General features: G+C 73.3%; 85 protein-coding genes and 2 tRNA genes (1 of these 87 running past the window's edge). 38 read left to right on the top strand and 49 right to left on the bottom strand.

What is annotated here, in order from left to right; translation table 11 throughout:
• Positions 1–82: 82 nt before the first annotated feature.
• Positions 83–1,225 (top strand): M48 family metallopeptidase, encoded by a 1,143-nt coding sequence (locus AB0398_RS13495; protein ID WP_366374633.1) that lies wholly within the window; start codon positions 83–85, stop codon positions 1,223–1,225.
• Here AB0398_RS13495 and AB0398_RS13500 read toward each other — a convergent pair.
• The 7 genes from AB0398_RS13500 to AB0398_RS13530 all read right to left on the bottom strand — a co-directional run bounded on the left by AB0398_RS13500 (position 1,210) and on the right by AB0398_RS13530 (position 8,226).
• Entirely contained in the window at positions 1,210–2,295 is a 1,086-nt protein-coding gene (locus tag AB0398_RS13500) for a hypothetical protein (protein WP_366374635.1), read from the bottom strand. The genes AB0398_RS13495 and AB0398_RS13500 overlap by 16 nt on opposite strands.
• Before the next feature lie 194 nt (positions 2,296–2,489).
• Positions 2,490–3,050: a hypothetical protein gene (locus AB0398_RS13505; protein WP_366374636.1), complete on the bottom strand. Its 561-nt coding sequence runs from the start codon at positions 3,048–3,050 to the stop codon at positions 2,490–2,492.
• A gap of 93 nt (positions 3,051–3,143) precedes the next feature.
• Positions 3,144–4,427: a glutamate-5-semialdehyde dehydrogenase gene (locus tag AB0398_RS13510; protein ID WP_366374638.1), complete on the bottom strand. Its 1,284-nt coding sequence runs from the start codon at positions 4,425–4,427 to the stop codon at positions 3,144–3,146.
• 223 nt (positions 4,428–4,650) lie between these two features.
• Positions 4,651–5,172 (bottom strand): hypothetical protein, encoded by a 522-nt coding sequence (locus AB0398_RS13515; RefSeq protein WP_366374640.1) that lies wholly within the window; start codon positions 5,170–5,172, stop codon positions 4,651–4,653.
• 228 nt (positions 5,173–5,400) lie between these two features.
• Complete coding sequence (gene proB, locus AB0398_RS13520; protein ID WP_366375212.1) at positions 5,401–6,504, bottom strand: glutamate 5-kinase; 1,104 nt, start codon at positions 6,502–6,504, stop codon at positions 5,401–5,403.
• A 109-nt stretch (positions 6,505–6,613) separates the two neighbouring features.
• Positions 6,614–7,045 (bottom strand): GtrA family protein, encoded by a 432-nt coding sequence (locus AB0398_RS13525; RefSeq protein WP_366375214.1) that lies wholly within the window; start codon positions 7,043–7,045, stop codon positions 6,614–6,616.
• 188 nt (positions 7,046–7,233) lie between these two features.
• Positions 7,234–8,226 (bottom strand): glycosyltransferase family 2 protein, encoded by a 993-nt coding sequence (locus tag AB0398_RS13530; protein ID WP_366374642.1) that lies wholly within the window; start codon positions 8,224–8,226, stop codon positions 7,234–7,236.
• A gap of 617 nt (positions 8,227–8,843) precedes the next feature.
• Here AB0398_RS13530 and AB0398_RS13535 point away from each other — a divergent pair.
• Positions 8,844–11,714: a CDP-glycerol glycerophosphotransferase family protein gene (locus AB0398_RS13535; RefSeq protein ID WP_366374643.1), complete on the top strand. Its 2,871-nt coding sequence runs from the start codon at positions 8,844–8,846 to the stop codon at positions 11,712–11,714.
• The gene (locus tag AB0398_RS13540) at positions 11,711–12,883 is read left to right on the top strand and encodes a glycosyltransferase (protein WP_366374645.1); all 1,173 of its coding nucleotides are present in this window, start codon (positions 11,711–11,713) and stop codon (positions 12,881–12,883) included. The genes AB0398_RS13535 and AB0398_RS13540 overlap by 4 nt, the downstream gene beginning before the upstream one ends.
• A gap of 110 nt (positions 12,884–12,993) precedes the next feature.
• On the opposite strand, the gene galE is transcribed toward AB0398_RS13540, so the two are convergent.
• The 18 genes from galE to AB0398_RS13630 all read right to left on the bottom strand — a co-directional run bounded on the left by galE (position 12,994) and on the right by AB0398_RS13630 (position 37,059).
• A complete protein-coding gene (gene galE, locus AB0398_RS13545) occupies positions 12,994–13,980 on the bottom strand; it encodes a UDP-glucose 4-epimerase GalE (protein WP_366374646.1) in 987 nt (328 codons plus the stop codon).
• A 16-nt stretch (positions 13,981–13,996) separates the two neighbouring features.
• Positions 13,997–15,634: a glycosyltransferase family 2 protein gene (locus AB0398_RS13550; RefSeq protein ID WP_366374648.1), complete on the bottom strand. Its 1,638-nt coding sequence runs from the start codon at positions 15,632–15,634 to the stop codon at positions 13,997–13,999.
• Between the two features lie 139 nt (positions 15,635–15,773).
• Complete coding sequence (gene obgE / locus AB0398_RS13555; RefSeq protein ID WP_366374650.1) at positions 15,774–17,213, bottom strand: GTPase ObgE; 1,440 nt, start codon at positions 17,211–17,213, stop codon at positions 15,774–15,776.
• A 106-nt stretch (positions 17,214–17,319) separates the two neighbouring features.
• Complete coding sequence (rpmA, locus tag AB0398_RS13560) at positions 17,320–17,574, bottom strand: 50S ribosomal protein L27 (protein WP_010041940.1); 255 nt, start codon at positions 17,572–17,574, stop codon at positions 17,320–17,322.
• Positions 17,575–17,587: 13 nt separating this feature from the next.
• The gene (rplU, locus tag AB0398_RS13565) at positions 17,588–17,908 is read right to left on the bottom strand and encodes a 50S ribosomal protein L21 (RefSeq protein WP_018487143.1); all 321 of its coding nucleotides are present in this window, start codon (positions 17,906–17,908) and stop codon (positions 17,588–17,590) included.
• 250 nt (positions 17,909–18,158) lie between these two features.
• Positions 18,159–22,112: an Rne/Rng family ribonuclease gene (locus AB0398_RS13570; protein WP_366374652.1), complete on the bottom strand. Its 3,954-nt coding sequence runs from the start codon at positions 22,110–22,112 to the stop codon at positions 18,159–18,161.
• Positions 22,113–22,344: 232 nt separating this feature from the next.
• Positions 22,345–23,136: a TIGR03936 family radical SAM-associated protein gene (locus AB0398_RS13575; RefSeq protein ID WP_366374653.1), complete on the bottom strand. Its 792-nt coding sequence runs from the start codon at positions 23,134–23,136 to the stop codon at positions 22,345–22,347.
• Positions 23,137–23,259: 123 nt separating this feature from the next.
• Positions 23,260–24,537, bottom strand: coding sequence for a hypothetical protein (locus AB0398_RS13580; RefSeq protein ID WP_366374655.1), 1,278 nt, complete (start codon positions 24,535–24,537; stop codon positions 23,260–23,262).
• Between the two features lie 65 nt (positions 24,538–24,602).
• Positions 24,603–26,531 (bottom strand): TIGR03960 family B12-binding radical SAM protein, encoded by a 1,929-nt coding sequence (locus AB0398_RS13585; protein WP_366374657.1) that lies wholly within the window; start codon positions 26,529–26,531, stop codon positions 24,603–24,605.
• A gap of 86 nt (positions 26,532–26,617) precedes the next feature.
• Positions 26,618–28,117, bottom strand: a complete 1,500-nt coding sequence (locus AB0398_RS13590; RefSeq protein ID WP_366374659.1) for a CYTH and CHAD domain-containing protein — start codon at positions 28,115–28,117, stop codon at positions 26,618–26,620.
• Between the two features lie 76 nt (positions 28,118–28,193).
• Positions 28,194–29,393 carry a rod shape-determining protein RodA gene (gene rodA / locus AB0398_RS13595; RefSeq protein WP_366374660.1) on the bottom strand — a complete coding sequence of 400 codons (1,200 nt, stop codon included), beginning with the start codon at positions 29,391–29,393 and terminating at the stop codon, positions 28,194–28,196.
• 4 nt (positions 29,394–29,397) lie between these two features.
• Positions 29,398–31,605 (bottom strand): penicillin-binding protein 2, encoded by a 2,208-nt coding sequence (gene mrdA / locus AB0398_RS13600; protein WP_366374662.1) that lies wholly within the window; start codon positions 31,603–31,605, stop codon positions 29,398–29,400.
• Between the two features lie 19 nt (positions 31,606–31,624).
• Entirely contained in the window at positions 31,625–32,293 is a 669-nt protein-coding gene (gene mreD / locus AB0398_RS13605) for a rod shape-determining protein MreD (RefSeq protein ID WP_366374664.1), read from the bottom strand.
• A complete protein-coding gene (gene mreC / locus AB0398_RS13610; protein ID WP_366374666.1) occupies positions 32,290–33,285 on the bottom strand; it encodes a rod shape-determining protein MreC in 996 nt (331 codons plus the stop codon). Before mreC ends, mreD begins: the two co-directional genes overlap by 4 nt.
• A 111-nt stretch (positions 33,286–33,396) precedes the next feature.
• Positions 33,397–34,416 carry a rod shape-determining protein gene (locus AB0398_RS13615; protein WP_030211198.1) on the bottom strand — a complete coding sequence of 340 codons (1,020 nt, stop codon included), beginning with the start codon at positions 34,414–34,416 and terminating at the stop codon, positions 33,397–33,399.
• Between the two features lie 277 nt (positions 34,417–34,693).
• Positions 34,694–35,107 (bottom strand): nucleoside-diphosphate kinase, encoded by a 414-nt coding sequence (ndk, locus tag AB0398_RS13620; RefSeq protein WP_366374668.1) that lies wholly within the window; start codon positions 35,105–35,107, stop codon positions 34,694–34,696.
• A gap of 66 nt (positions 35,108–35,173) precedes the next feature.
• The gene (locus tag AB0398_RS13625) at positions 35,174–35,536 is read right to left on the bottom strand and encodes a DUF4233 domain-containing protein (RefSeq protein WP_366374669.1); all 363 of its coding nucleotides are present in this window, start codon (positions 35,534–35,536) and stop codon (positions 35,174–35,176) included.
• A gap of 5 nt (positions 35,537–35,541) precedes the next feature.
• Entirely contained in the window at positions 35,542–37,059 is a 1,518-nt protein-coding gene (locus tag AB0398_RS13630; RefSeq protein WP_366374671.1) for a folylpolyglutamate synthase/dihydrofolate synthase family protein, read from the bottom strand.
• A 204-nt stretch (positions 37,060–37,263) separates the two neighbouring features.
• Here AB0398_RS13630 and AB0398_RS13635 point away from each other — a divergent pair, with 204 nt between their 5' ends.
• On the top strand, positions 37,264–39,849 hold the full coding sequence (locus AB0398_RS13635) for a YfhO family protein (protein WP_366374673.1): 2,586 nt from the start codon (positions 37,264–37,266) through the stop codon (positions 39,847–39,849).
• A 148-nt stretch (positions 39,850–39,997) separates the two neighbouring features.
• On the opposite strand, the gene AB0398_RS13640 is transcribed toward AB0398_RS13635, so the two are convergent.
• Positions 39,998–42,619: a valine--tRNA ligase gene (locus AB0398_RS13640; protein WP_366374675.1), complete on the bottom strand. Its 2,622-nt coding sequence runs from the start codon at positions 42,617–42,619 to the stop codon at positions 39,998–40,000.
• 138 nt (positions 42,620–42,757) lie between these two features.
• Here AB0398_RS13640 and AB0398_RS13645 point away from each other — a divergent pair, with 138 nt between their 5' ends.
• Positions 42,758–43,702, top strand: a complete 945-nt coding sequence (locus tag AB0398_RS13645; RefSeq protein ID WP_366374677.1) for a hypothetical protein — start codon at positions 42,758–42,760, stop codon at positions 43,700–43,702.
• Positions 43,703–43,773: 71 nt separating this feature from the next.
• On the opposite strand, the gene clpX is transcribed toward AB0398_RS13645, so the two are convergent.
• The 5 genes from clpX to AB0398_RS13670 form a co-directional block, all read right to left on the bottom strand.
• Positions 43,774–45,057 (bottom strand): ATP-dependent Clp protease ATP-binding subunit ClpX, encoded by a 1,284-nt coding sequence (clpX, locus tag AB0398_RS13650; protein WP_030210686.1) that lies wholly within the window; start codon positions 45,055–45,057, stop codon positions 43,774–43,776.
• 157 nt (positions 45,058–45,214) lie between these two features.
• A complete protein-coding gene (locus tag AB0398_RS13655; RefSeq protein ID WP_366374679.1) occupies positions 45,215–45,874 on the bottom strand; it encodes an ATP-dependent Clp protease proteolytic subunit in 660 nt (219 codons plus the stop codon).
• Between the two features lie 62 nt (positions 45,875–45,936).
• Entirely contained in the window at positions 45,937–46,554 is a 618-nt protein-coding gene (locus tag AB0398_RS13660; RefSeq protein WP_366374681.1) for an ATP-dependent Clp protease proteolytic subunit, read from the bottom strand.
• A gap of 277 nt (positions 46,555–46,831) precedes the next feature.
• Complete coding sequence (tig, locus tag AB0398_RS13665) at positions 46,832–48,214, bottom strand: trigger factor (RefSeq protein WP_366374683.1); 1,383 nt, start codon at positions 48,212–48,214, stop codon at positions 46,832–46,834.
• 170 nt (positions 48,215–48,384) lie between these two features.
• A tRNA-Pro gene (locus AB0398_RS13670) sits at positions 48,385–48,461 on the bottom strand.
• Positions 48,462–48,593: 132 nt separating this feature from the next.
• Between AB0398_RS13670 and AB0398_RS13675 the strand changes: the two genes are divergently transcribed.
• Positions 48,594–48,667, top strand: a tRNA-Gly gene (locus AB0398_RS13675).
• Between the two features lie 210 nt (positions 48,668–48,877).
• On the opposite strand, the gene AB0398_RS13680 is transcribed toward AB0398_RS13675, so the two are convergent.
• Positions 48,878–49,072 carry a hypothetical protein gene (locus tag AB0398_RS13680; protein WP_148005238.1) on the bottom strand — a complete coding sequence of 65 codons (195 nt, stop codon included), beginning with the start codon at positions 49,070–49,072 and terminating at the stop codon, positions 48,878–48,880.
• A gap of 154 nt (positions 49,073–49,226) precedes the next feature.
• Positions 49,227–50,372 carry a PP2C family protein-serine/threonine phosphatase gene (locus tag AB0398_RS13685; RefSeq protein ID WP_366374685.1) on the bottom strand — a complete coding sequence of 382 codons (1,146 nt, stop codon included), beginning with the start codon at positions 50,370–50,372 and terminating at the stop codon, positions 49,227–49,229.
• Between the two features lie 106 nt (positions 50,373–50,478).
• Here AB0398_RS13685 and AB0398_RS13690 point away from each other — a divergent pair, with 106 nt between their 5' ends.
• The gene (locus tag AB0398_RS13690; protein ID WP_366374687.1) at positions 50,479–51,708 is read left to right on the top strand and encodes a GNAT family N-acetyltransferase; all 1,230 of its coding nucleotides are present in this window, start codon (positions 50,479–50,481) and stop codon (positions 51,706–51,708) included.
• A gap of 46 nt (positions 51,709–51,754) precedes the next feature.
• Here AB0398_RS13690 and AB0398_RS13695 read toward each other — a convergent pair whose 3' ends face one another.
• Together AB0398_RS13695 and AB0398_RS13700 are read right to left on the bottom strand one after the other, a co-directional pair.
• Positions 51,755–52,564, bottom strand: a complete 810-nt coding sequence (locus AB0398_RS13695) for a DNA-formamidopyrimidine glycosylase family protein (RefSeq protein ID WP_366374689.1) — start codon at positions 52,562–52,564, stop codon at positions 51,755–51,757.
• Positions 52,564–53,058: a ribose-5-phosphate isomerase gene (locus tag AB0398_RS13700; RefSeq protein ID WP_366374691.1), complete on the bottom strand. Its 495-nt coding sequence runs from the start codon at positions 53,056–53,058 to the stop codon at positions 52,564–52,566. Before AB0398_RS13700 ends, AB0398_RS13695 begins: the two co-directional genes overlap by 1 nt.
• Positions 53,059–53,254: 196 nt before the next feature.
• On the opposite strand from AB0398_RS13700, the gene AB0398_RS13705 reads away from it, so the two are divergent.
• Positions 53,255–54,691, top strand: coding sequence for an amino acid permease (locus AB0398_RS13705; protein ID WP_366374693.1), 1,437 nt, complete (start codon positions 53,255–53,257; stop codon positions 54,689–54,691).
• Positions 54,692–54,756: 65 nt separating this feature from the next.
• Here AB0398_RS13705 and AB0398_RS13710 read toward each other — a convergent pair whose 3' ends face one another.
• Entirely contained in the window at positions 54,757–55,347 is a 591-nt protein-coding gene (locus AB0398_RS13710; RefSeq protein ID WP_366374695.1) for a biotin transporter BioY, read from the bottom strand.
• A 259-nt stretch (positions 55,348–55,606) separates the two neighbouring features.
• On the opposite strand from AB0398_RS13710, the gene AB0398_RS13715 reads away from it, so the two are divergent.
• From AB0398_RS13715 to AB0398_RS13725, 3 genes are all read left to right on the top strand, one after another.
• The gene (locus AB0398_RS13715; protein WP_366374697.1) at positions 55,607–56,992 is read left to right on the top strand and encodes an amino acid permease; all 1,386 of its coding nucleotides are present in this window, start codon (positions 55,607–55,609) and stop codon (positions 56,990–56,992) included.
• Between the two features lie 149 nt (positions 56,993–57,141).
• Complete coding sequence (locus AB0398_RS13720; RefSeq protein ID WP_366374699.1) at positions 57,142–58,554, top strand: amino acid permease; 1,413 nt, start codon at positions 57,142–57,144, stop codon at positions 58,552–58,554.
• Between the two features lie 170 nt (positions 58,555–58,724).
• On the top strand, positions 58,725–59,369 hold the full coding sequence (locus AB0398_RS13725) for a superoxide dismutase (protein WP_366374701.1): 645 nt from the start codon (positions 58,725–58,727) through the stop codon (positions 59,367–59,369).
• Positions 59,370–59,486: 117 nt separating this feature from the next.
• Here AB0398_RS13725 and AB0398_RS13730 read toward each other — a convergent pair whose 3' ends face one another.
• A complete protein-coding gene (locus AB0398_RS13730; protein WP_366374703.1) occupies positions 59,487–60,122 on the bottom strand; it encodes a DsbA family protein in 636 nt (211 codons plus the stop codon).
• 148 nt (positions 60,123–60,270) lie between these two features.
• Here AB0398_RS13730 and pepN (AB0398_RS13735) point away from each other — a divergent pair, with 148 nt between their 5' ends.
• A complete protein-coding gene (gene pepN, locus AB0398_RS13735) occupies positions 60,271–62,820 on the top strand; it encodes an aminopeptidase N (protein WP_366374705.1) in 2,550 nt (849 codons plus the stop codon).
• A gap of 182 nt (positions 62,821–63,002) precedes the next feature.
• Entirely contained in the window at positions 63,003–64,013 is a 1,011-nt protein-coding gene (locus tag AB0398_RS13740) for a hypothetical protein (protein ID WP_366374707.1), read from the top strand.
• A gap of 1 nt (position 64,014) precedes the next feature.
• Here AB0398_RS13740 and AB0398_RS13745 read toward each other — a convergent pair whose 3' ends face one another.
• The 4 genes from AB0398_RS13745 to AB0398_RS13760 form a co-directional block, all read right to left on the bottom strand.
• A complete protein-coding gene (locus AB0398_RS13745) occupies positions 64,015–65,169 on the bottom strand; it encodes a serine hydrolase domain-containing protein (protein ID WP_366374709.1) in 1,155 nt (384 codons plus the stop codon).
• Between the two features lie 102 nt (positions 65,170–65,271).
• Positions 65,272–65,757 (bottom strand): NUDIX hydrolase, encoded by a 486-nt coding sequence (locus AB0398_RS13750; RefSeq protein WP_366374711.1) that lies wholly within the window; start codon positions 65,755–65,757, stop codon positions 65,272–65,274.
• Between the two features lie 243 nt (positions 65,758–66,000).
• A complete protein-coding gene (locus AB0398_RS13755) occupies positions 66,001–66,882 on the bottom strand; it encodes a pyridoxamine 5'-phosphate oxidase family protein (protein WP_366374713.1) in 882 nt (293 codons plus the stop codon).
• A gap of 69 nt (positions 66,883–66,951) precedes the next feature.
• Entirely contained in the window at positions 66,952–67,407 is a 456-nt protein-coding gene (locus AB0398_RS13760; RefSeq protein ID WP_366374715.1) for a VOC family protein, read from the bottom strand.
• Positions 67,408–67,545: 138 nt separating this feature from the next.
• Here AB0398_RS13760 and AB0398_RS13765 point away from each other — a divergent pair, with 138 nt between their 5' ends.
• From AB0398_RS13765 to pepN (AB0398_RS13785), 5 genes are all read left to right on the top strand, one after another.
• Complete coding sequence (locus AB0398_RS13765) at positions 67,546–68,088, top strand: CGNR zinc finger domain-containing protein (RefSeq protein ID WP_366374717.1); 543 nt, start codon at positions 67,546–67,548, stop codon at positions 68,086–68,088.
• A gap of 174 nt (positions 68,089–68,262) precedes the next feature.
• Complete coding sequence (locus tag AB0398_RS13770) at positions 68,263–71,583, top strand: S8 family serine peptidase (protein WP_366374719.1); 3,321 nt, start codon at positions 68,263–68,265, stop codon at positions 71,581–71,583.
• Between the two features lie 172 nt (positions 71,584–71,755).
• Positions 71,756–72,772 carry an aspartate-semialdehyde dehydrogenase gene (locus AB0398_RS13775; protein WP_366374721.1) on the top strand — a complete coding sequence of 339 codons (1,017 nt, stop codon included), beginning with the start codon at positions 71,756–71,758 and terminating at the stop codon, positions 72,770–72,772.
• Positions 72,773–72,857: 85 nt separating this feature from the next.
• Positions 72,858–74,093 carry a TerD family protein gene (locus tag AB0398_RS13780; RefSeq protein ID WP_366374722.1) on the top strand — a complete coding sequence of 412 codons (1,236 nt, stop codon included), beginning with the start codon at positions 72,858–72,860 and terminating at the stop codon, positions 74,091–74,093.
• A 53-nt stretch (positions 74,094–74,146) separates the two neighbouring features.
• Complete coding sequence (gene pepN / locus AB0398_RS13785; protein ID WP_366374724.1) at positions 74,147–76,732, top strand: aminopeptidase N; 2,586 nt, start codon at positions 74,147–74,149, stop codon at positions 76,730–76,732.
• Between the two features lie 83 nt (positions 76,733–76,815).
• On the opposite strand, the gene alc is transcribed toward pepN (AB0398_RS13785), so the two are convergent.
• Genes alc through AB0398_RS13800 form a run of 3 tightly spaced genes read right to left on the bottom strand, consistent with a single transcriptional unit; the run spans position 76,816 to position 79,991 of the window.
• On the bottom strand, positions 76,816–77,940 hold the full coding sequence (gene alc, locus AB0398_RS13790; protein WP_366374725.1) for an allantoicase: 1,125 nt from the start codon (positions 77,938–77,940) through the stop codon (positions 76,816–76,818).
• Between the two features lie 59 nt (positions 77,941–77,999).
• Entirely contained in the window at positions 78,000–78,983 is a 984-nt protein-coding gene (locus AB0398_RS13795; RefSeq protein WP_366374727.1) for a LysR family transcriptional regulator, read from the bottom strand.
• A gap of 9 nt (positions 78,984–78,992) precedes the next feature.
• On the bottom strand, positions 78,993–79,991 hold the full coding sequence (locus AB0398_RS13800) for an EamA family transporter (protein WP_366374729.1): 999 nt from the start codon (positions 79,989–79,991) through the stop codon (positions 78,993–78,995).
• A gap of 197 nt (positions 79,992–80,188) precedes the next feature.
• Between AB0398_RS13800 and AB0398_RS13805 the strand changes: the two genes are divergently transcribed.
• Complete coding sequence (locus tag AB0398_RS13805; protein ID WP_366374731.1) at positions 80,189–80,731, top strand: MarR family transcriptional regulator; 543 nt, start codon at positions 80,189–80,191, stop codon at positions 80,729–80,731.
• A gap of 84 nt (positions 80,732–80,815) precedes the next feature.
• Here the strand turns inward: AB0398_RS13805 and AB0398_RS13810 are convergent, their stop codons facing one another.
• From AB0398_RS13810 to AB0398_RS13820, 3 genes are read right to left on the bottom strand one after another with little or no spacing between them, the layout of a single operon-like run.
• Positions 80,816–81,043: a hypothetical protein gene (locus AB0398_RS13810; RefSeq protein WP_366374733.1), complete on the bottom strand. Its 228-nt coding sequence runs from the start codon at positions 81,041–81,043 to the stop codon at positions 80,816–80,818.
• Between the two features lie 20 nt (positions 81,044–81,063).
• The gene (malQ, locus tag AB0398_RS13815; protein WP_366374735.1) at positions 81,064–83,313 is read right to left on the bottom strand and encodes a 4-alpha-glucanotransferase; all 2,250 of its coding nucleotides are present in this window, start codon (positions 83,311–83,313) and stop codon (positions 81,064–81,066) included.
• Position 83,314: 1 nt separating this feature from the next.
• Positions 83,315–83,500 carry a hypothetical protein gene (locus tag AB0398_RS13820; RefSeq protein WP_366375216.1) on the bottom strand — a complete coding sequence of 62 codons (186 nt, stop codon included), beginning with the start codon at positions 83,498–83,500 and terminating at the stop codon, positions 83,315–83,317.
• Positions 83,501–83,761: 261 nt separating this feature from the next.
• On the opposite strand from AB0398_RS13820, the gene AB0398_RS13825 reads away from it, so the two are divergent.
• Complete coding sequence (locus tag AB0398_RS13825; RefSeq protein ID WP_366374737.1) at positions 83,762–86,932, top strand: beta-N-acetylglucosaminidase domain-containing protein; 3,171 nt, start codon at positions 83,762–83,764, stop codon at positions 86,930–86,932.
• 61 nt (positions 86,933–86,993) lie between these two features.
• Here AB0398_RS13825 and AB0398_RS13830 read toward each other — a convergent pair whose 3' ends face one another.
• Entirely contained in the window at positions 86,994–87,557 is a 564-nt protein-coding gene (locus AB0398_RS13830; protein ID WP_366374738.1) for an HNH endonuclease, read from the bottom strand.
• Positions 87,558–87,861: 304 nt separating this feature from the next.
• Here AB0398_RS13830 and AB0398_RS13835 point away from each other — a divergent pair, with 304 nt between their 5' ends.
• From AB0398_RS13835 to AB0398_RS13920, 18 genes are all read left to right on the top strand, one after another.
• Positions 87,862–88,878: a mechanosensitive ion channel family protein gene (locus tag AB0398_RS13835; RefSeq protein ID WP_366375218.1), complete on the top strand. Its 1,017-nt coding sequence runs from the start codon at positions 87,862–87,864 to the stop codon at positions 88,876–88,878.
• A gap of 188 nt (positions 88,879–89,066) precedes the next feature.
• Positions 89,067–90,281 carry an ROK family transcriptional regulator gene (locus tag AB0398_RS13840; protein WP_366374740.1) on the top strand — a complete coding sequence of 405 codons (1,215 nt, stop codon included), beginning with the start codon at positions 89,067–89,069 and terminating at the stop codon, positions 90,279–90,281.
• A gap of 37 nt (positions 90,282–90,318) precedes the next feature.
• Positions 90,319–91,665 carry an ABC transporter substrate-binding protein gene (locus AB0398_RS13845; protein ID WP_366374742.1) on the top strand — a complete coding sequence of 449 codons (1,347 nt, stop codon included), beginning with the start codon at positions 90,319–90,321 and terminating at the stop codon, positions 91,663–91,665.
• A 16-nt stretch (positions 91,666–91,681) separates the two neighbouring features.
• Positions 91,682–92,680 (top strand): sugar ABC transporter permease, encoded by a 999-nt coding sequence (locus tag AB0398_RS13850; RefSeq protein ID WP_366374744.1) that lies wholly within the window; start codon positions 91,682–91,684, stop codon positions 92,678–92,680.
• A gap of 3 nt (positions 92,681–92,683) precedes the next feature.
• A complete protein-coding gene (locus AB0398_RS13855) occupies positions 92,684–93,559 on the top strand; it encodes a carbohydrate ABC transporter permease (RefSeq protein ID WP_366374746.1) in 876 nt (291 codons plus the stop codon).
• Between the two features lie 7 nt (positions 93,560–93,566).
• On the top strand, positions 93,567–94,832 hold the full coding sequence (locus AB0398_RS13860; RefSeq protein WP_366374748.1) for a 6-phospho-beta-glucosidase: 1,266 nt from the start codon (positions 93,567–93,569) through the stop codon (positions 94,830–94,832).
• Positions 94,823–95,833 (top strand): BadF/BadG/BcrA/BcrD ATPase family protein, encoded by a 1,011-nt coding sequence (locus tag AB0398_RS13865; protein ID WP_366374750.1) that lies wholly within the window; start codon positions 94,823–94,825, stop codon positions 95,831–95,833. Before AB0398_RS13860 ends, AB0398_RS13865 begins: the two co-directional genes overlap by 10 nt.
• Before the next feature lie 344 nt (positions 95,834–96,177).
• Entirely contained in the window at positions 96,178–97,635 is a 1,458-nt protein-coding gene (locus tag AB0398_RS13870; RefSeq protein ID WP_366374752.1) for a hypothetical protein, read from the top strand.
• 11 nt (positions 97,636–97,646) lie between these two features.
• On the top strand, positions 97,647–98,681 hold the full coding sequence (locus tag AB0398_RS13875) for a glutamate ABC transporter substrate-binding protein (RefSeq protein ID WP_366374754.1): 1,035 nt from the start codon (positions 97,647–97,649) through the stop codon (positions 98,679–98,681).
• A 58-nt stretch (positions 98,682–98,739) separates the two neighbouring features.
• The gene (locus AB0398_RS13880; RefSeq protein ID WP_366374756.1) at positions 98,740–100,035 is read left to right on the top strand and encodes a hypothetical protein; all 1,296 of its coding nucleotides are present in this window, start codon (positions 98,740–98,742) and stop codon (positions 100,033–100,035) included.
• Between the two features lie 59 nt (positions 100,036–100,094).
• On the top strand, positions 100,095–102,593 hold the full coding sequence (locus tag AB0398_RS13885) for a tetratricopeptide repeat protein (RefSeq protein WP_366375220.1): 2,499 nt from the start codon (positions 100,095–100,097) through the stop codon (positions 102,591–102,593).
• A 2-nt stretch (positions 102,594–102,595) separates the two neighbouring features.
• Complete coding sequence (locus tag AB0398_RS13890) at positions 102,596–103,939, top strand: PP2C family serine/threonine-protein phosphatase (RefSeq protein ID WP_366374757.1); 1,344 nt, start codon at positions 102,596–102,598, stop codon at positions 103,937–103,939.
• Between the two features lie 55 nt (positions 103,940–103,994).
• Entirely contained in the window at positions 103,995–105,311 is a 1,317-nt protein-coding gene (locus AB0398_RS13895) for a VWA domain-containing protein (RefSeq protein WP_366374759.1), read from the top strand.
• Positions 105,312–105,352: 41 nt separating this feature from the next.
• A complete protein-coding gene (locus AB0398_RS13900) occupies positions 105,353–106,681 on the top strand; it encodes an FHA domain-containing protein (protein WP_366374761.1) in 1,329 nt (442 codons plus the stop codon).
• An 83-nt stretch (positions 106,682–106,764) separates the two neighbouring features.
• Complete coding sequence (locus AB0398_RS13905) at positions 106,765–107,169, top strand: globin (protein WP_366374762.1); 405 nt, start codon at positions 106,765–106,767, stop codon at positions 107,167–107,169.
• 240 nt (positions 107,170–107,409) lie between these two features.
• Positions 107,410–110,760 (top strand): ABC transporter permease, encoded by a 3,351-nt coding sequence (locus tag AB0398_RS13910; RefSeq protein ID WP_366374764.1) that lies wholly within the window; start codon positions 107,410–107,412, stop codon positions 110,758–110,760.
• A 158-nt stretch (positions 110,761–110,918) separates the two neighbouring features.
• Positions 110,919–113,759 carry an FtsX-like permease family protein gene (locus AB0398_RS13915; protein WP_366375222.1) on the top strand — a complete coding sequence of 947 codons (2,841 nt, stop codon included), beginning with the start codon at positions 110,919–110,921 and terminating at the stop codon, positions 113,757–113,759.
• Positions 113,756–114,736: an ABC transporter ATP-binding protein gene (locus AB0398_RS13920; RefSeq protein WP_366374766.1), complete on the top strand. Its 981-nt coding sequence runs from the start codon at positions 113,756–113,758 to the stop codon at positions 114,734–114,736. The genes AB0398_RS13915 and AB0398_RS13920 overlap by 4 nt, the downstream gene beginning before the upstream one ends.
• Positions 114,737–114,757: 21 nt before the next feature.
• Here AB0398_RS13920 and AB0398_RS13925 read toward each other — a convergent pair whose 3' ends face one another.
• A protein-coding gene (locus tag AB0398_RS13925) for a hypothetical protein (RefSeq protein ID WP_366374768.1) crosses the window boundary here: on the bottom strand, positions 114,758–115,343 show its 3' portion. Its footprint extends 86 nt past the window's final position; only the last 586 of its 672 coding nucleotides appear in the window; its start codon lies off the right edge, out of view — the gene reads right to left on this strand; the stop codon is at positions 114,758–114,760.

Genomic DNA, 115,343 nt, shown 5'->3' on the forward strand with positions numbered 1-115,343 from the left:
GCCCCGCCACACCGTAGCGCCAACGCCTAGTCTGGGGGCAGTCAGGGGGACGAGCACCGACTCGTACGAACAGGGGGCATCCATGACCGAGAACGACCACGGGAGCGCGCCGAGCAGGCAGCGGAAGCGGTTCCCCGGCATCTCCTCGCGGGCCTACGAACACCCGGCCGACCGCTCGGCGCTGGTGGCGCTGCGCAAGCTCAGCGGCTTCGACACGGCCTTCAAGGCGCTCAGCGGACTGCTGCCGGAGCGCAGTCTGCGGCTCCTCTACCTCTCGGACTCCGTCCGGGTGAGCGACGCGCAGTTCGGCCACCTCAACGACATGCTGCGGGACGCCTGTTACATCCTGGACCTGGAGAAGGTCCCGCCGATGTACGTGACGCAGGACCCGAAGCCCAACGCCATGTGCATCGGCCTGGACGAGCCGATCATCGTGCTCACCACCGGCCTCGTGGAGCTCCTCGACGAGGAGGAGATGCGGGCGGTCGTCGGCCACGAGGTCGGACACGCGCTCTCCGGGCACGCCGTGTACCGGACGGTCCTGCTGTTCCTCACCAACCTGGCGCTCAAGATCGCCTGGATCCCGCTGGGGACGGTCGCGATCACCGCCGTCGTGACGGCGCTGCGCGAGTGGTTCCGCAAGTCGGAGCTCTCCGCCGACCGGGCCGGGCTGCTCGTCGGGCAGGACGCGCGGGCCTCGATGCGCGGCCTGATGAAGATCGCCGGCGGCAACCACCTGCACGAGATGAACGTGGACGCGTTCCTCGCCCAGGCCGACGAGTACGAGAAGGCCGGGGACCTGCGGGACTCGGTCCTGAAGATCCTCAACGTGCTGCCGCGCTCGCACCCCTTCACCGCCGTCCGCGCGGCGGAACTGAAGAAGTGGTCGGAGAGCCGCGACTTCCAGCGGATCATGGACGGGCACTACCCGAAGCGCTCGGAGGACAAGGACACCTCGGTCTCGGACTCCTTCCGCGAGTCGGCGGGTCACTACGCCGAGACCGTGCGGACCAGCAAGGATCCGCTGTTCAAGCTGGTCGGGGACATAGCCGGCGGCGCCGGTGACCTGGCGGGCGACCTGGGCGGACGGCTGCGCAACCGGTTCGGCGGCCAGGGCTCCGCGAAGGCGGACGGCGGCGCGGCCGAGGGCGGGGCCCCGGCCGGTGACGACGGCGGGAAGGGCCCCGGGAAGGACTCCGCCGGGGACGGTCAGAACGAGGGCTGAGCCCCCGGGGCCAGCACTCCGCACAGCGAGGGGACGGCGGGCCGGTCCGTGGCGTACGGGTCGGTGACCGCCGGGCCGCCGCCCGCCTCGGAGGCCCGCGTCCCCGCCAGGAGCGGCTTCAGGGAGCCCGTGGTGTCCGCGTCGCAGGCCTGCGGCCCGGCCTCCGAGGTGCTGCTCAGCAGTTCGGCGCGGTGCGCCCGCAGGTCCTCGCGGTCGAAGCGGAAGTGCACGACGCGGTGGACGGTGAAGAGGGACGCCGCGGCGACCGGCCCCGTGCCGCGGATGACCGGACGGAGGGCGTAGGTGTACGTGTGGTCCGCCGTGACGTCGAGGGTGTCGGGCCCGGTCTCCTCGAAGCGGAGGGTGCCCCGGACGCGGACGCCGGGATCGGCGAGGGCGACCTCGCGGGGGTCGAAGCGGACGAGCCAGGCGGCGGGGGCGTGCCGGCCGTCGTCGGCGGGCGACTCGACGCTCCGGTCGAACTGCGCCAGCTGGTCGGGGTCGAGCAGGAGGCGCGGGGGACGCGCGGTGGCCCCGCTCAGGACCTCGGGATCCAGCGAGGAGGCGACGAGGTAGTCCCTGGCGATGTCGAGGGCGGCGAGGACCTGGCTCTCGGCGAAGTGCATGGTGCGTCCGGCGACCGGCAGGACGATGCCGGCGGCCCCGACGCGGTACTCGGCGGCCGGGCTGCGGGCGAAGAGCCGCGCGGGCTCGCCGCCGGGGACGGGGTCCCGGGGCGCGAGCCGGACGACGGTGGTCCGCAGGGGCTCGGCGCGCTGGTCGACGGGAGGCTGGTACGGGTTGCGGACGCCCAGGTAGACGGCGGTGCCGAAGGCGAGGAGGACGAGGAGGACCAGGAGGACCGCCTGGCGGGAGCCGCTCCGGGGCGCCCCGGTGGGAAGACTGCGGACGGCCTGGGCGTGCTCGCCCATCCGCTCGCGGGCGGAGAACTCCTGGAGGCGGGCAGCACGGACGAACGCCTCGTCGAAGACGACGGATCGGTACTCGTCCTCACCACCGCCGGGGAACCCCTCGGGTGTCCCCTCAGGCGGGTCGCCACGCCCTGCCATACCTTCAGAGTAGGTCTGCGGGGGCTTCGGTAAACGCCCAGGTACACGACAAGTTCCGAAGAATTCCGCCATCGGGACGGCCGGGTCCCGGGGCGGAACCGGTGCGCGACCGGTACGGGGCGGGCCGGAGTCCCGGTTCGGGAGCGCCTCGGGTCCGGTTCGGGTGCGGTTCGGGTTCGGGAGGGCCCCGGGGGCTATCCAGGGGACACGGAGCCGACGGCGGGGGCGCGGGCCGCGGGCGGGGCCGGGTTGGGGGTCGGCGCGTCGACGCCGGTGGTGGCCGGCGGCGGGACCTGGTCCTGGCGGTTGGCGGCGGCGCCCCGGTAGACGGCGCTGAAGGCGAGGGCGACCATGCCGACCCCCATGACGAGGGCGAGGACCCAGGCGACGGGCCGGTGCCAGCGGGCGCTGCCCCGGTAGGGGCGCAGGGCGCCGCCGTGGGGGCCGTAGGGGCTGTCGTCGTCGCCGATGTCGTCGGGCTCGTAGGTGAGGCCCAGCGGGTCGTGGCCGTCCCCGTAGGGGTCGTCGTCGACCGGTCCGCCGCCCGCGCGGGCGCGGGCCGCCTCGGCCTCGGCACGGGCCTGGGCGGCGGCGAGGAGCCGCTCGACCGCGGTCGGCTCGTGGACGGTCGCGGCCCTCACGAACTCCTCGTCGAAGACCACGGCGGCGTGGACCTCGTCAGCGCCTCCGCGGTCGACAGAGTCCTCGGGGTCTCCGCCGTTCTGGAACGGCCTGCCCCCCACGTCGTCCGGCACGGATTCAGAGTAGACCCGGAAGGGGGTTTTGGGCAGGGAGAGTGCGAAGCCTCCCCGCCCGTACCGAAAGCCCGTACGGACCGGAAGGAGGTGTTACCGCACGTGACCGTCGCCGGTGACGATGTATTTGGTCGAGGTCAGCTCGGGAAGGCCCATGGGGCCCCTGGCGTGCAGCTTCTGGGTGGAGATGCCGATCTCGGCGCCGAAGCCGAACTGGCCGCCGTCCGTGAACCGGGTGGAGGCGTTCACGGCGACCGTGGTGGAGTCGACCAGCTGGGTGAAGCGGCGGGCCGCGGCCTGCGAGGTGGTGACGATCGCCTCGGTGTGGCCGGAGGACCACGTCCGGATGTGTTCCACGGCCTTGTCGAGGGAGTCGACGACGGCGGCGGCGATGTCGTACGAGAGGTACTCGGTCTCCCAGTCCTCCGTGGTGGCCGGGACGACGGTGGCCTTGGAGCCCTCGGCGAGGGCGAGGGTCCGCTCGTCGGCGTGGACGGTGACGCCGGCCTCGGCGAGGGCGTCGAGGGCCCGGGGCAGGAAGGCCTCGGCGACGTCCTGGTGGACGAGGAGGGTCTCGGCGGCGTTGCAGACGCTGACCCGGTGGGCCTTGGAGTTGATCAGGACGTCCACGGCCATGTCGAGGTCGGTGTCGGCGTCGACGTAGACGTGGCAGTTGCCGGTGCCGGTCTCGATGACCGGGACGGTGGACTCCTCGACGACGGTTTTGATCAGGGAGGCGCCGCCGCGCGGGATGAGGACGTCGACGAGGCCGCGGGCCCGCATCAGCTCGCGGACGGACGCGCGGGACTCGCCGGGGACGAGCTGGACCGCGTCGGCGGGCAGCCCTGCGCCCCCGACGGCGTCGCGCACCACGTTCACCAGGGCGTTGTTGGAGGCGTACGCGGAGGAGGAGCCCCGGAGCAGGACGGCGTTGCCGGACTTGAGGCAGAGGGCGGCGGCGTCGACGGTGACGTTCGGGCGGGCCTCGTAGATGATGCCGACGACGCCGAGGGGGACGCGGACCTGGCGCAGGTCGATGCCGTTGGGGAGGGTCGAGCCGCGGACGACCTCGCCGACGGGGTCGGGCAGCGCGGCCACGTCGCGGACGTCGGCGGCGATGGCCCGGACGCGCTCGGGGGTGAGGGTGAGCCGGTCGACGACGGCCTCGCTGGTGCCGGCCTCGCGGGCCTTGGCCACGTCCACGGCGTTGGCCTCGACGATCTCGGCGGTGCGCGCTTCGAGGGCGTCCGCGACGGCGAGGAGCGCCTCGTCCTTGGCCGCGCGCGGGAGTGGCGCGATTTCGGCGGCGGCGGCGCGGGCCCGGTGGGCGGCCCGGGTGACCGGGGAGAGGCTGTCGAGGGGCGTGAGCGAGGTCATGTCCGCAGGGTACTGGCAGCCCCGCGGACATCCCTCACGTATCCCGCACTGCGAGACGTACCCCTGGACGCCTCTCGGAGCACACCCCGGCACCTGCCTCTGGACGCCTCCCGGAGCGCACCCCGGGACCTGCCCCTGGACTCCTCCCATGGCGCACCCGGAGGCACGTCCCGGACGGGTCCCGGGGCGTGTCCCGGTCGCCCTCCGCCGGAGGTCCCGCCCCTCAGTAGGGGTGGACTCCGACCGGGGCGGCGGGCGGCGGGCCGTAGCCCTCCGCGATCCGCTGGTGGTAGGTCTCGCGGTCGATGACCTCCAGGCCCACGATCTCCCAGGGCGGCAGCTTGGCGGTCTGCCGGTGCTCGCCCCACAGGCGCAGGGCGACGGCCGCCGCGTCGTGCAGGTCGCGGGCCTCCTCCCAGTACCGGATCTCGGCGTGATCGTTGGCGTAGCGGCTGGTCAGCAGGAAGGGATGGTCGTGGGCCAGCTGTTCGAGCCCCCGTCGCACCTCCTTCAGCGGCGACTCCACGCCCGACACGCTGAGGGTGATGTGCCAGAGCTTGGACACGGGCCGTTCCTCGGCGCGTGCCTCACGTGTCTCGCGTGCCTCATCCGTGTCGGTGGTGGTCTCGGTCTTCCTGTCCGTGGACCTGTCCCGTGCCTCGTCGAAGTCGGCTCCGGCCTCGACACTGGTCAGGGCGCGTTCGGCAGTCCCACGGGGCGGCGCCCCTGGGCGCGCTCGTCTCACCGGCGGCCTCCTGTGTGATGCGTGTGGTGCTGTACCCCGCCTTGCTCTTAACCCCCGAGACAAAGTTGACCAGTCCGAGGCGGCGCTTGGGGCGGTTTTGGTGAACGTCCCTTCCGGATGGCCGCAGTTTCGGCCGTTTCGGCGGGTGGCGTCCGACGAATGGCGTACGGTGCGCGGCTTCCGGCCCGGCGGGCCGTCCGGCCGGGGCGCGTACGGGCCGCGGCACCCTCAGCCGATGACGACGAGGTCGTCGCGGTGGACGATCTCGCGCTCGTACTCCGGGCCCAGTTCCCTGGCGAGCTCGTGGGTGGAGCGGCCGAGCATCCGGGGGATCTCCTTGGCGTCGAAGTTGACGAGGCCGCGGGCGACGGCCCGGCCGGCGGCGTCGCGCAGCTCGACCGGGTCACCGGCCACGAAGTCGCCCTCGACACCCGCGAGACCGGCCGCGAGCAGGGACTTCTTGCCCTCGACGACGGCGCGGACGGCCCCGTCGTCGAGGGTGAGGGAGCCCTGCGGGGTGGAGGCGTGGGCGAGCCAGAGGAGCCGGTCGGCGGAGCGGCGGCCGGTGCGGTGGAAGTACGTGCCGGTGTCCCGTCCCGCGAGGGCGTCGGCGGCGCGGCTCGCCGAGGTGAGGACGACGGGGATGCCGGCGGCGGCGGCGATCCGGGCCGCCTCGACCTTGGTGACCATGCCGCCGGTGCCGACGCCCGCCTTGCCGGCCGAGCCGATCTCGACGTGGGCGATGTCGTCGGGGCCGGAGACCTCGGCGATCCGCGACGTGCCGGGCTTGGACGGGTCGCCGTCGTAGAGCCCGTCGACGTCGGAGAGCAGCACGAGCAGGTCGGCGCGGACGAGGTGGGCGACGAGGGCGGCGAGCCGGTCGTTGTCGCCGAAGCGGATCTCGTCCGTGGCGACGGTGTCGTTCTCGTTGACGACGGGCAGCGCACCCATGGTGAGGAGCTGGTCGAGGGTCCGGTACGCGTTGCGGTAGTGGGCGCGCCGGCTGGTGTCGTCGGTGGTGAGGAGGACCTGGCCGACGCGGACGCCGTAGCGGGCGAAGGAGGCGGTGTAGCGGGCCACGAGCAGGCCCTGGCCGACGCTGGCGGCGGCCTGCTGGCGGGCGAGGTCCTTGGGGCGGCGGGTGAGGCCGAGCGGGGCGAGGCCCGCGGCGATGGCGCCGGAGGAGACCAGGACGATCTCCTTCTCGCCGCCGCTGCGGACCTTGGCGAGCACGTCGACGAGGGCGTCCACCCGGTCGGCGTCGAGGCCTCCGGAGGCGGTGGTGAGGGAGGAGGAGCCGACCTTGACGACGATCCTGCGGGCCTCCGTCACGTACTGCCTCGCGCTGTCCGTCTGACCCGTCACCTGCGTCGTCACCTGCGTCGTCCTCACTCGGCCGTCCCGTGGCGCCGGGCGCTCCGCGCCCGGCTGCCAGGGCAATCTACGCGAGCCGGGAGGGCTGCCGCTCGTCCGTTTCGCTCCCCGGACCGGACGGGCCGGACGCGGCGGACGCCGGGCCGGTGCCGCGGGGCACCAGGATCCGCTGGGAGATCAGATAGGTGAAGGGGATCGCGAAGACGGCCGCCACGAGTGGCGCGATCCTGTCGTCCATTCCGGCCCAGGTGACGAGCACGAACAGGCCGGCGCTCTGCACCAGGAAGTTGGTGAGGTTGGCGAGGGGGAAGAGGGCGAACTTCTTCCAGGTGGGGCGGGTGCGGTAGGTGAAGTAGGTGTTGAGGAAGAAGGAGCCGATCATGCTGAGCACGAAGGCGAGGGAGTTCGCGGCGAGGTACGGCATCCACGGGTGCAGGAGCAGGTAGCACCCGAAGAACGTGCCGGTGTTGACCCCGCCCACCAGGCCGAAGCGGAAGATCTCGGCGAGCCGCGCCCGCCGCGTGGAGGCCTGCCCGGCGGGGGCGGCGCCCGTCGCGGGACCGACCTGCCCTACGGGACCGGCCTGCCCGGCGGGACCGGCGCCCGCCGCAGGACCGGCCTTCCCGACGGGGCCGGGACCGTCGGCGTCCCCGGAGGGGCCGGGGCGTCCGTCCCGGCCCGCGCCCATCAGCGCTCCCGCTCGGGGGTCGCGACGCGCAGGTGCTCGGCGGCGCTGTCGGCGATGGTGCGGCCGACGGAGCGGTGGGTCTCCTTGACGAGGAAGTGCGGCCGGCGCTTGGTCTCGTAGTAGATGCGGCCGATGTACTCGCCGATCAGCCCCAGCATCATCATCTGCACGCCGCCGAGGCCCACGATGATCGCGACCAGGGTGACGTAACCGGGCGAGTCGATGCCCTGGGTGATGGCGTTGACGGCGACCCAGACCGCGTACAGGGCGGCGAGGCCGGTCAGCATCATGCCGAGCCAGAGGGCCATGCGCAGCGGACGGTTGTTGAAGGAGATCAGCCCGTCCATGCCGTAGTTGACCAGGGAGCTGAACTTCCACTTCGTCTCGCCGCCCTCGCGCGCGGCGTTCTGGTAGTCGAAGGTGACGGTGTCGAAGCCGATCCAGGAGAAGAGGCCCTTGGAGAAGCGGTTGTACTCCGGGAGCGAGAGCAGCGCGTCGACGGCGGGGCGGGAGAGCAGGCGGAAGTCTCCGACGCCGTCGGTGAGCTCCACGTCCACCCAGCGGTTCACGGCCCGGTAGTAGGTGCGGCTGAGGGCGCTGCGGATCTTCTTGTCGCCCTCGCGGGTGCGGCGCGCTATCACCTGGTCGTGGCCCTGGTGGTAGAGCTCCAGCATGCGGCCGAGCAGCTCCGGCGGGTGCTGGAGGTCGGCGTCCATGATCACCACGGCGTCGCCGACGGCCTTGGTCAGGCCCGCGAGCATGCCGGCCTCCTTGCCGAAGTTGCGGCTGAAGGAGGCGTACTGGGTGCGGTTCGGGTGCAGCGAGGCGATCTCGCGCAGCTTGCCCAGCGTCCCGTCGGAGCTGCCGTCGTCCACGTAGCAGATCTCGTAGTCGACCGCGAGGGTGTCGAGCACCTGACGCATCCGCGCGTCGAAGAGCTCGACGACGTCTTCCTCGTTGAAGCAGGGAACGACGACGGAGAGTTTGGTCATGGAACGGTCACTCCAGAAGTGATGGACGAGAGAACGCTCTGAGGGGCCACCACCGGGCTCTTCTGCAAGCGGCACCGAGCGGTACGAGGTGGTGATGACCGTCCGGCGTGCCCTGCGCGGCCGTCCCGGTCGGCATGTCGTCCACACAATAAAGCATGAGGGAAAGACCTCGAAAATACGTGGTATTCACCTCGCTCGTCACCTCGGGACGGGTCTCCGGGAAGGCGTGGATTATCACAGGCGGCAAGGGCGCCATTTCGCGACGTGACGAGGTAAGGGAAGCGGAGGATGTGCTTCCGCGACGTGGGAACGACCGTGTCACCGCTGTTCCGTCCGCAGCGGCGCGGGGGCCCCGGGGTGTGTTTCCCGTCACCCCGATCCGCCGGGTGCGAGGGCGTTCGCGGTACCTTTTCCCCTCGCACGGACCGACGCGGACGACGCCCGTGGGAAACCGCCCGTACGGGCGACTTCCGACACGCGGGAACGGTTGCCCCGCGCGTCCGTTTCTTCCGTCACGATCGGAACGCGGCGGCCCCGCGCCGCCGAGAGGCACGAAGAGCCGGACGGGGAACACCAGGTAGCTTGGGTGTGTCTGGAGGAAAGACAAATGGATCGAGGTGCAAGTGCCTGACGTCTCCGTGGTCGTCATCGCATACAACGACGCAGAGCGTCTCCCGACGGCCGTTCGATCGGTTCTGGATCAGACCCTGCACGGCGTCGAAGTGGTGATCGTCGACGACTGCAGCAAGGACAGCACCTTCGAGGTCGCCCAGGCGCTCGCCGCCGCGCACCCGGACCGGGTCAGAGCCTTCCAGCTCCCGCGGAACAGCGGCGGCTGCGGCGCTCCGCGCAACTACGGCATCCAGCAGTGCGCCGGCGAGTACGTCATGTTCCTCGACAGCGACGACGTCCTCGAACGCAACGCCTGCCGCAACATGCTCGACGCCGCCGAGGGCACCGGCTCCGACATCGTCTCCGGCCTCTGCGTCCGCGTGCACCTGGACAGCCGCCACAAGAAGACCACCGCCTGGTACCCCTGGATCTACTCCGAGACCCGGACGGTCGACTCGATCACCGAGCTGCCGGACCTGCTGACCTTCGACACCCTGTCGACGAACAAGTGCTACCGCCGCGCGTTCCTCCTGGAGTCCGGCCTGGAGTTCCCGGTCGGCATCCACTACGAGGACCTGCTCTTCTCGGCCCAGGCCTACGTCGCCGCGAGCCGGATCACGCTCATCCCGAACACGGTCTACTACTGGAACGTGCAGGAGAGCGCCGCCGCCAAGTCGATCAGCAACCGGCGCCACGAGATCGCCAACTTCGTGCACCGCATGGAGATACACCGCCGGGTGGACGCCCTGCTGGAGAGCAAGGGCTACGACGAGCTCAAGTACCGCAAGGACATCAAGTTCCTCAAGCACGACCTGGTGCTCCACTTCCGCGACCTGTCGCTGCTCGACGAGGACTACCGGCGCGAGTTCGCCGAGCTGGCCAACGGCTACCTCGCCGAGATAGACCCGAGGGCGTACGAGGAGGTGCAGCCGCTGCACGCCATCTGCGCCTACCTGCTGAGCAAGGAGGACTGGGACAACCTGCTCCCGGCCACCGAGGCGCTCACCAACGCGGGCCGCCTCACCTCCCCGCTCGCCGAGGTCGACGGGCAGGTCTACTGGTGCGACCGGCACCTGGACACCGAGCAGGGCCGCCAGGTCCTCGACGTCACCGCGCGCGGCTTCCACACCCGCCCGCTCACGTCGCTCGCCCTCGGCAACCGGCTGACCTCGTACGAGAGCACCGACGGCGTCGTCAGGCTGGCCGGCCGGGTGGTCAACCCGCTGGGGCGGATCGCCCCGGACGCGAAGCTCGGCGCGGTCCTGGAGTTCTCCGCCCGCCGCAGCGTCGGCGGCAGGACCGCCCGCATCCCGGTGACGTCGGTCCGGCACGCCGGCGAGTGGATCGAGTGGGAGGGCACGGCGGACGTCGCCCGCACCGTGCGCCCGCTCGGCGTCATCGACGCGGTCTGGGACGTCCGGCTGGTCCTCACGGTCGACGGCCGGGAGCTGCGCACCCGGGTCTCCGTCGGCGGCACCTCCCTCGACAACGCGCGTTCCCTGAAGGTCCGTCCGCGGCTGACGACGCTGGTCTCCGACCGTCTCGTCCCCGAGATCACGAAGAAGGGCAACCTCTCCTACGTGCTCTCCGCCGAGGGCAGGGCGGCCGTGCGCACCTCCTCGATGATCGAGGGCGCCATGCACGGGCGCACCGCCCGGCTGGCGAAGACGAGCCTGCGGCGCCTGCTGAAGGCCCGGAGGGACCTGAACTCGGGCGAGACCAAGCTGCGCGTCTACCACGAGTTCTACAGCAAGCTGCCGATCCGCAAGGGCCTCGTGGTCTTCGAGAGCCACCTCGGCAAGCAGTACAGCGACAGCCCCAAGGCGATCTACGAGGAGATGCGCCGCCAGGGCGTCCCCTTCGAGGCCGTGTGGTCCTACGAGGGCGCTAGGCCGACCGGCTTCCCGCAGGACGCCACCCTCGTGAAGCGCTGGAGCTGGCAGTACCTGCGGGCGCTCGCCCAGGCCGAGTTCTGGATCGACAACCAGGGCTTCCCGCTGCGCCTCGCCAAGCGCCCGGGGACCACGTACATCCAGACCTGGCACGGCACCGCCCTGAAGCGGATGGGCTTCGACGAGCCCGGCACCAAGGCGCGCGGGCTCGCCGCCCAGGCCTCCTTCCAGGAGTCCCTGGACCGCTTCGACCACTTCCTGATCCGCGGCGAGCACGACCGGCGGACCCTCGCGAAGGGCTTCCGGCTCCGCGACGAGGTGCTGCTGCCCGTCGGCTACCCGCGCAACGACGAGCTGGCCGAGACCCGTCGCAAGGAGGCCGAGAGCGGCGTCCGGGAGCGCGGCGAACTCGCCGCGGAGCTGGGCATCGACCCGGAGAAGAAGGTGCTCCTGTACGCGCCGACCTTCCGGGCCGCCCCGGGCGGCAAGGTCCGCGCCTTCAAGGCCCCGTTCGACGTCGAGGCGTTCGCCGAGCGCTTCGGCGAGACCCACACGCTGCTGATCAGGACGCACTACCTGAACAGCGTGACGCTGCCGCCGTCGGTGCGGGGACGGGTGATCGACGTCTCCTCCCACCACGACGTCACCCCGCTGCTCGCCCTCGCGGACGGGCTGATCACCGACTACTCGTCCGTGATGTTCGACTACGGGCTGCTCGACCGCCCGATGGTCTTCTTCACCTACGACTACGACGAGTACGCCAAGGAGAACCGGGGCACCTACTTCGACCTGAAGGAGCGCGCTCCGGGGCCGGTGGTGGCCACGGAGGAGGAACTCTTCGGAGTGGTAGCCAACTTCAAGGACGAGGCCGACACCAAGTACGCGGCGGCCCGCCAGCGGTTCAACGCAGAGTTCAGCGAGTACGACCGGGGCGACGCGGCCCGCCGGATCGTCGCCAAGTTCTTCACCGGGAGCGGGAAGTGACCCACCAGACCGCCGTGTCCGGCGGCCGCGACGTCTTCATCGTCTCCAACAGCGTGGACGAGATGGGCGGTGTGACCACCTGGACGCACCAGATGGCCCGCGAGTTCGCCGCCCGCGGCCACCGGCTCCACGTCATCGGCATCACCCCCGCCCCGGCCGGCCGGCGGCACGAGTTCCCGGACCCGCTGCCGTACGACACCACCACGCTGTACGACGCGCACCCGCCGCAGGTGAAGCCGCTGCGCGGCCTCAAGGGCAAGCTCAACGCGGCGGAGCGGCGGCGGCACGCCGCCCGCGCCGCCGGGATGCGGGAGCGCGCGGACCGGATGACGGCGCTCTTCGCCGCCGCCCGGCCCGGCGCGGTCGTGATCGTGACCCAGGTGTGGGCGATGGAGTGGGTCGCGCTCGCCGACACCAAGGGCCTCATGGTGATCGGCATGAGCCACGAGTCGTACGAGGCCAGCGCCGCGTCCTCCCGGCTCGCCCGGGTGAAGCGCCACTACCGGGACGTCGACCGGCTCCTCGCCCTCACCCCGGGCGACGCGGACCAGCTGATCCGCGCCGGCATGGACAACGTCGGCCACATGCCGAACGCCCTGCCGTTCATGCCGCCGGCCCCGGTGCCGCGCGAGGAGAAGGTCGTGGTCTCCGTCGGCCGCCTCTCGCACGAGAAGGGCGTCGACATGCTGCTCGACGCCTGGGCCGAGATCGCCCCTCGCCACCCGGACTGGAAGCTGCGGATCTACGGCACCGGCGACGAGGAGCAGTCCCTGCGGCGGCAGACCACCGAGCTGGGCCTCGACGGGTCCGTGGAGTGGATGGGCCGCACCAACGACGTGCTCGGGGCGCTCACCGGGGCCTCGGTGTTCGCGCAGGCGTCCCGCGCCGAGGGCTTCCCGATCACCCTCCTGGAGGCGATGGCGGCGGGCGTGCCCTGTGCCGCGTTCGACTGCGCGCCGGGCGTCCGGGAGATCATCCGGGACGGCGAGGACGGGCTGCTCGCGCGGCTCGGCAACGCGGCGGAGCTGGGCGGGCACATCAGCGCGCTGATCTCCGACAAGGAGCTGCGCGACCGGATGGGCGACGCGGCCTTCGAGAACGTGAAGCGGTACTCGTCCGACGAGATCACCGACCGCTGGGAGGCGCTGTTCGCCTTCCTGGAGCGCTGACGGACCGCGACACGCGGGAACCCGTTCGTACGGTACGGGAAAGGGCCGGGGAGGCGACTCCCCGGCCCTTTCGCGTGCGTTCCGTACGGCGTCGTGCGTTCCCTACGACGTCAGACGGCGGCGGCGCGGCGGGCGACCCAGCCGGTCCAGGCCGACTCGATCATGTCGCGCACGTCGTGGCGGGCCTTCCAGCCCAGCTCGGCGGCGATGCGGTCGGCGGAGGCCACGACCCGGGCCGGGTCGCCGGGGCGGCGCGGGGTGACGAGGGGCTCGGTCGTGTGACCGGTGATCTCGTTGATCAGCGCCACCATCTCGGTGACGGAGACGCCCTCGCCGCGGCCGATGTTGACGGTCAGGTCGCGCGGCGCGCCCGCGTCGGCCCACTCCGCGAGCTTGCGCGCGGCGACGAGGTGCGCGTCGGCCAGGTCCTCGACGTGGATGTAGTCGCGGACGCAGGTGCCGTCGGGGGTGTCGTAGTCGTCGCCGAAGATCCGCGGGGCCTCCCCCGCGTCCAGGCGCTCGAAGACCATCGGGACCAGGTTGAAGACCCCGGTGTCCGCCAGCTCGGGGGTCGCCGCGCCGGCCACGTTGAAGTAGCGCAGGCAGGCCGTGGAGATGCCGTGGGCGGCGCCCGCCGCGCGGACCAGCCACTCGCCCGCCAGCTTCGTCTCGCCGTACGGGCTCAGCGGCAGGCAGGGGGTCTCCTCGGTGACGAGGTCGACGTCCGGCATGCCGTAGACGGAGGCGGAGGAGGAGAAGAGGAAGTTGCGCACGCCGGCGGCGGCGACGGCCTCCAGGAGGACCGTGAGGCCGATGACGTTCTCGCGGTAGTAGTGCAGCGGCAGTTCGACGGACTCGCCGACCTGCTTCTTGGCGGCGAGGTGGACGACGCCGGTCACGCCGTGCTCGGCGATCGTGCGGTCCAGGACCTCGCGGTCGAGCGTCGATCCGACCACCAGCGGCACGCCCTCCGGCACCCGCGCCTCGTAGCCCGTGGAGAGGTCGTCGAGGACGACGACCCGCTCGCCCGCCTGCGTCATGGCGCGGACCACGTGCGAGCCGATGTATCCGGCACCACCGGTGATCAGATAAGTCATAACGCCCAAAAACCTTTCACTGAGAACTGCGGACGAACCGGCGGAACCGGGCCCTGACCACCCGGAAGCCGTCCCGGGCACCGGACACCATCCGTACCGCCAGCGAACCGTTCGCCGTGGTGTACTGCTGCACCAGGAGTACACCGTACCGGCTGCTCGGAAGCACCGATCGCCGCTGGGTTCCGGCCACCGGCCGGAGCGCCGTGGTGTACGACTCGCCGTTCGCGCAGGTCACCGTGGTGGTGAAGTCCCACAGCTGGACGCCCCGGCGGCCGAGCCGCCGTCCGGCGCCGACCAGCCGGTTGAGGCGGACCGGGGCGCGGCCCGTCCAGTGGGGCTCCGCCCCGTCCTCGCCGGTCACCGCCCGGAGGTCGACCCGTTCGGTGTGGACGGGACCGGCCCCGCCGCGCGGCAGGAACGCGATCTCGGCGGTGCGGGGGCCCGCCTCGGCGAGCCGTCCGTACAGGTCCCGCGCCGTGAGGGTCAGGTCGCCGGGGCGCAGGACGGCGTCGACGACGAGCGGCAGTTCGCCGAGCGGAAGCCGGTCCATGCCGTCGAGGCGGACCTCAGGCAGTTCCTCGGACCAGACGGCGTCGGCGCGGGTGCCGGCGTACGGCGCGAGCAGCCGGGGCGGCCGGGCGCACAGCCGGGACAGCCGGAGCAGGTCGCACGGCTCCTTCGCGGCCAGCAGGAAGCGCGCGGCCCAGCGGGCGGGGGCGACGGCGGCGGCGATCTCCGGTTCCCGGAAGCCGGCCAGGTGCTCGCGGGTGACCTCCCACCACTCGGCGCGGTGGTCGGCGTCGTACCGCCGCAGGTCCCTGGCGTACATCCGCAGGTCGTGTTCGAGGAACTTGGTGCGGCAGGCGGCGGCGAGGTCCGTCCGTCCCGCCCCGGCGAAGGTCTCGACGGCCGCGCGGTGGGCGGCGACCCGGGACCGCCAGTTGGAGACGTCCTTCCGGTCGAGGGAGATCGACAGCCGGGCGGCGGACCGGCGGACGTGCCAGACGTAGACGGTGTCGGGGACCACGGCGACGCGGGGGGCGGCCGCGTACACGCGGGCGGTGAAGAGGAAGTCCTCGTAGACGAACCGGCCGTCGGGGAAGCGGATGTCGTGCGCGTCGAGGAAGGCCCGTTCGTAGACCTTGTTGACGCAGAGGGTGTCGTGGACGAGGGGGCGCAGCTCCCCGGGCGTCTCCAGGACGGCCGGCTCCCGGTAGAGGCCGGGCTGCCAGCGCACGTCCCTGCCCTCGGGGAGCTCGCGGCGCACGCAGACGCCGACGGCGACGGGGGCCCGGTGCCGTTCCGCGGCGGCGACCAGGGCCTCGGCGGCGCCGGGCGGCAGGACGTCGTCGCTGTCGAGGAACATGACGTACGGGGCGGTGGCGGCGGCGATGCCGTCGTTGCGCGGGGTGCCGCAGCCGCCGCTGTTCTCCGTGCGGCGCACCACCCGCAGCCGGGGGTGCCGGGCCGCCAGCTCGTCGAGCACCCGCGCCGTGCCGTCGTCGGAGCGGTCGTCGACCGCCACGACCTCGGCCACCACGGGCCCCTGTGCGAGCGCGGACCTGACGGCTTCGCCGACCAGCTCCTCGTCGTTGTAGGCGATGACGACGACGCTGAGCCTGCCTGCGGTCTCTGGCGGGGGAACAGTACTCACGAGCAGGATCCTACGGGAGCCCCGCGGCCCGCCCGCCGGGCGGCCGAGGGGCTCCGGACTCCGCCGGACCGTGTCCGGAGACGTGCCGTCCGACGCACGGACGGCACTGCTCTCCGGACACGTTCCGTCCGGACACGTCCTAGAACGGGTCGAACTCGTCGAACTCGCGCTGCGGGTCGGCGCGCTCGGCGTCCCGGTCCCGGCGGCGCTGGGCCGCCGGACGCGGGGCCTCCAGGCGGTGGTCCTCGCCCCGGCGGCCGAGCATCTCGGCACCGGCCGTCATGCTGGGCTCCCAGTCGAAGACGACCGCGTTCTCCTCGGGGCCGATCGCGACGCCGTCGCCCGAGCGGGCGCCCGCCTTCATCAGCTCGTCCTCGACGCCGAGGCGGTTGAGGCGGTCGGCCAGGTAGCCCACGGCCTCGTCGTTGTTGAAGTCGGTCTGGCGGACCCAGCGCTCCGGCTTCTCGCCGCGCACCCGGTACACGTCCTCGGCCTCGTCGTACGTGACCGTGAAGCCGGTCTCGTCCACGGCCTTCGGGCGGATGACGATCCGGGTCGCCTCCTCCTTCGGCTTGGCCGCGCGCGCCTCGGCCACGATGCCGGCGAGGGCGAAGGAGAGCTCCTTCAGACCGGTGCGGGCCACGGCGGAGGCCTCGAACACCCGGTAGCCGCGCTCCTCCAGGTCCGGGCGGATCATGTCCGCGAGGTCCTGGCCGTCCGGGATGTCGATCTTGTTGAGGACGACGATCCGGGGCCGGTCCTCCAGGCCGCCGTACTGCCGCAGCTCCTCCTCGATGATGTCGAGGTCGGAGACCGGGTCGCGGTCGGATTCGAGCGTGGCCGTGTCCAGGACGTGGACGAGGACCGAGCAGCGCTCCACGTGGCGGAGGAACTCCAGGCCCAGGCCGCGGCCCTGGCTCGCGCCCGGGATCAGGCCGGGGACGTCGGCGATGGTGTAGACGGTCGAACCGGCCGTGACGACGCCCAGGTTCGGGACGAGCGTGGTGAACGGGTAGTCCGCGATCTTCGGCTTGGCGGCCGACAGGACCGAGATCAGCGAGGACTTGCCGGCGCTCGGGTAGCCGACGAGGGCCACGTCGGCGACGGTCTTGAGCTCCAGAACGACGTCCCGGGCCTCGCCGGGCTCGCCGAGGAGCGCGAAGCCGGGGGCCTTGCGGCGCGCGGACGACAGCGCCGCGTTGCCGAGGCCGCCGCGGCCGCCCTGGCCCGCGACGAAGGTGGTGCCCTGGCCGACCAGGTCCGCGAGGACGTTGCCCTGCTTGTCGAGGACGACGGTGCCGTCGGGCACGGTCAGGACCAGGTCCTGGCCGTCCTTGCCGGAGCGGTTGTCGCCGGCGCCGGGCTGGCCGTTGGTGGCCTTGCGGTGCGGGGAGTGGTGGTAGTCGAGGAGGGTGGTGACCGCCTGGTCGACGACCAGGATCACGTCGCCGCCGCGGCCGCCGTTGCCGCCGTCGGGCCCGCCGAGCGGCTTGAACTTCTCGCGATGGACGGAGGCGCAGCCGTGGCCTCCGTTACCCGCGGCGACGTGCAGCTCGACGCGGTCCACGAAGGTGGTCATGGTGGTGCCTCCATTTATTACGTACGGAATGTCTATCTAGTAACACGCGAAAGGCGGACCCGCTTCCCCTGTCGGGAAGTGAGGTCCGCCTCCGCGAAAGATCCGATCAGGCGACCGGAACGATGTTCACGACCTTGCGGCCACGGTGGGTGCCGAACTGCACCGAACCGGCCTGCAGGGCGAACAGCGTGTCGTCGCCGCCACGGCCGACGCCCGCGCCGGGGTGGAAGTGGGTGCCGCGCTGGCGGACCAGGATCTCACCCGCGTTGACGACCTGACCGCCGAAGCGCTTCACGCCGAGCCGCTGGGCATTGGAGTCGCGCCCGTTCCGGGTGGACGATGCGCCCTTCTTGTGTGCCATGTCTCAGTCCCTCTTACTTCGCAGCCGCGGGGATACCGGTGACCTTGATCGCCGTGTACTGCTGGCGGTGACCCTGGCGACGGCGGTAGCCGGTCTTGTTCTTGTAGCGCAGGATGTCGATCTTGGCGCCCTTGTGGTGGTCCACGACCTCGGCCGTGACCTTGATGCCGTCCAGGACCCACGGGTCGCTGGTCACGGCGTCGCCGTCGACAACGAGCAGGGTCGAGAGCTCGACCGTGTCGCCAACCTTGGCAGTGGAAATCTTGTCAACCTCAACGATGTCGCCGACAGCAACCTTGTGCTGGCGACCACCGCTGCGCACGATGGCGTACACGCGGATCTCTCTCTCACTCGGGATCGAAACCTCTGAAGCCAGCCGCTCACACGGGCCCGGGGGCCCGCGGCGTTCCGGAATCGGACGAGCGGCCTCTCCCGGCGAGCGGGAGGGAGGTGCTCAGAGGCGCGGCGTCTCGACAGACACGCCGACGGTCTAGGTTACGGGCGGCCGACACGGGGGGTCAAATTCGCCCGAGCGGTACGGGCCGCCCCCTCCGCTCGGGGAGGGGACGGCCCGCACCCGCCGGTCAGTCCTGGGCCGGGGCGGAGGTCTTCTCCGCCGCCTTCTTGGCCGGGGCCTTCTTGGCGGTCGTCTTCTTCGCCGCGGTCTTCTTGGTCGCCGCCGTCTTCTTGGCGGGGGCGGCCTTCTTGGCCGTGGCCTTCTTCGCCGCGGTCTTGCGCGCCGCCGTCTTCTTGGCGGGGGCGGGCTCGGCCTCGGCGGCCTCGAGCTCCTCGTCGGCCGGAGCCGCGGCGACCACCACGACGGCGGCCTCCTCGGCGCCCGCGGGCGAACCGGCGGGAGCGGTGGCCTTGCGGACCACCCGGCGGCGGGCGCGCGGCGGGGCGGCCGCGGGGGCCTCCTCGACGACGGCCTCGGCGGCGGGCTCCGGGGCCGACTCCTCGGCCACGACGGGCTCCGGCGCCGGCTCCACGACGGCCTCGGTCACGGTCTCCACGACCGTCACCGGCTCGGCCTGCTCCGTGGTCGAGACGACCGGGGAGGTCGCCCGGCGGGTCGCACGGCGACGGCCGCGCGGGGCCGGGGCGGCGGGCTCCTCCACCACGGCCTCGGTCACGACCTCGGGAGCCGTCTCCGCCACGGGAGCGGGCTCGACGGCCTCGGGACCGGCGGCCGGCTCGGCGACGGGCTCGGCCGCCACGGCCTCGGTCACGGTCTCGACGACCGGGGCCGGGGCGACCGGCGTCGGAGCGACGGGCGTCGAGGCGACCGGGGCGGTCACCCGGCGGGTCGCGCGACGGCGGCCACGGCCGCGCGTGGCGGCCGCCTCCGCCTCGGCGACGGAGCCGTACAGCTCCTCGTCCGGGGCGATCGGCACCGGCACGGCCACCGGGGCGGCCAGCTCCGCCGCGACCTCGGCCTCGGTCTCGGTCTCCTGCGCCTCGGCGCCGGTCTCCACCGCCTCGGCGTGCTCGTGCTCGTGGGCGTGTCCGTCCCCGCCGCGGCCGCGCTTCTTCGCGCGCTTGCCGCCGCCACCGCCGCCGGAGGTGGTCGGCTGCTCCATGTGGACGATGACGCCGCGCCCGTTGCAGTGGACGCAGGTCTCGGAGAAGGACTCCAGGAGGCCCTGGCCGACCCGCTTGCGGGTCATCTGGACCAGGCCGAGCGAGGTGACCTCGGCCACCTGGTGCTTGGTCCGGTCCCGGCCCAGGCACTCCAGGAGGCGGCGCAGCACCAGGTCGCGGTTGGACTCCAGGACCATGTCGATGAAGTCGATGACGACGATGCCGCCGAGGTCGCGCAGCCGCAGCTGGCGCACGATCTCCTCGGCCGCCTCCAGGTTGTTCCTGGTGACGGTCTCCTCCAGGTTGCCGCCCTGGCCGGTGAACTTGCCGGTGTTGACGTCGACGACGATCATCGCCTCGGTCTTGTCGATCACCAGCGAGCCGCCGGACGGCAGCCAGACCTTGCGGTCGAGCGCCTTCATCAGCTGCTCGTCGATCCGGTACGTCGCGAAGACGTCGACCTCGCTCGTCCACTTGGACAGACGGTCGGTCAGGTCCGGGGCGACGTGGCCGACGTACCCGTGGATGGTCTCCCACGCGTCGTCGCCGCTGACGATGACCTTGGAGAAGTCCTCGTTGAAGATGTCGCGGACGACCCGGACGGTCATGTCCGGCTCGCCGTAGAGCAGCGTCGGGGCGTTGCCGCTCTTCGCCTTCTTCTGGATGTCCTCCCACTGCGCCTGCAGGCGCTCGACGTCGCGGCGCAGCTCGTCCTCGCTCGCACCCTCGGCGGCGGTGCGCACGATGACGCCCGCGTCCTCGGGGACGATCTTCTTGAGGATGGTCTTCAGGCGCGCGCGCTCGGTGTCGGGGAGCTTGCGGCTGATGCCGGTCATGGAGCCCTCGGGCACGTACACGAGGTAGCGGCCGGGCAGGGAGACCTGGCTGGTCAGACGGGCGCCCTTGTGGCCGATCGGGTCCTTCGTGACCTGGACGAGGACCGACTGGCCGGACTTGAGGGCGGACTCGATGCGGCGCGGGCCGTGGCCCATGCCGAGCGCCTCGAAGTTGACCTCTCCGGCGTACAGGACGGCGTTGCGGCCCTTGCCGATGTCGACGAAGGCGGCCTCCATGGACGGCAGGACGTTCTGGACCTTGCCCAGGTAGACGTTGCCGACGTACGAGGTGGCCTGCTCCTTGTTGACGTAGTGCTCGACGAGCACGTCGTCTTCCAGGACGCCGATCTGGGTGCGCTCGCCGTTCTGGCGGACGACCATGACGCGCTCGACGGCCTCGCGGCGGGCGAGGAACTCGGCCTCGGTGATGATCGGGACGCGGCGGCGGCCCTGCTCGCGGCCCTCGCGGCGGCGCTGCTTCTTGGCCTCCAGGCGGGTCGAGCCCTTGATGGACTGGACCTCGTCGGCGCCGGTGCCGGGCTCGGCCTTCTCGCGGGCCGGGCGGGGCTCGCGGACCTTGACGACCGTGCGGACGCCGTCCTCGTCGCCCGCTTCGGCGTCAGCGGCGGCGTCCCCGCTGCGACGGCGGCGGCGACGGCGACGGCGGGAGCTGCTGGAGCCGCCGGCGAACGCCTCGGAGTCCTCGGACTCCTCCTCGCCGTCCTCGGAGTCCTCGGACTCGTCCTCGGCGTGCGGCTCCTCGTCCTCCTCGGTCTCCTCGACCTCGGCGAGCTCACCGCGACGGCGGCGACGGCCGCCGCGGCGACGGCGACGGGAGGGACGGTCCTCGTACTCGTCCGTCTCCTCGGCCTCCTCCGCCTCCTCGGCCTCGTCGGCGGCGGCCTCGACCTCGGGCTCGTCGGCGACGGTGGCCGGGACGGGCTCGACGGCGACGGGCTCGCCACGACGGCGGCGACGGCGGCGGGAGCCGGACTCGGCCCGCTCGGCGGTCTCCTCGGGCGCGGCGGCCTCGACCGTCTCGGTGGTCTCAGTGGTCTCGGTGGTCTCGTCGACCTCGTCGGTCTCCTCGGCCTCCGGCTCCGCGGGCGTGACGGCGGCAGCGGCGGCGGCCGTCTCCGGGGTCTGGAACATCGGCTCGGCGAACACCGGGGCCTGGAAGACGGCGACGGCCGGGCGCGCGGCGCGGCGCGGCTCACGGGCCGGGGCGGGCTCGGAGGTGAACTGCGGCGAGCTGACGCGGCGGCGGCCTCGGCCGCGCGTGGCGGCGGTCTCGGCGGCGGCGACCTGGGCCTCGTCGGCGGCGATCTGCGCGACGGCGGCCTCGGGCAGCGACTCGCCGGCGGCGGGCGCCTCGGGGGCCGGCGTGCCGGCGGCCTGCTCGGACGCGGGCGCGGCCTCGGGGGAGGCGGTCTTGCGGGTGGCCCGGCGGCGGGTGCGCGGCGCGGGGGCGGCCTCGGCCTCGGTCTCGACCGGGGCAGCCTCGGCGACCGGGGCGGCCTCGGCGGCCGGCGCGGCGGCCTCGGCGGCCGCGGCCGCCTCCGGGGCGGGGGCGCCGGCCGGGGCGGTGGCCTTGCGGGTGGCGCGGCGGCGGGTACGGGCCGGCGGGGCGGCCTCCTCGACGGCCTCGGGCGCGGTCTCCGCGACCGGCTGCTCGACGGCGGGCGCGGCGGCCACCGGCTCGGCGGCCTCGGGCGCGGCGGTCTCGTCGGCCGGGGCCGGGGACGTCACCGGCGAAGTGGCCTTGCGGGTGGCGCGGCGGCGGGCCGGGCGCGCCGGAGCGGCCTCGGGGGCCTCCTCGGCGGTCTCGGGCGCGGTCTCCGCGACCGGCTCCGGTGCCTCGGCCGCCGTCTCGGCGACCGGCGCGGTGGCCTTGCGGGTGGCCCGGCGGCGGGTGCGCGGCGCGGGGGGGGCCTCGGCCTCGACCGGCTCGGGGGCCGCGGCGGGCTCCGGCGTGTCGGCGGCCGGGGCCTCGGTGGTGCCGGTGATCTCGGCGGCCTCGCCCGTCACCGGCGGACCGGCGGGGCGGGAGGCGGCGCGGCGCCTGCGGCGCGGCGGCAGCTTGTCACCGGGGGCGTTGGTGTCTTCGTTGGACTCGGGCATGCGGGGTTCTCCCGTCACGCTCCCGGGCGCCGCGCCTGGTTCCGGTCCGGCGGCACGGTCGCGCCTGTGGCGCGGTGCCGCCGCCCGGGGCGCGGGCGCCGCACGGGAGCTGTATGTCTGGCTCGCCGGTTCCGTACGCCCTGTGCGGACGGCCTGGCGAAAGTCTCCTGGTCAGTGCGCGGCCCGACCCAGGTGGCTCCCGAGTACCAGGGCTGCGCTGCGACGCCGCTCCCTACGCGGTGTCCGTACCCGGCGCCGTCGCCGGGGCGGTCGCGGCGGCCGTGGATGAAGCGGCCGTGACTGCCTCGCGGTCGGGCGCGAGCGGGTCGGTCACCGTGCCGGACTCCTCGTCGAAGAGCCCCTGCGCCAGCCTGGTCACCGCGGCGGGGACCGGCGGCGCCAGGTCGGCCACGGCTCGGAGACCGGACAGGACGTCGTCGGGTCGTACGGCAGGTGTCACGTGCCGAACAACCAGCCGCAGTATCGCACAGGCGCTGTCCAGCGGCCCATCTTCCCGGGGGTCGCCCTGGGGACGGACGGGCGTCAGCTCGGTGACCGCGGAACGGGTGTCGAAGGTGCGGACGCCGTTCTTGGTCTTGCGCTGTACTTCCACGGTCTCGGCCGCGAGAAACGCCTCGACGGCCTTCTCCGCCGTCTCGGGGGCGACGCCGTCGAGGCGCAGCTCCCAGACGGAGGCGGTGAGCCGGTCGGCGAGGCCCGAGGTCCGGGCCTCGACCGCGTCGGTGATGTCGAGGCCGGCCGGGAGGGACTCGTCGAGCAGGGCCCGCAGGGTCTCCGGGTCGCGTGCCTCGGTGAGGGCGATCTCCAGGTACTCGGCCTCGGAGCCGGTACCGGTCGGGGCGGCGTTGGCGTACGACACCTTGGGGTGGGGGGTGAAGCCGGCCGAGTACGCCATGGGCACCTCGGCGCGGCGCAGGGCGCGCTCGAAGGCGCGCTGGAAGTCGCGGTGGCTGGTGAACCGGAGGCGGCCGCGCTTGGTGTAGCGCAGTCGGATGCGCTGCACCGCCGGTGCGGGCGGCGGGCCTTCGGGCTGTCGCTTGCCCAGTGGTTCTTCTCCTCGTTGCGGGGCGGCGCGGGCGTGCGCCGTCCACGAGATGTGCGGGTCGCTTCGGGGGGTCCGCCCGGTTCACCCCCGCTTCCGCAGGGAGATCTCGGGGGCGGGCACCGCGCCGGAGACGTTCGTTGTACTACCCAGAGTACGCGCACGGACGGCCTCGGGTTCCCGGGGCTCGACCGGCCGGGCCGCGCCGGCGAGGGCGCGCCAGGCGTCCCGGCGGGCCTCCCGGACGGTGGCGCGGGCCGAGGCGAGCGCGTCCTTCACGGCGCGTCCCGCCTCGATCGCGGTCCTGCGGGCCGGGGCCCACACGCCGTCGCGGACCCACTGCCCGACGGGCCGCACGACGGACGCCCGGACGTGGACGAGGGGCCGCACGACGAGGTTCCGCCCGCACCACTTGAGCCCCCGCCAAGCCCACACCGAGGGCCGCACGACGAGGTTCCGGCCGCACCACTTGAGCCCCCGCCAAGCCCGTGCCGAGGGCCTCGCGACCAGATTCCGACCGCACCACCGGAGTCCCCGCCAGATCTGGACCAGGGGGCGTCCGAGCAGGTTCCACGCGAGCCACTTGAGCCCCCGGCCGACGGCCCGCGACACGAACCCGGCAGCCCGCCAGCACAGGGCGAGCGCGTCCCGCGCCTCCCGGGCGACGGGCACGAGGAACCGGCTCCAGAGCCAGACGGCGGGGACGGCGACGCCGTACCGGACGACGGGCACGACCACGTACCGCCACAGCCCCGCCCACGGCCACACGAACAGCGCCGGGCCGAGCCGGGGAAGGAGCCACCCCAGCCCCCGGCCGGTCCGCCGGAGCGCCCATCCCAGGCCCTGCCCCAGCGGGGTGAGCACACGGCGGTCCAGCCAGACGGCGGGGACGGCCACCCCGTACCGGAGCAGGGGGACCAGGGCGTACCGGAAGAGCGCGGCGAGGGGGACGAACAGGAGCTTCTCCAGGAGGAGGAAGCAGCCGGTGCCGAGCGGGGAGAGGCCGCGGCGGTAGAGCCACACGGCCGGGACGGCGATCCCGTACCGGGCGACCGGCACGACCACGTACCGCCAGAGCCCGACCCACGGCCACACGAACACCGCCCGGAGCAGCCACGCCAGGCCCCGGCCGGTCGGTCGCAGGACCGAGCGGTACAGCCGTCGCGCCGGGAGGGACACCGCGTGCTCGAAGAGCCACGCCAGGCCGCGGCCCGCCGGGCGGAGCAGGGCCCGGTCGAGGAGGCGGCCCGCGGCGGCGAGGGCGTCCCAGGCCATGCGGACCGGCAGAACGGCCACGAGCACGACGATCCGGACCGGGACGCGGATCAGCGCGGGGGGTGGCGTCGGGTGTTCCGTGCTCATGCCGGACATGACGCGACGGCCCGGCGGAGGGTTCACCCCTCGCGCCGGGCCGTCGCCCGGGTGACCTACTTGACGACCGTCAGCGGCAGCAGCTTCTTGCCGGTGGGGCCGATCTGGATGTGCGTGTCCATCTGCGGGCACACGCCGCAGTCGAAGCACGGCGTCCAGCGGCAGTCCTCGACCTCGGTCTCGTCGAGGGCGTCCTGCCAGTCCTCCCAGAGCCAGTCCTTGTCGAGACCGGAGTCCAGGTGGTCCCAGGGCAGGACCTCCTCGTAGGTGCGCTCGCGGGTGGTGTACCAGGCGACGTCCACGCCGTACTCGGGCAGCGCCTTCTCGGCGCAGGCCATCCAGCGGTCGTACGAGAAGTGCTCGCGCCAGCCGTCGAAGCGGCCGCCGTCCTCGTACACGGCGCGGATGACGCTGCTCAGGCGGCGGTCGCCGCGCGAGAGGAGGCCCTCGACGATGCCGGGCTTGCCGTCGTGGTAGCGGAAGCCGATCGAGCGCCCGTACTTCTTGTCGCCGCGGATCTTGTCGCGGAGCTTGCGCAGGCGCTCGTCCGTCTCCTCGGCCGAGAGCTGCGGGGCCCACTGGAAGGGGGTGTGCGGCTTGGGCACGAAGCCGCCGATGGAGACGGTGCAGCGGATGTCGTTCTGGCCGGAGACCTTGCGGCCCTCGGCGATCACGTTCATCGCCATGTCGGCGATCTGGAGGACGTCCTCGTCGGTCTCCGTCGGCAGGCCGCACATGAAGTACAGCTTCACCTGGCGCCAGCCGTTGCCGTACGCGGTGGAGACGGTCCGGATCAGGTCCTCCTCCGAGACCATCTTGTTGATGACCTTGCGCATGCGCTCGGAGCCGCCCTCGGGGGCGAAGGTGAGGCCGGAGCGGCGTCCGTTCCTGGTCAGCTCGTTGGCCAGGTCGACGTTGAAGGCGTCCACGCGGGTCGAGGGGAGGGACAGGCCCACCTTGTCCTCGGTGTAGCGGTCCGCGAGGCCCTTGGCGATCTCGCCGATCTCGGTGTGGTCCGCCGAGGAAAGGGAGAGAAGGCCGACCTCCTCGAAGCCCGTCGCCTTGAGGCCCTTCTCGACCATCTCGCCGATGCCGGTGATGCTTCGCTCCCGCACGGGGCGCGTGATCATGCCGGCCTGGCAGAAGCGGCAGCCGCGGGTGCAGCCGCGGAAGATCTCGACGGACATGCGCTCGTGGACGGTCTCCGCGAGCGGGACGAGGGGCTGCTTGGGGTAGGGCCACTCGTCGAGGTCCATGACGGTGTGCTTGGAGACCCGCCACGGCACGCCGGACCGGTTGGGCACGACGCGGCCGATGCGGCCGTCCGGCAGGTACTCGACGTCGTAGAAGCGCGGGACGTAGATGTTGCCGGTCCTCGCGAGGCGGAAGAGGAGCTCTTCGCGGCCGCCCGGCCTGCCCTCCGCCTTCCAGGCGCGGATGATCGCGGTCATGTCGAGGACAGCCTGCTCGCCGTCGCCGATGACCGCCGCGTCGATGAACTCCGCGATCGGCTCGGGGTTGAAGGCGGCGTGGCCTCCGGCGAGCACGACGGGGTGGTCGACGGTCCGGTCCTTCGCCTCCAGCGGGATGCCCGCGAGGTCGAGCGCGGTGAGCATGTTGGTGTAGCCCAGCTCCGTGGAGAAGGACAGGCCGAACACGTCGAAGGCACCGACCGGGCGGTGGCTGTCGACCGTGAACTGCGGCACCTTGTGCTCGCGCATCAGCTCTTCGAGGTCCGGCCACACGCTGTAGGTGCGCTCGGCGAGGACGCCCTCGCGCTCGTTCAGTACCTCGTAGAGGATCATGACGCCCTGGTTGGGCAGGCCGACCTCGTACGCGTCCGGGTACATCAGCGCCCAGCGGACGTCGCACTCGTCCCAGGGCTTGACCGTGGAGTTCAGCTCTCCGCCGACGTACTGGATCGGCTTCTGCACGTGCGGGAGCAGGGCTTCGAGCTGCGGGAAGACAGACTCGGCAGCAGACATCTCGAACCTTCGTGAGCGGGCAGGGGGGCGACTCTCAAGCGTACCCCGGTGCCCGGCGGCCCCGAGCCGCCCCGGAATCCCCGGGCTCAGAGGGAGGCGGCCCGCGCCCAGACCTCCGGCAGGCCGCGCTCGGCCGCGTCCGCCGCGGCCTCCTCCCTGCCGTACAGGAGTCCCCAGGTGAAGGCGGTCTCGCCGGCCGCGTGGGCCTGGGCGGCGAGGTCGCGGAGGGTGGCGCGGGTGACCACGCTGTCCTGGTGCTCGCCGAGCAGGGACTGCACCTTCTTCACACGTTCGGAGAACTTCTTCGCGGGCTTCCCGAGGGTGGGGCGGGCCGCGTCGCCGGCGTAGCGGGCGCGTTTGGCGGCCTTGCGGGCCTCGTGGAGGGCGAGGTCGCGCTCGTGGCCGGGGGCGAGGGAGAGCGCGTGGTCGACGCGGGCGGCGAGCCGGGCGTGGTCCTTGCGGACGGCGCGGGCGAGGACCTTCGCGGCGTCGCGGGAGGCGGCCTTCCGCAGGGGCGGGTCGGCGAGCAGGGCGTCGAGCCGGTCGAGCAGGGCGAGGTGGCGGTCGGAGTCGAGGGCGGCGACGGCCCTGCGGCGGGCGTCCTCGGTGCGGGCGGTGTCCCAGACCCGCAGCCGGGCCTTCACCGGGCCGCGGCGCAGGGTCCGGGGCACGTCGCCGAGCCGGGCGCGCAGCCGTTCGGCGAGCACCTCCTGGTCGCGGGCGGCGCCCAGTTCGCCCGCGAGCCACTTGAGTTCGGCGCCGAGGGGGTCGGTGGCGTCCCGGTCGAGGAGGGAGCGGTACGTCTTGAGGGCGCTGCGCAGGCGGCGGCAGGCGACGCGGAGCTGGTGCACGGCGTCGGGCAGGTCGCGGCGGACGGCGGGGTCGAGCGCGACGATCGCCTCGGCCTGCTCCCGTGCGTAGGCGAGAACGGCGGCTCCGGCGGTGCCGGGCGCGCAGGGCTGCTGCGGGGCGTCGGGGCGGTCCTCCTCCGGGGCGGTCTCCGCGAGGGCCCTGGCCAGTTTGGAGGGGGCGTCGGAGGGGTGGACGCCGGCCTTCCGCAGGCGCTTCTCGACGGCGTCGAGGATGCCGGGGTCCGCGTCGTCGGCGGCCTCGACCTCGATCTCGGTCCAGGAGGCCCGGGGGCCTCCTGGCAGGCGCCGGGCGCGGACGGTGTCGACGGAGAGTTCGGCGAGGAGGTCGCCGTCGGCGTCGAGGAGGCGGCGGACGTCGCGGGCGGAGCGGAGGCGGACGACGGGGACGACCTCGCCGCCGCGGACGCGGGAGCGCAGGAGGGCCGCGAGGTCGGCGGGGAGGGTGTCGGAGAGCGGGGCCCTGATCTCGTCGCGGACGCCGGCGGCGACGGGGAACTTGAGGTGCCAGCCGGCGTCCGAGCCGCCGGTGCGGCGGCGCAGGGTGATCGACTCGGCGGCCAGGCGCAGGTCGGGGGTGTCGTGGTAGGTGGCGTCGAGTTCCACGACGCCCTCGTCGACGACGGTCGCGACGTCCCGGACCCGGGTGAGGTCCGGGACGCCGGTTCCCGCCGTGGCTTCGTACTTCCGCTCGATCTCGCGCTTCGTCTCGGCCATACCCCTCGTCTAACCGCCGACGGGCCCGCTTACTCGGTGCGGCGGGCGGAAAAGCCGGTTTCGAACCGGTCCGGTCTCAGGCCGTCATCGGACGCTGGACGCGGATCGACTGGAGGAGTCCGATCGCCACCCACACCGCGAACATCGACGAGCCGCCGTACGAGACGAACGGCAGCGGCAGGCCCGCGACCGGCATGATGCCGAGGGTCATGCCGATGTTCTCGAAGGACTGGAAGGCGAACCAGGCGATGATGCCGGCGGCGACGACCGTGCCGTACAGCTCGGTGGTCTCGCGGGCGATCCGGCAGGCCCGCCAGAGGACGATCCCGAGCAGGACGAGGATGAGGCCGGCGCCGACGAAGCCCAGCTCCTCCCCCGCGACGGTGAAGATGAAGTCGGTCTGCTGCTCGGGGACGAACTGGCCGCTGGTCTGGTGCCCCTTGAAGAGGCCGGTGCCGTAGAGGCCGCCGGATCCGATCGCGATGCGGGCCTGGTTGGTGTTGTAGCCGACGCCCGCCGGGTCGAGGTCGGGGTTGGCGAAGGCCGCGAAGCGGTTGATCTGGTACTCGTCGAGCATGCCGAGCGCGGTGACGAGCACCGCGCCGAGGACGCCCGTGCCGATCAGGCCGAGGACCCAGCGGTTGGACGCCCCGGAGGCGAGCAGCACGCCGAGGACGATGACCGCCATCACCATGACCGAGCCGAGGTCGGGCATCAGCATGACGATGCCCATGGGCAGGGCGGCGAGGACGAGGGCCTTGGCGACGGTCCCGTGGTCGGGGTGGAGCTGGTCCCCGGCGTCGACCTTGGCCGCGAGCAGCATCGCCATGATCAGGATGATCGTGATCTTGACGAACTCGCTGGGCTGGAGGGAGAAGCCGCCGCCGATCACGATCCACGCGTGGGCGCCGTTGATGGTGGCGCCGAGCGGGGTGAGGACGGCGAGGATCAGCAGGATCGAGATGCCGTAGAGGACCGGCACCGCGCCGCGCAGGGTGCGGTGGCCGAGCCAGATCGTGCCGACCATCAGGGCGAGGCCGATGCCGGTGTTGAGGAGGTGCCGGAAGAGGAAGTAGTACGGGTCTCCCTGGTTGAGCTGGGTGCGGCCCCGGGTGGCCGACCAGACGAGCAGGGCGCCGAGCAGGGAGAGGGTGAGCGCCGAGAGCAGCATCGGCCAGTCGAGGCGGCGCAGCACGGAGTCGCGGGCGGTGAGCTTCAGGAGCGGCCCGCGCTGGGGGGCGTAGCGGGAGACGGAGAAGCTGGTGCGGGTCGTCATCGGGTCAGTCCCTCCGGCCGGGCGGCGGTCCCGCGAGGGGCGGCTGTCCGTCGTTCTCCCCCGCGGGGTCGCCGTCCCGTGCGGGGACGGGCTTCTGCGAGGCGGGGTCGTACGGCTTGATCGCGGGGGCGTCGATGGTGCCGTAGCGGTTGATCTTCGGCAGGGCCTTCTGCGGCTTCGGCAGCAGGGCCCGCTTGAGGTCCTGGTTGCCCTCGTCGTCGAGGCCGTAGAGGGCGTCGTAGATGTTGCGCACGGCGGGGCCGGAGGCGCCGGAGCCGGTGCCGCCCTGGGAGATCGTCATGACGATGGTGAAGTCGTCGGTGTAGGTGGCCAGCCAGGAGGTGGTCTGCTTGCCGTACACCTGGGCGGTGCCGGTCTTGGCCCGCATCGGGATCTTGTCCTGGGGCCAGCCGCCGAACCGCCAGGCGGCGGTGCCGCCGGGCTCGACGACGGAGCGCAGGCCCTTGTCGAGGTCGCTGACGGTCTTGGCGTTGACCGGGAGCCTGCCGTGGGACGTGGGCTTGATCTCCCGGACCTCCTTGCCGTCGGGGCTGATCACGGCCTTGCCGACGGTGGGGTCGTAGAGGGTGCCGCCGTTGGAGATGGCGGCGTAGATGGTGGCCATCTGGATGGGGGTGACGAGGACGTCGCCCTGGCCGATGGCGAAGTTGATGCTGTCGTACGCCTTCAGCTGGTTGCCTTCGAGGCAGCTCTCGTAGGCGATCTGCTGGACGTAGCTGCCGCCCTTCTTGCCCTGCTTGCACCAGACGTCCTTGTTGGCCGCCCAGAAGTTCTGCTTCCACTGGCGGTCGGGGACGCGGCCCGTCACCTCGTTCGGCAGGTCGATGCCGGTCTCGGCGCCGAGCCCGAAGTCGCGGGCGGTGCGGTAGAACCAGTCCTTGGCGTCCTTTTTGGGCTTTATTCCGCCGTCGCGCTGCCACTCCTGGTGCCCGAGGGCGTAGAAGACGGTGTTGCAGGAGTACTTGAGGGCCTCGCCGAGGGTGATGGGGCCGTGTCCCTGGGACTCGAAGTTGGCGAAGCTGCGGCTGCCGAGGCTGTAGGAGCTGCTGCAGTTGTACTTGTCGTTGAAGTCGTGGCCGGCCCGCACGGCGGCGCTCGCCGAGATCACCTTGAAGATGGAGCCAGCGGCGGCCTGGCCCTGGATGGCGCGGTTGAGCAGCGGGTAGTTGGACTTCTTGCTGGTCAGGGTGGAGTAGTCCGCGGCCGAGATGCCCCCGACCCAGGCGTTGGGGTCGTAGTCGGGCTGGGAGGCCATGGCGACGACGCGGCCGGTCTTGGTCTCCATGACGACGACGGCGCCCGCGTCGGCCTCGTACTTGCGGCCGGTGATCTTGTCGGTCTCCTTGCGGACGACCTTCATCGCGTCGTGGAGCTCGTACTCGGCGACGGCCTGGACGCGTGCGTCGATGCTGGTGACGAGGGTGGAGCCGGCCACCCCGGGGTCGGCCTTGGCCTGGCCCATGACGCGGCCGAGGTTGTCGACCTCGTAGCGGGTCACGCCCGCCTTGCCCCGCAGCTCCTTGTCGTACGTGCGCTCGATGCCGGAGCGGCCGACCTGGTCGGAGCGGAGGAACGGCGAGTCGGTGTCCTTGGCCTTCTCGATCTCGGAGTCGGTGACGGGCGAGAGGTAGCCGAGCACCTGCGCGGTGCGGGCCTTGCCCGGTGCCGGGTAGCGGCGGACGGCGGTGGGCTCGGCGGTGATGCCGGGGAAGTCCTCGGAGCTCTCACGGATCGTCAGCGCCTGCTGCGTGGTGGCCTCGTCCGTGACCGGGATCGGCTGGTACGGGGAACCGTTCCAGCAGGGCTTGGGGGTCTTGGAGTCGCAGAGCCGGATCGCGTTGATGACGTCCTCGGACTTCATCCCGAGCACCCCGGCGAGCCGGGTGAGGACGGCCTTGCCGTCGTCCTTCATCTTCATCAGCTCGGTGCGGGACGCGGAGACCACGAGCCGGGTCTCGTTGTCGGCGAGCGGCACGCCGCGGGCGTCCAGGATCGAGCCGCGGACGGCGGGCTGGACGACCTGCTGGACGTGGTTGTTCCTGGCCTCGTCCGTGTACTCCTTGCCGTTGCGGATCTGGAGGTACCAGAGCCGTCCCCCCAGGGTGAGGAGCAGGGAGAAGACGAGGATCTGGATGACGACGAGCCGGATCCGGACCCGGGGGGTCCGTCCGGTCTCGGGGATGTTGCTCATACTGCCGTTGCCCCCTCGGTCACAGTCGCTTGACTCCCTTGATGCGTCCGGCCCGTGCGGCCCGGTTCCTGGCGGCCTTCACGCGCAGGCCGCCGCGCTGGGCACCGATGCTCAGGCCGGTGCCGGAGGCGAGCCAGCCGGAGGCGACGTCGGTACCGGCGCCCCCGCCCGCGTCGGCGAGCGGGTCGTTCTCGGCGCGGCGGGCCAGGGCCATGACGAGCGGCACCACGAAGGGCGCGAGGAGCAGGTCGTACAGGGCCGCGGTGAACAGCAGGAAGCCCAGGCCCACGTGGCGGGCGGCGGTGTCGCCGACGAGGGCGCCGACGCCCGCGTAGAGGAGCGTGGAGCCGACGGCCGCGACGGCGACGACGGCCATGGGGCCGGCCGCGGAGGTCAGCCGGCCGTTCTCCGGGCGGGCCAGGCCGACGAGGTAGCCGACGAGGCAGAGCACGAGGGCGTAGCGGCCGGCGGCGTGGTCGGCGGGCGGGGCGAGGTCGGCGAGGAGTCCCGCGGTGAAGCCGATGAGGGCGCCGCTGACGTGTCCGTAGACGAGGGCGAGGCCGACGACGGTGAGGAGGACGAGGTCGGGGACGGCGCCGGGGAGCTGGAGGCGGGCGAGGACGGATACCTGGACGACCAGGGCGACCGCGATCAGCGCGGCGGAGAGGAGGATCCGGTTGAACTTCACGGTGTCGTGTCCCCCTGGTCCCGGTTCTGACCGGCCTGGTTCTGATCCTGGTTCTGTGCCTGTTCCCGTTCCGGCTGCCCGCTGCCCGTCGGTTTCGGCGTGGCCGTGACGGTGACGGTCGGCGCGGGCCGGGGCTTCTGCGGCAGGACCGCGTCGCGCGGGTCGGAGCGCGGGGCCTGGACGACGACGCCGACGATGTCGAGCTTGGTGAAGCCGACGTACGGGCGGACGTAGACGTTGCGGGTCAGGCCGCCGCCCATCGGGTCGACGCGGACGATCTCGCCGACCGGGACACCGGGCACGAAGGGCTTGTCGGCGCGCGAGCCGAAGGTGACGAGCCGGTCGCCGGGCTTGACCTTGGCCTTGCCGTTGAGGAGCTGGACGCGGAGCGGGCTGTTGCCCTGGCCGGTGGCGAAGCCGAGTTCGTCGCTCTTCTCCATGCGGGTGCCGACGGTGAAGTCGGGGTCGTTGGCGAGGAGGACGGTGGCGGTGGAGGGGCCGACGGTGGTGACGCGGCCGACGAGTCCGGCGCCGTTGAGCACCGTCATGTCCCGCTGGATGCCGTCGCGGGCGCCGACGTCGATGGTGACGGTCCAGGAGAAGCCCTGGGCCGCTCCTATGGCGACGACCTGGGCGCCCTTGATGCCGTACTGGCCGGCTCCGGCGGTCTTGAGCAGGGTGTCGAGCTCGTTCAGCCGGTTGCGGTTGCGGTCGTCGCTGCCGAGCTTCGCCTTGAGTTCGGCGTTCTCCTTCTCCAGGGCGGAGATCCGGGTGTGCCGCTCGCCGGAGTCCCGTACCGCCCCTATGGCGTTGCCGACGGGGTCGACGGCGGCGGCCACACCGTTCTCGACCGGTCCGAAGACCGCCGCCGCGGCCTGCCGGGCACCGTCGACGGGTGACTCCTGGCCGCCGCGGATGTCCACCGTGATCAGCGCGAACGCGATGGCGATCAGCAGTACCAGGAGCAGCCGGCTCTCTCGTGTGTCCCTCACGTGCGGCGGCCGTGCCTTTCCTCGTGGTTCGTCTGTTCCGTTGTGCCGTGGTGCGAGTGGGTGGACGGGGGTCGGTGCGGTAGTTCTACCGCACCGGCCCGGTCCGTGGTGCTAGCGGCGCGGCTGCGCGTCGAGGACCTGCTGGAGGGCCTCGAACTCCTCCACGCACTTGCCGGAGCCGAGCGCCACCGAGTCCAGCGGGTCCTCGGCGATGTGGATCGGCATGCCGGTCTCGTGGCGGAGCCGCTCGTCGAGGCCGCGCAGCAGGGCGCCGCCACCGGTGAGAACGATGCCGCGGTCCATGACGTCACCGGAGAGCTCCGGCGGGCACTTGTCGAGGGTGGTCTTCACCGCGTCGACGATCGCGTTGACCGGTTCCTCGATGGCCTTGCGGACCTCGGCGGCGGAGATGACCACGGTCTTGGGCAGACCGGAGACGAGGTCGCGGCCGCGGATCTCGGTGTGCTCGTCCTTCTCCAGGTCGTAGGCGGAGCCGATGGTGATCTTGATCTGTTCGGCCGTGCGCTCGCCGAGGAGGAGCGAGTACTCCTTCTTGACGTGCTGGATGATGGCGTTGTCCAGCTCGTCGCCGGCCACCCGGATGGACTGTGCCGTGACGATTCCGCCGAGGGAGATGACGGCGACCTCGGTGGTGCCGCCGCCGATGTCGACGACCATGTTGCCGGTGGCCTCGTGGACGGGGAGGCCCGAGCCGATGGCCGCCGCCATGGGCTCCTCGATGATGTGCACCTGGCGGGCGCCGGCCTGGGTGGAGGCCTCGATGACGGCGCGGCGCTCCACTCCGGTGATGCCGGACGGCACGCAGACGACGACCCGGGGGCGGGCCAGGTAGCGGCGCTTGTGGATCTTGAGGATGAAGTAGCGGAGCATCCGCTCGGTGATCTCGAAGTCGGCGATCACGCCGTCCTTGAGCGGGCGCACGGCGACGATGTTGCCGGGGGTCCGGCCGATCATCTTCTTCGCCTCGGCGCCCACCGCGAGGATGCCGCCGGTGTTGGTGTTGATGGCGACGACGGACGGCTCGTTCAGAACGATGCCTCGACCCCTGACGTACACCAGCGTGTTGGCGGTCCCGAGGTCGACAGCCATGTCACGGCCGATGAACGACATTGAGTTCCCCTTGATTTCCCATGGCTGAGAGGTGGTGCGGCGTGGAGTTTTCCATCGTAGTGCTGCCCGCCCGGATGCCGCGCGGTGGTCCGCCTCTGTACAGGTGACGGCAGGATGCGGCGATCCGTTCCCGGGATTGTCGTTCATATGCCTGGGGGCGACCGAAATTCCTTCGGTCGCCCCACCGGGATGGTGCGTTCGGCTGACACCGGATCAGGCGGGACCCGGGACAGACGGAGTACTGATCGGACGGAGCACCGATCGGACGGAGTACGGATCAGACGAGACCCGGGAAGAAGAGCTTCAGCTCGCGGAGCGCCGACTCCTCGGAGTCCGAGGCGTGGATCAGGTTCTCACGGACGATGGTGCCGAAGTCGCCCCGGATGGAGCCCGGCGCGGCGGCGATCGGGTCGGTCGGGCCGGCGAGCTGCCGGACGCCCTCGACGACCCGCTCGCCCTCGACGACGAGCGCGACGACCGGGCCGGAGGCCATGAAGCCCATCAGCGGCTCGTAGAAGGGCTTGCCCTTGTGCTCGCCGTAGTGCTGCTCCAGCGTCTCCTGGTCCAGCTCGCGCAGCTCCAGGGCCGCGAGCGTCCAGCCGGCCTTGCGCTCGATGCGGCCGATGATCTCGCCGACCAGGCCGCGGCGGACGGCGTCGGGCTTGAGCAGGACGAGCGTGCGCTGGCTCACGGGGGAACTCCTTCGGGGAAAGCGGTGTGCGGGCCTCCGAGGCTACAGGGCCCGCACGTGCCCCGATTACGCAGCGTCAGGCTCTGCCGGGCCCTGGGCGGCCTGGGCGGCCCAGCGGGCCTTGACCTCGTCGACCTTCCGCCCGTAGTGCACCGAGGCCCACCACAGGGCGGCGAAGGCCACCCCGAGGAAGAACATGACCGGGACGAAGAAGCCGCTGGCGACCAGGCCGAGCTGGAGCGCCCAGCCGAGCTGCACGCCGCCGGGCCGGGTGACCATCCCGCACAGCAGGACCGAGAAGACCATCCCGATCCCGCAGACCCACCAGACGGTGGACGTCGTCAGCGTGTCGTCCTTCATGGCGACGAGGCCGGCGAAGCCGATGACGAAGAACTCGCCGATGAGCGTCGAGGAACAGAGCGTGCGCATGGGATTCAGCCCCTCCGGAGCAGCAGCCGGGCGTCGCCGACCGTGAAGATCGAACCGGTCACGAGGACGCCCGCGCCACCGTACTCGGCCTCTTCCTCCGCGAGGGTGATCGCCGCCTCGATGGCGTCGGGCAGCCGCGGCTCGACGACGACCCGGTCCTCGCCGAAGACCTCGACCGCGAGCGCGGCGAGCGCGTCCACGTCGGTGGAGCGGGGGTTGGAGTTCGTGGTGACCACGACCTCCGCGAGGATCGGCTCGAACGCCTCCAGGACCCCCCGGGCGTCCTTGTCGGCGCTGGTGGCGACCACGCCGACGAGCCGGGAGAAGCCGAAGGCCTCGCTGATGCCCTCGGCGGTCGCCCGCGCGCCGTGCGGGTTGTGCGCGGCGTCCAGGACGACCGTCGGGGAGGAGCGGACGATCTCCAGGCGGCCGGGCGAGGCCACCCGCGCGAACGCCCGGCGGACCGTGTCCACGTCGAGGGTGCGGGCGTGCTGCGCGCCGATGCCGAAGAAGGCCTCGACGGCCGCGAGCGCCACGGCCGCGTTGTGCGCCTGGTAGGCGCCGTGCAGCGGCAGGAAGACCTCGTCGTACTCGCCGCCGAGTCCGCGCAGGGTGAGGAGCTGGCCGCCGACCGCGACCTCGCGGGAGGCGACGCCGAACTCCATGCCCTCGCGGGCCACGGTGGCGTCCGCCTCGACGGCCTTCTTCAGGAGGACCTGGGCCGCGTCGACCGGCTGCTGGGCCAGGACGACGGTCGCGCCCGGCTTGATGATCCCGGACTTCTCGCCCGCGATCGCGGCGGGCGTGTCGCCGAGCCGGTCGGTGTGGTCGAGGTCGATGGGGGTGACGACGGCGACGGAGGCGTCGATGACGTTGGTGGCGTCCCAGGTGCCGCCCATCCCGACCTCGATCACGGCCACGTCGACCGGGGCGTCGGCGAAGGCCGCGTACGCCATTCCGGTGAGGACCTCGAAGAAGGAGAGCCGGTACTCCTCGCGGGCGTCGACGAGCTCCACGTACGGCGCGACGTCCCGGTACGTCTCGATGAACCGCTCGGCGGAGATCGGGGCGCCGTCGAGGCTGATGCGCTCGGTGATGGTCTGCACGTGCGGCGAGGTGTAGCGGCCGGTGCGCAGGTCGAAGGCGCCGAGCAGGGCCTCGATCATGCGGGCCGTCGACGTCTTGCCGTTGGTGCCGGTGATGTGGATGGTGGGGTACGCGCGCTGCGGCTCGCCGAGGACGTCCATCAGGGCCGCGATCCGGGTGACCGAGGGCTCCAGCTTGGTCTCGCCCCAGCGGGTGGACAGCTCGGTCTCGACCTCGCGCAGCGCCGCGTCCAGCTCCGGGTCCTCGGGGCGGCTCGGCACGGGGTCGCCCTGGGGCGGTCCGGCCTGGGCGCGCAGGGTGCGGCTGCCGGCCTCGATCACCGCCAGGTCGGGATCGCGGGTGGTCTCGTTGTCGACGATCTCGTCGAAGGCGTCGGGGTCGTCGGGCGTGTCGGACGGGTCGCGGGGCTCACTCACGGGGCCAGTCTACGGAGCGGCTCCGGCGGGACCGCGAACCCACCCCGTTCCGGGATTTCCGGTCCGCCGTGCCCCGACCCGCCCGGGCCCCCCGCCCGCTCACCCGCCGGCCCATCATTTACACGACGTCCACATATGATAATCGTCTAAGTTTCGGCCCCTGTGGGAGCGGCCGGACACGACCACCACGGGGACAACTTCATCATGACCGCTCCAATAGTGACCGTTCCGGGTGCCCGCATCCCGGAGCAACGGGGCAGAACCTCCACGACGAACGGCCGACGGCCCGTCACCCGTCCGCGCTTCGGGGAGAAGACGGCGGCGCTGTTCGCCGCGTTCCTGTCCATGGCGGCCTTCTGCCTGGGCATGGCCGCCCACGGCACGTACCCCTTCGGGCCCAGCCCGCGCGCGCTGAACGACCTGCGCCACCAGTACGTGCCGTTCCACGCGCACCTGTGGGACATCCAGCACGGAACGGCCAAGGGCGACCTGCTGTTCAACTGGCAGAGCGGCTACGGCAACGGGTTCCTCGGGGAGTTCTTCACCTACCTGAGCAACCCGCTGTCCTGGCTCACCGGACTGTTCCCCCGTCAGTACGTCGACTTCCCGGTCTTCCTCGTCACCCTGCTCGGCATCGGCCTCGCCGCGGCCGCCATGACGGTCTTCCTCGGCCGCCTGCGCCCCGGCTCCCCCTGGCTGCGGGCCCTGCTCGGCACCGGCTACGCCGTCTCCGGCTGGACCATGACGGAGGGCGGCATCATCCCCATGTGGATGACCGGCCTCATCGCGCTCCCCCTGCTCTGCATCGCCGTCGACGACTGCCTGAACGAACGCCACTGGGTGCTGGGCACCCTCCTCTTCGCCCTGTGCTGGTTCTCGAACTTCTACAGCGCCGCGATGGCCACCATCGGCGCGACGCTCGTCCTGCTGCTCCGGCTGCTCCTGAGCGACACCACCTGGCGCGCCCGCGCCCGCGCCGTCGGCCGGGCCGCCGGCACGGCCGCCACCGGACTCCTGCTCGCCGCTCCCGCGATCGTCGTCCCCGCCGTGGCCAACAAGCAGGCGCAGCCGACCACGAGCTACGTCGTCGACGTCGCCACCGAGCCCCTCGTCTACCTGGGGCTCCTCCTCCCCGGCAGCATCCCCCTGTACCCGGCGCCCAACATCTTCGCCGGCGTCCTCGTCCTGCTGCTGGTCCTCGCGCTCCCGTTCCAGTCCAGGGTCGGGGTCCGCGAGCGCGCCGCCTGGCTCGCGCTGCTCGTCCTGACGGCCCTCTCCTTCGTCGTCACGCCCACTGCCAAGGTGTGGCAGGGCTTCACGCTCCCCCACGGCGCGCCCTTCCGGGAGAGCTTCGTCCTCACCGGACTGCTGGCCATGGCCGCCTGGATCTGCCTCGCCCACTCCCCCAGGCCCCGGGCGCTGCTCGGCGGCGGGGCGCTCCTGGCCGGCCTGGTGCTCCTCACCCGCTCGGCCGAGCCCGTCACCGCGTACGCCGTCAAGGGCACGGTGATCGGCGGCGCGCTCGTCGGGGGGCTGCTCCTGCTCCACGCCCGCGGCCTGGGCCGCAGGGGCCGGGCCCTGGTGGTCCCGGCGCTCGTCCTGTCGGTCCTCGCGACCACCGCGTACGCGGTCTACGGCGCCCAGACCACCTACGACCCGGCCCGCTACGCGCGCGACACGACCACCACGACGAACCTGCTGACCAGGAACGTGCACCGGGCGGCCGCCGAGAACGACGACTGGCCGGACTCCCGCGTCGGCGTCGCCTCCTCCCTCTACGTCACCAACAACGACCCCATGCTCCTCGGCGTCCAGAGCGGCGGCTACTACAGCAGCTACGTCACCAAGGAGGCCGCCGCCGGCCTGCGCGAACTGGGCATCGGTTACGCGATGGGCGGGCGCAACCTGGGAATCCCCCGCGACCCGTACTTCAACGCCCTGATGGGCGTGGGCACCCTCCTGGAGCGGACGAAGGGGGCACAGATCACCGCCCGTTCTGTCCCCGGCGTGCCCCTCGTCAGCCTCCGCGCCCCCGGCAGCGACCGGGCGTACGGCGCGCCGGCCGGCTCGGTCTGGGCCAACCGCCACGCGGCACTGGGCGCGCGGGTGTACACCGTGCCCGAGATCCACTACGCCAAGGGCCCGGAGGCCGTGCGCGAACCGGGCGGCTGGCGCCTGCCCCGGCACGGGAAGGGGCAGGCCTGGACCGGTTTCACCGCGCGGTGCGCCCCCGGCGACGAGGCCTATCTGTACGCGCCCGCCCTCTCCGCCGTGTCCATGGCCACCGGCTCCAAGGCCATGGGCAACAGCGGCCGGCCGCCGGCCGTCGTGAGTCCGGTGAACCCGCTGGGGACGGTCCCGGCGGACGGGACGCTGCGGTTCGCGATCGGTGCGACCCAGCCGGACCAGGTGCTGCCGCACGGCGCCGTCGGCTGCATGGACCCGAAGAAGTTCCAGGACGCCGTACAGGCCCTGCGCGCCTCGGCGCCGGTGAACCCGTCCGTCGGCGGCCACTCGGTCGGGGCGGAGCTGCCGAAGGGTTCCACCGGAACCGTCGTCGTGGCGACGCCCGCCATCCAGGGCTGGTCCTGCTCCGTCGACGGCGGCGCGTCGCGGGCGCCGGTCTCCCACCGGGGTCTGCTCGGCGTCCCGCTCGGGGCGGGCGCCGACCGCTTCTCCTGCTCGTACACCCCGCCGGGCCTGAAGGCCGGCCTCGGCGGCACGGGCGCGGGCGCCCTGGTCCTCGCCGGGGTGCTGGTCGCCGGAGCCGTCCGGCGCCGCCGGGCCTGACCCGGCGACGGGCCCGCTCCGGCGACAGACGGCCCGACAACAGATCCGGCCCGGCGACGGGCCGGACGACGAAGAAGGCTCCCGCTCCGGAGGATCATCCGGAGCGGGAGCCTTTCCCGTAAGTACCGTGCCGTGTCGTGCCGGGCCGTCAGGCCTGCGGCAGGTTCGCCAGCTGGGCCTGGATGCGGGCGATGTCCTCGTCCGCCTTGGCGAGGCGGGTGCGGATCTTCTCGACCACGTTGTCCGGCGCCTTCGCCAGGAACGCCTCGTTGCCGAGCTTGCCGTTCGCCTGGGCCTTCTCCTTCTCCGCCGCCGCGAGGTCCTTCGTGAGGCGCTTGCGCTCCGCCTCCACGTCGATCGTGCCCGACAGGTCGAGCGCGACGGTGGCCCCGCCGACCGGCAGGGAGGCGGTGGCGGAGAAGTCCTCGCCCTCCGGCTGGAGGCGCAGCAGCTGACGGATCGCGGCCTCGTGCGCGGCGAGCGCGGTGCCGCCGAGCTCCAGACGTGCCGGGACCTTCTGGCCGGGCTGGAGGCCCTGGTCGGCCCGGAAGCGGCGGACCTCGGTGACGACCTGCTGGAGGTTCTCGATCTCCGCCTCGGCGGCCGGGTCCCGGAAGCCCGAGTCCTTCGGCCAGTCGGCGATCACGACGGACTCGCGCCCGGTCAGCGTGGTCCACAGGGCCTCGGTGACGAACGGGACGATCGGGTGCAGCAGCCGCAGCATGACGTCCAGGACCTCGCCCAGGACCCGGCCGGAGACCTTGGCCTGCTCGCCGCCCGCGAAGAACGTCGTCTTCGACAGCTCGACGTACCAGTCGAAGACCTCGTCCCACGCGAAGTGGTAGAGCGCGTCGCTGAGCTTCGCGAACTGGTAGTCCTCGTAGTACGCGTCGACCTGCGCGACCGTCGCGTTGAGGCGGGACAGGATCCAGCGGTCGGTGGCGGACAGCCGCTCGACCGGGGGCAGGTCGCCCTCGATCGTCGCGCCGTTCATGAGCGCGAAGCGGGTCGCGTTCCAGATCTTGTTGGCGAAGTTCCGGGACGCCTTGACCCAGTCCTCGCCGATCGGGACGTCGACGCCCGGGTTGGCGCCGTTGGCCAGGGTGAAGCGGACGGCGTCGGAGCCGTACTCGTCCATCCAGTCCAGCGGGTTGACCACGTTGCCGAAGGACTTCGACATCTTCTTGCCGTTCTGGTCACGGACCATGCCGTGCAGGGCGATGGTGTGGAACGGCGGGGTGCCGTCCATCGCGTACAGACCGAACATCATCATCCGGGCGACCCAGAAGAAGAGGATGTCGTAGCCGGTGACCAGGACGGAGTTCGGATAGAACTTCGCGAGCGACTCGGTCCGCTCCGGCCAGCCCAGCGTGGAGAACGGCCACAGGCCGGAGGAGAACCAGGTGTCCAGGACGTCGGTGTCCTGGTGCCAGCCCTCGCCGGACGGCGGCTGCTCGTCGGGTCCGACGCAGACGACCTCGCCGTCCGGGCCGTACCAGACGGGGATGCGGTGGCCCCACCAGAGCTGGCGTGAGATGCACCAGTCGTGCAGGTTGTCGACCCAGTCGAAGTACCGCTTCTCCATCTCCTGCGGGTGGATCGTGACCTTGCCGTCGCGGACCGCGTCGCCGGCGGCCTGCGCGAGCGGGCCGACCTTGACCCACCACTGCATCGACAGGCGCGGCTCGATGGTGGTCTTGCAGCGCGAGCAGTGGCCGACGGAGTGGGTGTACGGACGCTTCTCGGCGACGATCCGGCCCTCGGCGCGCAGCGCGGCGACGATGGCGGAGCGGGCCTCCAGGCGGTCCAGGCCCTGGAAGGGGCCGTGGGCGGTGATGACCGCGCGCTCGTCCATGACGGCGAGGTTCGGCAGGTCGTGGCGCTGGCCGATCTCGAAGTCGTTCGGGTCGTGCGCCGGGGTCACCTTGACGGCGCCGGTGCCGAACTCGGGGTCGACGTGGGTGTCGGCGACGACCGGGATCGTGCGGTCGGTCAGCGGCAGCTTGATCCGCTTGCCGACCAGGTGCCTGTACCGCTCGTCGTCGGGGTGGACGGCGACGGCCGTGTCGCCGAGCATCGTCTCGGCCCGGGTGGTGGCGACGACCAGGGAGTCCTCGTCCTCGCCGTACCGGATGGAGACGAGCTCGCCGTCGTCGTCCTGGTATTCGACCTCGATGTCCGAGATGGCCGTCAGACAGCGCGGGCACCAGTTGATGATCCGCTCGGCGCGGTAGATCAGCTCGTCGTCGTAGAGCTTCTTGAAGATGGTCTGGACGGCCTGGGACAGGCCCTCGTCCATGGTGAACCGCTCGCGGGACCAGGCGACGCCGTCGCCCAGGCGCTTCATCTGGCCGGAGATCTGGCCGCCGGACTCGGCCTTCCACTGCCAGACGCGCTCGACGAACGCCTCGCGGCCCAGGTCGTGGCGGGACTTGCCCTCCTTGGCGAGCTCGCGCTCGACGACGTTCTGGGTGGCGATGCCGGCGTGGTCCATGCCCGGCTGCCACAGCGTCTCGAAGCCCTGCATCCGCTTGCGGCGGGTGAGGGCGTCGATCAGCGTGTGCTCGAAGGCGTGGCCCAGGTGGAGCGATCCGGTGACGTTCGGCGGCGGGATGACGATGGTGTACGGCGGCTTCTCGCTCTTCGCGTCCGCCTCGAAGTACCCGCGCTCCACCCAGCGCTCGTACAGCGGCCCCTCTACCTCGGCCGGCGCGTACTGGGTCGGCAGTTCGGTGGTGGGCGCTGTCTGCTGCTGAGTGTTCTCGGTCACGGGGCCAGTTTAGGGGTGTACCGACCCTGTCCTGAAACGCTTTGGTTCGGTAACGGTGTGGCCCCTGCCGCACCGACTGTCCGAGGGTTCCGCCAGGATGTCCGGCAGGCATAAACATCCTGTGAGGGGAACCTGTCCATGAGCTACAACCAGCCGGGCCCGTACGGCGGCCAGCCGCCCCAGCAGCCCGGGCCCTACGGCCAGCCGGGCCCCTACGGCCAGCAGCCGCAGCAGCCGGGGCCGTACGGCGCCCAGCCGGGCTACGGATACCCCCAGCAGGCCCCGCAGGGCGTTCCGCCGCAGCAGCCCCCGTACGGCTACCCGCAGCAGCAGCCCGGCCCGTACGGCCAGCAGCCCCCGTACGGCGGCCCCCAGGGCCCCGGCGGCTTCCCGCCGCCCCCGCCGGCCCCCAAGAAGTCCAAGGCGGGCTGGATCATCGGCGGCGTGGCCGCGGTCGTGGCGATCGCGGTGGGCGCGTACTTCGTGATCGGCGGGGGCGGCGGTTCCTCGGTCGCGGACGACGGCCCGCACAAGCTGATCACTCCGGACACGGTGCTCACCGAGTACAAGAAGGACGCCGCCGGCGGCAAGTCGAGCGGTGAGGACTCCCTCAAGGAGGCCCAGCAGAACGGCGTCAAGAACGCCCGGCAGGTCAGCGCCTCGTACAAGGTGGAGAACAAGACGAACCCGCTGGCGGGCAAGTTCATCTCCTTCAACGGCCTCTACGGCGAGATCGAGGACCCCGAGAAGGTCGTCGACACCATCTTCGCCGCCGCCAAGGCGGAGTCCGTCAAGGACGCGGGCAAGGCCGGCACGCCCCAGATGGAGGGCAGCCCGCAGGAGTACGAGCCGGCGGAGCTCGACGGCGCGGTCCTGAAGTGCCAGCAGGCCAAGACGAAGGCCGACACCGCCAACGGCGCGCCCGCGTTCACCATCACCATGTGCGTCTGGGCCGACCACAGCACCGTGGGCTTCGTGGTCCCGGCCGACATGGCCTCCATGATGACCGGCGCGGGCGGCTCGGCCGAGGAGGCCGCCTCCCTCACCGCCAAGCTCCGCAAGGAAGTTCGCGTCAAGCTCTGACCGGACGGCCCGCACACGCGTGAGGGGGTCCCGCCTTCGGGCGGGACCCCCTCACCGTCGTTCGTCCGGCGTCAGGCCGACTTCTCGTGCCTGCCGTCGTTCTTCACGATCCGCGGGACCAGCGTCGGGTTGACGTTGTCGCGGACCACGTCGGCCGTGATGACGACCCGGGCCACGTCCTTGCGGGACGGGACCTCGTACATCACCGACTGGAGGACCTCCTCCATGATGGCGCGCAGGCCGCGCGCGCCGGTGCCGCGCAGGATCGCCTGGTCGGCGATGGCCTCCAGGGCCGGGCGGTCGAAGTCCAGCTCCACGCCGTCGAGTTCGAAGAGGCGCTGGTACTGCTTCACCAGCGCGTTGCGCGGCTCGACCAGGATCTGGAGGAGCGCCTCGCGGTCCAGGTTGTGGACGGAGGTGAGGACGGGGAGACGGCCGATGAACTCGGGGATCATCCCGAACTTCACCAGGTCCTCCGGCATGACCTCCTGGAACTGGTCGCTCGCCTCGATCTCGCGCTTGGAGCGGATGGTCGCCCCGAAGCCGATGCCCTTGGCGCCCGCCCGCGACTCGATGATCTTCTCCAGGCCGGCGAAGGCGCCGCCCACGATGAAGAGCACGTTCGTCGTGTCGATCTGGATGAACTCCTGGTGGGGGTGCTTCCGTCCGCCCTGCGGCGGCACGGAGGCGGTGGTGCCCTCCAGGATCTTCAGGAGGGCCTGCTGCACGCCCTCGCCGGAGACGTCGCGCGTGATCGACGGGTTCTCGCTCTTGCGGGCGACCTTGTCGATCTCGTCGATGTAGATGATCCCGGTCTCGGCCTTCTTGACGTCGTAGTCGGCCGCCTGGATCAGCTTCAGCAGGATGTTCTCGACGTCCTCGCCGACGTAGCCGGCCTCCGTGAGCGCCGTCGCGTCGGCGATGGCGAACGGGACGTTGAGCATGCGGGCCAGGGTCTGTGCGAGCAGCGTCTTCCCGGAGCCCGTGGGGCCGAGCAGCAGAATGTTGGACTTCGCCAGCTCGATGGCGTCGTCACGGCCCTGCGCGCCGCCGTTCTCGCCGGCCTGGACGCGCTTGTAGTGGTTGTACACCGCGACCGAGAGTGCCTTCTTCGCGGGCTCCTGCCCGACGACGTACCCCTCGAGGAACTCGTAGATCTCGCGGGGCTTGGGGAGTTCCTCCCAGCGCACCTCGCTCGTCTCCGCGAGTTCTTCCTCGATGATCTCGTTGCAGAGGTCGATGCACTCGTCGCAGATGTACACACCGGGTCCCGCGATGAGCTTCTTCACCTGCTTCTGGCTCTTTCCGCAGAACGAGCACTTGAGCAGGTCGCCGCCATCACCGATGCGTGCCACGAGGTGCTTCCCCTTCGCCTGGGAGCCGCGTGGTTCGGCGGCTCCTGGTGCCTCATATTCGACGGTACCTTGCCGGGCCCCCCGTTCGGGCCCCCCTTGGCACGGTTCACACGGTCGCGATTCGGCCACGCGAGCCGTGCCAGGGGAAGGTCGGGCGTCAGACCGCGGCGGCCGCGCTCTTGCGGGTCGAGACGATCTGGTCGACCAGACCGTACGCGAGGGCGTCCTCGGCGGTCAGGATCTTGTCGCGCTCGATGTCGTCGCGGATCTTCTCGATCGGGGTCGAGGAGTGCTTGGCCAGCATGTCCTCCAGCTGGCCGCGCATCCGCAGGATCTCGTTGGCCGCGATCTCCAGGTCGGAGAGCTGCTCGCGGCCGGTGCCGCCGGAGGGCTGGTGGATCAGCACGCGGGCGTTCGGCAGGGCCATCCGCTTGCCGGGGGTGCCGGCGGCGAGCAGCACGGCCGCGGCGGAGGCCGCCTGACCCATGCAGACCGTCTGGATGTCCGGCTTCACGAACTGCATCGTGTCGTAGATCGCCGTGAGCGCGGTGAAGGAGCCGCCGGGGCTGTTGATGTAGATCGAGATGTCGCGGTCCGGGTCCATCGACTCCAGGCACAGGAGCTGCGCCATGACGTCGTTGGCGGAGGCGTCGTCGATCTGCACGCCGAGGAAGATCACGCGCTCCTCGAACAGCTTCGCGTACGGGTCGTACTCGCGCACGCCCTGCGAGGTGCGCTCCACGAAGCGCGGCACGATGTAGCGGTTGTCCATCGGCGCGCCGGTGTAGAGGCCGCTCGCGGAGAGGTTGTTCTGCATCTGGGTGTTCACCGTCCTGGTGGCGTTCGGTGGGCTGGGGCTCTTGAGCGGTCCGGCGGGGCTCAGGCGCCCGTGCCGCCACCGCCCGGAACGCCCGAGGCGGCGGAGATGATCTCGTCGATGAGGCCGTAGTCCTTGGCCTCCTCCGCGGTGAACCAGCGGTCGCGGTCGCCGTCGCGGATGATCGCCTCGACGGTCTGCCCGGAGTGGTGCGCGGTGATCTCGGCCATGCGCTTCTTGGTGCGCAGGAGGTACTCGGCCTGGATCTTGATGTCCGAGGCGGTGCCGCCGATGCCGGCGGAGCCCTGGTGCATCAGGATGTCGGTGTTCGGCAGCGCGAAGCGCTTGCCGGGGGCGCCGCCGGTCAGCAGGAACTGGCCCATGGAGGCCGCCATGCCCATGCCGATGGTGACGACGTCGTTCGGGATGTACTGCATGGTGTCGTAGACGGCCATACCGGCCGTCACCGAGCCACCGGGGCTGTTGATGTAGAGGTAGATGTCCTTGTCCGGCTCGGCGGCCAGGAGGAGCATCTGGGCGGTGATCTTGTTGGCGATGTCGTCGTCGACCTGCTGGCCGAGGAAGACGATGCGCTCGCCGAGCAGCCGGTTGTAGACATGGTCGCCGAGGCCGCCACCGATGGACGGCTCACCCGCGGCGTAAGGCTTCAGATTCGTCACGTATCCACCTGCTCGTCTCCGACGGCCCCGGGCCGTCTCCGCGTCTTGTCCTGAAGGCACTGCGTCTCGCTCAGAAGGCACTGCCCTCGTATTCATGGACCCTAACGCGCAGGTGGGACAACGCCATCCCGGTTCCCGAACTGTTCGCTGGGAGCGCAAGGTAGTTGGGGGCGCGTGAGGGGGTCCCGGTACGTCCGCGGGCCCGTGCGCACAGCCGTGCGCACGGGCCCGCGGAGCGGTGCGGCGGGGAGGGCCGGCCCCCTCGCCGCTTCCGGACCTACTTGTCCTCGGAGGCCTCGGCCTCGGCGCCCTCGGCCGCCTCGACGGCGGTCTCGGCGGCCTCGTCCTCGTCGTCGGAGAGGTCGACGACCTCGCCGTTGGAGTCGGTGACCTTGGCGGCCTCGACGACGACCGCGAGGGCCTTGCCGCGGGCGACCTCGCCGACGAGCATCGGCACCTGGCCGCCCTGGGCCACGGCCTGGGCGAACTGGTCGGGGCTCATGCCGGAGGAGGCGGCACGGCGGAACAGGTGCTCGGTGAGCTCCTCGCGGGAGACGTCGAGCTTCTCCCGGTTGACCAGCTCGTCGAGGATGAACTGGGTCTTGATGCCCTTCTCGGCCTGCTCCTTGGTCTCGGCCAGGAACTCCTCCTCGGTCTTGCCCTGGATCTCCAGGTACTTCCCGAGGTCGAGGCCCATCTGGCCGAGCTGGTGGTGCTCCAGGTTGTGCTTGCGGGTGTTGATCTCGTCCTCGAGGAGCTTCTCGGGCATCGGGACCTCGACCAGCTTGAGGAGCTCGTCGAGGACGCGCTCCTGGGCCTGGGTGGCCTGGTCGAACTGCTTCATGTTCTCGAGGCGCTTGCGGCTGTCGGCCTTGAGCTCGTCGAGGGTGTCGAACTCCGAGGCGAGCTGGGCGAACTCGTCGTCCAGCTCGGGGAGCTCACGGGCGGCGACGGCGGTGACCTTGACGGTGACCTCCGCGTCCTTGCCCTCGGCGGAGCCGCCCTTCAGCTGCGAGGTGAAGGTGGCCTCGCCGCCGGCCTCCAGGCCCTTGACGGCCTCGTCGATGCCGTCGAGCAGCTCGCCGGAACCGATGGTGTACGAGACGTCGCTCGCGACACCGTCGGGCAGGACCTCGCCGTCGACCTTGGCCTCGAGGTCGATGGTGACGACGTCGCCGTCCTGGGCGGCGCGCTCGACCGGGGAGGTCGAGGCGAAGCGCTCGCGGAGCTGCTCCACGGACTTCTCGACGTCCTCGTCGGTGACCTCGACCGCGTCGACGGTGACCTCGATGCCGGAGTAGTCCGGGATCTCGATCGTCGGGCGGATGTCGACCTCGGCGGTGAAGGCCAGCAGCTCGCCGTCCTTCAGCTCGGTGATGTCGACCTCGGGCTGGCCGAGCGGGTTGACCTCGGCCTCGTTGACGGCCTCGGTGTAGAACTTCGGGAGCGCGTCGTTGACGGCCTCCTCCAGCACGGCGCCGCGGCCGAACCGCTGGTCGATCACGCGAGCCGGGATCTTGCCCTTGCGGAAGCCCTTGACCGTGACCTGCTGGTTGATCTTCTTGTACGCCGCGTCGAGGCTGTCCTTGAGCTCCTCGAAGGGCACCTCGACAGTGAGCCGAACCCGGGTCGGGTTCAGGGTCTCCACGGCGCTCTTCACGGTTCGGTCTCCTTGTGGCTGATTCCTGGATTCCGCCGGGCCGCGCGAGGCGGGTCCGGCCGATCGGCCCGGTCAGAGAGACACACGGGCACGCAGCTTGCATAGTAACCGCAAGCGGGAGGACGCCCACAACATGATCAAGAACGCCCGGGACGGGCGCGTGGTGGTCATGGTCGGGGTGGCGGGATTTGAACCCACGGCCTTCCGCTCCCAAAGCGGACGCGCTACCAAGCTGCGCCACACCCCGTCGGTGCGACACGTAGGGTACATGCACGGGGACTGTGCGGCGCCCCTTCTTGCGGGGGTGTGCGAAGACGGCCGCAGACCCGGTACCATGCTCTTCGTGCCGCGGTCCTCGTGACCTGCGGCGCGATGCTGTGCGGGTGTAGCTCAATGGTAGAGCACTAGTCTTCCAAACTAGCTACGCGGGTTCGATTCCCGTCACCCGCTCCACGCCCTCGGGGCCGGTCCGGAGATTCCTCTCCGGACCGGCCCCGAGGCGTTTCCGGCCGCGTCCGACGTGCTCTCCCCCGCCACGGGGCCCGTTCGTCGCCGTTCGTCACCGCTTATTGCCGCTCATTGCCGCGCCGGTGCCGGCCCGTGCGGCGACGGACGGAGCGATCCGGCCGGCGGAGGGCGCCCGGGCGCCCTCCGGGGGCGTCCTCAGAACTTGATGGAGGCCACGGTCTGCGTTATCGAGTCCAGGAAGCGCTGGATGTCGTCCGCCATGCCGGTGGAGGCGAGGAAGAAGCCGAAGAGGACCGCCACGACGGCCGGACCCGCCTTGAGGTTCCCCCCGCGGATCAGCACCACCATGATGATTGCCAGGAGCAACACCACAGACAGCGAAATGGCCACAACTGATCACACCCTCGGTCGGTCCCGCCTTGCCCACCAGGGAGCCCGTGTCCCGGACACCCCCCGCTGCCTCCATCGTGCCACCAACCCCCATGCCCTCGCTGCCCGGTGACGAATCGTCGTGCAGAAGATCACGTCCACCCCCGACGGGCCGTCAGGGGCGGCGGCTGATCAGGAGCAGGGCCCGGTCGTCGTTGACGTCCTTGGCGACGGCCTCGATCAGGTCCCAGGCGACGCCGTCGAAGCCGTCGGTGACGCAGCGGTCGGCCTCGCCGGTGAGCCGGTCGATGCCCTCGGCGATGTCCCGGTCTGCGGCCTCGACCAGGCCGTCGGTGAAGAGCATCAGGACGTCGCCGGGGCGCAGGGAGCCCTTGGCCGGGTGGAACTCGGCGCCGTCGTAGACGCCGAGGAGGGGTCCCTCGGCGTCCTTCTCCTCCCAGCGGCCGCTGCCCGCGTGGAGCTGGAGGGCGGGCAGGTGGCCGGCCGAGTAGAGCTCGTAGTCGCCGGACTCCAGGTCGAGGACGAGGTGGATCGAGGTGGCGAAGCCCTCGTCCCAGTTCTGGCGCAGCAGGTAGCCGTTGGCGGCGGGCAGGAAGCCGTGCGGCGGGAGCGAGCCGAGGAGGCCGCCGAAGGCGCCGGAGAGCAGCAGGGAGCGGGAGGCCGCGTCCATGCCCTTGCCGGAGACGTCGGTGAGGACGACCTCCAGGGTGCGCCCGCCGTGGGTGCGCGCGGCGACGACGAAGTCCCCGGAGAAGGACTGGCCGCCGGCCGGGCGCAGCGCCATCTCGCGGTGCCAGCCCTGCGGGAGCCGGGGCAGGGCGCTCTGGACCCGGATGCGTTCGCGCAGGTCGAAGAGCATGGTGCCGCCGCGCCGCCAGGGCACGCCGACGCGGGCCCGGAACTGGGCGATGAGGAGTCCGAAGAGGCCGCAGGCGGCGACGACGAGGACGGTGCCGGGGGTGACCCGGGCGGGGCCCTGGGTGTACGGGCCGAGGACGACGGACTCGACGATGAGGGCGCCCGCGGCGGCGGCGTACAGGCCGAGCAGGCTGGCGGGGCGCAGCAGCAGGCCGCCGGCCACGATGGGCAGGGCGAGCGCGGTGGGCGCGCACCAGACGGGGTCGACGAGGGTGCCGAGGGTGATGGCCGGGATCATCAGGAGGAGCCCGGCGAGCGCGATCCAGTCGGCGCCGTCCCCGCGGAAGTAGTCCACGCCGGACTTGCGCAGCGCGACGCGGGCCCGGCGCACGCGCCTGCGTGTCCGGGCCGCGTACGCGCTCACTCCGTCGCGGTGTCCCATGGGCCTGGACCTTATCCATCCCGTCCGGCGTCGTGCAGGGGTGCCCCTGTGACAATGTGCGCGAAATCGGGTCGCCCCGGGCGGGCGCCGCTGATATCGATGGCATATGACTACGGAATTGCGGGTTCTCGACCCGGCCGAATGGGACCACTGGTACGGAGTGCTCGAGCTCGCGTTCGGAGGGGTGGCCGAGGCGCCGGAGGAGCGACGGCTGTGGCGGGACCTGACCGAGTTCGACCGTTCCCTGGGCGCCTGGGACGGCGAGCTGTGCGTGGGGACGGCGGGGTCGTTCTCCTTCCGGCTGACGGTTCCGGGCGGGACGTCGGTGCCGGCGGCCGGGGTGACGATGGTGAGCGTGGCGGGGACGCACCGGCGGCGCGGGATCCTGACCTCGATGATGCGGCGGCAGCTGGACGACCTGCGGGCGGCGGGCGAGTGCCTCGCGGTGCTCACGGCGTCGGAGCCGGGGATCTACGGGCGGTTCGGCTACGGGATCGCGTCGTACTCGCTGCGGGCCTCGATCGACACGAACCGGGTGCGGCTCGCGGTGCCGGAGGGCACGGACGGGGTGGCGCTGCGGCAGGCGGACCCGGTGGAGTCCTCGGCGGCGTGCGAGGCGGTGTACGCGCGCCGGGTGGCCTCGCGGCCGGGGATGCTCGCCCGGCGGCCGGGCTGGGAGCGGCTGCCGCTGATCGATCCCCCGGCCGAGCGGGGCGGGGCGTCGCCGCGGCTGTGCGTGCTCGCGGAGCGGGACGGGGAGGTCGTGGGGTTCGCGCACTACGCGGTCAAGCCGGACTGGTCGCCCGCGGGGGCCGACGGCTCGGTGCACGTGCACGAGCTGATGGGGCTCGACCCGGCGGCGGAGGCGGCGCTGTGGCGCTTCCTGTGGTCGGTGGACCTGACGGCGTCGGTACGGCTCCAGGGGCGGCCGGTGGACGACGGCTGGCAGCACCTGGTGAGCGACGTGCGGCGGTGCGCGCCGACGCTGCGGGACGGATTGCACGTGCGCCTGGTGGAGGTGGGTCCGGCCCTGGAGGCGCGGACGTACCAGGCACCGGTGGACGTGGTGTTCGAGGTGGAGGACGCGTTCTGCCCGTGGAACGAGGGGCGTTGGCGGCTGACCGGGGACGCGAAGGGCGCGGTCTGCGTGCGGACCTCGGACCCGGCGGACCTGTCGCTCTCGGTGCGGGAGCTGGGGGCGGCGTACCTGGGCGGCGTACCGCTGACGTCCCTGGCGGCGGCCGGGCGGGTGCGGGAGCTGCGGGAGGGCGCGCTCGTGGAGGCGTCGGTGGCGTTCGGCTCGCCGGTCGCGCCGTGGCTGCCGCACGGGTTCTAGGGCGTGTCCGACCCTGATCCGCCGAACAGGCCCTGAGGGAGAGCCCCTAGCGGGTCTGGCAGCCCGGGCACCAGAAGAGGTTGCGGGCGGCCAGGTCCGCCGTGCGGATGTCGGTGCCGCAGACGTGGCAGGCCATCCGGGCGCGCCGGTAGACGTACACCTCGCCGCCGTGGTCGTCGACGCGCGGCGGGCGGCCCATCGCCTCGGGGGTGTGCTCGGGCCGTACGGTGTCGATGCGGTTGAGCCGTACGCCCTCGCGCATCAGGACCGCGAGGTCGGCCCAGATCGCGTCCCACTCCCGCTTCGTGAGGTCCTTGCCGGCGCGGTACGGGTCGATGCCGTGACGGAAGAGGACCTCGGCGCGGTAGACGTTGCCGACGCCGGCGACGACCTTCTGGTCCATGAGGAGGGCGGCGACGGTGGTGCGGGACGTGGAGATCCGGCGCCAGGCCTTGTCCGGGTCGTCGCCGTCGCGGAGCGGGTCGGGTCCGAGCCGGTCGTGTATCGCCCGCTTCTCGGCGTCGGTGATCAGGGCGCAGGTGGTGGGGCCGCGCAGGTCGACGTACGACTCGGGGTTCGCGAGCCGCAGCCGCACCGTGTCGGCGGGCGGCGGGGCGGGGGCGTCGCCGAAGGCCACCTTGCCGAAGAGGCCGAGGTGGATGTGGATCCAGCCCCGGCCGCCGAAGCCCAGGAAGAGGTGCTTGCCGTGGGCCTCTGCGGTCTCCAGGACGGCGCCGTCGAGCAGGGCGGCCGAGTCGGTGAACCTGCCCTGCGGGCTGGAGACGCGCACGGGCCGGCCGCCGAACCGCTCGCGGTGGTCGGCGGCCAGCCGGTGGATGGTGTGCCCCTCGGGCATCAGGCGGTCGGCTCCTGCGGGTGGTGGGCCGGGATCGGGGGGAGCTCGCCGGTGTTCTCGTAGGCGGTGAGCATGTCGATCCGGCGGGTGTGACGCTCGTCACCGGAGTACGGGGTGCCGAGGAAGATCTCGACGAACTTGGTCGCCTCTTCCCGCGTGTGCATCCGGCCGCCGACGGAGATCACGTTGGCGTTGTTGTGCTCGCGGCCGAGGGCGGCGGTCTGCTCGCTCCAGGCGAGGGCGGCGCGCACCCCCTTCACCTTGTTCGCGGCGATCTGCTCGCCGTTGCCGGAGCCGCCGATGACGATGCCGAGGGCGTCCGGGTCCGCGGCCGTCCTCTCGGCGGCGCGCAGGCAGAACGGCGGGTAGTCGTCGAGGGCGTCGTAGACGTGGGGACCGCAGTCGACGGGCTCGTGGCCGTGGGCCTTCAGCCACTCGACGAGGTGGTTCTTGAGTTCGTAGCCGGCGTGGTCGGAACCGAGGTAGACGCGCATGGTGCCGAGTGTGGCACGTCCGGGCCGGGGTAGTGGGCAGCGGGGTCGGGGCCTTCGCCCGGCCTGGTACGGACCTTCGGCCCTCGCGTGTCCGTCCGTACAACGATCCGGAATGGGGTCTTCCGATCAGCCCCGCCGACAGGGTTAAATGCCCGGGCTCGCGACCCGAGCGACCCCCACACCCGAGGAAGCGTCCATGAACACGCAACCGACCCTGACGAAGGACGACGGCACGACCGGCACCACCGGCACGCCCGACTCCTCCGACGGTCTCAAGGCCGGTCTCAAGAACCGCCACCTCTCGATGATCGCGATCGGCGGCGTCATCGGCGCCGGCCTCTTCGTCGGCTCCGGCTCCGGCATCGCCGCGGCCGGCCCCGCGATCCTGCTCTCCTACGCGCTCGTCGGCACCATGGTCGTCTTCGTGATGCGGATGCTGGGCGAGATGGCCGCCGCGCGGCCCTCCTCCGGCTCCTTCTCCGCCTACGCGGACCAGGCCCTCGGCCGCTGGGCCGGCTTCAGCATCGGCTGGCTGTACTGGTTCTTCTGGGTGGTCGTGCTCGCCGTCGAGGCGACCGCGGGCGCGGTGATCCTGGAGAGCTGGGTCCCGGCCGTCCCGCAGTGGGCCTGGGCGCTCATCGTGATGGTGGTGCTCACCGCCACCAACCTCGCCTCGGTCGCCTCCTACGGCGAGTTCGAGTTCTGGTTCGCCGGCATCAAGGTCGTCGCCATCGGCGCCTTCGTCGTCATCGGCCTGCTCGCGGTCTTCGGCGTGCTGCCCGGCTCGGACAACCCGGGCGCCGGGTTCGCGCACCTCACCGACAGCGGGGGCTTCCTCCCGATGGGCGCGGGCGCGATCCTCACCGGCGTGCTGATGGTCGTCTTCTCCTTCATGGGCAGCGAGATCGTCACCCTGGCCGCCGGCGAGTCGGAGGACCCGCAGCGCGCGGTCACCAAGGCCACCAACAGCGTGATCTGGCGGATCGGCGTCTTCTACCTGGGCTCGATCTTCGTGGTCCTGACCCTGCTGCCGTGGAACGACAAGTCGATCGTCGAGAAGGGCTCGTACGTCGCCGCCCTCGACTCCATCGGCATCCCGGCCGCCGGCCAGATCATGAACGTGATCGTCCTGACGGCCGTCCTGTCCTGCCTGAACTCGGGCCTCTACACCGCCTCGCGGATGGCCTTCTCGCTCGGGCGGCGCGGCGACGCGCCGAAGGCCTTCGCCCGCACCACCGCGCGGGGCGTGCCGCGGGCGGCGATCCTCGGCTCGGTCGTCTTCGGCTTCGTCGCGGTCTTCTTCAACTACAAGTGGCCGGACACCGTCTTCGCCTTCCTGCTGAACTCCTCCGGCGCGGTGGCGCTCTTCGTCTGGCTGGTCATCTGCGTGACCCAGCTGCGGATGCGCGGCATCATCCTGCGCGAGTCGCCGGAGAAGCTGGTCGTGCGGATGTGGCTCTTCCCGTACCTGACCTGGGCGACGATCGGCATGATCGTCTTCGTCCTCGGCTACATGATCTACGACGGCGGCAGCGCCCGGGAGCAGGTCGTGCTCTCGCTGCTCGTGGCCGCGCTCGTGATCGCGGTCGCGCTGGTCCGCGAGCGGATCGGGAAGTCCTCCGCGAAGCTCTGACCGCGTGTACGCGAAAGGGCCCCGGCGCACTCCGCGCCGGGGCCCTCTCACGTGCCGTGCCGGGCTCAGTCCCTGCGGCCGGCGAGCTTCCAGGCGGTCGGGAGGGCGCCCATGGCGAGGGCGGCCTTGAGGGCGTCGCCGATGAGGAACGGGACGAGGCCGGCGGCGACGGCCTGGCCGAGGGTCATGCCGGTGGCGAGGGCCAGGTAGGGCACGCCGACGGCGTAGATGATCGCGGAGCCGAGGACCATCGCGCCGGCCGTGCGGAGCACCGAGCGGTCGGCGCCGCGGCGGGCGAGGGCGCCGACGACGGTGGCGGCCAGGAGCATGCCGAGGATGTAGCCGAAGGACGGCATGCCGTAGCCGGAGGTGGCCTGGGCGAACCAGGGCACGCCCGCCGTGCCGGCCACCGCGTACAGCGCGAGGGCCAGGAAGCCGCGGCGGGCGCCGAGGGCGGTGCCGACGAGCAGGGCGGCGAAGGTCTGGCCGGAGACCGGGACCGGGGAGCCGGGGACCGGGACCGAGATCTGCGCGGCGAGGCCGGTGAGGGCGGCGCCGCCGACGACGAGGGCGATGTCGCGGGCGCGGCTCGCCGGGATCAGGTCGGCGAGGACGATGCCCGGCCGGAGGGAGCGGGCGGGGGCGGCGATGCTCATCGGTACTCCGCGGGGGTGAGGGTGGAGGGACAGGTTGACGCTATGCCAGGAGTGAACGTCCGATCACCGTCAGCGGCCGACAAAGCCGGAGCCGACCGCTTCATGGAGTTCTCACAAAGGACGCCTTTCACTCCACGCGCCACGTGACCCTTGTCACTGGCAACTCGCTGGGAGACGCCCCTTTTGCGTCAGAGGGAGGTCAGCAGAGAGACTGTGGGGTCTCCATAAAGCACCACCTCCCGAGAGCACGAGCCCCACCATGCGCGACGCCCCGCCGCCCCCTCCGCTCACCGAACCGGAGCCCCTCTCCCACGGTCTGAAGCAGCGTCACCTGACGATGCTGGGGCTCGGCGGGGTGATCGGCGCGGGGCTCTTCGTGGGTTCGGGTGCCGGGATCGCCGTCGCCGGGCCGGCCATCGTGCTCTCGTACCTGATCGCGGGCGCGCTCGCGATGCTGGTGATGCGGATGCTGGGCGAGATGTCGGCGGCAATGCCCGCGTCGGGCGCCTTCTCGGTGCACGCGGAGCGGGCGCTCGGCCGCTGGGCGGGCTTCTCGGTGGGCTGGCTGTACTGGTTCCTGCTCGTCGTGGTCCTCGCGGTGGAGGCGACGGGCGCGGCCCGGATCGCGCACGGCTGGGTGCCGGGGGTCCCGCAGTGGGGCTGGGTGCTCGTCTTCATGGTCGTGTTCACCCTCGCCAACCTGGCGGCGGTGAAGAACTTCGGCGAGTTCGAGTTCTGGTTCGCCGCGCTCAAGGTCGGCGCGATCGTCCTCTTCCTGGTCCTGGGCGTCCTCGCGATCGCCGGCTGGCTCCCGGACACCGACCCGGTCGGGCTCGCGAACCTCACCGGGCAGGGCGGCTTCCTGCCGAACGGCTGGTCCGGGGTGGTGTCGGGGGTGCTCGCCGTCGTCTTCGCCTTCGGCGGCCTGGAGGTCGTCACGATCGCGGCGGCCGAGTCGGACGACCCGGCGCGGAACGTGGCGCGGGCGGTGCGCAGCGCCGTGTGGCGGATCCTCCTCTTCTACGTGGGCTCGATGCTGGTGATCGTGACCCTGCTGCCGTGGACGTCGATGGAGCCGGGCGAGTCGCCGTACGTGGCGGTCCTGGACGCGATCGGGGTGCCGGCGGCGGGCCAGATCATGAACGTGGTGGTGTTCGTGGCGCTGCTCTCGGCGCTCAACGCGAACCTGTACGGCTCCTCGCGGATGGTGTTCTCGCTCGCCGAGCGCGGGGAGGCGCCGCGGGGGCTCCTGAAGATCTCGGGCGGAGGGGTGCCGCGCCGGGCGGTGCTCGCCTCGGTGGCCTTCGGGTTCGTCTCCGTCCTGCTCAATCTGAAGTGGCCGGACTCCGTCTTCCTCTACATGCTCAACGCGGTCGGCGCGGTGCTGCTCTTCGTGTGGGGCCTGATCGCGGTCTCGGAGCTGCGGCTGCGGCGCCGGATCGAGCGGGAGGCGCCGGAGACGCTGACGCTGCGCATGTGGGGCTTCCCCTGGCTGACGTGGGTGGCCCTCGCGGCGATGGGCGCGGTGCTCGTCCTGATGCTGTACGACGACGGGGCGCGGCCGCAGGTGCTGTGGTCGGCGGCGGCGACCGGCGCGGTGCTGCTCGTGGCGTGGGTGCGGGAGCTGCGCGCGGGACGGGACTGAGGGACGAGTGAGGGCCGCGTACGAAACGGAACCGAATCTTCACCTTGTGTGAAGCCCGTGCCCGTATAGCGGACACCGGTTCCCCCTCAGCGGTGCGCCCGCCCAGACTGTGGCCCGTTCCCCGTCCCAGCCAGTGAACAGGGCGGCCCATGTCCCGGACCACCGCGCCCGCGCCCGTCGACCGCGAGGACGACGGCGCGGCCCCCGCCGAGGGGCTCTCCCACGGCCTCAAGCAGCGCCACCTCTCGATGATCGCCCTCGGCGGCGTCATCGGCGCCGGCCTCTTCGTCGGCTCCGGCGCCGGCATCGCCGCCGCCGGCCCCTCCATCGTCATCGCCTACGCCCTCTCCGGCATCCTCGTGATGCTGGTGATGCGGATGCTCGGCGAGATGTCGGCCGCGAACCCGGCCTCGGGCTCCTTCTCCGTCCATGCCGAGCGCGCCTTCGGCTCCTGGGCGGGCTTCACCTCGGGCTGGGCCTTCTGGTTCCTGCTCTGCGTCGCCGTCGGCCTGGAGGGCATCGGCGCGGCGAAGATCATGACCGGCTGGTTCCCCGGCAGCCCCGAGTGGGCCTGGGTCGCGCTCTTCATGGTGGTCTTCTGCGCCACCAACCTGGCGGCCGTGAAGAACTTCGGCGAGTTCGAGTTCTGGTTCGCCGCCCTCAAGGTCGGCGCGATCGTCCTCTTCCTGGGCATCGGCGTCCTGGCGATCACCGGTCTGCTGCCGGGCACGGACGCCCCCGGCACCGCCAACCTCACCGGCGACGGCGGGTTCCTCCCGAACGGCTCCGAGGGCCTGATCGTGGGTCTGCTCGCCTCGGTCTTCGCCTACGGCGGCCTGGAGACGGTCACCATCGCGGCGGCCGAGTCGGAGCACCCGGTGCAGGGCGTCGCCAAGGCCGTCCGCACGGCGATGTGGCGGATCGCGCTCTTCTACGTCGGCTCCATGGCGGTCATCGTCACCCTGGTACCGTGGGACGACCCGAAGGTCGTCGAGAAGGGCCCGTACGTCGCCGCCCTCGACCACCTGGGCATCCCCGCCGCCGGGCAGATCATGAACGTGGTCGTGCTCGTCGCCCTGCTCTCCGCGATGAACGCCAACGTCTACGGCGCCTCCCGCATGGCCCGCTCGCTGGTCGCGCGCGGCCAGGGACCGAAGGCGCTCGGCCGCACCTCCGCCGGCGTCCCCCGTCCGGCCGTGCTCGCCTCCTCCGTCTTCGGCTTCGGCTGCGTGCTGCTGAGCTACTGGCGGCCGGACGACGTCTTCGTCTGGCTGCTCAACACCATCGGCGCGGTCATCCTGGTCGTCTGGTTCTTCATCGCCGCCTCCCAGCTGGTGCTGCGCCGCCGCACCGAGCGCGAGGAGCCCGGGAAGCTGGTCGTGCGGATGTGGGCCTTCCCCTACCTGACCTGGGTGGCGCTGCTCGGCATGGCGGCGGTCTTCGTCCTGATGGCCCGCGAGGAGGACACCCGGGTGCAGCTGTACTTCACGGGCGGCCTGACCGTGCTGCTCGCCGCCGTCGGCCTCGTACGCCAGAGGAGGGCAGGGGACCGCGCCTCCTGAGCGCGCCCCGCACCGACGGGAGACCCCCGGACCGCACCCGGTCCGGGGGTTTCTCCATGCCGGGACACGGGACCTAGGACGAAGGGCTGATCAACTACGGGACGCACCTACTGTTAGCCTGCACCTGCATACAGGTTGCAATAAGCAGGAGCAGTCGAAGGGCCGGGCACATGCCGATCTACACACTTCCCGAGCTGCCGTACGACTACGCGGCGCTGGAGCCGGTGATCAATCCGCAGATCATCGAGCTGCACCACGACAAGCACCACGCGGCTTACGTCAAGGGCGCGAACGACACCCTGGAGCAGCTGGAGGAAGCCCGCGACAAGGACCAGTGGGGGTCTATCAACGGGCTGGAGAAGAACCTCGCGTTCCACCTCTCGGGCCACATCCTCCACTCCATCTACTGGAACAACATGAACAGCCCGAAGGAGGGCGGCGGCGGCGAGCCGCTGGCCGCCGACGGCGTCGGTGACCTCGCGGACGCGATCACCGAGTCCTTCGGCTCCTTCGCGAAGTTCAAGGCCCAGCTGACCAAGGCCTCCGCGACCACCCAGGGCTCCGGCTGGGGCGTCCTCGCGTACGAGCCGATCAGCGGCCGCCTCATCGTCGAGCAGGTCTACGACCACCAGGGCAACGTCGGCCAGGGCTCGGTCCCGATCCTGGTCTTCGACGCCTGGGAGCACGCCTTCTACCTCCAGTACAAGAACCAGAAGGTCGACTTCATCGAGGCCATGTGGCAGGTCGTCAACTGGCAGGACGTGAACAAGCGCTACCACGCCGCCAAGGCCTCGGTCCCGCTGATCTCCTTCTGATCGGCCCTCCGTCGTCCCACTCGTGATCGTCTTCTCAACCTTCACGTGCGGGCGGAATGAGGAAGAACCCCCGCGATGACGTGAATCGCGGGGGTTCTTCTGTGCCTGCGGCGGTGACTACTCGAAGCTCGGCGCCGCCGTCCGGGTGCGCTTGATCTCGTAGAAGCCCGGCGTCGCCGCCACGAGCAGCGTGCCGTCCCACAGCCGGGCCGCCGCCTCGCCGCGCGGGGCCGGGGTGACGACCGGTCCGAAGAAGGCGACCTCCTCGCCGTCCGGGCCGGGCACCGCGATCACCGGGGTGCCGACGTCCTGGCCGACCTTGTCAATGCCCTCCTTGTGGGAGGCGCGCAGCTCGGCGTCGTACGTGTCCTTGTCCGCGTACTCCACCAGGTCCTCGGGCAGGCCGACGTCCTTCAGCGCGCCGACGAGCGCCTCGCGGGTCGGGCCCTCGCCGTTGTTGTGGAAGCGGGTGCCGAGCGCGGTGTAGAGCTTTCCGACGACCTCGTCGCCGTGCAGCTCGCGGGCGGCGATCACCACGCGGACCGGGCCCCAGGCCTTGGTCTCCAGCATCTCCCGGTACTCCTGCGGGAGCTCGTCGAGCCGGTCCTCGTTGAGCACCGCCAGGCTCATCACCTTCCAGCGCACGTCGACCGGGCGCACCTTCTCCACCTCCAGCATCCAGCGGGAGGTCATCCAGGCCCAGGGGCACAGCGGGTCGAAGTAGAAGTCTGCGGTGGTCCTGCTCTCGGACATGTCACTCCTCGGTACGGCCGCGGGAAGAAGAAGGTGGTGCGCCGAAGGGGGAGAACGCCACGGACCCGGATGGGCATTCCCGTGTACCGGGCGACAGGGGCACATGGGAGGATCGGTGCTGTTTCGAACGTGCCACGAAGGAGTGACCGTGCCCGGTGAGAATCTGTCCCGCGACGAGGCCCACGAGCGGGCGGCACTGCTGTCCGTCGACGGGTACGAGGTCGACCTCGACCTGCGCTCGGCGGTCGGCGAGTCCGACGAGGCGGTGCGCACCTTCCGCTCGGTGACGACGATCCGCTTCCGCCGCACGGGGACGGGCACGAGCACCTTCGCGGACCTGATCGCCCCGTCCGTGGAGGCGGTGACCCTGAACGGGCGGTCCCTGGACCCGGCGGAGGTCTTCGACGGCGCGCGGATCGCGCTCGACGGCCTGGAGGACGAGAACACGCTCGTCGTGGAGGCGCGGTGCGCCTACAGCCGGACCGGCGAGGGCATGCACCGCTTCGTCGACCCGGAGGACGGCGAGGTCTACCTCTACACGCAGTACGAGCCGGCCGACGCCCGCCGGGTCTACGCCAACTTCGAGCAGCCCGACCTGAAGGCGCCGTACCGCTTCTCGGTGACCGCGCCGGAGGAGTGGACGGTCTGGTCGAACGGCGCGGGCGAGCGGGACGCGGAGGGCGTGTGGCGGTTCGCCGAGACGGCGCCGATCTCCACGTACATCACCTGCGTGGTCGCCGGTCCGTACCACTACGTGACCGACACCTACCGGCGCGGGGACCTGGAGATCCCGCTCGGGGCGATGTGCCGCAAGGGGCTCGCGAAGCACTTCGACGCGGACGACGTCTTCCTGATCACCAAGCAGGGCTTCGACTTCTTCCACGACAACTTCGACTACCCGTACCCCTTCGGGAAGTACGACCAGGCCTTCGTCCCCGAGTACAACCTCGGCGCGATGGAGAACCCGGGCATGGTGACCTTCCGCGAGGAGTACGTCTTCCGGGGCAAGGTCACGCAGGCCTCGTACGAGGCGCGGGCCAACGTCGTCCTGCACGAGATGGCGCACATGTGGTTCGGCGACCTGGTCACCATGGTGTGGTGGGACGACCTGTGGCTGAAGGAGTCCTTCGCGGACTTCATGGGCTCCTTCGTGAACGCCGAGGCGACCCGCTTCACGAACAGCTGGGTGACCTTCGCCAACAACCGCAAGTCCTGGGCGTACCGCGCCGACCAGCTGCCGTCCACCCATCCGATCACGGCCGACATCCGTGACCTGGAGGACGCCAAGCTGAACTTCGACGGCATCACGTACGCCAAGGGCGCCTCGGTGCTCAAGCAGCTCGTGGCGTACGCCGGGCGGGACGCGTTCCTGGAGGGCGCGCGCCGCTACTTCAAGCGCCACGCGTACGGGAACACGCGCCTGGGCGACCTGCTCACGATCCTGGAGGAGACCTCCGGGCGCGACATGCGGGCGTGGGCGAAGTCCTGGCTCCAGACCTCGGGCGTGAACGTCCTGGCGCCGGACGTCACCTACGACGCCGAGGGCCGGATCACCGAGCTCGCCGTCCTCCAGGAGGGCGACGAACTGCGTCCGCACCGGACGGCCGTGGGCCTCTACCGGCTGGACGCGGACGGCGCGCTCACCCGGTACGCGCGGGCCGAGGCGGACGTCACCGGCGTCCGCACGGTGGTGGCCGACCTGGCGGGCGAGGAGCGGCCGGACCTGGTGCTCGTCAACGACGACGACCTCACCTACTGCAAGATGCGCTTCGACGAGGGCTCGCTCGCCACCCTGCGGGAGCACCTCGGCGACGTCACCGACCCGCTGGCCCGCGCCCTGTGCTGGTCGGCGCTGTGGAACCTGACCCGCGACGGGCTGATGCCCGCCCGGGACTTCGTCGCCGTCGTACTGGCCTTCGCGGGCCGCGAGACCGAGATCGGCGTGCTCCAGATGGTGCACGCCTGGACGAAGTCGGCCGTCACCCTGTACGCGGCTCCCGAGTGGCGCGAGGAGGGCGGCCGGCTGCTCGCGGAGGGCGGGCTGCGCGAGCTGCGGGCGGCGGAGCCGGGCAGCGAGCACCAGCTCACCTGGGCGCGGTTCCTCGCGGCGACGGCCTCCTCGGACGCCGACCTCCAGCTCCTGGAGGGGCTGCTCGACGGCACGGCGCGGATCGACGGCCTGGACGTCGACCAGGAGCTGCGCTGGGCGCTGCTCTCGCCGCTCGCCGCGCACGGGCGGGCGGACGAGGTCCGGATCGGCGAGGAGCTGACCCGGGACGACACGGCGACGGGCAAGCGCCACCAGGTGCGGCTGCTCGCCTCGCGCCCCTCGGCGGCGGTCAAGGCGCAGGCCTGGGCGCAGGTCGTCGAGTCGGACGCCCTGTCGAACGCGCTGGTCGAGGCGACGATCACGGGCTTCGCGCAGCCCTCGCAGCGCGAGCTGATCGCCCCGTACGCCGAGAAGTACTTCGCGACGATCGAGCGGATCTGGGCCGAGCGGTCGATCCAGATCGGCATGGACGTGGTCCGGGGCCTGTTCCCGGGGCTCCAGGACGACGACGCGACGCTGGCCGCCACGGACGCCTGGCTGTCGTCCCACGAGTCGGCCGCGCCGGCCCTGCGGCGCCTGGTCCTGGAGGCCCGCGACGACCTGGCGCGGGCCCTGCGCGCGCAGGAGTGCGACCGCGCGGCGGAGTGACGCCCGGCTGAACGCGGCGGGGGTCGCGGGCTTCGGCCCGCGGCCCCCGCCATCGCGTGCGCGGGGCGGGGACGTGCCCCATCGGCATTCGAACGCGCGTACTTTAGGGCGAGCTTGTCCCCAATTGTCGACGAGCGTGTAACAGGGGTTAGGGGAGCCTTCGGAAGCGGAAGACCCCCGGCATGAACCACAACGCCCCCCTCACCCCCCGGCCCCTCCCCCTCTCCTCCCGCACCGGGAAGCCCCAGCGCCTCGCCAGTTCCGACCAGTTGAGGGCGCAGGGCGTTCCCGCCGCCGACGTCGCCGCGCGGTGCCGGCCCGGCGGGTGGCAGCAGGTGCTGCCCGGCGTCTTCCTGCTCCAGCCGGGTCCGCCCACCAGCGAGGACCGGCTGCACGCCGCGCTGCTCTACGCCCGCAGGCCCGGGACCCTGCCGCAGCAGGGTCCGGAGGCGATGATCACCGGGCTCGCCGCCCTGACCCTGCACCGCTTCTCCTCCGCTCCCCCGCTCACCGCCCTGGAGCGGATCGACGTCCTGGTGCCGCGCACCCGGCGGCTGCGCTCGACCGGCTGGGTGCGGGTGGTGCGCGCCCCGGAGGTGCCGGAGCCCGTCCAGCTCACCGGTGTCCCCGTCGCCCCGGTCGCCCGCGCCGTCGCCGACGCGGTGTCGGGCCTCTCGGAGGCGGAGGCGGAGGCGGTCCGCGCGCTGCTCACCGAGGCGGTGCGCGGCGGACACTGCGAACCGGGTTTGATCGTGCGGGAGCTGAGCCGGGCCCGGCTGCTCTCCCGGCCGCACGTGGTGGACGCGGTGGACGCGCTGCTCTCCGAGGGGCGCTCGCTCTCCGAGGAGCGGCTGTACGCGCTGGTGCGGGAGTTCGGCCTTCCGGACCCGCTGTGGAACGTGGACCTGCGGCTGCCGGGCGGCCCGCACCTGGGCGGGGTGGACGCCTACTGGCCCGACCAGGCGGTGGCCGTCGAGCTGGACACCCGGGCGCCCCGGCAGGACGACGACGAGCTGTGGTCCGAGCACGCCCGCAAGCGCGAGCACCTGGAGCGGCTCGGCATCACGGTCGTCCACCTCACCCCGCGCAAGCTGCGCGAGGCGACGGACCAGCAGGCCGCCGTGGTCCGCACGGCCCTGATGGCCGCGCCGGACCGGCACCCCGCCGCGTACGTCGTCGTCCTGCCCCGGTGAGCTAGCTCCGGGGGGAGGTGCCGCAGAACTCGGCCTCCAGGACGGCGGCGCCGTCGCCGGTCCAGTCGGCGTTGAGGTTCAGGGCGAGGGAGTGCTCGCCGTCGCGGGTGACCCGGCCCTCGGTGGAGGAGCCGTGGATGCCGCCGGCGTGGCCCCAGATCTCCTCGCCGCAGCTCAGCTTCTCCCACATGATCCCGAGCCCGTACCGGATCCGCGGGACCTCCGGGGCGATCTGGACGGTGGTGGTCAGCTCCCGCATCTCCGCCTTCGGCAGCAGCCGGCCCTTGAGCAGGGCCCGGTAGAAGGTCTGGAGGTCGTTCGAGTCGGAGATGATCTCGCCCGCCGCTCCGGCGATGGACGGATTGAGCCGGGAGACGTCGTGGACGGGCGCGCCGGGGTCCTGGGAGAGCGTGGACCAGGCCGGGCTGCTGGGCCTCGGCATCGACGGGCGGGTGCCGGGAACGCTGGTGGCGCGCAGCTTCAGGGGCTTGATGATCCGGTTCTCGACGGCCTTCCCGTAGGGGCGGCCGGTGACCTTCTCGATGATCATGCCGGCGAGGACGTAGTTGGTGTTGGAGTAGCTCCAGCTCGTGCCGGGCTCGAAGTCGGCGGGGTGGGCAAGCGCCACGTCGACGAGCCGGCGCGGGGTCCAGGTGTCGTAGCGGTGCTCCAGGAAGCCGGGGCCGAAGACCTTCTCCTGGAAGCCGGGGTCGGAGGTGACGTCGAAGACGCCGCTGGTGTGGTTGAGGAGCTGGCGCACGGTGATCCGCCGGCCGTCGTGGCCGTTGCCCCGGACGACGCCGGGCAGCCACTTCTCGACCGGGTCGTCGAGGTCGATCCGGCGCTCGGCCTGGAGCTGGAGGAGGACGGTGGAGACGAAGGTCTTGGTGAGGGAGCCGACGCGGTAGCGGTCGTCGCCTCCGCGCTCGCCGGCGGTGCCGGTCCAGTTCCCCCGTCCGTCGCGGGCCTGCGCGACGGCGCCGGGCACGCCCGCGTCGACCTGCGCCTGGAGCGCGCGCTGGGTGGCCGCGTGGCCCCGCTGCCGGGGTTCGGAGGCCGCGAGGGCGGGGGTGGCGAGGGCGGTGGCGGTGAGGCCCGCCGCGAGGACGGCGGCGACGGTGGTGCGGAGGGTACGGGTGGTGCGTACGGCTGGCATGCGGGCTCCCCTGGGACTCTGCGCGGCGTGTGCCTCGGTCGGCGGGCAGGACTCGCCGGGGTGCCGGGAGGGTTGAGCGGACCGGGGGTGGTTGAGCCGTTTTCAGCCGTTCGCCGGAAGGGCGGGGTCGCGCGGCACGCTCAGCCGGGAACGGCCGGTCGGGGGCCGCTCGCGCCACAGGTCGAGGCCGATGTCGACGAGTTCGACGCGGGGCAGTCCGGACACGGCGGAGAGCGGGTGCCAGGCGGCCAGGTCGGTGGAGCCGCCGGTCTCGTGGCGCAGTTCGCCGCCTGCGATCCGGGCCTCGTAGACGATCCGGAGGCCCTGGAAGTCGCCGGGTCCGGCGAAGCGGCGCGGCCAGGAGCGCCGGACGGAGTCGATGCCGAGGAGGGCGACGGGTTCGGCGGTGTAGCCGGTCTCCTCCTCCACTTCCCGGACCATGGTCCGGGCGGGCTCCTCGCCGTGGTCCATGCCGCCGCCCGGCAGGGTCCACAGCCTGCTGCCGTCGCCCGCCACCCAGCGGGCGAGGAGGATCTCGTCGTCCCGGACGCACACGGCGTAGGCCGCCACCCTCAACTCCTGCTTCATGAAACGAGGTTAGACCCAGTACGCGGGACACGTCCGTCCCGTCGCGGGGGCGGCCGCGAGGCCGGCGGCGACCAGGAGGAGGCAGGCGAGGGCGAGAAGGCCGATAAACGACCAGAAGGGCGTGGCCCGGAGGGCGACGACGACGGCCGTGGCGGCGGTGGCGCCGAGGAGGACCCGGGGGCGGGGCCGGGCGGGCGGCCGGGGACGGGGGGCCCGGGTGGGACGTTCGCGTGGGCCCCGTCGTCAGGGCGTGGCCGGGTTCGCCGGGGAGTACTCCGGGGGCGACCAGCGCAGGGGGCTGGCCCCCGGCGTCTCCACCACGCGGTCGACGCGGAAGCGGACCACCCGCTCCCCGGAGCCGTACTCGGTGCGCGCGAGGCCGCCGAGCTGGAGGGTCGTCCCGGTCTCCCAGTCCAGGAAGAGCAGGCCGGTGCGGCCGTCCGACTCCAGGTTGCCCAGGGTCAGGAACATCGCGTTGCCCGGGTAGTCCCGCCAGCTCAGCTCCCGGGGCCCGTCGACCCGGACGAAGCCGGGGTTGCCGCCCCGGTGGCTCGTGTCGGCCCCGTCGGGGGCGGCGGTGGCCACGAAGAAGGTGTCCGCCGTCCGGACGCGGTCCGCCTGGGCGGGGGTGAGCGTCGCGCCGTGGTGCGGGGTGCCGGTTCCGGGGCCCGCGGGCTCGGAGCCGTACCACTCCCTCTTCTGGAGGTACTTGGGGCAGTTGGAGAAGACCTGTTCCGCCTCGACGGTGAAGCCGCGGCGGCTGGGGCGGGCGGTGCCGTTGAGGCGCATGCGGCGGCGGGTGCGGGGATCGAGGGCGAGGGTGCCGACGGGCGTGCCGGCCTCGGTGATCGCGCCGGCGAGCGGGTCGTGGGCGGGGACGCCGCCGGCGACGGAGACGGTGTGCGGGCCGGTGGCGCGGGCGAAGCCGGGCGGGCCGGTGAGCAGGCTCGCCCAGACGTGCCCGGCGGCGTCCGCCGCGCCGATCACCAGCATCGGCTGGGCCTCCAGGAAGGCGGCGGCGACCGGGCGGATGCCGGCGCCGACGGAGCGGCCCACGTGCTCGGCGAGGTCACGGACGCCGACGCGCTCCTGCACGGCGAGTGATCCGGGGTGGTAGGCGTCCATGGGGTTCCTCCGGGGGGTGTGGGCCGGGTTCCGTCCGGGGCCTGTCCGGCGATCAGGGTCGGACAGGCCCTAGAAGAAGCCGCAGGCGGGGGCCGTGCCCGACGGGGCCGGGGCCGTCTCGGCGCCCTTCGGGACGGAGATCTCCAGGCGGGTGCCGTCGGGGTCGTGGAAGAAGATGCCGCCGGCGGCCGCGCCCTCCCGGTGGGCGACGAGGCCCTCGTACGCGAACGTGGCGCCGCGCGCGGTGAGCGCGGCCTCGGCGGCGCGGACGTGGTCGACGGACTCGGCCTCGAAGGCGAGGTGGTGGAGGCCGGGGCGGCCGGAGTCGTAGGCGCCCTCGGCCTGCTGCCAGAGGGTGATCACCAGGCGGCCGTCCCGGCCGAGGAAGGCGTGGCCGCGCTCCCCCTCCGCGCCCCTCCCGAGCACCTCGAAGCCGAGCACCTCGGCGTAGAAGGCGAGCGAGCGCTCCAGGTCCGTGACGTTGATGCCGACGTGGTGGGTGGTGAGCGTGCCGATCGCGGACATGACGGTTCCCTCCCGTGCGGGCCGCCCTGTGTGAGCTAACCCTCTAATTCGACATTAAGGGTTAGTCGAAGCAGGCGTCAACCGCTCACGTACTCTTGAGGGGTTAGTGTGCGAGGAGAACGAGGAGGGTGCCCGCCCATGACCGCCGTCGACCCCCGGCCGCTCACCGGCGAGCCCGTCTCCCTCGACCTGCTCAACACCCGCTGGATCGAGGAGGGCGCCCGCCGGGACCTGCTCACCGGCGTCGACGGGCTCGCCGTCTGGCTCGCCGCCAACGGTCTGGCGGGGCGGTTCACCGCCGACGCCACCACCCTGCGCCACACCCTCGCCGCCCGGGACGCGCTCGCCGCGCTCGTCGACCGCCCCGGCGACCCCGCCGCCACCGCCCGCGTCGACGCCGTCCTCGGCCACGGCCGCATCCGGGCCACGCTCACCGCCGAGGGCCCCGGCGAGGAGCCCGAGTTCGCGGACCCGGCGTGGGGGCCGGGCTGGACCGCCGCCCGCGACCACCTCGACCTGCTGCGCACCGCGCCCGACCGGATCCGGGCCTGCGCCCACGAGGCGTGCGTCCTGCACTTCTTCGACACCTCGCGGAACGGCACCCGCCGCTGGTGCTCGATGGCGGTCTGCGGCAACCGGGCCAAGGCCTCCCGGCACCACGCCCGCTCCAAGGAGGCGTGACGCCCCGGTCGGTACCGCTTTGCCCCCGGTGGCGCATCGGGCGCGCTGGCGGATTCACGCCATGACGCACACCTTCTCCCTGTCAACTCTCCCCAAAACCCTGTCATTTGCGAAAGGCTGAGCGGTCATCCGGAACCGATATCCGGACCCTCTCCTTCACAGACAGGGATGTACATGGCCACCCCCCAGACTCCGGGCCTCATAGCCCGGCGCCCGGTGCCCGGACAGAGACGCGCCGCGCGCATCGCGGCCGCCACCGGTCTCGTCGCCGCGCTCGTCGCGGCCGGCACCGTGCCCGCGTTCGCCTCCGACGACCCGGGCACCACTCCCCCGGTCAAGTCCTCGGACTCCGCCGACAAGCTCGGCGCCGTCGACGCCCAGCGCCTCGTCGAGGCGCAGGAGAGCGGCGAGAAGAACGTCACCGTCCTCGTCGCCACCGCCCCCGGCGCCACCGAGCAGGTCGCCGCCCAGCTGGACGCCGTCGCCGGTGCCTCGGTGGGCAAGCGGCAGGACGCGCTCGGCTACGTCCGCGCCACCCTGCCGACCGCCAAGGCCGAGGCCGCCATCCGGGCCGCCACCGCGCTCTCCTCGGTCCAGGCCGTCGACCTCCAGGCCGAGATCCCGCTCGACGACCCGCGTCCGGACACGGGCGGCTCGAAGGGCCCCGTCGAGGGCACCACGGTCAAGAAGACGTACCCGGCCCCCAGCAGCAAGACCCCGGCGAGGAACCCGTACAACCCCTCGCACGAGACGGGCGCGGTCGACTTCGTCGAGAGCCACCCCAAGGCCGACGGCCGCGGCGTGACCATCGGCGTCCTGGACTCCGGCGTCGACCTCGGTCACCCGGCCCTGCAGAAGACCACCACCGGCGAGCGCAAGATCGTCGACTGGGTGACCGCCACGGACCCGCTGACCGAGGGCGACGCCACCTGGCGTCCCCAGATCACCCCGGTCGCCGGCCCCGTCTTCACCTCCTCCGCGCAGAGCTGGAAGGCCCCGGAGGGCTCGTACCAGTTCAGCCGCTTCACCGAGTCGATCACCGCGGGCGGCGACCCGGCCGGTGACATCAACCGGGACGGCGACACCACCGACGTCTTCGGCCTGCTGTACGACCCGGCCGCCGGAACCGTCCGCGTGGACACCGACCAGAACAACGACTTCACGGACAACGCGCCGATGAAGCCGTACAAGGACGGGTACCAGATCGGCTACTTCGGTACCGACGACCCGGCCACCGAGGTCGTCGAGAAGACCCCGTTCGTCGTGGAGATCCGCAAGGACGTCCCGATGGACCCGGCCGGCGGCACCTGGGTCGGCAAGAAGGCCGACTTCGTCAACGTCGGCCTCGTCGAGTCCTCGCACGGCACCCACGTCGCCGGCATCACCGCCGCCCACGGCCTCTTCGGCGGCAGGATGAACGGCGCGGCGCCCGGCGCGAAGATCGTCTCCTCGCGCGCGTGCACCTGGACCGGCGGCTGCACCAACACCGCCCTCACCGAGGGCATGACGGACCTCGTCGTCAACCGCGGCGTCGACATCGTCAACATGTCGATCGGCGGCCTGCCGCAGCAGAACGACGGCGACAACGTCCGCGCCCGCCTCTACACCCGCCTGATCGACCAGTACGGCGTCCAGCTGGTCATCTCGGCCGGCAACTCGGGCCCCGGCATCAACACGATCGGCGACCCCGGCCTGGCCGACAAGGTCCTCTCGGTCGGCGCGGCCGTCTCCAAGGACACCTGGGCCGCCAACTACGGCTCGGCCGTCGACAAGAAGTACGCCATGTTCCCCTTCTCCTCGCGCGGCCCGCGCGAGGACGGCGGCTTCACCCCGACGATCACCGCCCCCGGCTCGGCCGTGAACACCATCCCGACCTGGCTGCCGGGCGCCGGCCTCGCCGAGTCGGGCTACACGCTGCCCGCCGGCTACGGCATGCTCAACGGCACCTCGATGTCCTCGCCGCAGGCGGCGGGCGCGAGCGCGCTGCTGCTCTCGGCCGCCAGGCAGAAGGGCATCGCGCTCTCCCCGCTCACCCTGCGCACCGCCCTGACCTCCACCGCCCAGCGGATCCCGGGGGTCGCCGCGCACGAGCAGGGCGCCGGCCGCATCGACATCGAAGAGGCCTGGGAGTCCATCAAGGACGGCGCCACGGCGCACGACTACACGGTGCAGGCCCCGGTCGACACCCTGATCTTCCCGGCCCCGCGCACCGGCACCGGCGTCTACGACCGCGAGGGCGACCTCAAGGTCGGCCAGAAGCGGGTCTACGACGTCACCGTCACGCGCACCAGCGGCCCGGACCGTCCCGTCCGGCACGACCTGGACCTCAAGTACAACGACGGCACCTTCCGCATCGTCAGTGACGACCGGATCTACCTGCCGCTGAACAAGCCGGTCACGGTCAGGCTCCAGGCCAAGGCATCCTCCGCGGGCGTGCACAGCGTCATCCTGGAGGCCGACGACGAGCGCACCGAGGGCGTCGACAAGCAGATCCTCGCCACCTCGGTCGTCGCGCACGACCTGGCCGCCCCGGCCTACGGCTACACCGCCAGGGGCTCCGTGCAGCGCAACAGCACCACCTCCCACTTCGTCACCGTGCCCCAGGGCGCCAAGACGCTGGAGGTCGCGCTGTCCGGTCTGAAGGAGAAGAGCCAGACCCGGTTCATCGCGATCCACCCGGTCGGCGTCCCGGTCGACCCGACCGCGACCACGGGCTGCTACCCGCACTACAACCCGGCGAACACCTGCCGCCCCGACCTGCGCTCCTACCCGAACCCGACGCCGGGCGTCTGGGAGATCGAGGTCGAGGCCCGCCGCACGTCGCCGGACCTGGACAACCCGTACACCCTGGGCGTCTCGGCGCTCGGCGTCGACTTCGACCCGGCCGTCCAGACCGTCCCCGAGGCGAAGGTCGGCACCCCGGCCCCCGTCCAGTGGAGGGTCACCAACCGCTTCGCGGGCATCGAGGGCACCCTCAAGGGCGGCTCCCTCGGCTCGCAGAAGACCGAGACGCCGACCATCCGGCACCACGAGACGCACACCCGGACCGTCACCATCGGCGAGGGCGTCGAGCGGCTCGACATCGGCATCGGCAACACCTCCGACCGCGCCGCCGACCTCGACCTGACCGTGCTGCTCAACGGCAAGCAGGTCGCGCAGGCCGCCGACGGCGACTCGGAGGAGGCCGTCTCCCTGGTGAAGCCGGCCGCGGGCACGTACACCGTCGTGGTCGACGGCTACTCGGTCCAGGCCGAGGGCGGCACCACGTACGACTACAAGGACGTGTACTACTCGTCCGCGCTCGGCACCGTGAAGGTCGACGGCTCGAAGCCGGCCGCCCTGCCCAACGGCGGGTCCGCCACGGTGACGGCCGAGGTCGTCGTCGCCGGCGCCGCTCCCGAGGGACGCCAGTTCTTCGGCGAGGTGCAGCTCGTCAACGCCCGCGGCACCGTCGCGGGCACCGGCAGCGTCGTGATCGGCGCGGTCACCCCGTAACACCGCGTGACGGGGAGGGGCGGGTGCCGGTTCCGGCACCCGCCCCTCCCCCGTTTCCCCCGTCTCCGTCCCGGACCTTGGACAATGGATTGGACAAGGCGACCGTGGTCGCCCGCATGATGGACGAGCAGCACCCCCGCCCATACGTCCCCATGAGCACGGAGGAGTCCCCGTGAAGGTCGGAATCGTCGGAGCCACCGGTCAGGTCGGCACAGTCATGCGCACCATCCTGGCCGAGCGGAAGTTCCCGCTCGACGAGCTGCGGCTCTTCGCCTCCGCCCGCTCCGCCGGCACCGTCGTGGACGGCGTCACGGTCGAGGACGCCTCCACCGCCGACTACACCGGCCTGGACATCGTGCTCTTCTCCGCCGGCGGCGCCACCTCCAAGGCCCTCGCCGAGAAGGTCGCCTCCCAGGGCGCCGTCGTGATCGACAACTCCTCCGCCTGGCGCCGCGACCCCGAGGTCCCCCTCGTCGTCTCCGAGGTGAACCCGCACGCGGTCAAGGACCGCCCCAAGGGCATCATCGCCAACCCGAACTGCACCACGATGGCCGCGATGCCGGTCCTCAAGCCGCTCCACGAGGAGGCCGGCCTCGTCGCCCTCGTCGCCACCACCTACCAGGCCGTCTCCGGCTCGGGCGTGGCCGGTGTGGCCGAGCTGGACGGCCAGGTCAAGGCCGTCGCCCAGGACGCCGCCGCGCTCGCCCACGACGGCGGGGCCGTCGACTTCCCGGAGCCCGGCGTCTACCGGCGCCCGATCGCCTTCAACGTGGTCCCGCTGGCCGGCTCGATCGTCGACGACGGCACCTTCGAGACCGACGAGGAGCAGAAGCTCCGCAACGAGTCCCGCAAGATCCTGGAGATCCCGGAGCTCAAGGTCTCCGGCACCTGTGTGCGCGTCCCGGTCTTCTCCGGCCACTCCCTCCAGGTCAACGCCCGCTTCGAGCGCCCGATCGGCGTCGAGCGCGCCCACGAGCTGCTGAAGGGCGCGGAGGGCGTCGAGCTCTCCGAGATCCCGACCCCGCTCCAGGCCGCCGGCAAGGACGCCTCGTACGTCGGCCGCATCCGCGTGGACGAGACCGTCGACAACGGCCTCGCGCTCTTCGTCTCCAACGACAACCTGCGCAAGGGCGCGGCGCTGAACGCCGTGCAGATCGCGGAGCTGGTCGCGGCCGAGCTGAAGGGCTGAGAGCCTGCGGTACGCGTACCGGAGGGGCGGTCTCCCGTTGTGGGAGCCGCCCCTCCGGCGCGTCCGGCCGTGCCAGAGTTCCCCCATGAACCGGATACCCGAGGGGGACGGCGTGCCGGTGCCCCCGCAGCCCCTCCATGTGGCGATCGGCTGGCAGACCGGGCACGGGGTGCCCGACGTGGACGTGTCGTTACTGCTCCTGGGCCCCGCGGGGCGGGTGCGGGGCGACGCCGACCTGGTCTTCTGCAACCACCCCGAGCACCCCTCGGGGGCCGTGCGGCACCTGGGCGGGTCGGCGCCCGGCGCGCCCGGCGACCGGGCCGCCGACTGGCTGTGGCTGGACCTCGCGCGCGTGGAGCCGGACGTGGGGCGGCTGGTGGTCGCCGCCTCCGTCGACGGGGGCGGCTTCGGGCGGGTGCCCGGCCTCGACGTGCGGGTCACGGACGCGGCGGGGGCGCCCGTCGCCTACCGGGTGGTCGGGGAGGCGACGACGGAGACCGCCTTCGTTCTCGGCGCGTTCCACCGGTGGGGCGACGGCTGGCGGTTCCACGCGGGCGGCCGGGGGTACGGCTCCGGGCTCGCCGGGCTCGCGACGGACTTCGGCATCGTGGTGGAGCCCCCGCCGCCCCCGATCCCGGGGCCGGGGTACGTACCGCCTCCTCCGTATGCGGCTCCGGCGGCCCCGGTCCGGGAGTACCCGGAGTACCCGGCTTACCGGGAGTACGAGCGTCCGGGGCCCCCGCCCCCGCCCGTCCCGTACGGCCCCGAGTTCCGGCCCGCCGTGTACCAGGGGCGCGGCAAGGAGACCGTGCACTGCGACCCGGGGCTGCCCGGGGGCTGCTGGGTGCTCCTGGAGGTGGAGTCGTACCACTCGCTCCTCACCACGGTGCAGTCCTGCGACGCCTACGGGCGGGCCGAGGACTTCCTGCTCATGGCGTACGAGGACGACGTCCGGGCCCGGACCGTCGCCCTCGTCCCGCGCTCCCGCCCGCTGACCCTGCGGGTGGACGCCGACGCCCCCTGGACGCTGCGGGTCCTCCCGCTCTCCCACGCGCGCCGCTTCGACAGCCACGTCGAGGGGATCGCGCACGACCTCGTGGTCTACGAGGGGCCGCCCGGGGTCCTCGACTTCCTGCACCACGGGGAGGGCCACTTCGCCGTGCACCGGCACGCCCCGCCGGAGGACCCGCTCCACGACGACGAGGAGCGGATCCAGCTGGTCAACGAGATCGGCGAGGTCCGGGTGAGCGCCCCCGTGGCGGGTCCCGGGCTGCTCCGGATCAGCGGCGACGGGCCGTGGAAATGTGCCGTGCGCCGCTGAGCCGCCGCGTGGAAGGATGGGGCCAATCGTCATGAAACAGAGGAGTTGACCGGGTGCCTGGTACGAACCTGACCCGTGAAGAGGCCCGGCAGCGGGCGGCGCTGCTGACCGTGGACGCGTACGAGGTCGAACTCGACCTCTCCGGTGCGCAGGAGGGCGGCACCTACCGGTCCGTCACCACCGTCCGCTTCGATTCCGCCGAGGCGGGCGCCGAGACCTTCATCGACCTCGTCGCCCCCGCCGTCCACGAGGCCGTCCTGAACGGACACGCGCTGGACGTCGCCGCCGTCTTCCGCGACTCGCGGATCGCTCTGCCGCACCTGCGGGAGGGCCGCAACGAGCTCAAGGTCGTCGCCGACTGCGCGTACACCAACACCGGTGAGGGCCTGCACCGCTTCGTCGACCCGGTCGACGACCAGGCCTACCTGTACACCCAGTTCGAGGTGCCGGACGCGCGGCGCGTGTTCGCCTCCTTCGAGCAGCCCGACCTCAAGGCGACCTTCCAGTTCACCGTGAAGGCCCCGGCCGGGTGGAAGGTCATCTCGAACTCTCCGACGCCGGAGCCCAAGGGCCCCGATTCGACGGTATGGCACTTCGAGCCCACGCCCCGGATCTCCACGTACATCACGGCCCTGATCGTCGGCCCGTACCACTCGGTGCACTCGGCGTACGAGAAGGACGGGCAGACCGTCCCGCTCGGCATCTACTGCCGTCCGTCGCTCGCCGAGTTCCTCGACGCGGACCACATCTTCGACGTCACGCGCCAGGGCTTCGACTGGTTCCAGGAGAAGTTCGCGTACGACTACCCGTTCGCCAAGTACGACCAGCTCTTCGTGCCGGAGTTCAACGCGGGCGCGATGGAGAACGCGGGCGCGGTCACCATCCGCGACCAGTACGTCTTCCGCTCGAAGGTGACGGACGCGGCGTACGAGCGGCGGGCCGAGACCATCCTGCACGAGCTCGCCCACATGTGGTTCGGCGACCTCGTCACCATGGAGTGGTGGAACGACCTGTGGCTGAACGAGTCGTTCGCCACCTACACCTCGGTCGCCTGCCAGGCCGCCGTGCCCGGCACCCGCTGGCCGAACGCCTGGACCACCTTCGCCAACGCGGAGAAGACCTGGGCCTACCGCCAGGACCAGCTGCCCTCCACGCACCCGATCATGGCCGAGATCAACGACCTGGAGGACGTGCTCGTCAACTTCGACGGCATCACGTACGCCAAGGGCGCCTCGGTCCTCAAGCAGCTCGTCGCCTACGTCGGCCAGGACGAGTTCTTCAAGGGCGTGCAGGCGTACTTCAAGGCGCACGCCTTCGGCAACACGCGCCTGTCGGACCTGCTCGGCGCCCTGGAGAAGACCTCGGGCCGCGACCTGACCGCCTGGTCGAAGGCGTGGCTGGAGACGGCCGGCATCAACGTCCTGCGCCCGGAGATCGAGACCGACGCGGACGGCGTCGTCACCGCCTTCACGGTCCTCCAGGAGGCCCCGGCGCTGCCCGCCGGCGCCAAGGGCGAGGCCGTCCTGCGCCCGCACCGGATCGCGATCGGCTTCTACGACCTCGACGAGACCGGCCGCCTCGTGCGCACCGACCGCCTGGAGCTGGACATCGCGGCGGCCGCGCGGACCGAGGTGCCGCAGCTGGCCGGCAAGAGCCGTCCGGCGGTCGTCCTCCTCAACGACGACGACCTGTCGTACGCCAAGGTGCGCCTGGACGACGTGTCGCTGGCCAACGTCACCGAGCACTTGGGCGACTTCGCCGAGTCGCTGCCGCGCGCGCTGTGCTGGGCCTCGGCCTGGGACATGACCCGCGACGGCGAGCTGGCCACCCGCGACTACCTGGAGCTGGTGCTCTCGGGCATCGCCAAGGAGTCCGACATCGGCGTGGTGCAGTCGCTCCAGGGTCAGGTCAAGGCGGCGCTCGACCTGTACGCGGCGCCGGAGTGGCGCGAGGCCGGGCTCTCCCGCTGGACCGAGGCGACGCTCGCGCACCTGCGCGCGGCCGAGCCGGCGAGCGACCACCAGCTGGCGTGGGCGCGCGCCTTCGCGGCGACCGCCCGCACCCCGCAGCAGCTCGACCTGCTCGCGTCCCTCCTGGAGGGGCGCGAGACGATCGAGGGCCTGGCGGTGGACACCGAGCTGCGCTGGGCGTTCGTGCAGCGGCTCGCGGCGACCGGGGACTACGACGAGGCGGAGATCGCGGCCGAGCTGGAGCGCGACCGCACGGCGGCGGGCGAGCGGCACGCGGCGACCGCGCGGGCGGCCCGTCCGTCGGAGGAGGCCAAGGCCGAGGCCTGGGCGTCGGTCGTCGAGGACGACAAGCTGGCGAACGCCGTGCAGGAGGCCGTGATCGGCGGCTTCGTCCAGTCCGACCAGCGCGAGCTGCTCGCCCCGTACACCGCGCGGTACTTCGGGGCGATCAAGGGCGTCGCGGAGACCCGCAGCCACGAGATCGTGCAGCAGATCGTGGTCGGCCTCTACCCGAGGCTCCAGGTGTCGCGGGAGACGCTGGACGCGACAGACGCGTGGCTCGCGGAGCACCGGCCGGCCCCGGCGCTGCGGCGCCTGGTGACGGAGTGCCGCGCGGGCGTCGAGCGCGCCCTGAAGGCGCAGGCGGCGGATTCGGCGGCGGCGGTCTGAGACCACCGGTAGGCCGTACGTGAGTACGTGAGAAGGGGCGCCCTCCCCGGTGGGGCGCCCCTTTTCCGTGCCCTGCCGGGGCGTCAGCCGCCGAGCGCCGTGAAGCGGGCGCGCAGATCGGCCGCGCCCTGCTCCGTCAGTGTGCCGTGGAGGCGCATCCGGGCGACGCCGCCGTCCGGGAAGGCGTCCAGGCGCACATGGGTGACCACGGCCCGCGCGGGCAGCTTGAAGCGGTGCAGGGTGTCGGGCTGGAGCCGGGTCCTGGGGATGATCTCGGACCACTCGCCCGTCTCGCCGTTGCGCCCCTGGAGAGCGATCCAGCCCGCCGAGTTGCCCTTGAGGTAGGCGGTGTCGATCTCGACGGCGCGGACGGCGCCCTGGGCGGCGAGCCGGAAGCGCACCCAGTCGTTGGTGTCGCGGACCCGGCGGCGGCGGTTCTCCCAGCCGTCGTCCATCTTGCGGGAGGTGCCGGGCAGGATGATCTGGGTGGGCGAGGAGTAGAAGCGGTCCGAGGCGTCCTCGTACGTGCCGCCGTTCAGTACGGAGACCAGGTCGAGGGTGCCGAGGAGCTCCAGCCACTCGGGGTCGGGCACGACCTCGCCGTGGACGCGGAGGCGGGCGACGCCGCCGTCGGGGTGCTGGCGGAGGCGGACGTGGGTGAAGCGGCGCTCGGCGTCGATCGCGAAGCCGTTGGCGGCGTGGCCGCGGACGGGGGTGGGCGGGACGAGCTCCTCCCACTTGGCGTCGAGGAGTTCGGCCGGGCTCGGGCTGCCCTCGACGGCGGCGGCCTGGACTGACACCTTCTGCGGGTAGTTGCCCCGGAAGTGGGCGGTGTCGACGACGATCCCCCGGACGACGCCGGGGGCGCCGAGGCGGACGATCGCCCAGTCGTGGTCCTCGGGGGCGGGGAAGACGTTCCCGGCGTCGGCGCCCCGGCGGCGGCGGGTCTCCCAGCCGTCCATGATCTTGCCCTTGTGGCCGAAGTGCTCGGGGTCGAAGACGGCGCGCTCGCGGACGAGGAGGTTCTCCCGCTCGGCGAAGAACTCGTCGTTGGCGGCGACGACCCCGGCGCCGAGGCGGCGGTCGGCGAGGTCGACGAGCTCGGTGAAGGGGAAGTCCCCGGTGCGGTAGTCGGCGTAGGGGTCTCCGCCGGAGTAGGGGGCGGCGTCGTTGGCGTGCGGGTCCTGGTTCTCGTCGAAGCTGCTCATGGACCGACCTTCCCGCGTCCGGCCCTTCCAGGTCCATCGAATGTTTTCGATGATTCCTTTCAGCTGTGCTGAACGGTTTGGTGCTCTGCCGCGGCCTGCCGGTCAGTCGTGCTGAACCGTTCCGCTTGGACGGTTTCGCGTTCCGCCGCCGCGCGCCGGAGCGCGGTGAGGACCCGGGCCACCGCCGGGCCCTCCTCCGCGCCGCTCCGCACCGCCGCGACGACGTGGCGGCGCGGCTGGTCGGCGGAGAGGACGCGCATGACGACCCCGGTGCCTCCCCGGCGTTCGGCGGAGGCCATGCGGGGCACGAGCGCGACGCCCATCCCGGCCTCGACCATGGCGAGGATCGCGGTCCAGCCCGAGGCGCTGTGGGCCTGCTCGGGCGTGAAGCCGGCGGCCTCGCAGGCGGCGGTGGTGATCTCGGACCAGGGGCCGGAGCCGCCGTAGATCCAGGGTTCGGCGGCGAGGTCCGCGAGCCGCAGGCCGGGGGCGCCGGCGAGCGGGTGCCCGGCGGGCAGGGCCACGTCGAGCGGATCGGCGAGCAGCGGCGTCCGGCCGAACTTGGGGTCGCGGGCGGAGGGCGCGTGGGCGGCGAGCGAGAGGGCGAGGTCGACCTCGCCGGCCGTGAGCAGTTCGTACGCCTCCGCCGCCTCGGCCTCCCGGACCCGGACGTCGAGCCGGGGGTGGGCGGTCCGCAGGTGCCGTACGGCGGGGACGACGAGCGCGGGCACGGCGGTGGGGAAGGCCGCTACCCGCACCCGCCCGGCCTCGCCCCGCAGATGGGCGTCGAGTTCGGCGTCGGCGCGCTCCAGCTGCGCGAAGACCGCCTCCGCGTGGCGCAGCACCAGATGGGCGGCGTCGGTGAGCCGGACCCGGCGGCCCTGGGCCTCCAGGAGCGTCACCCCGAGCTGCCTGGCGAGGTTGGCGAGCTGCTGCGAGACGGCCGAGGGGGTCATGAGCAGGGCCTCCGCGGTCGCGGTGACGGTGCCGCGGTCGCGGAGGGTGCGGAGGATCCGGAGCTTCTTGATGTCCCACTCGGTCATGGGCGCAACCTATCGGGGCACCTGGCGGGCCTCCGGTTCGGCCGGGACTTCCGGCTCCTTCCGTTCGCGCGTGCCGAAGACCTCCACCGGGGCCCCGGGCGTACGGGGGGTGAGCTGGCCCGCCAGGGTGGCGCCGAGGGCGATCGCGACGCCGAGGAGCTGGACCGGGCCGAGCGCCTGGCCGAGCGCCGCCCAGCCGATGATCGCGGCGGTGACCGGCGAGAGGGGGCCGAGGAGGGTGACCGAGGAGGCGCCCAGCCGCTCGATGCCGCGGAACCAGAGGACGTACGAGACGGCGGTGTTGCCGAGCGCCAGGTAGGCGTAGCCGGCCAGGTTCGTGCCGGTCAGGGCCGGTGGGGCGCCCTCGATCAGGAGGGCGACCGGCAGGATGACGAGGCCGCCCGCGGTGAGCTGCCAGCCGGTGGCGGCGAGGGCGCCGACGCCCTCGGGGCGGCCCCAGCGCTTGGTGAGGACGACGCCCGCCGACATGGAGAGGGCGGAGAGCAGTCCGGCGACCACGCCGACGAGGTCGAGCGCGGCCCCGGCCTTGAGGACCACGAGGCTGACGCCGAAGGCCGCGGCGACGGCGGCGACCAGGGACCTGACGGTGGGCCGGTCGCCCAGGAGGGGGGCGGCGAGGCCGACGACGAAGAGCGGGCCGACGGAGCCGACGACGGCGGCGACCCCGCCGGGGAGCCGGTAGGCGGCGAGGAAGAGCAGCGGGAAGAAGGCGCCGATGTTGAGGGCGCCGAGGGCGGCGGCCTTCCCCCACCAGGCGCCCTTCGGGAGCGTGCGGGTGAGCGCCAGGAGCAGGAGCCCGGCGGGCAGGGCGCGCATCAGACCGGTGAAGAGGGGCCGGTCGGGCGGCAGGAACTCGGTGGTGACGTAGTAGGTGGAGCCCCAGGAGATCGGGGCGAGGGCGGTCAGCGCGACCAAGGCGGCCTTGCGGGACGCGCCCGTCTCGCGGGACGTGGCGGTCTGGTGAGGGGTGGTGCTCTGGCGGGACATGCGGGCTCCCCCTGGGTGCGAGTGCCGGTGCGCCGGGGTGCGGAGACCCCGAATTCGCTTGGCGCTAATTAACTTAGCACTAAGCTATTTACTCGCAAGGTTCTTCTGCCGACCCTCTCGTACGGGAGTGCCGACCATCTCGTACGGGAGTGCCGGCCGCCTCGTACGGGAGCCGTACGGAAGGGGAGACTGGGCGCATGGACACGAAGACCCCCGGCCCCGGCCGAGCCGAAGGCCCCGGACCCGGCCCCGCCCACGACGCCGTCGACGCCATCACCGACCAGTGGGCGGCCGTCCGGCCCGACCTGGACACGGTCCCGATGGCCGTCTTCGGCCGGATCTACCGGCTGTCCGACGCCATGGGCGACCGGGTGGCCCGGGCGTACGCGCCCCACGGCGTGGCGCGCGGGGAGTTCGACGTGCTCGCGACCCTGCGCAGGTCGGGGGCGCCGTACACGCTCTCGCCGCGCGAGCTGTCCGCCACCCTGATGATCACCACGGGGGGCATGACGGGCCGGCTCGACCGGCTGGAGAAGGCCGGGCTGCTCAGCCGCAGCCCCGACCCGAACGACCGGCGCGGACTGCGGGTCACCCTCAGCGAGCGCGGCAGGGAGCTGGTGGACCGGGCGGTCGCGGACGGCCTCGCGGAGCAGCGGGCCGCCCTGGAGGCGGCGCTCGGCGCGGAGGAGGCGGAGCAGCTGGCCGGGCTGCTGCGCAGGCTGCTCGCGGCCTCGGCCTGACGAGGGCGGGGCGCGCGGGCGCGCGAAGGCGCCGCACGGTACGTCGGTACCGTGCGGCGCCCTCGACGGAGCCGGAGGAAGGAGTTACGCCTTCTTGGACTTGTCGAGCACCATCACCAGGCCGGTGATGACCAGGAACAGCGCCAGCGGGGCGGCCACGAACAGGCCGAGGGTCTCGATGACCTCCAGCTTGGGGGCCGGGTCGTCACCGTCGTCGCGGGTGAGCGCGAGCGCGGGGGACGACATGAGCAGCATCATCAGCGTCGTACCGGCCGCGACGGCGCCGGCGCGCAGGGCGTTCTTCTTGTCCACGGTGCAAACGTAGCGAACGCCTAAACGCGCCGCGCGCCCGGGGGTGCCGTACGGGCGTGCAGCTCGCTCAGGAGGGCGTGCGCCCGGGGCGAGGCGGCCAGCCGCTCCAGGGTGAGCGGCTGTCCGTCGGGGCCCGCGACCGGCAGTCGCCAGTTGGGGTACTCGTCCCAGGTGCCCGGCAGGTTCTGCGGTCTGCGGTCGCCCACGGCGTCCGGCAGCCACACCCCGACCATCCGGGCCGGGGTGGCCAGCAGGTACCGGTGGACGGCCCGGATCTCGGCCTCCTCCCCCGGTCCCTCCGGGAGGAGGCCGAGCCGCTCGAACAGGCCGCGCCACTCGGCGGTCTCGGCCCGGTCCGCCACCCGCGCGCGCTCCAGGTCGCCGGGGAGCAGCCCGAGCCGGTGCCGCAGCACGACGTGGTCGCCGGAGAGCCGGGCCGCGGTGGAGGGCAGGTCGTGGGTGGTGGCGGTGGCCACGCACTCCGCGCGCCACTCCTCCGGGGGCAGCGGATGGCCGGTGCCCGTCCAGTCCCGCTCGAACCAGAGCACGGAGGTCCCGAACACCCCGCGCCGGGCCAGCGCCTCCCGGACCCCCGGCTCGACCGTGCCGAGGTCCTCGCCGATGACCAGGGCCCCGGCGCGGTGCGCCTCCAGGACGAGGACGGCGAGCATCGCCTCGGCGTCGTACCGGACGTACGTGCCCTCGGTGGGCTCGCGGCCCTCCGGCACCCACCAGAGCCGGAAGAGGCCCATCACGTGGTCGATGCGCAGCGCGCCCGCGTGGCGCAGGAGTTCGCGCAGGAGTCCCCGGTACGGGGCGTAGGCCGCGGCGGCGAGGGCGTCGGGCCGCCAGGGCGGCAGGCCCCAGTCCTGGCCGCGGGCGTTGAAGGCGTCGGGCGGGGCTCCGACCGACATGCCGGCGGCGAAGGCCTCCTGACCGGCCCAGGCGTCCGAACCCTCCGGGTGGACGCCGACCGCCAGGTCGTGGACGATCCCGACCGCCATCCCGGCCTCGCGGGCGGCCCCGGCCGCGTCCGCGAGCTGCCGGTCCGTCAGCCAGGCGAGCCGGCAGTGGAAGTCGACCCGGGCGGCCAGGGCCGGGTCGGCGCGCACGGCCGCCTCCGCCGCGCGCGGGGTGCGCAGGGCGTCGGGCCAGGCGCGCCAGTGGGGGCCGTGCCGCTCCGCGAGGGCCTGGTAGGTGGCGTGGTCCTCCAGGGCGCGGCCCCGCCCGGCCAGGAAGTCGTGGAAGTCGGCGCGCCTCCCGGGGCCGAGCTCCACGCTCGTGAGGAGCAGCTCCAGGGCCCGCCGCTTGACCTCCCAGACCGCGTCCCGGTCGATCAGGGCCCCCTTGCCGAGGACCCGCTCGCGCAGCTCGGCCGCGTCGGCGAGGATCCGGTCCAGCTCCTCGCGGCGCTCGGGGCCGATCAGGGCGTACTCGGGGATCTCCTCGATCCGCAGGTGGACGGGGTCCGGGAAGCGGCGCGAGGAGGGGCGGTACGGGGAGGGGTCGGTGGGCGCGCCGGGCACGCCCGCGTGGAGCGGGTTGACCTGGACGAACCCGGCGCCGTGCCGCCGGCCCGCCCAGGTGACGAGCTCGCGCAGGTCGCCGAGGTCGCCCATGCCCCAGGAGCGGTCGGAGAGCAGCGAGTAGAGCTGGACGAGCAGTCCGTAGGCGCGCCGGTCCGGCCCGGGCACGCGCGCGGGGCTCACGATCAGGGTGGCGGTGGCCGTGCGCCCGTCGGGGGCCTCGGCCTCGACCGCGTGGACGCCGAGGGGCAGCTCCGACCAGTCGTCGCCGAGGACGACGGCGCCGTCCTCGGTGGTGACCTGGAGCCGGGTGCCGGGCGGGAGGTGGGACGGGGGGCGGAGGGAGTCGCCGTACGCGCCCGTTCCCTCGCGCGCGCCCGTGACCGGCTCTTCGCCGGCTTCCCCGCGTGCCTCCGCGACCGGCCCTTCGTCCGCTTCCCCGCCCGCCCTCCCGGCCGTTTCCCCGAGCGGGTCGGTGCCGGGGGCGCGGTCCCCGGCCGCGCCGGGTCCCTCGCTCCCGGCCCCGGTCCGCCAGTGGACCAGGGTCGGGGGCAACAGGCTCTCCCGGTCCGCTCGTTCCGCCGCCGCGAGGGCGGCCGCGACCGCCTCCGGCGTGGACGCGTCCACGCCCAGGGCGGCGAGGACGGCCACCACGGTGGCCTCGGGCACGGGCACGTCACCGCCGTCGGCGGGGCTGTGGACGGTGGCGACGCCGTGACGGGCGGCGAGACGGGCCAGGGTCACTTCACACTCCGGGGGACTCCGGGCCGCCCGCGTTGACGGGGGCGGTGGGTTCGCTGGTCAGGTGGGCCTCCGCGGTCAGCGGGGGCTCGCTGGTGAGGGGGGACGCTTCGGGCAGGGGCGGTTCGCTGGTCAGCGGCTCGCTGGTCAGCGGTTCGCCGGCGGGCACCGACTGCTGCGGAATCCGTATCCGTCCGTGGCGGGCGGTCGTGGTCACGGGGGTCTCCCGGTTCGTCTCGGCAGGTGGGACCTGGACAACGAATGAGACCTACCCACCGCACCTCGTTTTACCGGCGCGAAACGGTGGAGTGGCGTCACCTCGCCGACGACGCACCGGGCAAAGCCGACACATCGGCCATGCGCATTGACACTCGCGTGCGACTGGTGGTGGGCTCGTGACCCACTCGTGACCAACCGGCGGAGCGGCCGGCCCCGCCGAAGGGAGACACCCGTGCACCTCGGGCGCAGGAAGCGGACGGCCACGGCCGTCGCCGCCGCGGTCATCGGCGGCCTCCTCGGCGGCGCCGTCCCCGGCGCGGCGCAGGCCCTCCCGAGGGTGCCCGCGGCCCCGACGGCCCCCACCCCCGCACGGACCCCCGCGACCCCCGCCCCTCCCCCGGCGGACGCCGCCCGGACCCCCGCCCGGCAGGTCCCCGCGCGCGTGCCCGCCGTCTGGCCCCGGCCGCAGTCCCTGGCGGCGGCCGGGCCCGCCGTACGGCTCGGGGACGAGGTGACGCTGCTCGCGGACGCGGACGCCGATCCGTACGCCCTCGACGCGCTGCGCGGGCTGCTGCGGGCGGCCGGGGTGCGGACCGTCCACACCGGGCTTCCGGGCCGGGGCCCGGTGGTCCGGGCCGCCGGGCCCGCCGGGGAGGGCGCGGAGGAGGCGCTGACCGCCCTGGGCGTGCCCGAGCGCCTCGACCTGCCGCGCGGCGGCTACCGGCTCGCCACGGGCCGGTTCCGGGGGCGGGACACCGTCGTCCTGGACGGGGTCGGCGAGGACGGCCTGTTCCACGCCGTGCAGACGCTGCGTCAGCTCCTCGGCTCCGGCCGGGAGGTGCCCGGGGTCGTCGTCCGGGACTGGCCCGGCACGGCCGAGCGCGGTGTCACCGAGGGCTTCTACGGGAGCCCGTGGACCCTGGAACAGCGGCTCGGACAGCTCGACTTCCTGGGCCGGACCAAGCAGAACCGCTATCTGTACGCGCCCGGGGACGACCCGTACCGCCAGCTCCAGTGGCGGGAGCCCTACCCGGCCGCGCAGCGGGCGGAGTTCCGCGCGCTCGCGGAGCGGGCCCGGGCCAACCACGTGACGCTCGGCTGGGCCGTGTCGCCCGCCCAGTCCATGTGCCTGGCCTCGTCCGCCGACGTGGCGGCGCTGACCCGGAAGCTCGACGACATGTGGGCGCTCGGGGTGCGCTCCTTCCAGCTCCAGTTCCAGGACGCCTCGTACGACGAGTGGCACTGCTCGCGGGACGCCGACGCCTTCGGGCGCGGTCCCGAGGCGGCCGCCGCCGCCCACGCGCGCGTGGCGAACACGGTCGCCCGGCACCTGGCCGAACGGCACCCGGACGGCGAGCCTCTGACGGTGATGCCCACGGAGTACTACCAGGACGGGTCGACCGCGTACCGGGCGAAGTTCGCCGAGGCGCTGGACGCGGGCGTGCGGGTGGCGTGGACCGGGGTCGGCGTCGTGCCGCGCACGATCACCGGCGGCGAGCTGACGGGCGCCCGGAAGGCGCTGGGCCACCCGCTGGTCACCATGGACAACTACCCGGTCAACGACTACGCGCAGGACCGGCTGTTCCTCGGCCCCGCGACGGGCCGGGAGCCGGCCGTGGCCGCCGGTTCCGCCGCCTTCCTCGCCCACGCCATGGAGCAGGCGGCGGCCTCCCGCGTGCCGCTGTTCACCACCGCCGACTACGCCTGGAACCCGAAGGGCTACCGGCCCGAGGAGTCCTGGCGGGCCGCCGTCGACGACCTCGCGGGCCCGGACCCGGCCGCCCGCGGGGCGCTGCGGGCGCTCGCCGGGAACGGCGCCTCCTCGATCCTCGCCCCGGCGGGCGAGTCGGCCTATCTGAAGCCGCTCCTGGCCGCCTTCTGGGAGGCGCGCGGCGGCGCGGACACGCGCGCGCGTGAGGAGGCGGCGCGCGGGCTGCGGGACGCGTTCACCGTGATGCGGCGGGCCCCCGAGCGGCTGGCGGACACCGCGGGCGGCGCCCTCGGCGACGAGACGGGGCCGTGGCTGGAGCAGCTCTCCCGGTACGGCCTGGCGGGCGAGACGGCGGTCGACATGCTGCTCGCCCAGGGGCGCGGCGACGGCGCGGCGGCCTGGCGGGCGCAGCGGGAGCTCGAAGAGCTGCGGAAGGACCTGGGCACGAGCCGGGTGACGGTCGGCGCGGGGGTCCTCGACCCGTTCCTCACGCGGGCGCTGAAGGAGACGGCGGCCTGGACGGGCGCCGACCGGGCCCCGGCGGCGCGGGCCGAGCGGGCCACCGGCTCGTACACCGTGCGGCTCGACCGGGCGCGGGCCGTGGAGGCCCTGACGGTGCTCGCCGCACCGGGTCCGGAGGGCGGCCGCGCGGGCACGGACGCGCGCGTGGAGGCGTACGTCCCCGGCGAGGGCTGGCGGCCGCTCGGCCCGCTGTCGCCGTCGGGGTGGACGCAGACCGATCTGAAGGGGCTGCGGGCCGAGGCCCTGCGGGTCGCGTGGAGCGCGGGGGGCCCGGCCCCCGAGGTGCGGTCCCTGGTGCCGTGGTTCGCGGACGGGCCGCGCGCCGACGTCGCCCTCGCCCGCGCGGAGACGGACGCGGAGATCGGCGGCCCGGCACAGCGGGTGGACGTGGAGCTGACGGGCCGGCGCGCGGGCGGGGTGCGCGGGCCGCTGACGGCACGGGCCCCGAAGGGGATCGCGGTCCGGCTGCCGGAGCAGGCCTCGGTGGAGCGCGGCGCCCGGACCCGCGTCCCCCTGGAGGTGTCGGTGGCGGCGGACGTGCCGGTCGGCTCGTACCGGGTGCCGGTGTCCTTCGCGGGCGAGGAGCGGGTCCTGACGGTCCGGGCCTTCCCCCGTACGGCGGGCCCGGACCTGGCGCGGACGGCGCGGGTCTCCTCGTCGGGCGACGAGACCGCCGACTTCCCGGCCTCCTCGGCGGCGGACGGCGATCCGGCCACCCGCTGGTCCTCCCCGGAGGAGGACGGCGCCTGGTGGCAGCTGGAGCTGCCCGCGCCGGCCCGGATAGGGCAGGTGGTGCTGCACTGGCAGGACGCGTACGCCTCCCGCTACCGCGTCCAGGTCTCGGCGGACGGCCGGGTGTGGCGCACGGCGGCGACGGTCGCGGAGGGCAGGGGCGGCCGGGAGTCGGTCCGGATGGACGCGGCGGACACGCGCTTCCTGCGGGTCCAGGGCGAGAAGCGGGCGACCCGTTTCGGCTACTCGCTCTGGTCGGTGGAGACGTATGCGGTGGCTCCCGCTGAGAAGCCGGGGAAGCCGGAGGATCCGGGGAAGCCGGAGGCCCCCGAAGAGCCCGAGAAGGGGCAGCCGGAGAAGCCCGTGACGGCTCCGGAGGCCCCTGAAGCCCCCGAGACCGCGCCCCCGGACGTGCCGGAGGAGCGGCCCGCTCCCTGAGGGGCGCGCCGCTCCGTGCCGCGGGCCGTGCGAAGGCTCCCGCGTACGCGAAAGGCCCGGCTCAACCCGTCGTGAGCGCCCCTACGGGGGTCTCCGCGACGGAGTCGATCCGGGCCATCACGTCCTCGGCGCCGTACGGCTGCAGGTACGGCAGCCAGCGGGGGTCCCGGTGGCCGGTTCCGATGATCCGCCAGGCCAGGCCGGTCGGCGGGGCCGGTTGGTGGCGCAGCCGCCAGCCGAGCTCGCGCAGGTGCCGGTCGGCCTTGACGTGGTTGCAGCGGCGGCAGGCCGCCACCACGTTCTCCCAGGCGTGCGTGCCCCCGCGGCTGCGCGGGATCACGTGGTCGACGCTGGTCGCGACGCCCCCGCAGTACGCGCAGCGCCCGCCGTCGCGGGCGAAGAGGGCCCGGCGGGTCAAGGGAACGGGCCCCCGGTAGGGGACCCGCACGAAGCGCTTCAGTCGCACCACGCTGGGCGCGGGGACGACTTGGGTCTCGCTGTGCAGGAAGGCACCGGACTCCTCGAGGCAGAGAGCCTTGTTCTCCAGGACGAGGACGAGTGCGCGGCGGAGCGGTACGACGCCGAGCGGCTCGTACGACGCGTTGAGGACCAGGACATGCGGCACGGATGCCTCCTATGGCGCCGGCGGCGCGTGGCTCGCGCCGGGACGAACTGCTCTCAGTTTGTCCTCATGCCTGGTCGGAGCGCCACCACGTATCGCGATCGGGGTGACGGGGTCCGGAGTGTTCTCGACCACACCGGCCGCACGCGCACCTCCCCTTCCCTCCCTGGTGAGGTCCGTCTCTCCGCCGGGCGGGACCACGGGACCACGTCCGGCGCCCCGTTACTGTGGATGGCCTGCGTACGCGATGCCTGGAGGTTGTCCCGTGTCCTGGTCCGCCCTGGCGGCTGCCACCGAACCCGAACCGATGCCGGTGACCCTGGACGAGGCCGCGGAGCGAGCCACGAACGCCGCCACCTGGGTGGAGGAGAACTGGTCCACCTGGCTGAACACCGGCCTGCGCATCCTCCTCATCCTGGTCGTCGCGCTCCTCCTGCGGATGGCCGTCCGCCGGGCCCTGACGAAGCTGATCGAACGGATGAACCGTTCGGCGCAGGCGGTGGAGGGGACGGCCCTGGGCGGTCTGCTCGTCAACACCGAGCGGCGGCGGCAGCGCTCGGAGGCGATCGGGTCGGTGCTGCGCTCGGTGGCGTCCTTCCTGATCCTGGGCACGGCCGGGCTGATGATCCTCGGCGCCTTCAAGATCGACCTGGCGCCGCTGCTCGCCTCGGCCGGTGTGGCCGGTGTGGCGATCGGCTTCGGCGCGCGGAACCTGGTGACCGACTTCCTGTCCGGCGTCTTCATGATCCTGGAGGACCAGTACGGCGTCGGTGACTCGGTCGACGCGGGCGTGGCCTCCGGCGAGGTCGTCGAGGTGGGCCTGCGGGTGACCAAGCTGCGCGGGGTGGACGGTGAGATCTGGTACGTGCGCAACGGCGAGATCAAGCGGATAGGGAACCTCAGCCAGGGCTGGGCGACGGCGGCCGTGGACGTGACGGTCCGGCCGACGGAGGACCTGGACCGGGTGCGGTCGGTGATCACCGAGGCGGCGGAGGCCATGGCCAAGGAGGAGCCGTGGAACGAGCGCCTGTGGGGTCCGGTGGAGGTGCTCGGCCTGAACGAGGTGCTGATCGACTCCATGACGATCCGGGTCGCGGCGAAGACGATGCCGGGCAAGGCGCTCGGCGTGGAGCGCGAGCTGCGCTGGCGGATCAAACGGGGCCTGGACGAGGCCGGCATCCGGATCGTGGGCGGGCTCCCGGCCCCGGCCGAGGAGGCGGCGGCCGACCCGACGGCGGGCATGGCGGCCCCCTCGGTCTTCGGCAACGCGACCTCGCCGCAGTCGGCGGCGGCGACCCCGCTGCCGAAGGACCTCTCCAAGTAGGTCCCGGCTTTATCTGTTCAAGCCCTCACCCGGAGCCCCCGCGGGCAACGCTTTCGTTGCCCGCGGGGGTTTCGCGCGTTCTCAGGCATTCGCGCGCCCCCGGGTATTGACGGGCCGGTGACGGGCGAATTATTTTCCTTCCACTCAATAGGAAACTTTCCTAACAGTGCAAGGGCAGGTGCGCACCCATGGCCGGTACGACCCCGGGAACCCCCGGCACGCCGCGCGTGCTGCGGGCCATGAACGACCGCGCCGCCCTGGACCTGCTCCTGGAGCACGGCCCGCTCTCGCGGACCCGCATCGGCAAGCTCACCGGTCTCTCCAAGCCGACCGCCTCCCAGCTCCTCGCCCGCCTCGAAGCGGCCGGGCTCGTCGTCGCCACCGGCACCACCGAGGGCCGCCCCGGGCCGAACGCCCAGCTGTACTCGGTGAACGCGCGCGCCGCGTACGCCGCCGGGCTCGACGTCACCGCCCGCCGCATCCGCGCCGCCGTCGCCGACGTCACCGGCGAGATCGTCGGCGAGTCCGAGCTGCCCACCCCCGGCCGCTCCGCCGCCGGGGTCGTCGGCCAGGTCACCGAGGTCCTCGACGGGGCCGTGAAGGCGGCCGGGATCGCCCGCGCGGACGTGCGGCGCCTGGTCATCGGCACCCCCGGCGCCTTCGACCCGGCCACCGGGCGCCTGCGGTACGCCTCCCACCTGCCCGGCTGGCACTCCCCCACCCTCCTGGAGGAGCTGGCCGCCGCCCTGCCGATGCCGTTCGAGTACGAGAACGACGTCAACCTCGTCGCCCTGGCCGAACAGCGCCTGGGCGCCGCCCGGGGCCACTCCGACTTCGCCCTGCTCTGGAACGAGGAGGGCATCGGCGCCGCCCTCGTTCTCGGCGGGCGGCTGCACCGGGGCTTCACCGGCGGCGCCGGCGAGGTCGGGTTCATGCCCGTGCCCGGCACCCCGCTCGTGCGGCGGGTCGCCCAGGCCAACTCCGGCGGCTACCAGGAGCTCGCCGGGGTCCAGTCGGTGCCCCGGATCGCCCGCGCCCTGGGCATCGACACCCCCGAGCAGCCGTACGTGCCGGTGGCGTCCGGGCTGCTCGCGCGCGCCGCCGAGGAGGAGGCCGGGGACCCCGTGCACGCGGCCCTCCTCGACCGGTACGCCGAGCGGGTCGCCGTCGGCCTCTCCTCCCTGGTCGCCGTCCTCGACCCCGAGCTGATCGTCCTCTCCGGCGAGGTCCTCGTCGCCGGCGGCGAACCCCTGCGCGCCCGCGTGCAGTCCGCGCTCGCCGAGCTCGCCGCGTCCCGGCCGCGCCTGGTCCTCGCCGCCGTGCACCGGCGCCCCGTCCTGCGCGGGGCCCTCGAAAGCGCCCTCGCCGCCACCCGCGACGAGCTCTTCGACACGTCCCGCTGACCCCGCTTCCCCTCCGCCCGCCCCAGGGAGAACCCCCATGCCCGTACGCCCGCGCAGAGCCGCCGCCGCGCTCGCCGCCACCGCCTCCATAGCCCTCCTCGCCACCGCGTGTACCGGCTCCGCGAACGACGCGGCCGCCGACGACCCGAACGCGGAGACGACGATCACCTTCTGGCACGGCTGGTCGGCGCCCGCCGAGGTCAAGGCGATCGAGGCCAACGTCGCCCGCTTCGAGAAGGCCCACCCGCACATCGAGGTGAAGCTCGTCGGCGGCATCGACGACGCCAAGCTCGGCCAGGCCCTGCGCGCGGGCGGCTCGAACGGCCCGGACGTCGTCTCCTCGTTCACCACGTCCAACGTCGGCAAGTTCTGCGCCTCGGGCGCCCTGGCGGACCTCAAGCCCTTCATCGAGAAGTCGAAGCTGGACCTGGACAAGACCTTCCCGAAGGTCCTCCAGGACTACACGCAGTTCGAGGGCCGGCGGTGCAGCCTGCCGCTGCTCTCCGACGCGTACGGGCTCTACTACGACAAGGACGCCTTCCGGCAGGCCGGACTCGACCCCGAGGCGCCGCCGAAGACCTGGTCCGAGTTCACCGAGGTCGCCAAGCGGCTGACGAAGCCCAAGGGCGACTCGTACGAGCGGCTCGGCTTCATGCCGACCTACCTCGGCTACGAGACGGTCGTCTCGCACTACATGTCGCAGTGGAGGCACGGCGGGTACTTCGACGGGGAGGGGAAGTCGACCGTCGCGAAGGACCCGGCGTTCGCCGAGATGATGACGTACCAGAAGTCCCTGGTGGACGCCCTCGGCGGGTTCCGGAAGCTCGACAAGTACCGCACCACGTTCGGTGACGAGTGGGGCGCCGAGCACCCCTTCCACACCGGCCGGGTCGCCATGCAGCTCGACGGCGAGTGGCGGCTGAGGTTCGCCGAGGAGGCGAAGCCCGGCTTCGAGATCGGCGTCGCGCCGCTGCCGGTCGCGGACGACGAGGTGGCCGAGTACGGCAAGGGCTACCTCTCCGGCACGATCATGGGCATCGCGCCGCAGAGCCGGAAGCAGAACGCGGCCTGGGAGCTGGTGAAGTTCATGACCACGGACACCGCCGCCGTGGTGGCCTTCGCCCAGGACATCGGCAACGTGCCCTCCACCCTGGAGGCGCTCAAGTCCCCCGACCTGAAGTTCGACCCGCGCTTCAAGACCTTCCTGGACATCGCCCGGCACCCCGCCTCCACCACCTCGGACGGCGCGGTCAACGGCTCCGCCTACCAGGACACCCTCCAGAAGTTCTCCCAGCAGTACGAGAAGGGCCTGGTCACCGACCTGAAGAAGGGGCTCGCCGACACCGCGGCCCAGATCGACCGCGACATCGCCGCGGCGAAGTGACGGCCGGACACCGCCCATGAGCACGGACACCCTGCCCGCGAAGGAGGCGGCCGCCCCGGCCGCCCCCTCCCCCGGAGGACGGAACACCCTGCGGTCCAGGCGCCGCCGCGACGCGCTGCGCACCCTGGCGTTCCTGTCGCCCTGGCTGATCGGATTCGGCGTCTTCTTCGTCTATCCGCTCGTCTCCACCGTCTACTTCTCCTTCATGCGGTACGACGGCCTCAACCCGCCCGAGTGGCGGGGCCTCGACAACTGGTCGTACGTCTTCACCGGCTTCCCGCAGTTCTGGCCGGCCCTGCGCAACACCCTCTGGCTCTGCGTGGTCATGGTCGCCTGCCGGGTCGTCCTCGGCCTCGGCGTCGGCCTGCTGATCACGAAGATCAAGACGGGCACCGGGATCTTCCGGACCCTCTTCTACCTGCCGTACCTGGCTCCGCCGGTGGCCGCCACGCTCGCCTTCGTCTTCCTGCTCAACCCCGGCACCGGACCGGTCAACTCGCTCCTGGAGGCGGCCGGCCTGCCCGCCCCCTCCTGGTTCAACGACGCGTCCTGGTCCAAGCCGGCCCTCACGGTCCTCGCCGTGTGGGGCGTCGGCGACCTCATGGTCATCTTCATGGCCGCGCTGCTCGACGTGCCGAAGGAGTTGTACGAGGCCGCCGAACTGGACGGCGCCTCGCCGTGGCAGCGGTTCCGCCACATCACGCTGCCCACCATCTCGCCGATCGTCCTCTTCGCGGTGGTCACCGGAATCATCGGCGCGATGCAGTACTACACGCAGCCGATCGTGGCCTCCAAGGTCGCCTCGGGCGCGATGGGCGGCTCCGGCGTCACCTTCGTCCCCGGCTACCCGGACGACTCCACGCTCACCCTGCCGCAGCTCGTCCACAGCCTCGGCTTCAGCCAGTTCAACTACGGCGCCTCCTGCGTGGTCGCGCTGGTGCTCTTCGTCCTCTCCATGGCCTTCACCGCGCTCCTGATGCGCCGGCGCGGCGGCCTGATCGGCTCGGGTGACTGAACCATGACGACCCTCACGGCCACCGTCCCGACCCCGGCGGAGAAGCGGGCCCGCCGCACGGCGCTGCTGCACTGGATCGCCGTGCACGCGCTCGGCATCGCCGCCGCCCTGTTCTTCGTCCTGCCGTTCGTCTTCGTGTTCCTGACCTCCCTGATGAGCGACCAGCAGGCGCTCACCCGGGACCTGACGCCGGACTCCTGGCACTGGGACAACTACGTCCGGGTCTTCGAGACCGAGGGCTTCCTCACCTGGTGGCGCAACTCCCTGCTGTACGCCGGGCTCGGCACCGTCCTCGTCGTGGTGTCCTCGGTCCCCGTCGCGTACGCCCTCGCCAAGTTCCGCTTCCGGGGACGGCGCCTGTCGATGCTGCTCGTCATCTCGATGATGATGCTGCCGCCGCAGGTCGTGATCATCCCCATGTACCTGTTCTGGGCGAAGCAGATGGACCTCTCCGGCACCCTGTGGCCGCTGATCGTCCCGCTGGCGTTCGGGGACGCCTTCGCCGTCTTCCTGCTGCGCCAGTTCCTCCTCACCATCCCCGACGAGTACGTGGAGGCGGCGCGGATCGACGGGTGCGGCGAACTGCGCACCCTGCTCGGGGTCGTGGTCCCGATGGCCAGGCCGGGCATCGCCGCCGTGGCCCTCTTCCAGTTCTTCTACTGCTGGAACGACTACTTCGGACCGCAGATCTACGCCTCCGAGAACCCCGGCGCCTGGACCCTGAGCTACGGCCTGGAGTCCTTCAAGGGCGCGCACCACACCGACTGGAACCTGACCATGGCCGCGACCGTCCTGGTCATGGCCCCCGTGATCCTCGTCTTCTTCTTCGCCCAGAAGGCGTTCGTCGAGGGAGTCACACTGACCGGAGTGAAGGGCTGAACGACACATGAAGCTCACTGTCGTGGGGGGCGGTTCCACCTACACCCCCGAACTGATCGACGGGTTCGCGCGGCTGCGCGACACCCTGCCCGTCACCGAACTCGTTCTCGTCGACCCGGCCGCCGACCGGCTCGACCTGGTCGGCGGGCTCGCCCGGCGGATCTTCGCCCGGCAGGGACACGAGGGGCGGATCACCACCACCTCCGACCTGGACGCCGGGGTCGAGGGCGCCGACGCCGTCCTGCTCCAGCTCCGGGTCGGCGGACAGGCCGCCCGGGAGAAGGACGAGACCTGGCCGCTGGAGTGCGGCTGCGTCGGCCAGGAGACCACCGGCGCCGGCGGCCTCGCCAAGGCGCTGCGCACGGTCCCGGTGGTCCTGGACATCGCCGAGCGGGTACGGCGCGCCAACCCGGACGCCTGGATCATCGACTTCACCAACCCCGTGGGCATCGTGACGCGGGCGCTGCTCCGGGCCGGGCACAAGGCCGTCGGCCTGTGCAACGTGGCCATCGGCTTCCAGCGCAAGTTCGCCGCGCTCCTGGACGTGGCCCCCTCCGACGTGCACCTGGACCACGTCGGGCTCAACCACCTGACCTGGGAGCGGGCGGTACGGATCGGGGGCCCCGGCGGCGAGGACGTGCTGCCCCGGCTGCTCGCCGGGCACGGCGACGCGATCGCCGCCGACCTGCGGCTGCCGCGCCCGGTCCTGGACCGGCTCGGCGTCGTCCCGTCGTACTACCTGCGCTACTTCTACGCGCACGACGAGGTGGTGCGGGAGCTGGGCGAGAAGCCCTCGCGGGCCGCCGAGGTCGCCGCGATGGAGAAGGAGCTCCTGGAGATGTACGGGGACCCGGCGCTCGACGAGAAGCCGGCCCTGCTCGCCAAGCGCGGCGGCGCCTTCTACTCGGAGGCGGCCGTGGACCTGGCGGCGGCCCTCCTGGGCGGCGGCGGCTCGCCGTACCAGGTGGTGAACACGTACAACGCCGGCACGCTGCCGTTCCTGCCGGACGACGCCGTGATCGAGACGCAGGCGGCGGTCGGCCCGGAGGGCGCGGTGCCGCTGGCGGTCGCGCCGGTGGACCCGCTGTACGCCGGTCTGATCGCGAACGTGACGGCCTACGAGGACCTGGCCCTGGAAGCGGCGCTGCGCGGCGGCCGGGACCGGGTCTTCAAGGCACTGCTCGCGCACCCGCTGATCGGGCAGTACGCGTACGCCGACGGCCTCACGGACCGGCTGATCGCGCACAACCGGGAGCACCTCGCGTGGGCGTGAACGGGACCTTCCCCGCGGCGGGGGCGGACACGCTCCTCGCGGTCGACGCGGGGAACAGCAAGACCGACGTCGCGGTCCTCTCCCCGGACGGCTCCGTCCTCGGGGCGGCCCGCGGCGGCGGGTTCCAGCCCCCGCTGGTGGGGGTGGCGACGGCGGTTGACGGGCTCGTGGAGACCGTGGGGCGCGCCTGGGCGGCGGCCGGCGGCCCGGCGGACCGCCCGCCGGTGTTCGCCCACGTCACCGCCTGCCTCGCCAACGCCGACCTGCCCGTGGAGGAGCTGGAGCTCGAACGGGCCCTCCACGCGCGGCACCTGAGCCGGTCGATCCGGGTGCACAACGACACCTTCGCCATCCTGCGGGCCGGGGTCGACGAGCCCCGGGGCGTGGCGGTGGTGTGCGGGGCCGGGATCAACTGCGTCGGGATGACCCCGGACGGGCGGACCGCCCGCTTCCCGGCGATCGGGAAGCTCTCCGGGGACTGGGGCGGCGGGGGCGGCCTGGCCGAGGAGGCGCTGTGGTGCGCGGCGCGCGGCGAGGACGGGCGCGGCGAGCCGACCGAGCTGTCGCGGGCGCTGCCCGCGCACTTCGGCCTGGAGACGATGTACGCGCTGATCGAGGCGCTGCACCTGGGCCGGATCCCGATGGAGCGGCGGCACGAACTGGCGCCCGTGCTCTTCCGGGTGAGCGCGGCGGGCGACCCGGTCGCGCTGTCGCTCGTGCACCGGCTGGCCGAGGAGGTCGTGGCCATGTCGTCGGTGGCGCTCGGGCGGCTCGGGCTGCTCGACGGGCCGGTGCCGGTGCTGCTGGGCGGCAGCGTGCTCGCCGCCCGCCACCCGCAGCTGGAGGAACGCGTCCGCGAACTCCTCGCGGAGCGGGCCCCGAAGGCGGTGGTCGGCTTCGTGACGGCGCCGCCGGTCCTCGGGGCGGGGCTCCTCGCCCTGGACGCGTGGCGGGCGGACCCGTCGGCCGCAGCGCGGCTGCGGGAGCACTACGGGGCGTGAGCGGGTACGGGCGCGGGGCGTGAGGGAGCGCGGGCGCGGAACGCGAGGGGGATGCGGGCGCGGGGCGTCCTCGCCGGTCCGGCGGGGCGCCCCGCCCCCGTGTTCACCTGTTCGAGCGACACCCGCTCCGGAACCGATCCCGGGCGGGGGACGTATTCATGAGGAGGGGGTTCTCCCGCGGTCGCGCGGGAGGCATGGGGCACGATGGGAGCCGGCAGGAACAAGATCCAGTCATTCCCGGTGTGCGGAAGGGCCCGTGCGGCCATACTGCTCGCCGGGTGGTCCTCCACCGGAGCCGGCGCTCCGGGGCGGACCGGCTCGTCGGCGACCGAGGGGGAGGTCACGTGACACAACCGCCGGACCCGCCCGCCGGACCGGCGGCGCGGAGCACGGACCCGGCGCCCGCGCGCCCGGCCGGTGTGCCCGCGCAGCCGTCGCCCGCGGGGACGCCGTCCGCGCCCGTGCCGCCGGCGGCTCCCGCCGCGCCGCCCGCGGGGCGCGGGGCCTGGGCCGTGGGGCGGGAGCTGCTGCGGACGGCCGCGACGACCGAGCCGGGCCGGCTCAGGATCCTCGGGGCCGTACTGGCGCTGCTCGTCGTCGCGTTCGGGGCCGTCACCGCCCTGGAGGTCACCGGCCGGGCCTCCGCCGCCGACGACGTCGTGGGCCGCAGCCAGCCGCTGAGCGCCGACGCCGCCGCCCTCTACCGCTCCCTCGCCGACGCCGACACCACCGCCGCCAGCGGCTTCCTCGCGGGCACTCTGGAGCCGGCCGGATCGCGCGAGCGGTACGCGAAGGACATCGCCACCGCCTCCCGGCTCCTCGTCAAGGCGGCGGCCCACACGGACGGTTCGCCGGAGGCGGCCCGCGAGATCACCACGCTCGGCGAGCAGCTGCCGCGCTACACGGGCCTCGTGGAGCGCGCCCGGGCCGCCAACCGGCAGGGCCTGCCGCTGGGCGGCGCCTATCTGCGGTACGCCAACCAGCAGATGACCACCGTCCTGCTGCCCGCCGCCGAGCGGCTGTACGCGGCGGAGACGGAGCGGCTCCGCCGGGACGACGACTCCGCCCGTGCCTGGCCCCTCCTGTCGCTCGCGGTCGGCCTGGTCGCCCTCGCCGCCCTGGGCTGGGCCCAGCGCCGCACCTACCTCCGCACCCACCGGGTCTTCAACCACGGGCTGCTCGCCGCGACCGCCGCCGCGGGCGTCGTCCTGCTCTGGCTCCTGGCCGCGCACACCGTCACCCGGTCCGGCCTGGAGGACGCGCGGGCGCGCGGGCAGGAGTCCCTCCAGGTCCTCAACACGGCCCGGATCAGCTCGCTCACCGCCCGCGCCAACGAGAACCTGACCCTGGTCGCCCGGGGCGCCGTCCTCACCGAGGACGGCGGGAACGACAAGTACGAGGCCGAGTACGCGGCGAGCATGCGGGCCCTGACGAAGGCGCTCGCCTCGGCGCGGAAGCTCGCAGACGACGAGGCGGGCCGGGGCCCGGTCGACGAGTCCGCCGCCCGCGCCGGCGAGTGGCAGCGGCGCCACGGGGACGCGCGCGCGAAGGACGACGCCGGCGACTACGAGGGCGCCCTCGACCGGATCGTCGGCGCGAAGGAGTCCACCGGGCAGTCCTTCGACCAGGTCGACGCGGCCCTGGAGCGGGCCCTCGGGCACGAGCAGGCCGAGTTCACCCGCTCCGCCGGGGACGCCCGGGACGCGCTGACGGCGCTGCCCCCGGGCGCGGCGGTCCTCGCGATCCTGGGGGCGGCGGGCGCCGTGCTCGGCGTCAACCGCAGACTGTCGGAGTACCGGTGAGAGGGGGAGGGATGTCCGGGGACACGGAGCCGCTGGTGCGGCGGGCGGCGCGGCGGCTGCGCGGCTGGGGCGGAGTGGCGGCCATGGCCGTGGCCTGCGGGCTCACCGCCTCGCTCACCCTGCTCCCGCTCGCCCGGGAGGGGAGCGACGCGGCGGCGCCCGGCGCGAACAGTGGTGCGGGCGGCGGCACGGGGGTCGGCGTCCAGGTCAAGGCGGACACCTGCCGGAACCCGGAGGCCTCCCTCACCCCCTCCACGGAGGACGGCCCGTCGGTCCGGGCGGTCAAGGAGCGCGGGAAGCTGATCGTCGGCGTCGACCAGTCCAGCTACCGCTGGGGCTACCGGAACCCGGAGAAGGGCGTCCTGGAGGGGTTCGACATCGCCCTCGCCCGGGCGATCGCCAAGGACCTCCTCGGCGACGAGGACGCCGTCATCTTCCGCGCGATCCCCACCAACCAGCGGATCGCCGCCCTGGACGGCGGCAAGGTCGACCTCGTCGTGCGCACCATGACGATCAACTGCAAGCGGATCGAGCAGGTCGCCTTCTCCACCGCCTACTTCCAGGCCGGGCAGCAGGTCCTGGCGCCCAAGCGCTCCGACATCACCGGCTACGACTCCTCGCTGCGCGGCAAGCGGGTCTGCACCGCCGAGGGCTCCACGGCCCACGAGGCCCTGGAGGAGAACTCCTTCGGCGCCGTCTTCAAGGACGAGGGCGACGGCACCAAGGACGACGCGGACCTGCTGACCGTTCCCAACCAGCTGGACTGCCTGGCCAGGCTCCAGCTCGGCGAGGTGGACGCCGTCGTCACCGACAACGCCCTCGCGGCCGGCCAGGCCGCCCAGGACCCGGCGGTCGAGCTGAAGGGGAAGCCGTTCACGAAGGAGTACTACGGGGTGGCGGCGAAGCTGGGCGCCGACGACCTGGTGCGCCGGGTCAACCACGTCCTGGTGGGGTACCGGCAGGGGCCCTGGCAGGCGGCGTACCGACAGTGGCTGGAGAAGGACCTGCCCGGGATACCCGGGCCGCCCGCTCCCCTGTACAAGTAGCCGCCGCGAACAGCCCTGCACACAAGAGTCCTTGTACACACGGCGGAAGAGGTGACCGATGGGCGTCGCGGGACCCCCTGGGCCGGTGATGGACCGGGACGAGGCGGACCGTGCGCTGGCGCGGCTCGGCGCCGAGCACAAGGCGGTCGAGGACTCGCTGCTCGCGCTCCAGGACCACGCGGGCCGCAGGCTGCTCGAAGGGGCCGGGCTGACCGGCACGACCCGGGAGCGCTGGGCGGCGGCCGAGCGGAGCATCACCCTGCTCTGGACCTGCTTCGACGTGTACACCGACGCCCTGCGGGAGGCCCGTGAGGTGCGCGCGCGGCGCCGCTGGCCCGGCCGGGAGGAGCTGGTGGAGCTGACCGACCGGCTGCGCGGCGAGAGCGTGCTCGTCCCGGGCGGCGCGGGAGAGGAGGCGCTGCTGTCCGAGCGCTTCACCCTGGAGGGCCTGGTGCGGCGGATGAACGAGCTGTACGCCTCCTCGCTCGACCTGGTCGTCAGCGCCGACGCCGTCTGGTCGGCGCTGCCCGCCCGGATAGACCTGCTCGCCGCCGAGCTGGGCCGGACGCGGTCCCTCGCGCACTCGGTGGGCGTGCGGCCGGGGGAGCACCCGGCCGGGGACGAGCTGGAGGAGATCACGGCCGAGCTGGGCCTGCTGCGCTCCCAGGTGGTCACGGACCCGCTGGCGTTCTGGCGTCCGGCGGCGGGGAGTTCGGCGCCCGGCGGGGGCCGCCCGGACACCGCGCGGTACGACCGGGCCGCCCTGGCCCTGGAGGACGTGCGGCGCGAGATCGAGGCCGTCCTCGCGGTCCGGCAGGACTCCGAGGACCGGCTGCTGCGCCTGCGGGACGTGCTGTCGCGGGCGGACCGGACGCTCGCCGAGGCGCGGGCCGCGCGCGGCGAGGTCCTTGCGAAGATCGCGGCCTCCGAGGTGCCGGCCGTCAGCGGTCCGCCGACGGCGCTCCAGGAGCGGCTCGTGGCCGCCGCCGAGTACCGCAGGCACGCCCGGTGGCACCGGCTGTCCCCGCTCCTGGACTCCCTGGAGCGGGAGGCGGAGGAGGAACTGCTGCGTGCCCGCGAGTCGTTGACGGCGGTCACCGCGCCGCTCGCGGTCCGGGCGGAACTGCGCGGCCGGCTCGACGCGTACAAGGCGAAGGCGGCGCGGCTCGGCGCGGTGGAGGACCCGCTCCTGGTCGAGCGGTACGACGCGGCCCGGCGGATGCTGTGGAGCGCGCCCTGCGACCTGCGGGTCGCGGAGCAGGCGGTGCTGCGCTACCAGCGGGCGGTGGCGGAGGTGCTCTCCGGGCCCGAGGACACGGGGAACGCGGACGGCACGGGAGGACGACAGTGGTGAGCGGGGAGACGGGCGCGGGGAGCTGCCAGCGCCCTTCGTGCGAGGGCTCGTACGAGGACATGGGCGGCGGCGAGCTGTACTGCGACACCTGCGGGCTCGCGCCGGTCGTGGCGCCCGGCGGGATGATCGGCTCGACGCCGACCGGGGTGGCCGTGCCCGGCCGGTCCTCCCGCACGGGGACGGGGACCGGCGGGCCGGACTCCGCCTCGTCGCGGAGCGGTTCGCGGGCCTCCTCGCGCGCCTCGTCCCGCTCCTCGACCTCGCGCCGGTCGGTCTCGGGGCGCCTGTCGCGCTCGCTCTCGGGGAGCTCCACGGGCCGTTCGGTGTCGGTGCGCAGCTCCGGCCCGTCGACCGGGCAGTCCGCGCGGAACCGGCTCGGCGCGGGCCTGGTCGCGATCCCGGAGGTGCCGCGCCCCAACCCGCGGGGCGCGGTCATGGAGAACCCCGAGGTCCCCGAGCGCAAGCGGTTCTGCTCCCGCTCCGACTGCGGGGCCCCGGTGGGCCGGGCGCGGGGCGACCGGCCGGGCCGCACGGAGGGCTTCTGCACCAGCTGCGGGCACCCGTACTCCTTCGTGCCGAAGCTGCGCTCCGGGGACATCGTCCACGGCCAGTACGAGGTGGCGGGCTGTCTCGCGCACGGCGGTCTCGGCTGGGTCTACCTCGCCGTCGACCGGGCCGTCTCGGACCGGTGGGTCGTCCTCAAGGGCCTGCTCGACACCGGCGACCAGGACGCCATGGCGGCGGCGATCTCCGAGCGCCGCTTCCTCGCCGAGATCGAGCACTCCAACATCGTCCGGATCTACAACTTCGTCGAGCACCTCGACCAGCGGACCGGCTCCCTGGACGGCTACATCGTCATGGAGTACGTCGGCGGCAAGTCGCTCAAGGAGATCGCCAACGGGCGCCGGACGCCGGACGGGCGGCGCGATCCGCTGCCGGTGGAGCAGGCCTGCGCGTACGGGATCGAGGCCCTGGAGGCGCTCGGGCACCTGCACAGCCGGAACCTGCTGTACTGCGACTTCAAGGTCGACAACGCCATACAGACCGAGGACCAGCTCAAGCTCATCGACATGGGCGCGGTCCGGCGGATGGACGACGACGAGTCAGCGATCTACGGCACCGTCGGCTACCAGGCGCCGGAGGTGGCCGAGGTCGGCCCCTCGGTGGCGAGCGACCTGTACACGGTGGCGCGCACGCTCGCCGTGATGACCTTCGACTTCCAGGGCTACACGAACGTCTTCGTGGACTCGCTGCCGGACCCGGGCAACATCGCGGTCTTCCGGACGTACGAGTCGTTCTACCGCTTCCTGGTCCGCGCCACCGACCCGGACCCGGCGCGCCGGTTCGCCTCCGCGCAGGAGATGGCCGAGCAGCTGACGGGCGTGCTGCGGGAGGTGGTGGCGCTCCAGTCGGGGCGGCCCCGGCCGGCGCTGTCGACGCTGTTCGGCACGGAGGTGCGGGTTACGGACACGGAACTGTTCGCCGAACTGGCGGAGGACGTGTCCCTGTTGGGGGCCCGGCGGGTCCGGGGCGGCCGGAGGGCGCGTCCGGGGCCGGCCGCCGGTGCCGGTGGCGTGGTCGTGCCGGGTGCCGGTGGCGTGGTTCCGCCGGGGGCCGGGCTCGGGGGGCTGCTCGCACCGCTCGACACGCCCGCCACCGCGCTCGCGCTGCCCGTGCCGCACGTCTCCCCGGCCGATCCCAACGCCGGTTTCCTCGCGGGCCTGGCGGCCGCCGCGCCGGGCGAGCTGCTCGGGGCCCTCCAGGCCGCGCCCGCGCCCTCGGTCGAGCTGCGGCTGCGCACCCTGCGGGCCCAGCTGGAGCTGCGCGACCTGCCGGCCGCCGCCCGGACGCTCGCCGGTCTGGAGGAGCGGGACGCGGACGACTGGCGGGTCGTCTGGTACCGGGGCGTCACGTCGCTGGTGACCGGGGACCACGAGCACGCGGCGCTGGCCTTCGACGCGGTGTACGACGCCTTCCCGGGCGAGCCGGCGCCGAAGCTGGCCCTGGGGATCTGCGCCGAGGTCCTCGGCCAGCTCGACAACGCCGCCGAGTACTACCGCCTGGTGTGGGCGACCGACCCCGGTTTCGTCAGCGCGGCCTTCGGTCTCGCCCGGGTGCGGCTCGCGGCGGGCGACCGCGCCGGGGCGGTACGGACCCTGGAGTCCGTGCCGGAGGCGTCGATCCACTACACGGCGGCCCGGGTCGCGGCCGTGCGGGCGCGGCTGCGGCGGCGCCCGCCGTCCGAGCCGCTCGGCGCCGACCTGACGGCCGCCGCGGCGCAGGTCTCGGCGCTCCGGGGCTTCGGTCTGGACGCGGTGCGCCGGGAGCGGTTGTCGACGGAGGTCCTCGGAACGGCCCTCGACTGGGTACTCTCCGGGAGTCCCGGTGCGGCACCGGGCGGCGGCGCGCTGCTGCTCGGGAGCGGACTGGACGAGCGCGGACTGCGCTTCGGCCTCGAACGCTCGTACCGGGTGCTGGCCCGGCTCGCCCAGCAGGGCGGGGAAAGGATCGAACTGGTGGAGCGGGCCAACCGCTTCCGCCCCCGGACGTGGGTGTGAGGATGTCCCAGAAGCCGAAGCAGTCGCACGGACTCGCCGTCTGCCCGGGCTGCGCGGAGCCGCTGGACTCGGGTGACCGGTTCTGCGGGGCGTGCGGTTACGACCTGTCGGCCGTCCCGGCCGCCGGGGAGGGTCCCGACCGCCCGACCGTGGCGATCGGCACCCCCGTGAACTGGCCGGACGCGCCGCCGCGCGAACCCGGTTCGCTCTCGACCATGACCCAGCACCCCGGCGACCTGCCGGGCACCGACTCGGGCGGCCACGACCTGCCGCCGGCCGCCGCCCCCACCGGGGACTTCGAGCTGGCGGCGCCCGATCCCCGGGCGGCCGTACGGGTCGACGATCCGGTGGTGGCTCCCGCCGCAGCCCAGGCCCCGGCCCCGGTACAGCGGGCACCGGCCCCGGAAGCCGCCCCGGCGCCGGAGGAGGCGGCGCACGGTCCCGCGCTCTGCGTGGCCTGCCGGGCCGGACGGGTGGACACCGACGGGTACTGCGAGAACTGCGGGCACGCGCAGCCCCGCGAGCGCGACCACATGGAGCGGGAGCTCGGCGGCGTGGCCGCCGTCAGCGACCGGGGGCTGCGCCACCACCGCAACGAGGACGCGTTCGCCGTCTCCTCGACCACCCTGGCCGACGGCTCCCCCGCCACCCTCGCCGTCGTCTGCGACGGCGTCTCCTCGGCGACCCGGCCCGACGAGGCCTCCGCCGCCGCCGCGGAGGCGGCCGGCGCCGCGCTGCTCGCCGCGCTGCCCCGGGGCACGCACCCGCAGCAGGCCATGCACGAGGCGATCGTCGCCGCCTCCCGGGCCGTGAACTCCCTCGCGGAGAAGGCGGCGGACGGCGAACCCCAGCGCAACGCGCCCGCGTGCACCATCGTCGGCTCCGTCGTCGCGGACGGCCTGCTCGTCGTGGGCTGGGTCGGCGACAGCCGCGCCTACTGGGTGCCGGACGACCGCGCCGCCCCGGCCGCCCGGCTCACCGAGGACGACTCGTGGGCCGCGCAGATGGTCGCGGCGGGCCTGATGAACGAGGCCGAGGCGTACGCGGACGAGCGCGCCCACGCGATCACCGGCTGGCTCGGCGCCGACGCGTACGAACTGGACCCGCACACGGCCGCGTTCAAGCCGGACCGCTCCGGCGTGGTGGTGGTCTGCACGGACGGCCTGTGGAACTACGCGGAGGGCCCCGAGGACATGGCCCGGGTCGTCCCGGCCGACGCGGCGGACCGCCCGCTGCACAGTGCCCGGGTCCTGGTCGGGCACGCCCTGGACGGCGGGGGCCACGACAACGTCACGGTCGCGCTCGTCCCGTTCGCCGTCCCTCCCCAGGGGGCGGGACCCGCCTGACCGGCCGCCGGTCCCCTCCTTCCAGCCCACCGCCGTTGTCCGAGGAGCCGAACAGATGGCGAACTTCTCCAAGTCGACCGTGCCCCAGTTCTCGGTGGACGTGTACCAGAACGAGTTCCTGCCGGAGGGCGGCAGGGACGTCAGCGCGATCGTCACCGTCACCTCGACCGGCGGCGGCACCGTCGGCGCGGGCGCCCCCGGCCCGGCCGGCGTCGTGATCATGGTCGACTGCTCCGGTTCGATGGACTACCCGGCCGCCAAGATGCGCGGGGCGCGGGAGGCGACCGCCGCCGCCGTCGACACCCTGCGCGACGGCACCTCCTTCGCCGTCGTCGCCGGCACGCACGTGGCCAAGGAGGTCTACCCGGGGAACGGAGGGCTCGCCGTCGCCGACGCCCGCACCCGGGCCGAGGCCAAGGAGGCGCTGCGCCGGCTCTCCGCGAACGGCGGCACCGCGATCGGCACCTGGCTGCGGCTCGCGGACCGGCTGCTCTCCTCCGCCGACCTCACCATCCGGCACGGCATCCTGCTCACCGACGGGCGCAACGAGCACGAGTCCCCGGAGGAGCTGCGGGCCGCGCTCGACGCCTGCGCGGGCCGCTTCACCTGCGACGCGCGCGGGGTCGGCACCGACTGGGAGGTCAAGGAGGTCACCGGGATCGCCTCGGCGCTCCTCGGCACCGCCGACATCGTCGCCGACCCGGCCGGCCTCGCGGCCGACTTCACGGCGATGATGGAGCAGGCGATGGGCAAGGGCGTGGCGGACGTCGCGCTGCGCCTGTGGACCCCGGTCGGGGTGGAGATCGCGTTCGTGAAGCAGGTGGCGCCGACGGTCGAGGACCTCACCGGGCGGCGCACGGAGGCGGGGCCGCGCGCCGGGGACTACCCGACGGGCTCGTGGGGCGACGAGTCCCGCGACTACCACGTGAGCGTGCGGGTGCCGCGGGCCGCGGTCGGCCAGGAGATGCTGGCGGCCCGGGTCTCCCTGATCGCCCCGGACCCGGCGGGCGGCGACGCGCGCCCGCTGTCTCAAGGACTGGTACGGGCGGTGTGGACGGACGACCTGGCCATGTCGACGTCGATCAACCCGCAGGTGGCGCACTACACGGGCCAGGCCGAGCTGGCGGACGCCATCCAGGCGGGTCTGGATGCCCGCAAATCGGGCGATCAGGATGGCGCGACGGCCAAACTGGGGCGTGCCGTGCAGCTCGCGGCGGCCTCCGGCAACGCGGATACGGCGAAACTGCTTTCGAAGGTGGTCGACGTGGTCGACGCGGTGGCGGGTACTGTGCGTTTGAAGGCGAAGGTCGCCGAAGCGGACGAGATGACACTCGAAACCCGCTCCACGAAGACCGTTCGCGTCAAGAGGTAGCCCGGCCACCGGGCCGGACGACGAGAGGGGGAAGCACCGACATGCCGACCTGCCCGAACGGACACCAGTCGGTCTCCGACGACTGGTGCGAGGTCTGCGGCCATCGCATGGCCGGGGCGGGTGCGCCGACGGGTGCCGTACCGCCGCCTCCCCCGCCGCCGCCCCCCGCGTACGGATATCCCGGTCCGGGTGACCACGGTCCGGGCCCCGGCGGCCCCGGTGACCACGGTCCCGGTCCCGGCCGGCCCCCGGCGGGTCCCCCGCCCGCCGCTCCCGGCGGCTTCGGCCACGGCGGCGACCCGAACGCCACGGCCCAGGCGGAGCTGTGCCCGCAGTGCCGGACGCCGCGTGAGCACATGGCGCCGTTCTGCGAGGAGTGCCGCTGGAACTTCCTCACGAACACGGCCACCTCGTACACGCCGGTGGCCCCCTCCAACGTCCCGCCGCGCCAGCCCGGGCCGCCGCCCGGCCTGAACCTGCCGCCGGGCTTCCAGACCCCGCCGCCGGGTCCCCCGCAGCAGCAGGACCCGTTCGGCTACCAGGGCTCGCGGCCCTCGCAGGTGAACCGGCCGGCGGAGCCGCTCGGCGCCGAACCCACCCACCACCAGGCCCCGCCGCAGCGCCCGCAGGCGCCCCAGCAACCCCAGCAGCACCGGCAGCCGGAGCCGCCCCCGTACCTCCAGGCGCCCGCCCAGGCCCCGGCGCCGCCCGCGCCGCCGCAGCAGCAGCGCGCGGACGACGACTGGCTCCTGCCGCCGCCGTCGCAGCACCAGGCGCCTCAGGCTCCCCCGCAGCAGCACCAGGCACCGCCGCAACACCAGGGACCCCCGCCCCAGCACCACCAGGGGCCGCCGCAGCCTCCCGCGCACCAGGGGCCCCCGCCTCAGCAGCAGCACCAGGCCCCCCAGCCGCCTCCGCAGCAGCACCAGCCGCCTCCACAGCAGTTCCAGCAGCCGCAGGCGCACCGGAGCTGGAGCGCGGTCATCGGTCCGGACCGCGCGTACTTCATGGCGATGATGCAGCGCAGCGGCCCGGAGGCCACGGGCCTGAACCTGCCCGCGTACTCGCCGGACAAGCACCTGCCGCTCCAGGGCAACCAGGTCTCCATCGGCCGCCGCCGGCACTCCACCGGCGAGTCCCCCGACATCGACCTGTCGGTGCCGCCGGAGGACCCGGGCGTCTCGCACCAGCACGCGGTCCTGGTGCAGCAGCCGGACGGCTCGTGGGCGGTGGTGGACCAGAACTCCACCAACGGCACCACGATCAACGGCGGCGAGGAGCCGATCCAGCCCTACGTCCCCGTGCAGCTCCAGGACGGCGACCGGGTGCACGTCGGCGCCTGGACCACGATCACGATCCGCCTGGGCTGACCCGGCGACGACCGGGACCGGGGCCGAGCACCGGGGGTCCTAGACCTCCGGTCCTCGGCCGGGGCATCTGAGACGATGGAGCGGTGAGCGAGATTCCCGGGGAAACGGCACAGGAGCAGACCTTCTACGAGCAGGTCGGCGGCGAGGAGACGTTCCGCCGTCTCGTCCACCGCTTCTACGAGGGCGTCGCGGAGGACCCGCTGCTGCGCCCGATGTACCCCGAGGAGGACCTCGGCCCCGCCGAGGAGCGCTTCGCCCTCTTCCTGATCCAGTACTGGGGCGGGCCCCGCACCTACAGCGACCGCCGGGGCCACCCCCGCCTCCGGATGCGCCACGCCCCGTTCGCCGTCGACCGGGCGGCCCACGACGCCTGGCTCCGCCACATGCGGGCCGCCCTGGACGAGCTCGGCCTCGCGCCCGAGTACGAGGCGGAGCTCTGGCGGTACTTCACCTACGCCGCCGCCTCGATGGTGAACACGGCCGGCTGACCCCGCCGCCGGAGGCGCCCGTGTCCGTTCGGGCACGTTCGCGGGTGCGTCCGGGCAGCCCGCCGCATAGAAGGGCACATTCCGGAGCCGGAACACCGGATAACGGTCACGATCGGATCAAGGTGGCCCCGCAAGCGGTTTCCAGCCGTGCGTGCCCTCTGAAAGCATCCGGAAGAAGTTCCGGTGGCGTGCGAAGAGCGTTCGACGCGCGCACCGTGATCAGGGCGGCCAGGGGGACGGGTGACGGGGTTCGTATTTCTGCGTGTCAGGGCGCACCGGCTGCTGCTCGCCGCCGCGCTGCTCTCCGTGCTCCTGACCACCTCGGTGCTCGCCACCCTCGCCGCCCTCTCCGGCGCGATCGGGGACGCCGCGCTCCAGGCGGGCCTGCGCGGCCGGTCCGCGGCCGCCGCCTCGCTCCTGGTCGGCGGCCAGGTGCCCGCCGAGAAGCGGGCCGGTGCCGACGCCGCCGTGCGCGACGGGATGCGGAGGTCCTTCGACGGGCTGCCGGTGACCGTGCGACGGCTCGAACGCTCGGGGCCGTACGCGCTGCCCCGCAGCCTCCAGTCCGCCGCCGCCCGCGCGGGCGAACCCGACCTCACCCACTTCGCCGCGCTCGACCGCTCGCGGCTCTCCCTCGCCCGGGGCTCCTGGCCCACGGCCGCCCGGCCCGGCGGCACGGTCGAGACCGCGCTGCCCGAGGAGGCGGCCCGGCGCCTGAAGGTCGGCCCCGGCACCGTCCTCGACCTCACCGACCGGCTCACCGACCGGCGGGTGAAGGCCCGGATCACCGGCGTCTACCGGCCCCTGGACACCGCCGACCTGTACTGGCAGCTCGACCCGGCGGGCGGCCGGGGCGTGCGGACGGTCGCGTTCACGACGTACGGGCCGCTGCTCGCCGACCCGGCCGTCCTCGCCGCCGGGGCGCTGAGCCACGGTGACACCTCCTGGCTCGGCACCGCCGACTTCACCGGCTTCACCACGGACCGGATGGACGCCCTGCGCGCCGCCGCGACCGAGGGCCCGAAGGCCCTGGCCGAGAACCGGACCGCGTTCGGCGCGACGGTCTCGGCGACCACCGCGCTACCCGCCGTCCTGGACCGGACCGGGCGGGCCCTGCTCGTCTCCCGCTCCACCCTGCTGATCGTCGCCGTGCAGCTCGTGCTGCTCGCCGCGTACGCGCTGCTGCTCGTCGCCCGGCTGCTCAGCACCGAGCGCTCCGGCGAGACCGCCCTGCTGCGGGCGCGCGGCGGCTCGCGGCGCCGGATCGCCGGGCTCGCCGCCGTCGAGGCGCTGCTGCTCGCCCTGCCGGCGGCGCTCGCCGCCCCGCTCCTGTCCGGCCCGCTGACCGGGCTCTTCGCCGAGCGGTCCGCGCTCTCCTCGCTCGGGGTGCGGCTCGACACCTCGCCCTCGCTCCAGGTGTGGCTGGTCGCCGCCGCGGTGGCGCTGTGCTGCGCGGCGGCCGTCGTGGCGCCCGCGCTCGCCGCCGGGGACGGCGCGGCCGTCTCGCTGCGCAAGGCCCGCTCGGCCGCGCTGCCCGGTCCGGTGCGGGCCGGGGCGGACCTCGGACTGCTCGCCGTCGCCGCCGTCGCCTACTGGCAGCTCCAGCGGCCCGCCGCCGCGGGCGGCACCCTCGGCGCGGACGGGGGCGGCGGGGGCTCGATCGACCCGGTGCTCGTCGCCGCGCCCGCCCTCGCCCTGCTCGCCGGGACCGTCCTGACGCTGCGGCTGCTGCCGCCCGCCGCCAAGCTGGCCGAGCGGCGCGCGGCCGGCGGGCGCGGGCTGTCCGCCGCCCTCGCCGGCTGGCAGTTCAGCCGCCGGCCGCTGCGGGGCGCGGGCCCCGTCCTGCTGCTCGTCCTCGCCGTGGCGATGGGCATGCTGGCCATCGGGCAGAGCGGCTCGTGGGAGCGTTCGCAGCGCGACCAGGCCGACTTCCGCACCGGGACGGACGTCCGCGTCCTGAGCCCCGGGCCCGGCGAGCCCACGCAGACCGAGCGGCTCGCCGCCGTACCGGGCGTCGCGGCCGTGGCGCCCGTGCACCGCACCACCATGGACGTCTCCGGCCGGAACGCCACCGTCCTCGCCGTCGACACCCGCAACGCCGCGGGCGGCCTGCTCCTTCGCCCCGACCTCGCCGGGACCACGGCCTCCTCGCTGCTCGCCCCGCTGGCCCCGGCGGCCGGCCCCCGACCCGGGCTCGCGCTGCCCGCCGGGACCCGGACGCTCGCCGTGGACCTGCGGGCCGCCGCGCCGGAGGGCAGCGGGGCCTCCCGGGTCACGGCCGTCCTGGAGGACCCGAGCGGCGTCCCGTACCGGCAGACCCTGGGCACGCTGCCCTCCGACGACCGCGTCCACCGGCTGGCCCTGGACCTCGGCGCCCTCACCGCCGCGCCGGGCGGCGACGCGGGGCGCGGCTCCGGCGGCCTGCTCACCCTCACCGGCCTGGAGCTCGACGGCGTGATCGCCGCGGGCCCGCACCACGTCCGCACCGTCCGCGTCGAGGGCCTCGCCACCACCGGGACGGACGGCGGCACGCGGGCCCTCTCCCCCGCGAAGGTCCTCACCGGCTGGTCGTCCGGCGTCGGGCAGACCGAGAACGGCGCGGGACGGAGGGGCGGCAGCGCGAGCGGCGACCCCGGCCCGGCCGGGCCCGGCGGATCCGCGCCGTACTCCGTCTCGTTCGGGGTGCGGGGCGCCGAGCCCGGCGACCTCCGCGCGGCGCCCGAGGAGTACGCCCTGCGGATGGCGGCCCCCGCGCCGAAGCCGCCCGAGCGGCTGCCGGCCGTGGCCACCGGGGCCTTCATGACGGCGACCGGCGCCGAGCCGGGCGACACCGTCGAAGTCACCCTCGACGGCCTGCGGGTCCGCGTCGTCGTCGACCGGGTGGTCGAGGAGCTGCCGACCACCGGCCCGGCCTCCACCGGTTCGTCGGTGACCGCCCCGGCGGACGGCGGCGCGCTCCTCGTCGACCTGGTCACCGTCAACCGGTACCTGGCCGGGTCCGGCGACGGGCCCCTGTCCGTACCGGCCACCGAGTGGTGGCTGACCACCGCCCCGGGGAGGACGGCCGAGGTCGCCGCCGCCCTGCGGGCCCGCCCCGACGCGGACCCGACCCAGGTCCTCGTACGCGACGAGATCGCCGCCGAACTCCTCGGTGACCCGCTCGGGGCGGGTCCCAACGCGGCCCTGATGGCGGTGGCCGCGGCCGCCGCCGCGCTCGCCGCCGTCGGCTTCGCGGTCGGCTCGGCCGGCGCGATGCGGGAGCGGTCCGCCGAGTTCGGGGTGCTGCGGGCGCTCGGCACGCCGCAGCGCCGGCTCGCCCGGCTGATCGCCGCCGAACAGGGGCTGCTCATCGGCATCGGCCTGCTCGTCGGCACCGGGCTCGGCACGGTCCTGGCCCGGGCCGTCGTCCCGCTCGTCGTCCTCACCGGCCAGGCCGCCCGGCCCGTCCCGCCGGTCCTGGTCGAACTGCCCCTCGGCCAGGTCGCCCTGCTGCTCGCGGGGGTCGCCGTGCTCCCCCTGGCCATCGTCGCCACGATCGCCCTGCGCCGCACGGACCCGGTCGTGACCCTGCGCCACCAGGGGGCGAGCTGATGCCGGCGCACGACGAGCCCGGGGCGCCGGGCCCCGACGCGGACGGGACGCCGAAGCCGGGCGCCCCCGGGTCCCCCGGCCGGGTCCCGGACGAGACGCCCGCCGCCCCCGGCGGGGACGGCACCCACCAGCCCGACGTACGCAGGAAGGCCCCCGACATGCCCCGGCCCTCCCGGCCCGCCGAGACCGCCCCGGCCGGCAGGGCCACCCGCCCCGCCAGGCCCGCCCCCGTCGTGGCCCCCTGGGTGCGGACCCGGCTGCGGACCGCGCCCCGGGCCGCCGCCGCGCTCGCGCTGCTCGTCCTGGTCACCGCCTACCTCGCGGCGGCGCTGCCGCGGGCCGTCGACCGGTACGAGACGGAGGGCCTCCGGCACGACGTCGCGACCGCCGCGCCCCGGGACAGCGTCCTCGAACTGAACTCGCCGCTGCCCGTCACCACCGCGGCCGAGTACGGGGCGAACCTGACCTCCGCGGCCCTGCGAAAGCAGAGCGACGCGCTGCGGGCCCTGCTGCCCGACCCGATCCGGACCGACCCGGCGCAGGCCGTCCACGGCGTCCGCACGATCGACCGGGTCGAGGGGCTGGACCCCTGGCTGCCCCGGCCCGACGGGCTCTCCCCGCAGTTCGTGCTCTCCTCGCCCTCCGACCTGTCCCGCCACGCGACGCTCCGGCAGGGCCGGGCCGCCGGGGGCACCGCCCTCCGTCCGGAGGCGGTCGTGACCGTGAAGACCGCCGAGGCCCTGCGCCTGAAGCCCGGCTCGGTCGTGCACGTGCCGAGCCTGAGCGGCGAGCCGCTCGCCGTCACGGTCACCGGCGTCGTGGAGCCGCGCGGCCCCGAGACCGCCTACTGGGCGGTGGAGCCGCTGCTGCGGGCGCCCACGCTCGCCCCGCTGGTCGAGGAGGAGGTGAAGTACTACTGGCAGGCGGCCCTGCTCCTCTCCCCCTCCTCGGCGTCCTCGGTGCTCGCCACCGTCGGCGAGAAGGAGGTCTTCTTCCGGTTCGTGCCGACGGCCGGCCACCTCGCCGGACGGGACACCGACCGGCTCTCCGCCGCCCTGGCCTCCGCCGGCGGCGGCCCGGACCTGGTCAGGATGCGCGAGGCGATGGGCGGCAACGGCGTCCTCACCACCGGTCTCGACGAGATCCTCGACGGGTACCGCTCGATGCGCGACGCGATAGCCCCGGTCGTGGCCGTCGCCGTCTTCGGGATCGGCGCGGTCGCGGCCGTCGTCCTCGCCATGACCGGCGGCCTCTTCACCGCCCGCCGCGACGGCGAACTGGCGCTGCTCCGCTCCCGGGGCGCCTCCCTCACCGGCATCGGGCTGCGGCTGCTCGGCGAGACCTCGGCGGTCGCCGTGCCCGCCGCCGTCCTCGCCCTGGGCCTCGCGGTCCTGACGGTCCGCCCGCCCGGCGGAGGGCCGGGAGCGGCCGGCGGGATCCCCCTCGGCCCGTCCCTCCTGGCCGCCTCCGCCGTCGCCCTGGTCGCGATGCTCGTCCTGCCGCTGCGGGCGGTCGTCCTGCACCGGCGCCCCCGGCTGCACGGCGGCCGCGACGACCTGCTGACCGCGCGCCCCTCCCGGCGCCGCACGGTCCTCGAACTCACCCTGCTCGTCCTGGCCGTGGGCGCGGTCGCCTCGCTGCGGCTGCGCGGCGCGGGCGACTCCGGCGACCACCTGGTGAGCGCCGCCCCCGTCCTGGTCGGCCTGATCGCCGCCATGGTGCTCGTACGGGTCTATCCGCTGCCGCTGCGGTGGCTGGCCCGCCCGGCCCGCCGGCTGCGCGGGGCCGTCGGCCCGCTGGCCCTGGCCCGCGCCGGCCGCTCGTCCTCGACCGGCATGCTCCCGCTGCTCGCCCTCGTCCTCGCGCTGACCACGGCGGCCTTCGGCGGTTCCGTCCTCGCGGGCGTCGCCGACGCCCGCGACCGGGCCGCGCTCCTGGCGACCGGCGCGGATGCCCGGATCGACGGCTCGGCCGAGTGGACCCCGCTGCCGGCGGGCCTCGCCGAGGCCGTGCGCGGCACGGCGGGGGTGCGGGACCTGGCGCCGGTGCAGATCGAGTACGGGGTGGACCTGCCGTCCCACGAGGGCACCACCGCCCGGGCGATGAGCGTGCCGCTCGTGGGCGTCGACCCCGCCTCGTACACCCGGCTGGCGAAGCGGACCGGCTTCGGCGCGTTCCCGGCGGAGCTGCTGGCCTCGACGGGGAAGGGCGGGGAGGGCGCCACGGGCGACACCGGCCGGGTGCTGCCCGCGATCGCCTCACCGTCGGTGGCCGAGCGGCTCGGCCGCGAGCCGATGGAGGTCGTGGCGGCGGCCGGGACGTTCAGGGTGAAGGTGGTCGGCGTCCGGCCGGCCACCCCGGCCCTGCCCGGCGAGGACTTCCTCCTCGTCAACGGCGCCGACCTCACCCGCCGGGCGGCCACCGCGCTGCTCGTCACGGGACCGGTGGACGGGGCCGCGCTGCGGGGCGCCGTGCGGGAGCGGTCGGACGCCTTCGTGGTGGGGCTGCGGAGCGAGGAGCGGGCCACGTACGTGGACTCGCCGCTCCAGACGGGCGCGGAGCGGATCTATCTGGGCGCGATCGGCGCGGGCGCCGGCTACGCGGTGGTGGCCGTGCTGCTCTCGCTCGCGCAGAGCGCGCCGGAGCGGAACGCCCTGCTCGCCCGGCTGCGGACGATGGGTCTGACCAGGCGGCAGGGGCGGCGGCTGCTCGGTCTGGAGGCGCTGCCGCAGGCGGTCCTCGCGGCGCTCGGCGGCGTGCTGGTGGGCTGGGCGACGGTGCCGCTGCTCGCGCCGGGCATCGACCTGTTCCGGCTGGCGCTCGCGACGGCCCCGGGCCTCGCCCGGCTCGACGGCGCCCCGCTGCGGGCGGACCCGTGGTCGCTGCTCGTCCCGGCCCTCGCCGTCGTGCTCCTGACGGCGCTCGCGGCGGTCGGGCAGGCCTGGTGGGCGGGGCGCAGGGGCTCGATCAAGGAACTCAGGGCAGGAGACGCACGATGACGGAGACCGGGATCCGGGACGGGGCCGGGGCGGCCGGGGCCGCGACCCTCGAAGAGCTGGAGCGGCGGGCGACGGCGCGGCGCGACCGGCCCTCGTACGGCCATGACGCGCTTATCGCCTGCGACCGGCTCGTCCGCATCTTCACCACGGACGGGGTGGAGGTGCAGGCGCTCCAGGGCCTCGACCTCCTCGTGAAGGAGGGCGAGCTGATGGCCCTGGTCGGCGCGTCGGGCTCCGGCAAGTCGACGCTGATGAACATCCTGGCGGGCCTGGACGTGCCGACCGCCGGCGCGGCCCGGGTCGCGGGGTGCGACCTGCTGGCGATGGACGGGAAGGCGCGGCTGCGCTACCGGCGCGAGGTCGTCGGCTTCGTCTGGCAGCAGACCGCCCGCAACCTGTTCCCCTATCTGACGGCCGCGCAGAACGTGGCGCTCCCCATGCAGTTGCGGGGCCGTTCGAAGGCGCGGCAGAAGACGGAGCGGGCGGAGGAGCTGCTCGCGATGCTGGGCATCGCGGAGATCCGGGACCGCCGGCCGCACCAGCTCTCCGGCGGCCAGCAGCAGCGGGTGGCCATCGCGGTGGCCCTGGCCAACGACCCGGCCGTGCTCCTCGCCGACGAGCCGACCGGCGAGCTGGACTCGGCCACCGGCGAGCAGGTCTTCGCGGCCTTCCGCCGCGCCAACGAGGAGCTGGGCACGACGATCGTGATCGTCACCCACGACCAGGCGGTCGCCTCCGAGGTGCGCCGCACGGTCGCCATCCGCGACGGCCGCACCTCCTCGGAGGTGCTGCGCCGCACGGAGGTCGACGACCAGGGGCAGGAGTCGCTCGTGGCCCGGGAGTACGCGATGCTCGACCGCGCGGGCCGCCTCCAGCTCCCGGCGGAGTACACCAAGGCGCTCGGGATGGAGCACCGGGTGGCCCTGGAGCTGGAGCAGGACCACATCGGGGTCTGGCCGGACGACGCGGAGCGCTGAGGGGCCGGGGCCCGGGGGCGGTCAGCGCCCCGGGGCCACCGGCAGGGCCATCGGCACGGTGCGCAGGGCGACGGAGCCGTACGGGGTGCGCAGGCGCAGCCAGGGGCCCGAGGCGAACAGCGCGACCGGGCCCTCCTCCGCCCCGGCGGGCGGCAGGAAGCCGAGGGACTGGGCGGCGTGGACGGCCCGCAGGGGCAGTCCGGTGGCGCCGAGGGTCCTGGACCAGATCTCGCGGCCGATCCGGTCGCGCTCGGCGCGGGTGCGCCGCTCCTCGGGCAGTTCCTCGTCCCGGGTACGGAACTCGGTGACGGCCGCCGCGACCGCGCCCCGCATCTCGGCGGCGTCCGGGAGCCCCGCGACCGGCCGCCAGCCGGAGCGCGGCGGCAGCACGCCCGCCCAGGGCGGCCCGGTCACGGCGTCGGGGACGACCGCCTTGCCCGCCGTCTCCTCGATGCCGTCGAGGAGTTCGCCGGCGGAGACGGTGACGTCGAGGTCCACGGCGTCGACGAGCCGGGCCGTGCGGATCGCGAGCACCTCGAACGACGGCGGCCGTCCGAAGACGGCCAGCGCCCCGCCGCCCGCCTGGAGGCGGACGGCGGCGGCCCGG

It is taken from the genome of Streptomyces sp. NPDC086147 (assembly GCF_040702165.1).
GTDB lineage: Bacteria > Actinomycetota > Actinomycetes > Streptomycetales > Streptomycetaceae > Streptomyces.

What these genes read in the sequence shown, in the direction of transcription:
- AB0398_RS13710 (WP_366374695.1), bottom strand. Translation starts at nt 55,347, where the DNA reads ATGAGCATCGCCGCCCCCGCCCGCTCCCTCCGGCCGGGCATCGTCCTC.
- AB0398_RS13840 (WP_366374740.1), top strand. Translation starts at nt 89,067, where the DNA reads ATGGCCGGTACGACCCCGGGAACCCCCGGCACGCCGCGCGTGCTGCGG.
- AB0398_RS13645 (WP_366374677.1), top strand. Translation starts at nt 42,758, where the DNA reads ATGAGCTACAACCAGCCGGGCCCGTACGGCGGCCAGCCGCCCCAGCAG.
- AB0398_RS13590 (WP_366374659.1), bottom strand. Translation starts at nt 28,117, where the DNA reads ATGGCCGAGACGAAGCGCGAGATCGAGCGGAAGTACGAAGCCACGGCG.
- AB0398_RS13715 (WP_366374697.1), top strand. Translation starts at nt 55,607, where the DNA reads ATGCGCGACGCCCCGCCGCCCCCTCCGCTCACCGAACCGGAGCCCCTC.
- AB0398_RS13695 (WP_366374689.1), bottom strand. Translation starts at nt 52,564, where the DNA reads ATGCCCGAGGGGCACACCATCCACCGGCTGGCCGCCGACCACCGCGAG.
- AB0398_RS13780 (WP_366374722.1), top strand. Translation starts at nt 72,858, where the DNA reads ATGAACCGGATACCCGAGGGGGACGGCGTGCCGGTGCCCCCGCAGCCC.
- AB0398_RS13800 (WP_366374729.1), bottom strand. Translation starts at nt 79,991, where the DNA reads ATGTCCCGCCAGAGCACCACCCCTCACCAGACCGCCACGTCCCGCGAG.
- AB0398_RS13860 (WP_366374748.1), top strand. Translation starts at nt 93,567, where the DNA reads ATGAAGCTCACTGTCGTGGGGGGCGGTTCCACCTACACCCCCGAACTG.
- AB0398_RS13655 (WP_366374679.1), bottom strand. Translation starts at nt 45,874, where the DNA reads ATGCAGAACAACCTCTCCGCGAGCGGCCTCTACACCGGCGCGCCGATG.
- AB0398_RS13585 (WP_366374657.1), bottom strand. Translation starts at nt 26,531, where the DNA reads ATGTCTGCTGCCGAGTCTGTCTTCCCGCAGCTCGAAGCCCTGCTCCCG.
- AB0398_RS13845 (WP_366374742.1), top strand. Translation starts at nt 90,319, where the DNA reads ATGCCCGTACGCCCGCGCAGAGCCGCCGCCGCGCTCGCCGCCACCGCC.
- AB0398_RS13745 (WP_366374709.1), bottom strand. Translation starts at nt 65,169, where the DNA reads ATGCCAGCCGTACGCACCACCCGTACCCTCCGCACCACCGTCGCCGCC.
- AB0398_RS13920 (WP_366374766.1), top strand. Translation starts at nt 113,756, where the DNA reads ATGACGGAGACCGGGATCCGGGACGGGGCCGGGGCGGCCGGGGCCGCG.
- AB0398_RS13635 (WP_366374673.1), top strand. Translation starts at nt 37,264, where the DNA reads ATGACCGCTCCAATAGTGACCGTTCCGGGTGCCCGCATCCCGGAGCAA.
- AB0398_RS13755 (WP_366374713.1), bottom strand. Translation starts at nt 66,882, where the DNA reads ATGGACGCCTACCACCCCGGATCACTCGCCGTGCAGGAGCGCGTCGGC.
- alc (WP_366374725.1), bottom strand. Translation starts at nt 77,940, where the DNA reads ATGAGCAGCTTCGACGAGAACCAGGACCCGCACGCCAACGACGCCGCC.
- AB0398_RS13685 (WP_366374685.1), bottom strand. Translation starts at nt 50,372, where the DNA reads ATGGGACACCGCGACGGAGTGAGCGCGTACGCGGCCCGGACACGCAGG.
- AB0398_RS13730 (WP_366374703.1), bottom strand. Translation starts at nt 60,122, where the DNA reads ATGTCCGAGAGCAGGACCACCGCAGACTTCTACTTCGACCCGCTGTGC.
- AB0398_RS13900 (WP_366374761.1), top strand. Translation starts at nt 105,353, where the DNA reads ATGCCGACCTGCCCGAACGGACACCAGTCGGTCTCCGACGACTGGTGC.
- obgE (WP_366374650.1), bottom strand. Translation starts at nt 17,213, where the DNA reads ATGACCACCTTCGTGGACCGCGTCGAGCTGCACGTCGCCGCGGGTAAC.
- AB0398_RS13700 (WP_366374691.1), bottom strand. Translation starts at nt 53,058, where the DNA reads ATGCGCGTCTACCTCGGTTCCGACCACGCCGGCTACGAACTCAAGAAC.
- AB0398_RS13805 (WP_366374731.1), top strand. Translation starts at nt 80,189, where the DNA reads ATGGACACGAAGACCCCCGGCCCCGGCCGAGCCGAAGGCCCCGGACCC.
- AB0398_RS13690 (WP_366374687.1), top strand. Translation starts at nt 50,479, where the DNA reads ATGACTACGGAATTGCGGGTTCTCGACCCGGCCGAATGGGACCACTGG.
- AB0398_RS13725 (WP_366374701.1), top strand. Translation starts at nt 58,725, where the DNA reads ATGCCGATCTACACACTTCCCGAGCTGCCGTACGACTACGCGGCGCTG.
- rodA (WP_366374660.1), bottom strand. Translation starts at nt 29,393, where the DNA reads ATGACGACCCGCACCAGCTTCTCCGTCTCCCGCTACGCCCCCCAGCGC.
- AB0398_RS13875 (WP_366374754.1), top strand. Translation starts at nt 97,647, where the DNA reads ATGTCCGGGGACACGGAGCCGCTGGTGCGGCGGGCGGCGCGGCGGCTG.
- AB0398_RS13495 (WP_366374633.1), top strand. Translation starts at nt 83, where the DNA reads ATGACCGAGAACGACCACGGGAGCGCGCCGAGCAGGCAGCGGAAGCGG.
- AB0398_RS13510 (WP_366374638.1), bottom strand. Translation starts at nt 4,427, where the DNA reads ATGACCTCGCTCACGCCCCTCGACAGCCTCTCCCCGGTCACCCGGGCC.
- AB0398_RS13855 (WP_366374746.1), top strand. Translation starts at nt 92,684, where the DNA reads ATGACGACCCTCACGGCCACCGTCCCGACCCCGGCGGAGAAGCGGGCC.
- AB0398_RS13880 (WP_366374756.1), top strand. Translation starts at nt 98,740, where the DNA reads ATGGGCGTCGCGGGACCCCCTGGGCCGGTGATGGACCGGGACGAGGCG.
- AB0398_RS13835 (WP_366375218.1), top strand. Translation starts at nt 87,862, where the DNA reads ATGCCGGTGACCCTGGACGAGGCCGCGGAGCGAGCCACGAACGCCGCC.
- AB0398_RS13720 (WP_366374699.1), top strand. Translation starts at nt 57,142, where the DNA reads ATGTCCCGGACCACCGCGCCCGCGCCCGTCGACCGCGAGGACGACGGC.
- AB0398_RS13570 (WP_366374652.1), bottom strand. Translation starts at nt 22,112, where the DNA reads ATGCCCGAGTCCAACGAAGACACCAACGCCCCCGGTGACAAGCTGCCG.
- AB0398_RS13580 (WP_366374655.1), bottom strand. Translation starts at nt 24,537, where the DNA reads ATGAGCACGGAACACCCGACGCCACCCCCCGCGCTGATCCGCGTCCCG.
- AB0398_RS13530 (WP_366374642.1), bottom strand. Translation starts at nt 8,226, where the DNA reads ATGACCAAACTCTCCGTCGTCGTTCCCTGCTTCAACGAGGAAGACGTC.
- AB0398_RS13625 (WP_366374669.1), bottom strand. Translation starts at nt 35,536, where the DNA reads ATGCGCACGCTCTGTTCCTCGACGCTCATCGGCGAGTTCTTCGTCATC.
- AB0398_RS13795 (WP_366374727.1), bottom strand. Translation starts at nt 78,983, where the DNA reads ATGACCGAGTGGGACATCAAGAAGCTCCGGATCCTCCGCACCCTCCGC.
- AB0398_RS13740 (WP_366374707.1), top strand. Translation starts at nt 63,003, where the DNA reads ATGAACCACAACGCCCCCCTCACCCCCCGGCCCCTCCCCCTCTCCTCC.
- AB0398_RS13760 (WP_366374715.1), bottom strand. Translation starts at nt 67,407, where the DNA reads ATGTCCGCGATCGGCACGCTCACCACCCACCACGTCGGCATCAACGTC.
- AB0398_RS13765 (WP_366374717.1), top strand. Translation starts at nt 67,546, where the DNA reads ATGACCGCCGTCGACCCCCGGCCGCTCACCGGCGAGCCCGTCTCCCTC.
- mrdA (WP_366374662.1), bottom strand. Translation starts at nt 31,605, where the DNA reads ATGAGCAACATCCCCGAGACCGGACGGACCCCCCGGGTCCGGATCCGG.
- galE (WP_366374646.1), bottom strand. Translation starts at nt 13,980, where the DNA reads ATGACTTATCTGATCACCGGTGGTGCCGGATACATCGGCTCGCACGTG.
- AB0398_RS13750 (WP_366374711.1), bottom strand. Translation starts at nt 65,757, where the DNA reads ATGAAGCAGGAGTTGAGGGTGGCGGCCTACGCCGTGTGCGTCCGGGAC.
- AB0398_RS13770 (WP_366374719.1), top strand. Translation starts at nt 68,263, where the DNA reads ATGGCCACCCCCCAGACTCCGGGCCTCATAGCCCGGCGCCCGGTGCCC.
- AB0398_RS13885 (WP_366375220.1), top strand. Translation starts at nt 100,095, where the DNA reads ATGGGCGGCGGCGAGCTGTACTGCGACACCTGCGGGCTCGCGCCGGTC.
- AB0398_RS13850 (WP_366374744.1), top strand. Translation starts at nt 91,682, where the DNA reads ATGAGCACGGACACCCTGCCCGCGAAGGAGGCGGCCGCCCCGGCCGCC.
- AB0398_RS13615 (WP_030211198.1), bottom strand. Translation starts at nt 34,416, where the DNA reads ATGTCGTTCATCGGCCGTGACATGGCTGTCGACCTCGGGACCGCCAAC.
- AB0398_RS13915 (WP_366375222.1), top strand. Translation starts at nt 110,919, where the DNA reads ATGCCCCGGCCCTCCCGGCCCGCCGAGACCGCCCCGGCCGGCAGGGCC.
- rpmA (WP_010041940.1), bottom strand. Translation starts at nt 17,574, where the DNA reads ATGGCACACAAGAAGGGCGCATCGTCCACCCGGAACGGGCGCGACTCC.
- AB0398_RS13500 (WP_366374635.1), bottom strand. Translation starts at nt 2,295, where the DNA reads ATGGCAGGGCGTGGCGACCCGCCTGAGGGGACACCCGAGGGGTTCCCC.
- AB0398_RS13890 (WP_366374757.1), top strand. Translation starts at nt 102,596, where the DNA reads ATGTCCCAGAAGCCGAAGCAGTCGCACGGACTCGCCGTCTGCCCGGGC.
- AB0398_RS13705 (WP_366374693.1), top strand. Translation starts at nt 53,255, where the DNA reads ATGAACACGCAACCGACCCTGACGAAGGACGACGGCACGACCGGCACC.
- AB0398_RS13895 (WP_366374759.1), top strand. Translation starts at nt 103,995, where the DNA reads ATGGCGAACTTCTCCAAGTCGACCGTGCCCCAGTTCTCGGTGGACGTG.